54 protein-coding genes and 4 pseudogenes (1 of these 58 cut by a window edge) are annotated in these 81,963 nt (G+C 62.7%); 21 read left to right on the top strand and 37 right to left on the bottom strand.

Translation table 11 applies throughout. From position 1 onward, the window contains the following. Positions 1–170: 170 nt before the first annotated feature. The 14 genes and pseudogenes from THIDRDRAFT_RS11440 to tssA all read right to left on the bottom strand — a co-directional run bounded on the left by THIDRDRAFT_RS11440 (position 171) and on the right by tssA (position 14,377). Positions 171–455, bottom strand: a complete 285-nt coding sequence (locus tag THIDRDRAFT_RS11440; RefSeq protein ID WP_007041006.1) for a hypothetical protein — start codon at positions 453–455, stop codon at positions 171–173. A gap of 60 nt (positions 456–515) precedes the next feature. Continuing rightward, on the bottom strand, positions 516–1,445 hold the full coding sequence (locus THIDRDRAFT_RS11435) for a hypothetical protein (protein ID WP_007041005.1): 930 nt from the start codon (positions 1,443–1,445) through the stop codon (positions 516–518). A gap of 56 nt (positions 1,446–1,501) precedes the next feature. Continuing rightward, positions 1,502–1,693: pseudogene (locus THIDRDRAFT_RS24560) on the bottom strand (hypothetical protein); the annotation flags it as partial. Positions 1,694–1,870: 177 nt separating this feature from the next. Then, positions 1,871–2,017 (bottom strand): annotated as a pseudogene (locus THIDRDRAFT_RS26735) (transposase); the annotation flags it as partial. A 142-nt stretch (positions 2,018–2,159) separates the two neighbouring features. Then, entirely contained in the window at positions 2,160–3,083 is a 924-nt protein-coding gene (locus THIDRDRAFT_RS11430) for a hypothetical protein (protein WP_007041002.1), read from the bottom strand. A 392-nt stretch (positions 3,084–3,475) separates the two neighbouring features. Beyond that, positions 3,476–6,217 (bottom strand): type VI secretion system ATPase TssH, encoded by a 2,742-nt coding sequence (gene tssH, locus THIDRDRAFT_RS11425; protein WP_007041001.1) that lies wholly within the window; start codon positions 6,215–6,217, stop codon positions 3,476–3,478. A 47-nt stretch (positions 6,218–6,264) separates the two neighbouring features. After that, entirely contained in the window at positions 6,265–7,314 is a 1,050-nt protein-coding gene (gene tssG, locus THIDRDRAFT_RS11420; protein WP_007041000.1) for a type VI secretion system baseplate subunit TssG, read from the bottom strand. Next, a complete protein-coding gene (gene tssF, locus THIDRDRAFT_RS11415) occupies positions 7,278–9,146 on the bottom strand; it encodes a type VI secretion system baseplate subunit TssF (RefSeq protein WP_007040999.1) in 1,869 nt (622 codons plus the stop codon). The genes tssG and tssF overlap by 37 nt, the downstream gene beginning before the upstream one ends. Before the next feature lies 1 nt (position 9,147). After that, the gene (gene tssE / locus THIDRDRAFT_RS11410; RefSeq protein ID WP_007040998.1) at positions 9,148–9,660 is read right to left on the bottom strand and encodes a type VI secretion system baseplate subunit TssE; all 513 of its coding nucleotides are present in this window, start codon (positions 9,658–9,660) and stop codon (positions 9,148–9,150) included. Then, complete coding sequence (locus tag THIDRDRAFT_RS11405; RefSeq protein WP_007040997.1) at positions 9,653–10,486, bottom strand: type VI secretion system accessory protein TagJ; 834 nt, start codon at positions 10,484–10,486, stop codon at positions 9,653–9,655. Before THIDRDRAFT_RS11405 ends, tssE begins: the two co-directional genes overlap by 8 nt. A 90-nt stretch (positions 10,487–10,576) precedes the next feature. After that, the gene (locus THIDRDRAFT_RS11400; protein ID WP_007040996.1) at positions 10,577–11,065 is read right to left on the bottom strand and encodes an Hcp family type VI secretion system effector; all 489 of its coding nucleotides are present in this window, start codon (positions 11,063–11,065) and stop codon (positions 10,577–10,579) included. A 100-nt stretch (positions 11,066–11,165) separates the two neighbouring features. Further along, positions 11,166–12,668 (bottom strand): type VI secretion system contractile sheath large subunit, encoded by a 1,503-nt coding sequence (tssC, locus tag THIDRDRAFT_RS11395; protein WP_007040995.1) that lies wholly within the window; start codon positions 12,666–12,668, stop codon positions 11,166–11,168. Between the two features lie 3 nt (positions 12,669–12,671). After that, complete coding sequence (tssB, locus tag THIDRDRAFT_RS11390; RefSeq protein ID WP_007040994.1) at positions 12,672–13,217, bottom strand: type VI secretion system contractile sheath small subunit; 546 nt, start codon at positions 13,215–13,217, stop codon at positions 12,672–12,674. 101 nt (positions 13,218–13,318) lie between these two features. Beyond that, complete coding sequence (gene tssA, locus THIDRDRAFT_RS11385; RefSeq protein ID WP_007040993.1) at positions 13,319–14,377, bottom strand: type VI secretion system protein TssA; 1,059 nt, start codon at positions 14,375–14,377, stop codon at positions 13,319–13,321. A 479-nt stretch (positions 14,378–14,856) separates the two neighbouring features. Here tssA and THIDRDRAFT_RS11375 point away from each other — a divergent pair, with 479 nt between their 5' ends. The 3 genes from THIDRDRAFT_RS11375 to THIDRDRAFT_RS26730 are packed head-to-tail and all read left to right on the top strand — an operon-like array spanning position 14,857 to position 19,270. Continuing rightward, on the top strand, positions 14,857–16,779 hold the full coding sequence (locus THIDRDRAFT_RS11375) for a type VI secretion system Vgr family protein (protein WP_007040992.1): 1,923 nt from the start codon (positions 14,857–14,859) through the stop codon (positions 16,777–16,779). A gap of 37 nt (positions 16,780–16,816) precedes the next feature. Then, positions 16,817–18,304, top strand: coding sequence for a transglycosylase SLT domain-containing protein (locus THIDRDRAFT_RS11370; protein WP_139058706.1), 1,488 nt, complete (start codon positions 16,817–16,819; stop codon positions 18,302–18,304). Next, positions 18,305–19,270, top strand: coding sequence for an alpha/beta fold hydrolase (locus THIDRDRAFT_RS26730; protein WP_007040990.1), 966 nt, complete (start codon positions 18,305–18,307; stop codon positions 19,268–19,270). 6 nt (positions 19,271–19,276) lie between these two features. Here THIDRDRAFT_RS26730 and THIDRDRAFT_RS26725 read toward each other — a convergent pair. Continuing rightward, positions 19,277–20,284, bottom strand: a pseudogene (locus tag THIDRDRAFT_RS26725) (autotransporter outer membrane beta-barrel domain-containing protein); the annotation flags it as partial. Positions 20,285–22,275: 1,991 nt separating this feature from the next. Between THIDRDRAFT_RS26725 and THIDRDRAFT_RS11355 the strand changes: the two are divergent. Continuing rightward, positions 22,276–23,286, top strand: a complete 1,011-nt coding sequence (locus THIDRDRAFT_RS11355) for a tetratricopeptide repeat protein (protein WP_245535831.1) — start codon at positions 22,276–22,278, stop codon at positions 23,284–23,286. 33 nt (positions 23,287–23,319) lie between these two features. Here THIDRDRAFT_RS11355 and THIDRDRAFT_RS11350 read toward each other — a convergent pair whose 3' ends face one another. After that, a complete protein-coding gene (locus tag THIDRDRAFT_RS11350; RefSeq protein WP_007040987.1) occupies positions 23,320–26,490 on the bottom strand; it encodes an SUMF1/EgtB/PvdO family nonheme iron enzyme in 3,171 nt (1,056 codons plus the stop codon). Positions 26,491–26,798: 308 nt separating this feature from the next. On the opposite strand from THIDRDRAFT_RS11350, the gene tagH reads away from it, so the two are divergent. From tagH to THIDRDRAFT_RS11315, 7 genes are all read left to right on the top strand, one after another. Beyond that, the gene (tagH, locus tag THIDRDRAFT_RS11345) at positions 26,799–28,364 is read left to right on the top strand and encodes a type VI secretion system-associated FHA domain protein TagH (protein WP_040844632.1); all 1,566 of its coding nucleotides are present in this window, start codon (positions 26,799–26,801) and stop codon (positions 28,362–28,364) included. A 104-nt stretch (positions 28,365–28,468) separates the two neighbouring features. After that, positions 28,469–28,972: a type VI secretion system lipoprotein TssJ gene (tssJ, locus tag THIDRDRAFT_RS11340; protein WP_007040985.1), complete on the top strand. Its 504-nt coding sequence runs from the start codon at positions 28,469–28,471 to the stop codon at positions 28,970–28,972. A gap of 9 nt (positions 28,973–28,981) precedes the next feature. Beyond that, the gene (tssK, locus tag THIDRDRAFT_RS11335; RefSeq protein WP_007040984.1) at positions 28,982–30,313 is read left to right on the top strand and encodes a type VI secretion system baseplate subunit TssK; all 1,332 of its coding nucleotides are present in this window, start codon (positions 28,982–28,984) and stop codon (positions 30,311–30,313) included. Between the two features lie 156 nt (positions 30,314–30,469). Then, positions 30,470–31,696: a type IVB secretion system protein IcmH/DotU gene (icmH, locus tag THIDRDRAFT_RS11330; RefSeq protein ID WP_245535830.1), complete on the top strand. Its 1,227-nt coding sequence runs from the start codon at positions 30,470–30,472 to the stop codon at positions 31,694–31,696. After that, positions 31,696–35,259: a type VI secretion system membrane subunit TssM gene (gene tssM, locus THIDRDRAFT_RS11325; RefSeq protein WP_007040982.1), complete on the top strand. Its 3,564-nt coding sequence runs from the start codon at positions 31,696–31,698 to the stop codon at positions 35,257–35,259. The genes icmH and tssM overlap by 1 nt, the downstream gene beginning before the upstream one ends. After that, positions 35,256–36,020 (top strand): type VI secretion system-associated protein TagF, encoded by a 765-nt coding sequence (tagF, locus tag THIDRDRAFT_RS11320; protein WP_007040981.1) that lies wholly within the window; start codon positions 35,256–35,258, stop codon positions 36,018–36,020. The genes tssM and tagF overlap by 4 nt, the downstream gene beginning before the upstream one ends. Further along, complete coding sequence (locus THIDRDRAFT_RS11315) at positions 36,017–36,772, top strand: PP2C family protein-serine/threonine phosphatase (RefSeq protein ID WP_007040980.1); 756 nt, start codon at positions 36,017–36,019, stop codon at positions 36,770–36,772. Before tagF ends, THIDRDRAFT_RS11315 begins: the two co-directional genes overlap by 4 nt. Here THIDRDRAFT_RS11315 and tadA read toward each other — a convergent pair whose 3' ends face one another. From tadA to THIDRDRAFT_RS11300, 3 genes are read right to left on the bottom strand one after another with little or no spacing between them, the layout of a single operon-like run. Further along, a complete protein-coding gene (tadA, locus tag THIDRDRAFT_RS11310) occupies positions 36,773–37,237 on the bottom strand; it encodes a tRNA adenosine(34) deaminase TadA (RefSeq protein ID WP_040844667.1) in 465 nt (154 codons plus the stop codon). It abuts the gene before it with no gap. A 6-nt stretch (positions 37,238–37,243) separates the two neighbouring features. Further along, positions 37,244–38,269 carry an RES family NAD+ phosphorylase gene (locus THIDRDRAFT_RS11305; protein ID WP_007040978.1) on the bottom strand — a complete coding sequence of 342 codons (1,026 nt, stop codon included), beginning with the start codon at positions 38,267–38,269 and terminating at the stop codon, positions 37,244–37,246. A 4-nt stretch (positions 38,270–38,273) separates the two neighbouring features. Then, positions 38,274–39,209 (bottom strand): sce7725 family protein, encoded by a 936-nt coding sequence (locus tag THIDRDRAFT_RS11300; RefSeq protein ID WP_007040977.1) that lies wholly within the window; start codon positions 39,207–39,209, stop codon positions 38,274–38,276. Between THIDRDRAFT_RS11300 and THIDRDRAFT_RS27310 the strand changes: the two genes are divergently transcribed. Then, the gene (locus THIDRDRAFT_RS27310; protein WP_425358439.1) at positions 39,179–39,277 is read left to right on the top strand and encodes a hypothetical protein; all 99 of its coding nucleotides are present in this window, start codon (positions 39,179–39,181) and stop codon (positions 39,275–39,277) included. The two genes, THIDRDRAFT_RS11300 and THIDRDRAFT_RS27310, sit on opposite strands and share 31 nt — an antisense overlap. Before the next feature lie 98 nt (positions 39,278–39,375). On the opposite strand, the pseudogene THIDRDRAFT_RS11295 reads toward THIDRDRAFT_RS27310, so the two are convergent. The 3 genes and pseudogenes from THIDRDRAFT_RS11295 to guaB form a co-directional block, all read right to left on the bottom strand. After that, positions 39,376–40,038 (bottom strand): annotated as a pseudogene (locus tag THIDRDRAFT_RS11295) (sce7726 family protein); the annotation flags it as partial. 668 nt (positions 40,039–40,706) lie between these two features. Continuing rightward, entirely contained in the window at positions 40,707–42,281 is a 1,575-nt protein-coding gene (guaA, locus tag THIDRDRAFT_RS11290) for a glutamine-hydrolyzing GMP synthase (RefSeq protein WP_007040974.1), read from the bottom strand. Positions 42,282–42,401: 120 nt separating this feature from the next. Next, positions 42,402–43,868 carry an IMP dehydrogenase gene (gene guaB, locus THIDRDRAFT_RS11285; protein ID WP_007040973.1) on the bottom strand — a complete coding sequence of 489 codons (1,467 nt, stop codon included), beginning with the start codon at positions 43,866–43,868 and terminating at the stop codon, positions 42,402–42,404. A gap of 133 nt (positions 43,869–44,001) precedes the next feature. Between guaB and xseA the strand changes: the two genes are divergently transcribed. Beyond that, positions 44,002–45,459 carry an exodeoxyribonuclease VII large subunit gene (xseA, locus tag THIDRDRAFT_RS11280; protein ID WP_007040972.1) on the top strand — a complete coding sequence of 486 codons (1,458 nt, stop codon included), beginning with the start codon at positions 44,002–44,004 and terminating at the stop codon, positions 45,457–45,459. A 113-nt stretch (positions 45,460–45,572) separates the two neighbouring features. Continuing rightward, on the top strand, positions 45,573–47,198 hold the full coding sequence (locus tag THIDRDRAFT_RS26155) for a methyl-accepting chemotaxis protein (RefSeq protein WP_007040971.1): 1,626 nt from the start codon (positions 45,573–45,575) through the stop codon (positions 47,196–47,198). A 35-nt stretch (positions 47,199–47,233) separates the two neighbouring features. Here the strand turns inward: THIDRDRAFT_RS26155 and THIDRDRAFT_RS11270 are convergent, their stop codons facing one another. The 4 genes from THIDRDRAFT_RS11270 to THIDRDRAFT_RS11255 form a co-directional block, all read right to left on the bottom strand. Then, positions 47,234–50,911, bottom strand: a complete 3,678-nt coding sequence (locus THIDRDRAFT_RS11270) for an AAA family ATPase (protein WP_007040970.1) — start codon at positions 50,909–50,911, stop codon at positions 47,234–47,236. Positions 50,912–50,990: 79 nt separating this feature from the next. Further along, positions 50,991–52,241, bottom strand: a complete 1,251-nt coding sequence (locus THIDRDRAFT_RS11265; protein WP_007040969.1) for an exonuclease SbcCD subunit D C-terminal domain-containing protein — start codon at positions 52,239–52,241, stop codon at positions 50,991–50,993. A gap of 15 nt (positions 52,242–52,256) precedes the next feature. Next, entirely contained in the window at positions 52,257–52,739 is a 483-nt protein-coding gene (locus tag THIDRDRAFT_RS11260) for a cyclic nucleotide-binding domain-containing protein (protein WP_007040968.1), read from the bottom strand. Positions 52,740–53,024: 285 nt separating this feature from the next. After that, complete coding sequence (locus THIDRDRAFT_RS11255) at positions 53,025–53,513, bottom strand: DUF2939 domain-containing protein (RefSeq protein ID WP_007040967.1); 489 nt, start codon at positions 53,511–53,513, stop codon at positions 53,025–53,027. 243 nt (positions 53,514–53,756) lie between these two features. On the opposite strand from THIDRDRAFT_RS11255, the gene THIDRDRAFT_RS11250 reads away from it, so the two are divergent. Beyond that, entirely contained in the window at positions 53,757–54,398 is a 642-nt protein-coding gene (locus THIDRDRAFT_RS11250) for a DUF4126 domain-containing protein (RefSeq protein WP_245535833.1), read from the top strand. A gap of 119 nt (positions 54,399–54,517) precedes the next feature. Here THIDRDRAFT_RS11250 and THIDRDRAFT_RS11245 read toward each other — a convergent pair whose 3' ends face one another. From THIDRDRAFT_RS11245 to THIDRDRAFT_RS11230, 4 genes are all read right to left on the bottom strand, one after another. Further along, entirely contained in the window at positions 54,518–54,910 is a 393-nt protein-coding gene (locus tag THIDRDRAFT_RS11245) for a bacteriohemerythrin (RefSeq protein ID WP_007040965.1), read from the bottom strand. A 136-nt stretch (positions 54,911–55,046) separates the two neighbouring features. After that, on the bottom strand, positions 55,047–56,180 hold the full coding sequence (locus THIDRDRAFT_RS11240) for a sodium ion-translocating decarboxylase subunit beta (protein ID WP_007040964.1): 1,134 nt from the start codon (positions 56,178–56,180) through the stop codon (positions 55,047–55,049). Between the two features lie 5 nt (positions 56,181–56,185). After that, positions 56,186–57,976: a sodium-extruding oxaloacetate decarboxylase subunit alpha gene (oadA, locus tag THIDRDRAFT_RS11235; protein WP_007040963.1), complete on the bottom strand. Its 1,791-nt coding sequence runs from the start codon at positions 57,974–57,976 to the stop codon at positions 56,186–56,188. A 93-nt stretch (positions 57,977–58,069) separates the two neighbouring features. Continuing rightward, entirely contained in the window at positions 58,070–58,318 is a 249-nt protein-coding gene (locus THIDRDRAFT_RS11230) for an OadG family protein (protein WP_007040962.1), read from the bottom strand. A 538-nt stretch (positions 58,319–58,856) separates the two neighbouring features. Between THIDRDRAFT_RS11230 and THIDRDRAFT_RS11225 the strand changes: the two genes are divergently transcribed. Beyond that, positions 58,857–59,945 (top strand): CPBP family intramembrane glutamic endopeptidase, encoded by a 1,089-nt coding sequence (locus THIDRDRAFT_RS11225; RefSeq protein WP_245535829.1) that lies wholly within the window; start codon positions 58,857–58,859, stop codon positions 59,943–59,945. Here the strand turns inward: THIDRDRAFT_RS11225 and THIDRDRAFT_RS11220 are convergent. Next, positions 59,881–60,642, bottom strand: coding sequence for a LytR/AlgR family response regulator transcription factor (locus THIDRDRAFT_RS11220; RefSeq protein ID WP_007040960.1), 762 nt, complete (start codon positions 60,640–60,642; stop codon positions 59,881–59,883). The genes THIDRDRAFT_RS11225 and THIDRDRAFT_RS11220 overlap by 65 nt on opposite strands. A gap of 228 nt (positions 60,643–60,870) precedes the next feature. Between THIDRDRAFT_RS11220 and argH the strand changes: the two genes are divergently transcribed. From argH to THIDRDRAFT_RS11195, 5 genes are all read left to right on the top strand, one after another. Further along, entirely contained in the window at positions 60,871–62,268 is a 1,398-nt protein-coding gene (gene argH, locus THIDRDRAFT_RS11215) for an argininosuccinate lyase (protein WP_007040959.1), read from the top strand. Next, entirely contained in the window at positions 62,261–62,635 is a 375-nt protein-coding gene (locus tag THIDRDRAFT_RS11210; RefSeq protein ID WP_007040958.1) for a nucleotide pyrophosphohydrolase, read from the top strand. Before argH ends, THIDRDRAFT_RS11210 begins: the two co-directional genes overlap by 8 nt. A 100-nt stretch (positions 62,636–62,735) precedes the next feature. Next, positions 62,736–65,555 carry a PAS domain-containing protein gene (locus THIDRDRAFT_RS23790; RefSeq protein WP_007040957.1) on the top strand — a complete coding sequence of 940 codons (2,820 nt, stop codon included), beginning with the start codon at positions 62,736–62,738 and terminating at the stop codon, positions 65,553–65,555. A gap of 26 nt (positions 65,556–65,581) precedes the next feature. Further along, positions 65,582–66,232, top strand: a complete 651-nt coding sequence (locus THIDRDRAFT_RS11200; RefSeq protein ID WP_139058703.1) for an ANTAR domain-containing response regulator — start codon at positions 65,582–65,584, stop codon at positions 66,230–66,232. Between the two features lie 391 nt (positions 66,233–66,623). Next, positions 66,624–68,750, top strand: coding sequence for an EAL domain-containing protein (locus THIDRDRAFT_RS11195; protein ID WP_007040955.1), 2,127 nt, complete (start codon positions 66,624–66,626; stop codon positions 68,748–68,750). 55 nt (positions 68,751–68,805) lie between these two features. On the opposite strand, the gene THIDRDRAFT_RS11190 is transcribed toward THIDRDRAFT_RS11195, so the two are convergent. The 6 genes from THIDRDRAFT_RS11190 to recD all read right to left on the bottom strand — a co-directional run. Continuing rightward, positions 68,806–69,795, bottom strand: coding sequence for an HD domain-containing phosphohydrolase (locus THIDRDRAFT_RS11190; RefSeq protein WP_007040954.1), 990 nt, complete (start codon positions 69,793–69,795; stop codon positions 68,806–68,808). Then, complete coding sequence (locus THIDRDRAFT_RS11185) at positions 69,792–73,271, bottom strand: response regulator (RefSeq protein WP_007040953.1); 3,480 nt, start codon at positions 73,269–73,271, stop codon at positions 69,792–69,794. The genes THIDRDRAFT_RS11190 and THIDRDRAFT_RS11185 overlap by 4 nt, the downstream gene beginning before the upstream one ends. Further along, positions 73,268–75,487, bottom strand: coding sequence for a sensor histidine kinase (locus THIDRDRAFT_RS26500; RefSeq protein ID WP_007040952.1), 2,220 nt, complete (start codon positions 75,485–75,487; stop codon positions 73,268–73,270). Before THIDRDRAFT_RS26500 ends, THIDRDRAFT_RS11185 begins: the two co-directional genes overlap by 4 nt. Before the next feature lie 215 nt (positions 75,488–75,702). Continuing rightward, entirely contained in the window at positions 75,703–77,913 is a 2,211-nt protein-coding gene (locus tag THIDRDRAFT_RS11175) for an EAL domain-containing response regulator (protein ID WP_007040951.1), read from the bottom strand. 439 nt (positions 77,914–78,352) lie between these two features. Next, positions 78,353–81,757 carry a PAS domain S-box protein gene (locus THIDRDRAFT_RS23780; RefSeq protein ID WP_007040950.1) on the bottom strand — a complete coding sequence of 1,135 codons (3,405 nt, stop codon included), beginning with the start codon at positions 81,755–81,757 and terminating at the stop codon, positions 78,353–78,355. Between the two features lie 36 nt (positions 81,758–81,793). Beyond that, positions 81,794–81,963, bottom strand: partial view of an exodeoxyribonuclease V subunit alpha gene (recD, locus tag THIDRDRAFT_RS11165; protein ID WP_007040949.1) — the final stretch only. 2,023 nt of this gene lie beyond the right edge of the window; the window shows 170 of its 2,193 coding nt (coding positions 2,024–2,193); its start codon lies beyond the right edge, outside the window — the gene reads right to left on this strand; the stop codon is at positions 81,794–81,796.

Raw genomic sequence — 81,963 nt, 5'->3', positions numbered from 1 at the left:
CTGTTACCTCAGATACCCACTTCGTCCCGCCGTGACCAACGACCTCCGACAACAGAGCCGCCACCCAGCGGCGGTGCTTCTCGTTGAGCTGATCAAAGACCACCTTGACATGCCCTTCTACGGCTTCCGGAATCACGACCTCAACCGCTGCCATCCCGCACCCTCGGAGATCACTTCATGATCGACCAAGCATACCGACTACGATGAAATCGGGAAACAGTTGATGGACACTTCCTAAGGGTGTCGCGTAGCGCTCCCGCATGGAATGGGATCTCCGGGATCGTGAGGACGGCGTTCGCATCGGGATGCCAGGGATCGGGACACTGCGTTCTGAAATCCCGATTGCCCTCCCAGAAATACAGTGCCTGCCAGCCCGGCAGGTGATGGTGCCGGGCAATGGCTGCAAGACTCTCGTCGGGCTCGATCCGGTGTTTGAGCAGGTTGGCGGTCATCATCCTCGAGCCCTTTTCAAGGGAGTCCATCCTTGGCGTTCATCGCTCGAACCCTATCCGAAATCATCGACGCTTGATGTTCTCGAGATCGGCGATGAGTTTGCCTGCGACTGGACTGATCGGCACATGGTTCTTGTTTCGCCAATATTTCATGACCTTTGGGGGAATCATTTCTCGGGCCTCACCGACCTTCTGAGTCAGGTTGGGATCGCGGCCCTTCAGCCAGGTTTGCGGATTTTCCGCGTCCTGAAGGAGGGGGATCTCGGCGATGTGCTGATTGGTGAATGGCTTGCTGTCCAGGTTCGGGTCCGACCAGGGTTCGGCAATGACGATGGTGATGTCCGTGACGTCTGGGGTCGAGCCTGCCTCCAGTTGATCGTTCATCCTCTTGAGCATGGCGGGCAGCTCCTTGTGCCGGAAGATGTTCGTCTTCCTCTGCTGCAGGCCGTAGATCTGAATCGATGTCACATGGCCTCTGGCGCCATTGCCAAGCGCCTCGGAGACCGCCGCCCAATACTGGCCCATGGCCCCCCTGGGATTCCAGTCGAAGGCGTCATCCATGTATTGGGCGTCGGTCGTGCACTCCAGCTGACCGAACAACTGCTGGCCCATGGACCGATTCCAGCTCTTGACCAGACCCACCAGCTTGTTCTTGTCGATTCCCGACCAGAAGATGCTGCCGTTGACGGGTGTCGAATAGTCGAAGGAGTCCGCGAGGTACTCCACTTGTTTCTTGATGAAATCTCGTTGGGATATCTCGTTGTTGTATCTGACCGCTTTTGCTGCTTGAGGCTGGTGGCCGATATGCGGACTGGTGGCTCCGGCAGCCCTCAAGGCACGCCGCATGGCGATCAGGCGCACGATCTTATTGCCCGGAAGCGCGGAAACGGCGGCCTGGACCTTCTGGTCGAAGTCGGGTGAGGCATTCGAGACGCCCTGGTTGGTTAGCTGTTTTTTGACGAAGTCGACGATGTCACGCTGGAAGTTGTTCACTGGGGTAGCCCTCTCTCGAATGGAGTTGGTTCGAATCTGTTACATCCTTGTGGGTATCACTCGAATCCGTAGCCGAATTCGCCATCCTGAACGCTCACATGCACGCGCTCGATCGGTTTTCCTTCCATCATCCGGGTCAGGAATTCCTCGCTGATCTTGGGCAGGACGGTGTTGGTGAGGATGGCGTCGATCATCCGTCCGCCGCTCTCCAGCTCCGTGCAGCGCGATGCGATGAGCGCGACGACCGCCTCGTCGTAGGTGAAGGGGGGAAGGTGTCAGGTCTAGGGTGTACCCGCCGCTGGCGTAGGCCGCGGCGATAGCTTGGTCTCGACCGGGGTACAGGCTGACGTATTCGGCTAGCGGTTTGGCAGGTGAGCGGCGCTGCGCGCGGGGGACTTCGCTACAGTAGGCGTTCACCACCAGTACCAGTTGAAGCGCTCACAGGTCTCGGCAAGCAGGGCCAAGAACATTCGACGGTCCCCGTCGCCGCGATAGATATCCTCTCGCGCGTCACCGTGCGAGGTGATGTGGTACAGCGCACCGGGAAATTCGAGTCTGAGAGGGCGAGCCATGGGCGAAACTTAGCTCGGAACGGGCAAAAGGCAAGACCCGACACCGTTCTTAATTGGTATGATGGTTTCGCGACATTCTCGACCACGATTTTCAATCATAACCTCTTGTTTAAATAATTTAAATTAAGTTTATTTTTAGGCGCTATATAGGCTTCTTTGCCTCGTCTAGATAATGTTGAACCATATTCTTAATTGAAACTGGATCGTTCAAATGGTTAGCAATGTATGACTCCCCGTAATTGATGAACTGTTCAAGGGATTTTTGGGGTGAGATATCGAGATTCCATAATTGGTTGAAGCAAGCATCCATCTTTTTTAATATGGGGTGGCGTGGCGTGAAAGGGGCCATTTTCCTCGTGTCCCGATAGAAGAATCTGAGTCGATTGGAAACCTTTCCAAGGTGAGATGTCTTCCCAAGGTCCAACCCAAAGTGCCGGCCAAGTGCAACCATGTCGTGCGCGTCGACCTGGGTTCTAGCAATGCCACCTTCAATGAAGGCGTTGCTCAGATTGGGGATGAAAAACTGCCAAGCACTCAAAACGCCGATGTGAGTTTCATGAAAAGCCGAATCTGGAAGGAATGCGTTTAAATATCCTAGTTGACTGCTTGCAGATGAAGTCGAGCTGAATTCGGCTATATTACTCGCATTTTGTGGTATATTGCTGCTCAGTGGCATTGGGGCGAACTCGCCCCAGAAGCACTTGACTTCGTCTCCGCGCTTGATGCTGATTTCGACATAATAATTCAGACTGTTCCACTCGGCCTTGACGGCGCTCATGTATCTGACCATTGAGCTCATATCGATCCCGTTCATGTAGGCCTGCTTGAACCTGCCTAATGCGCCCTCGTAGTCTTCTTGGAAAGGTTCGGCAGCTGACCACCAAGGTGAGACAGTACCGAATGTGGGATGCTCCGGTGCATCGTTAAAAGTCAGCTTGAACAGCTTGAACGGGCCTCGAATCGTCACTACGCGGGGGGCGGCCTTGAAGCCTTTTTGATCATCGGTCCGAACGATATCGGTTTTGTAAAAATCCAGTGCTGTTAAATTGGGGTTCAGGCAAGCCATGTCGATTTCCTCGATGCATCTCTGTGAAATTCGCAATGAACCAGTCATGAATGAGTCATTCAGTGTGGGCATTTTTGAATTGCAAGCGATTACATTCAGTAGTCCGGTTGTGTTATCAATGTTCTTCTTGGTTTTTGCAGTTGCGACGTTCCCGTGTCGACCTTTCAGTCTCCGTGCATAATCAAGGGCACACTACAAATTTCGAAGGCGTTTCGCTCAATCATCGACGCTGAAGGATGGTGGGTTTTGTGATCATGCCGGCGCTTGAGTCAATCATCAAAGTCGTGATCTGGGCACTCCGACCATCCAGCAGTGTTCGGCCTTGGATCGATTTATGATTAAGGCTTAATCCGATGAGCATGGATTGGCCTGAAATTCCAGTCTGCCGGATCTCACTCGAAACCATAGCTAAAATCGCCCTCTTGCACACTCACATGCACCCGCTTGATCGGCTTTCCTTCCATCATTCTGGTCAGGAATTCCTCACTGATCTTAGGAAGTACGGTATTGGTTAAAATGGCATCGATCATTCGTCCGCCGCTCTCCAATTCGGTACAGCGCGAGGCAATGACCTTCACCACCTCGTCGTCGTAGCTGAAGGGCACCTTGTGGTTCTCCTGCACCCGCTTGGCGATCCGGCCCAGCTGCAGCCGCGCGATGGCCCCGATCATCTCGTCATTGAGCGGGTAGTAGGGGATGGTCACCAGGCGTCCCAGCAGGGCCGGGGGGAACACCTTCAGCAGCGGCTCGCGCAGCGCCTTGGCGATGCCATCCGCGTCGGGCATCAGGTCCGGATCCATGCACAGCCGGGTGATCAGCTCGGTTCCGGCATTGGTGGTGAGCAGGATGAGGGTGTTCTTGAAGTCGATGACGCGTCCCTCACCGTCCTCCATCCAGCCCTTGTCGAAGACCTGGAAGAAGATCTCGTGGACATCGGGATGGGCCTTTTCGACTTCGTCCAGGAGTACCACCGAATAGGGGCGACGACGCACCGCCTCGGTGAGCACGCCGCCCTCGCCATAGCCGACATAGCCCGGGGGCGCGCCTTTCAGGGTGGAGACGGTATGGGCCTCCTGGTACTCGCTCATGTTGATGGTGATGACGTTCTGTTCGCCGCCGTAGAGGGTCTCGGCGAGGGCGAGTGCGGTCTCGGTCTTGCCGACACCCGAGGTGCCGGCGAGCAGGAAGACGCCGATCGGCTTGTTGGGGTTGTCGAGCTTGGCGCGCGAGGTCTGGATGCGCCGGGCGATCATCTCGAGCGCATGGCGCTGGCCGATGATGCGCTGCTCGAGGGTGTCGGCGAGTCGGAGGATGGATTCGACCTCGTTCCTGACCATGCGCCCGACCGGGATGCCGGTCCAGCTCTCGACCACCGAGGCGACCGCCTGGTGGTCGACCGTCGGCAGGATCAGTGGATGCTCGCCCTGCATGGCATGGAGCTGGCCCTGCAGGTCCTTGAGCTCGGCGAGCAGGGCGGGGCGGTCGGTGGTGTCGGACGGCTGCGCTGCCTCCGCTCCAGCGGCGCCTGCTTCCTGGTCCGCCGCCTGGCCGAGCGCGCTCCCGGTGCCCTCGACCGTGCCGGTCGCCCCGCGCAGCTGGGCGCGCAGTGCCAGGATGCGCTCGACCAGTGACTTCTCCTGCTCCCAGCGTCCCTCGATCTCGGCGAGATGGGCCTGCTCCTGGACCAGCCGCTCGGAGGCGGCGGCTTCGCGCTCGGCTGTCTCGACCCCGACCGCGGTCTCGCGGCCGATGATGGCCAGCTCGTTCTCCAGCGCGGCGATGCGCTTGCGGCAGTCGTCGACCTCGGGCGGGACGGCGTGCTGGCTGATGGCGACCCGGGCGCAGGCGGTGTCGAGCAGACTGACCGACTTGTCCGGGAGCTGGCGCGCCGGGATGTAGCGGTGCGACAGCCTGACGGAGGCCTCCAGCGCCTCGTCGAGGATCTGGACCTGATGATGCTGCTCCATGGTCGAGGCCATGCCGCGCATCATGAGGATGGCCTTCTCCTCGCTGGGCTCGTCGACCTGCACGACCTGGAAGCGCCGGGTCAGGGCCGGGTCCTTCTCGATGTGTTTCTTGTACTCGGCCCAGGTGGTGGCGGCGACCGTGCGCAAGGTGCCGCGCGCCAGCGCCGGCTTGAGCAGGTTGGCGGCGTCCCCGGTGCCGGCCGCGCCGCCGGCACCGACCAGGGTGTGGGCCTCGTCGATGAAGAGGATGATGGGTTTCTCGGCGGACTGGACCTCTTCGATCACCGAGCGCAGCCGCTGTTCGAACTCGCCCTTCATGCTGGCGCCGGCCTGGAGCAGTCCGACGTCGAGCGTGCGCAGCGTGACGTCCTTGAGCGGAGGTGGGACATCGCCGGTGGCGATCTTGAAGGCGAACCCCTCGACCACGGCGGTCTTGCCGACGCCGGCCTCGCCGGTGAGGATGGGGTTGTTCTGGCGCCGGCGCATGAGGATGTCGACGATCTGGCGGATCTCGGCGTCGCGTCCGACGATGGGGTCGAGCTTGCCGGTGCGCGCCTGTTCGGTGAGGTCGACCGTGAAGCGCTTGAGCGCCTCCTGCTTGCCCATGGAGGCGGGCGCGATGGCGCCGCTGGCCTCGCCCGGTGCCGCGCCTCCGCCCATCTGGGTGCCGTCCTGGGCGGTCATGGCGTCCTCGGGCGATCCGCCGACGACCTCGTCGAAACGCTCGCACAGGGTCTCGATCCGGATCTTGTCGAACTCTCTGGAGATGGCGGACAGGGCGTTGCGCAGCCCCTGGGTCTTGAGGATGCCGACGACTAGATGGCCGGTGCGGATCTGGGACTCCTTGAACATGAGCGAGCCGTAGACCCAGCCGCGCTCGACTGCCTCCTCGACATGGGCCGAGAGATCCGAGATGGAGGTGGATCCGCCCGGCAGACGGTCGAGCGACTCGGTGATGTCCTTGGCGAGTCGGGACGGCTCCAGGTTGAATTGCTTGATGATGCGGTGCAGGTCCGAGTCCGGGAGCTGCAGGATCTGGTGGATCCAATGCACCAGCTCGACATAGGGATTGCCGCGCAGCTTGCAGAAGACGGTGGCGCTCTCGATCGCCTTGTAGCCCAGCGGGTTGAGCTTGCCGAAGAGTGCGACGCGGCTGATGTCTGGCATGGCGGATTCTCCCTAGGGACTGAGTCGGATCTGGGTCTGTGGGTGTTCTAGGCTCGGCCGAATCTCAACGGCTGGAGCTTGAGATCGTCCGCATCCTGATCGGGTGTGCGGGTGATGGACCAGGTGGTCCAGCCGAGCCGGGCGTCCGCGCCGAGCTGGAGCGGTGGAACCGCTTCCTTGCGCAGGACCAGTTCCAGGTCCCAGTCGAGCTCGTCGCCGAGATAGTTGCGCACGATGGCGACGAGCCGAGCCAGGCTGTCCCCTCCCGGCAGCAGTCTCTTGTAGTCGGCGAGTCCGACTGGACCGAGCCGGATGCGGAACTTGTACTGACGGTCCCAGACGCGCGAGCCGACGATGGTGGTGAGGCCGAGCCTGCCGGTCTCGGGCGAGGCGCCGAGCCGCCACTGGGAGTCTGGCGGCAGCGCGAGCCAGTGTCCGACGAACTCCTGGATCCGGGCGGGGAGCCCGAAGAAGTCTTGAAGCATGGCCTCCAGTCCTTCCGGGTGGTGGGTCTGGGCGACCAGCCGGCCGGCGTAGTGGAGCTTGGCCAGATCGGGCATGGCGTCGCGTGCCTGCAGCCCCGGCATGCCCATGCCGAAGAGGGCGCCGAGATAGAGGGCGAAGCGGTCGCTCTCCGGGCGGTCGAAGCCGATCGTGGGACGGGCGTCGGCCCAGGCGCGGTAGAAGAGGGCCAGGATGCGGTGATGGAAGATGTCGGCGAAGCGGGCGAAGGTCGGATCGCCGGCATGACGCTCGCGCTCACGGGCATATTCGCTCAGATGCAGGGGGAGCGGACCGTTGGGTCCGAAGAGCCCGAGGAAATGGACCGAGAGCCTGGGGGCATGCCCCCCTTCTCCCGATCCGAAGTCGGCCAGTGTCGAGGGCGCGAACCCGAGCGAGGGATCCTGGGCGAGCCGCACCGGCTCCTCGGCCGGACGCGAGGTCCGGCCGATCCTGGGGCGCTCGGGATGGGCGCACTCCAGCCGACGCAGTGCCTGGAAGAAACCGAAGGCGAAGGGACGTTCCCGCAGCGCCTGGTTCAGTTCCGCGCGGATCGACTCTAACTGGTCTGGCGTCTTCCGATTCTCGCCGGCCACCGCATTATTTCTCCGTCGTCGGGGGTATTGACGATCGTTTCGGTAAATGAATTGATCGAGACGTATTTGGCGAAGAACTGCTCCAGGACCGCCCCGAGCAGGAAGGCCCCGCTGCCCTCGAAGGCGGCGGGATCGAGCGTCAGGGTCACCTGCAGCCCTCGGGCATAGGTGACCCGGCCCGGTCCCGGCAGACGACGCGTGATGGGGGTCGTCCGGATGGCGCGCACGCCATCGATCTGGCGGCGGGCGACCGGGTCGCTCTTGTCGCCGTAGAGTGCGAGCAGCTCGCGCAGTGCGGTCGCGCCCTGTCCGCCGTCCTCGTTGGTCAGGGACAGATAGTTGAGCGAGAGATGGCTGATGAGCCGCCAGGCCGAGTCGCCCTTGGGGAAGGACGGGCGCGGCTTGGTCGGTCCGGCCAGGCAGCGGATCGACTGCACGGGCGCACCGACCTCCAGGGTGAAGTCGGTGTTGCCCTTGCCGATCGGGAGCAGCAGGGGCAGATCGCGATTGGTGCAGAGCGCGGTGACGGCGAGCTGGCGCAGGTCGTGGCGGTAAGGGGCCTCGTCGGCATCGACCAGGCTGACGAAGATCTCGCCGCCGATATAGCTCGAGCGCGGACCGCGCTGGTGCTGCTGGGTCGAGAGCACCCGGGGCTCGCGGTGGATGCTGTAATAGGCGCGCTGGGTGCGCGAGCCGATGAAGTCGCGCGAGGCGTAGAAGGGGAGGAATTCCTGGTCCGGCTCGCCATGTCCGCCGATGCCGACCACCTCTTGGATGCCGAAGATCTCGAAGTCGAGCGGTCGGGTGCGTTCGGGCACCACATGGTGCTCGTCGTGCTGATTGGTCAGATGGATGCGGTCGGCGCGCTTGGTGAAGAGGTTGATCGCCGGGGCGCAGTGGAGGGCGAAATAGGAGGCGTCGAAGGCGTCCTCCTCGAAGACGGCTTGGTCGAGCAGCACCAGGATGTCCAGCTCGGTCTCGGCGCAGCGCCGAACGGCCTCGCCGAGCCGGGTGAATTCGACGAACAGAAAGCGGTCGGGAAAGGCGAAGTACTCGCTCAGCAGACGATAGCCCTGGAAGGAGCGGGGGCCGTGCGGCAGCAATGCCTCGGTGTCGTCGAAACCGACACGCCGGATGCTGTCCGGCGGGAGGCGGGTCTGGCCGTTCCCCGTGCTCGAGGCGGGCCGCACGACGACGGCGAGCGCATGGGCGAGCAGTTGCTCGTAGAGCCGCATGCGCAGTCCGTCTCCGCCGCGCAGGAAGATCCGCAGCGCATCGATCGAGAGCCGATCGAATCCGAGATTGGTCGCGCGCAGGCGGAAGCGGATGCCCGACTTGACGCCCTTGATGCCGTTGCCACCGATCGCCTGGGCGGCGGTCAGGGAGAGCGGTTTGGCCTCGATCAGCTCGATGGGCCAGAGCGTGACATCGGCCGAGGTCCGATATTCGCAGGCGGTGCGGTCGCCCTTGCCGAGGACGCTGCGCAGACTGGTGCCGCGGGGTAGGGTGAAGCCCGAGGCGAGATCGCTCTTGGCGAGGTCGGGCTGGAACTGGACCACGGCCATGGATGGCGTCGGTGCCAGGTAGTGCGGATAGACCATCTCCAGCAGGTGCTGGGTGAAACGGGGAAACTCGGCGTCGAGCTTGAGCTGGTTGCGCGCGGTGAGGAAGGCGAAGCCCTCGAGCAGCCGCTCCACATAGGGGTCGGCGCACTCCAGCCCCTCCATGCCGAGCCGGCCGGCGATCTTGGGGAAGTCGCGCGCGAATTCGGCGCCCATCTCGCGGATGAACTGCAGCTCGCGCTCGTAGTAGCGGAGGAAGTCCGGATCCATGTCAGCGGCCCGCCCCCGATGCCTCGCTGACGGTGACCTCGCCCATCTCGAGATCGAACTCAGTCTTGAGGAAGATGCGCAGCGGCACCGGCTGGGCCCAGAGCTCGCCCTCGATATCGAATGTGAGGGCGTTGTGGCTCATGCGCTCGGGGTCGGCCCGGGCGATGACCTGGACCGTGTGGCGTAGGATGCGCGGCTCGAAATCCCAGACCGCCTGGCGCACCGCGCGCTCGATGACGGAGATGTCGAGTCCCGAGGATGTCAGTCCGGTGAGATCGGGGATGCCGTAGTTGAGAACCGAATGGCTCACCTGAGGATAGGCATCGAGATTCTGAAGGCTGTCGAGCCGGCCGGCATTGAGCAGCCAGGCGAGATCCCGCAGCACGCTCTGGCGCAATTGGCTCATGGAGATGACGCGCCGTTCGCGCGATTCCTGGCGCTTGTCCGGCTCCTCGTCGGTCAGACGGTCGAGCAGCGCCGGCTGCAGCCGTTCCTTCTGGGTGAGTTCAGCCAAGGTTCGCGTCCTGCTCGGCTGCCGAGTGCTCCTCGGGCGTGGCGTCCAGATCGATCCGGCGGATGTCCATGAGGGCATAGTCGTCGGCGTCCGTCATCAGTATGCGTTGGCCCTGGCCGAGATAGATGCCTGGCACCACTTCATTCCAGTCGGTCTTGCGCGCCATGCGGATTTGGGGTTCCTGGCTTAATTCGGATCCCGGGTAGCGGGTTGGAACCAGGCCGACGCTCTCACCCCCGTTGGCCCAGGTGAAATAGGCGGGCATCCAGACCAGGTCGCGCAGGTCGGCGGGCTCCTCGAACTGGATCGAAGCGATGCGCTGGAAGGGAACCCAGTAATAGCGTCCGTTGAGGATGACCTCGAGGCTCGGACCGAGACGGGTGTCACCGTCCATGATCCAGTCGAATGGTGCCTCGTCGATGGACCCCGATGTCGTCGGGGCCGCCTCCAGGGCGCGTGCATGGACCTCGCGGGCCTGTTCGCTTGCGCCCTCGGCGAGCAGACGCTGGGATTCCAGGAGAAGCGCGATCCATTCCTCGGGCTGGCCGAAGACGAGGGGCGAGCGCTTGCCGGCGAAGACCTGGGTCCGCAGGACCTCGCAGCGGATCGCCTCGCGATAGGTCTGGACCATGGCCAGGGTGCCCGCGTCCAGTTCGCCGGCGACGCCGAGCTGGTTGAGCGCCCGGGGCCAGTCTCCCATCAGTGCCAGGAGCTGAAAGAGGAAGACGCGGTACTTGGCGTTCGCCGGGTCCTTGCGAACCTGGTCCTGGAGCAGACGCAGGGACGCGTCCAGATCGCCCTCGCGCAGACTGTCTTCGGCAAGCATGGATGTGTCTCCCGGCTCCTGGTCTCAAAATCGTCGGGTGAACCGCAGCCGCCTCCGTGGAGGCGACGCGGCGTCGAACGCACTCGTTGGTTACAGCTTCTTGTTGGCGGCGATGTCCCAGCCGTACTTGATGGCGCCGCCATCCTTGCTGCCGTCCGGTTTCTGCGGCTGATAGTCGACCTTCACTGCGGCGAAGTTGAGCGAGACGTTCTCGGTCAGCCGGTCCTCCCCGCCCGAGCCGCCCGTGCTCACCGAGGTCACGATCACGTCCGTCATGGTGATGATGATGTATTCGAGCGGGGTGTCGCCACCGGCCTTGCGGACGGTCAGCTTGGCCTCCTTGTACTGTTTTCCGTTCGAGCAGTACTCCATGAGATTGGGTGAGGATTTGTCGATCCATTTGGTGAAGGACAGGTCCTGAACCGAGACCTTTCCGCCGCCGCCACCGCCGCCGGTGTGCATGGTGCCTGCCTGGCTCATACCCCAGGACCAGGCGAGCACGTCGATCTCGCCCTTGTGCGAATCGTCCTGCGCCTCGCCTTTGACGCTATCGATCTTCATGAACATGTCAACGGCCATCGTCGATCTCCTGTCAGCTGATTACTAAATGAGTGTTCCCGTTTGTGACGAGCCCTCTGTCGCCCTCATCGTGTCGGGAATGCCGATGAGTGTCTGTGGATCAGCCGCCTCCCTTGGCCGAGGGCAGCTTGGAGACCAATCGCAGCGAGACCGTGAGTCCTTCCAGCTGGTAATGAGGTCTGAGGAAGAATTTCGAGTTGTAGTAACCCGGATTGCCTTCCACCTCCTCCACGACCACCTCGGCGGCTGCCAGCGGCAGTTGGGCCTTGGTCGTCTCGCTCGAATGGGTCGGATCGCCATCCACGTAGTTCAATATCCAATTATTGAGCCAACGTTCCATGTCATCGCGCTCCTTGAAGGAGCCGATCTTGTCGCGGACGATGCATTTGAGGTAATGCGCGAAGCGGCAGGTCGCGAACAGATAGGGCAGGCGGGCCGCCAGATTGGCGTTCGCCGTGGCGTCCGGGTCGTCGTATTCGAAGGGCTTCTGAAGCGATTGGGCGCCAATAAATGCAGCGAAATCAGAGTTCTTCTTGTGGATGAGCGGCATGAAGCCGTTCTTGGCGAGCTCGGCCTCGCGCCGGTCGCTGATGGCGATCTCAGTCGGGCATTTCATGTCGACGCCGCCGTCGTCGGTGGGGAAGGTATGGGTCGGCAGACCCTCGACCGCGCCGCCCGATTCCACCCCCCGGATGCGCGAGCACCAGCCGTAGAGCTTGAAGGATCGGTTTATATTGGTCGCCATGGCGTAGGCCGAATTGGCCCAGGTGTATTTATTGTGGTCCGCTCCCTCGGTGTCCTCCTCGAAGTCGAACTCGTCGACCGGGTTGGTCTTGGCGCCGTAGGGCAGACGTGAGAGGAAGCGCGGCATGGCCAGCCCGATATAGCGGGCGTCGTCCGATTCGCGCAGCGAGCGCCAGGCGGCGTACTCCGGGGTCTGAAAGATCTTGGTGAGGTCGCGTGGATTGGAGAGCTCGCGCCAGGATTCCATCTGCATGACGTTCGGGTCCGTGCCCGCGATGAAGGGGGCGTGCATGGCGGCGCAGACCTTCGAGATCTCGCCGAGGAACTCGACGTCCGGCGGGCTGTGGTCGAAGTAGTAGTCGCCGACGAGACAGCCGAAGGGCTCGCCGCCGAACTGGCCGTATTCCTCCTCGTACATCTTCTTGAACAGTGGGCTCTGGTCCCAGGCCGTTCCCTTGAATTTTTTGAGGGTCTTGTGGACCTCCTTCTTCGAGACGTTCATGACCCGGATCTTGAGCATCTCGTCGGTTTCGGTGTTGTTGACCAGGTGGTGCAGTCCGCGCCAGGCCCCCTCGAGCTGCTGGAAGTCGGCGTGGTGCAGGATCAGATTGACCTGTTCGCTGAGCTTCTTGTCGAGCTCGGCGATGATGGACTCGATGGTACGAACCACGTCGGCCGAGACGGTGACGGAACTGGCCAGCGCCTGTTCGGCGAGCGTCTTGACCGCCTCGCTGACCGCCTCCTTGGCACGGTCGGACTTGGGACGGAACTCCTTGTCGAGCAGTGCCGCGAAATCGCCCGATTCGAGCGCGCCCTCGGCGGCCTGGGGTTGGGCCTGGGTGGTTTCTGCGTCTGCCATGATCTATTCCTCCGTCTTCGCGGCTGCGTCGGCTGGGGCGTCCTGGGGGGCATCTCCCTGCGGCTTGGGGGCCGAGGCGAGCGCCTGGAGGAGCGTGGGATCCTGCAGCGCCTTGGCGATCAGTTCCTCGGCGCCCGTCTTGCCGTCCATGTAACTCACCAGATTGGAGAGCTGCTCGCGGGCCTCCAGCAGCTTGGAGAGCGCACCGACCTTGCGGGCGACGGCGGCGGGCGAGAAGTCGTCCATGCTCTCGAAGGTGATGTCGACGCTGAGGTTGCCCTCGCCGGTCAGTGTGTTGGGGACCTGGAAGGCGGCGCGCGGCTTCATGGCCTTGAGACGATCGTCGAAGTTGTCGACGTCGATCTCCAGGAACTTGCGGTCGGCGACTGCGGGAAGCGGCTCCGACGGCTTGCCCGACAGGTCCGACATGACGCCCATCACGAAGGGGAGCTGAACCTTCTTCTCCGCGCCGTAGAGCTCGACGTCATACTCGATCTGTACGCGGGGCGCGCGATTTCTGGCGATGAACTTCTGGCTGCTTTCGGCCACGATAACCTCCTGGCGTCTGGAATGATTGGAATGGATTGGGCGAACCGGTCGTGTTCGCGGGAGATGCCGTACGAATGCTGGTACGGCATTGCATCAGCCCCTCAGTCCTCCTGCTCGGGACCGCGAATGCCGTGCGCCTGGGACAGCCCGTCCGGTGCCAGGTCTTCCAATATCTCGAGGAAGTTCTTGGAGACGAGCCGCTTGGCGCGATTGAGCAGGAGTGGAATCGGGCTGGATGGTTCGTTGCGGCTGTAGTAGTCGCAGATCAGATCCAGGGTGCGGACGACGTCCTGGGGACCGGTGATGGCGTCCGGGGCGGCGGTTCTGGCCGGAGCCGCGCCGGCCTGAGTCTCGGTGCCGCCCGGTTGCGTCTGGTTGGTGGCATCGTCCTCTCCGGTCGGCGGGGCTCCTCCCGAGCGCTCGGAGAGTGGGCCGAGCACGGCTTTGCGGGCCGTCTTCATGAGCGTGGCCAGTGGCGTTAGGTCCGGGGCCGCGCTGGACCCGACCCGCTCCATCAGGAGCGCGTCGATCCGGGCGAGATGCTCGATCGACTGGGCGATCGCCTCGGCCGTGGCCTCCAGCGATTCGAGCTCGGCGTCCCGGAAGGCCGCCTGGATGACGGATGTCTCCGGGGCTGGACCCGGGGCGTCCTTGGGCGCAGCGAGCTCGCCCTCGGCGATCTGGATGTCGCGCAGACCGAAGATGCCCACGGCGCGCGACCTGACCAGCGGGGCCGTGCTCAGTCTGTCGAGCGTGGCGATCGGGTTGGCGAGGGTGGAGAGCGTGTTGATGCGCAGGGTCGGATCCATGTCGTCGTCTGGATCCAGGAGTGGGTGCAAGCCGTCCCAGAAGCGCTCCAGCAGGCCGTCGAGCAGGGCCATCCCGTCGCGAAACCCGCTCCAGCCCTCGATCGCGGCCAGTGCCCGGACGAGATGGGTGGCGACGCGCAGGTCCTTGGTTCGTCCGAGCAGATCGGTGGCCAGACGTCTGACCTCCGCCCAGTCGGGCTCTTCGGCCGGAACGATGGTGTCCCCGAACTGTTGCTCCGGCTTTCCCTGGGTGGCGCGCTCCAGCTCGCCGAAGGCCGGGTCGTATTCCAGATCCTCGCCGCAGGGGGAATCGGGCGAGACGTCTTCTAGCAAGCCTTCGACATCGATCACGGCACAGGTCTCCCTCGCATATCGTCAGAATTCACTCACGGCATAAAGCAAAATGCGTGCAAGGTGCGAGAGCAAATTGAAAAATCCTCTACCTCTCATTCAAAGTCAACGGCACTTTCTGTGTGGGTCGGGTTTCTCACCGCTCTGATATGCGTCCAATGGGGTCGCGATGAAAGGTCAAATCGAGCCGATCGGTTCAGGTTGGGCCAAGTCTTTCGTGCCAGGACGGACTTCCGATCGTTCTGGTCGCTGTGGCGCGCACATCCAGCAATGCTGGCAGGGATTCTGTATGCGTATCGATGGAATGGTCGCCGTCATCCTGGCCGTTCGGGGTGCGAGTTCCGATGGCGTCACCGAATGATGGCGATGTGCTTGTGACGTCGAATGTCCTACTCTAGGCAGAAGCTGAAATGCATTCCTGACATGAGCGGCCGTTGCATCGTTCAATCACCGATGAGTCTGCTGCCGAGGTTCAATTCATGGTGTCCCTATCGAATTTCAAACAGGCGGAGAGACTGCTCAAGTTGGCGACCCCGCTCGGCGAGGATACGCTGCTGGTTCAGGGGGCGGTCGTTCGCGAGCGACTGAGCGCGCTGTTCGAGATCGAACTGGATCTGTTGAGCACGGACGATACGGTCGATCCCAACGCCCTGCTCGGCCAGCCGGCGACGCTCGAGTTCGATCTGGGGGACGAGGGACAGCGCTATTTCAACGGCTGTTTCAGTCGTTTCACGCACATCGGTTACCAGGAACGTCTTGCGCGTTACAAGGCGACCCTGGTGCCCTGGCTCTGGTTCCTGAGCCGGACCTCGGATTGCCGGATCTTCCAGGAGAAGAAGGTTCCGGACATCATCGAGGAGGTCTTCCGCGAAGCCGGTTTCACCGACTACGAGAATCGGCTCACCGCCGAGTATCGAGTCTGGGAGTATTGCGTTCAGTATCGGGAGACGGATTTCAATTTCGTCAGCCGTCTGATGGAGAACGAGGGCATCTATTGGTACTTCCTCCACGAGGATGGGCGGCATGTGCTGGTCCTGGCCGATGCCTACAGCGCCCATCAGCCATTTCCCGGCTACGACCGCATTCAGTTCCATGGGGCCGACCAGGACAGCAAGCGCGATCAGGAATTCATCTTCGACTGGTCGTTCTCGGCCTCGGTGCGGGCCGGTGCCTTCGTGCATGACGATTTCGATTTCAAGAAGCCGGCGGCCGAGTTGCGCACGACCGACACCCTGACCCGTTTGCATACGCATGCCGACCATGAGATCTACGACTATCCCGGCAACTATGTCACGGTGTCCGAGGGTGAGCGTTATGCCGGGGTACGCATGGAGGAACTGCAGGCCGATCACCAGATCTTTCGCGGCGAGGGCTATGCACGCGGTCTGGCCGTCGGTGCCCTGTTCGCGCTCACCGACTATCCGCGGGCGGATCAGAACCGGGAGTATCTGGTGCTGTCCGCCGAGCATCATCTGCAGTCGGACGAGTTTCTGAGCACCGAGGCGCTCGCGGACTGGGTGCTCTATCGCTCCAGCTTCGGCGTCATGGATTCGAGCGAGCCCTTTCGTCCCGCCCGCGTGACCCCCAAGCCCTCGGTCAAGGGACCCCAGACGGCCATCGTGGTCGGCAGGTCGGGAGAGGAGATCGACACCGACGAATATGCCCGGGTGAAGGTCCAGTTCCATTGGGACCGCTATGGCGAGATGAACGAGAACAGCTCCTGCTGGATTCGGGTGTCTCAGCTCTGGGCTGGAGACCAATGGGGCGGGATTCATATTCCCCGGATCGGTCAGGAGGTGATCGTCGATTTCCTCGAGGGCGATCCCGATCGTCCCATCATCACCGGCCGCGTCTACAACGCCGACTGCATGCCACCATATACCTTACCCGCCAACAAGACCCAGAGCGGTATCAAGAGCCGCAGCACCAAGGGGGGCGGGCCGGAGAATTTCAACGAATTCCGCTTCGAGGACAAGAAGGGCCAGGAGGAGGTCTATCTGCATGCCGAGCGCAATCTGACCAGCGTCATCGAGGCGAACGAGAAGCGGACCGTCAGCGGCAAGCGCGAGACGGAGATTCATGACAATGAATTGCTCACCATCGTCCAGGGCAGCCGAACCGAAATCATCGAGCGCGGGGACGATTCGCTCGGGATCCAGCGGGGCGATCGGGAGGTGCAGCTGGGTGAAGGTGACGACCGGCTGCTGGTGAGACTGGGCGACATCGATATCGAGGCCCCGGCCGGGACCTTCAGCGTTTCGGCGAACGGGGTCGAGATCAAGGGTACCACCTCGGTGAAGATCCTCTGCGGCGCCAGTTCCATCGAGATGACCCCGGGCTCGATCAGCCTCCAGTCGGCCAGCATCGAGATCAATGGTGCCATGGTCAAGATCAATTCCTGAGCCGGAAGCCCCGTGGCGATGCGGAGCATGAGCTCGATTGCGTGGCCTTGACGCGATGCCGGTGAGCGACGAGACCCGTTTCGTTCCTCGGGGCCGGCAGACGCGGACCGGTCCGGATCCGGTGCGCGTCGAATACCGGGATCCGCAAGGCCGCATCCAGCAGACCCAGCTGACCGCGTCGGGGATCCTCGGTCGCGGCGAGGACTGTCAGCTGCGCATTCCCCATCCGATGGTCAGTCGTCACCATCTGGCGATCTTTCCCGAGGACGGACGCTGGTGGGTGCGCGATCTGCAGAGCGGCAACGGCACGCTCGTCAATGGCCACGCGATCGGCAAGCTCCCGCTGGACGGGGTGACGACCCTGGAACTGGGGCCCGAGGGTCCCCGTATCCGTCTGATTCCGCCTCAGCGGTCGGTCGAGCCGCGGCCAACTCAGTCCGCCGAGCAGATCTCGCGGCACTATTTCTCCGAGGATCGGCCGGGCACGGCGGGCGAGCATACGATGTTCATCCGCCAGGCGTTTCGCGACGTCAAGCGGCGTCAGCGCCGTCTCTATCTGACGCTCATCGCCATTGCGATCCTCTTGCTGTCCGGAGTCGGGGGCTATGCCCTCGTTCAGCATCGCCTGCTGGTCGAAACTGCGCGTCTGGCCAACGACATCTTCTACGACATGAAGGAGCTGGAGCTTCAGATCGCCAATCTGGAGGCCAGCATCGACGCCGACGCCTCGGCCGAGCTCAAGGCCCAGGTCGCCGAGTCCAAGCGTCGGCTCGCCGCGATGCGGGTGCGCTACGATACCTTCGTCGAGCAGGTCCAGGCGGCCAGGGCGGTGCCCCTGGACTCTGAGGACAAGCTGATCCTGCACGTCGCACGTCTGTTCGGCGAGACCGAGGTGGACGTCCCGGACGATTTCGCGGACGAGGTGAAGCGTTTCATCCGCAAATGGCAGGCATCATCGCGATTGGTTCGGGCCATTCGCCGTCTGAAGGAAAATGGGTATGCCCCCATGATCAAGGCTGCGCTGGTCGAGCAGGGATTGCCGCCCCAGTTCATGTATCTCGCCCTCCAGGAGACCAATTTCCGGGCCCAGGCCGTGGGGCCGCCGACCCGCTACGGACGCGCCAAGGGCATGTGGCAGTTCATCCCGGCGACCGCCAAGCGCTACGGTCTTCAGCCGGGGCCGCTGCAGCAGACGGGGCAATTCGATCCGGAGGACGAGCGCCACGACGTGGCCAAGGCGACCAAGGCGGCGGCGCGATACCTGAAGGACATCTACAGAACCGATGCCCAGGCATCCGGGCTGCTGGTCATGGCCTCCTACAACTGGGGGGAGGGCAACATCATCAAGCGGCTGCGCAAGATGCCCGAGAATCCGCGCGAGCGCAATTTCTGGAAGCTGCTACGCCAGCATCGGATTCCCAGTGAGACCTACGACTACGTCTTCTATATCGTCTCCGCGACGGTGATCTGCGAGAACCCGGGCCTGTTCGGATTCGATTTCGAGAATCCACTGGGTGTCGACTGAATGCCTCCGGCCCGATCGGTCGCGCGGCCGTTGATCGTCCTCCTGGTCTGCTGCCTCATTGGCGGCTGTTCGCTCTCGGCTGTCGGCTCACGCCAGCTGGACCTCCTCGTCTCGGACTACGGTATGCGCCGCCTCCTGGTCGAGGGTGAAGGCTATTGGCATCTGGTTCTGCTGCGTGGCGATCCCCTGTCCGCTCCGGTCGTCCATATCTATCTGGAGGGCGACGGGCTGCCCTGGTCCGGTCCTCGGCGCATATCGCTCGACCCGGGCCCGAGGGATCCGCTCGCCTTGCGTCTCATGGTCCAGGATCCGACGCCCTCCATCTATCTGGGACGCCCCTGCTATCACGGGCTCGCCGAGAGCGCCGGCTGCTCGCCCTGGATGTGGACCTTCGGGCGCTATTCGCCCCAAGTGGTCGGCAGCATGACGGCGGCGCTCCGAAGGCTCTGGCCGCCGAAGGATCGGCCTCGTCTGACCCTCATCGGCTATAGCGGAGGAGGCGTGATCGGTTTTCTGATGGCCGAGCGTCTGACGGAGGTCGAGCGTCTGGTGACGCTCGCCGCCAATCTTGATGTCGATGCCTGGTCGGAAGCCCATGGCTACAGCCGCCTGGAGGGCTCGCTGAATCCGGCCCTGCGGGCACCGCTTCCGGGTTCAATCGCTCAGATCCATCTGCTCGGGGATCGGGACGCAATCGTGCCGCCGGTGACGATCTCGCGATTCAGGTCGGCGAATCCTCGGGCCGAGTATCTGCGGGTCCGGGGATACGATCACCGCTGCTGCTGGTCGGAGGGCTGGAAGGGGATCCTCGCCGGGATGCGGCGGAGATCCCCCTCGGTCGGATCAGTAGAACTCCCAGCGCACGCCGGTATCGATCCTGTGGTCCACCCAGTTCCGTTTGTCGAGCATGGTGTCGTAGTTCACGAAGGAGGTGATGCCGCGAGGGAAGACGGCCGAGAGCCCTAGACCGATACGGAAGTAATCCCGGTCGGGATCGTCCGTGTAGATGCTGAACTGGGTTCCGCTCGGATCCGTCGCGAAGCGGGCCGTCAGTCTCGATGCGTCGTTGTTGTACTCGTGCTCCCATTCGAAGCGCGCCTGCGGAACCAGGACGGCTCGGGATGTGTTGATGACGCGCGAAATGCGCGCGCCGAGCACGGTGGTGAGCGAGTTGGCGTCGAAGCTATCCATGGTCAGGCCCAGTCCGCCGGCATTCTTCTCGCGGAAGTCGTCGACGTTGACCGAAACATAGGCGACCTTGCCGTAGAGGCCGTAGGCGAGCGGACCCTGGTTCATGTCGTAGCCGGCGCCCAGGCTGGCGCCGAACTGGCTGCCGCTGTAGTCGGCCTTGGCGCGTCGCCTCACGGCTTCGAGATTGGAATTGATCTGGTAGTCGATGTTGCGCTGCGAGTCGTAGTCGTTCCAGCCGTACTCGAGGATGGCGTCGACGTAGGTCCGTTCGCTGAGATAGCTGGTGGCGTAGGCGGCGATATGCCAGGTCTTGGTATCCAGTCCGCCGTCGTCGCTGTCGAAGTCGATGTTCTGCTGGGCGAAGCCGACCGCGCCGCCAGCGACGAAATTGTCCGTGAATCGATAATCCACGCCGCCGGTGATTCCAGTCGTATTGAAGTCGTAGCCGGTCTCGTTGCTGGTGGTGTCGCGGTTGCCGAAATCGACCGTGCCGTTGACGAAGAAACCCCAGCGTCCGAAGGTGTCTGCGCTGGCCCCGCCGCCGCTGAGTCCGCTGGCGGCGAGTGCGGCGAGCTGGCTGCCCGAGAGTGCCTGGCCTCCCGAATTCAGTGTCAGTGCCGAGATGTCCAGGCCGGCCGATCCGGAGCGGATGGCGGATAGGCGGGAGGCGATGTTGGCGAACTGCTGGGTTCCCGTCCTGATGCCGGCCGTCTTGGCGGCATTCGCCTTCTGGTTGGTGATTTGCTCCAGCGTGTTGGGGATTCCGGAGGCGGTCGGATTGCTCAGCATCGCCGAGCATTGGACGAACAGATCCTCTTCCTCGGCCGTCCGGTTCGACATGGCCCCCAGCTTTGGACAGAGGGTCTCGATCGATTGGGCGACGCTGCGCTGGTTGGGCGTCAGGTCGGGACGCGTGGCCAATGTGGTGGCGGCGGTCACGTTCGCCTGGACCGTGACGCTGGTCGTGTTGCCGTTGGCGTCCGTGATTTGGATGCTGTTGGCGAAGGTCAGGTTGGACGGGGCGTTCGCCGGGACCCTGACGACATAGGTCGCGGTTCCGGGGCTGGCAAGCGTGCTGGGCTCGACCCGGCCGACGAGGCCGCCGCTGATGCTGGCGACGCTCAGGCTATAGGGCGCCGTGCCTCCGCTGACCGCGAAGGTCTTGGTCACATCGGTGGGCGAGCCCGCCTGGGAGGTCGCCGAGAAGGAGATGTCGCTGGGGCTCGCCGACAGGTTCCCCGTCTCCTGGGCCTCGACGCTGAACGTGATGCTGGCCGTCGCCTGCTGCTGGAGCCGGCCCTCGCCGCTGTCGCTGATCTGGATCGTCAGGCTCGTGGTTGCGGTCTGGGCGTCGGACGGAATGCGATAGACGAAGGTGCCGGCTCCACCGCTCGTCGACGGGACTCTGATCGATGCGCCGCTGAGGTCCGGGCTGATGCTGGCCGAGTAGGTGGGAAGTCCGCCGGAGACCGTGAAGCTGGTCTCGATCGTCTCGCCGGCCCGGAAGGATCCCAGATTGGTGGATTCGGGGACGATCGTCAGCGCCGTCGTGGACAGGGTGACCGAGAGGCTGATGCTCGCGGAGTTCCCTCCGCATGCGTCGCCCGAACTGGCGCCCGAAATGGTGATCCTATCCTGATAGTCGGACGTCGCGTCCGCCGGTATCTCGTACTTGAGGGTGCTGCCGGACAGGCTGACCGTCGCCCCGTTCGTGCTCGTCGCGGCCCGATAGGGAGCGGCGCCTCCGCTGATGTCCAGGGCGATGGTCTGGATGCTGCCGGGTGCACCGGCGATGCCGGTGCTGGCCGGGCTCAGGGTCATGGGGTCCATGACGGTCACCGAGAAGCTGGTCGTGGTGGGCGTCTGGCGCGTGCAGCTGGTGCCGCATTGCTCCCATTCGACGGTCACCGAATCGGTGAGCGTCGTGCAGTGCAATGCGTCCCCGGGAATCATGTAGTCGATGACGTCTCCTTCGGAGTTCAGAAGCTTGCTTCTCTCGATGGTGCCGCCGTCCTCGGTCCAGGTGGCGCTGATCAGAGATTCGGCCAGGTCTTGGCCATTGTCCTGGCCGAGGGCGATGCCGACCGAAAGGCTGGCCCCTGGGTTAGCCTCCGCGGCGGGCGGCGTTACGATTGGTGAGCCCTCGGCGAGAGTGGCTCCGCCGAGGGCGAGGGCCAAGGTTGCGAAAATCGCGATGCCCATCCTCGACCCGGGTGGGTCGCGGAAGCGCGTTTCATGCTTTGCGTCCGACTTCATCATGATTACCCCCTAGGGAATTCAGCCTCGTAACCAGCACCTGCATTCATCCGGTCGTTCTTCTCTCGGCATGGGTTCGGCCCCATGCCTCGCCCCCCTGTGCCCGATCCGTGTCTCGATATGTGTTGCGATAAAGCAACAATTGCGGTATCGGTCCATTGGGATGGCTCGGGTGAGCGTGTCGGCTGTCAATCAGTGGGTTGGGTATCTAATTTATTGTTTTGTATTTTTATTCTTGGCGCGCATTACAGTGTGCCACGATCGAGGCGTTCTGGTGTATGCGAGATGTGCAACTGTATGTCGCTAATTCTAGACAATTTCATGTGCTTGACGTCCTTGTCAATCCCTGACTTCGCAAGGATTATGCTCGCGGCAAAAGGCGTGCGTTCCCGGCGCGAACGATCGAATCTTCCGCTAGAGTGTGCGAGTGGTCGGTCATCGCCGAGTGGACACTGGGCGGACCGCAATGCGCGATGTCCAGGTTCGGATCATCCGGGTTTCAATGAGGGTGACGCTATATGGCAATGGGTTTTTCAGTCCGGTCCTGCTTGATCGTCTTGCTCGGCGGCCTGTCTCTAGGGCTCGTCGCATGTGTCGGGACGCCCGAGAGGGATTCGGCGGCGGCCTTGGCGGGTGTGAAGCCCATCGCCCCGGGTCAGGGGATCGACGACTATGTGATCGTCGACTGTCTGCTGCCAGGTCAGATCCGTCAGCTCGGGACCAGGATGACCTTCATGGCCCCGCGTCGGATGGTGAAGTCGACCAAAACCGACTGCGGGATTCGCGGTGGCGAGTTCGTGCTCTTCGATCGCTCAGACTACCGGGGCGCGCTCAAGGAGCTGATGCCCAAGGCGCAGGCCGGCGATCCGATCGCCCAGACCTATGTCGGCGAGATCTATGAAAAGGGGCTCGGTCTCTCAGCTCCAGACTACACCCAGGCCGTCGTCTGGTACCGCAAGGCCGCCCAGCAGGGGCACGGGCCGGCTCAGGTCGATCTCGGCTCGCTTTACGAGCGAGGGCTGGGTGTTCCGAAGGACATGCCGCAGGCGTTGCAGTGGTATCGGCTCGCCTCCGGTCTGACCGAGGATCGTCTCATCTTCGAATCGACGCTCAAGGCACAGCAGGCCGAATTCAGGCGCGAGATTGCGCTGCGCAATCAGGTTGCCGCTGGTTTGCGCAAACGCATTCAACGGACCAAGGCCGCTCGGGCTCCAGTCAGTCCGGGGGCTCCGAAGGTTTCCGGATCCGCTCCTCGGGCGGATTCAGTGAGTGGGCAGGCCGAATCCAGGCTGCTCAATAGCGATCTGGCGCAACTGCAGCGTCAGATCGTCAGCCAGCGACTGGATGCGGAGAGCCAAGCGGAGCGGATGCGTAAGGAATTGCACGCGGTCGAGCTGATCAAAAAGGGTCCGCTGGATGCGAGTCTCGGGTCCAGTTCGGGCAAGTCGGCGCAGCTCGGAAAACTGGAGCTGGTCAGAAACGAGCAGGTTCGCGCCTTGTTGGATACCTCTCGCCGTCTATCGCAGGTCGAATGACCGATCTGATCGCCGAGTGGGGCAGCGCTGGTTTCAGTGCCGCACTTGAGTCCGAAGCGGCTCGGTTTTGGTGTGGTCGAGCACTGGCCGGAAGCCAACGAAACTGTAACGCGCCTCAGGAAAATTCCGATTGCGATAGGCTGCGCGCACGAGTGCCGGCGCGCTGTTCCAAGCGCCGCCGCGCATGATGCGCGGGGCGTCGGACGTGTCGGGGGCGCAGACCTTTTCGCTGCCTTCATAGTTGGCGTCATATTGGGAGCAGGTCCATTCCCAGAGATTGCCGAGCATGTCGTTGAGTCCCCATGGATTGGGCTCGAAGCTCCCGACCTCGGCGACCCAGTCCTCCTGGTCGTTGCAGGGGAAGCCGTCCGCCCAGGCATGTCCCGAGTCTGCGGTATTGGCGAAGCGGCAGGCCCGAGCGTCGATTTCGTTTCCCCAATAGCGCGCGGTGGACGTTTCCGCCCTGGCGGCATATTCCCACTCGGCCTCGGTCGGTAGTCTGAAATTCCCGCCGGTTTCCTGGCTGAGCCATTTGAGGTAGGCCTGGGCGTCGTTCCAGCTGACGCAACTGACCGGATCCCGATCCTTGGCTGGTTGGTATTTGTTCGGTTTGCGCCAGTTGGCCCAATCCTGATAGCTCCAGGGGTTGGTCTTGTTCTCCTGGTCGAGCGTGAAACAGCCGCTTGTGCCTCCAACACGTCTTTCCGTGTCGGTGCGATAGCCCGTTGCTTGGACGAAGCGCTCGAATTCCTTCATCCCGACCTCGAATCGGCCGAGATCGAAATCCTCGACGCAGACCCTGTGGAGGTGCTCGTCGTCCTCGCGGCCTTCCTCCGACGTGGGGCTGCCCATCTGGAAGCAACCGCCCGCGATGCGGATCATGTCGGGCGCGAGCGCTCGGCGTTTTTCGAGGCTCTCGGTCAGCTCCGCCAGTTGGGGATGAGACGGGGAGATTGCGTGCAGGCGACCGAGGGTCTGTTCCGCCGCATCCAGTGCGAACTGGTCCAGTTGGCCCCGTGTCTGCTCGGCGAGCGATGCGGCGATGTCTCCGATGCGATCACTCACCTGTCGATCATCGGGATGGGCGCGTGCGATCTTGGCGTAACAGTCGAGCGTTTCTGCGCTCATACCTTCCAATGAAGGCCCGGCGGTGAGCTGTTTGTCGCAGTCTGCAAGAAGCTCCGAGGCGGCGCCCGCAACCCTGCTTGGGCGATTCTTGGTGATGTGGTCCTCAAGCTCGATCAGCTCGGCATGTCCGGGGGCGATTGCGAGCCCCTCTCGGATGAGCCGAAGCGCCTCGTCCCGATGGTCCTGGTTGAATGCTTGGCGGGCCTGGACGAGCAGTTGGTTCGCCTTGCGTTGGTGCTCCTGATCTTGGAGCGCGAGAACCGCGTCCCGCAATGTCTTGAGTCTGGCGTCGTTCGGGGCGAGCTCCAGACCTTGTCCGATCTTCGTCAGGCTTTCCGGATATGCGCCCTGGGTCTTCAGCTGTTCGGCTTGGCGAAGCAGCTCTTCAGTCGATTTCGCGCGTTGCTGCTCCAATTGTCTGTTTGCGGTCGTGCGCAGATCCAAGAGTTGGGGATCCTGGGGCGTAGCTTGGAGCAGGCGCGTGATCAGTTCGAGGCTTCGAGCAGGTGCGCCCGAGGCGAGCAGGGCCTTGGCGCGCTGGATCGAGTCCGGGACCGCGTCCTTTGGTGCCTCGGTCGCTTCGATGCGTTGGGCGAGCCGACGCAGTCCAGGGTGATTCGGGCTGAGGCCGAGTCCCTCCTCGATCTGCGACTTGGCCTGTTCGGTCCGGCCTGCGTCGAGGTTGGCCAGAGCCTGGTCGTGCAGGCTGTCCGCCTTGCGTCGATGGATGTCGTCGATGTGGGACGCGAGTTCCGGCCGGAGGGCCATTAACTCGGGTTGGTCCGGGACGCGCCGCAGGCCCGCCTCGGTTTCCCGCAGTCCTTCCTCAAGCAGGTTTTCCCGCTGGAGTTCGCGTGCCTTGTCAAGATGGGTTCGGGCCGCGATCAGGTCGAGGAACAGCGTCTTGAGTGTGTTGAGCCTTGGATCGTCCGGGGTGATGGACAGACCGAGTTTCAGGATTTCGAGCCCCTGGTCGAATTCGCGCTTCGCGAGGTGCTCGAGTGCGAGCGTCTCGTAGCGTTCCGCCGTTTCGGGTCGATTGGGCTCGGCTGGCGGCAGGCGTTCGGCGATTTTCAGGTTGGGACGGTCGCCGATGACCTGCATGCCGACATAGGTGGCGGCAACCGCGATCAGTGCCATGAGGACGAGCAGTATCCAGACACGAGCACCTCGACCAGACATTTTGGCTGGCGGGGGCGGTGGGAGGGGCTGAATCGATGGCCTGTCCTTGCGAGGGACGATCAGGGTCGCATCGGCATCGACGCCGTGTGTTCCGCTCCCGTTCTCCGGCATCTCCAGGGCGCGAATGAGCTGGCCCGCCGTCGAGAATCGGTCGTCGGGCTTCTTTGCGATCAGTCGGTCCAGAATTGGCTGATAGCGTGCCAGGTTCGCGGGCAGGCGCGGGATGGGGTCGCTGCAATGCTTCATGGCAAGACTGACGACATCATCCGCCTCGTAGGGCAGATGATTGGTCAGCATCTCGTAGAAGACGACGCCAAGGCTGTAGAGGTCGGAGCGGACATCCAGCGGTTGGCCGGTGCTCTGTTCCGGGCTCATATAGCGCGGGCTGCCGATGACCATGCCATAACTGGTCAACTGCATGGAGTCGCCACCGCGCGAGGCCGCCCTGGCGATACCGAAATCGGTCAGTACTGGGGTTCCATCGCTGCGGAAAAGGATATTCTGCGGTTTGACGTCGCGATGGATCACGCCGCGCGCATGGGCGATGGCCAATGCCTCGGCGATCTTTTTGGTGATTCCGATGGCTCGGGTGACCGAAAGCCCTTTGTGTATCTCGTCCGCCAGTGTTCCGCCCGGCAGATACTCCATGGAAAAATAGTGGTATCCGTCGCTGGAGTCGAAGTCGTAGATGGTGACGATCTGTGGGTGCTGAAGCTGGGCGATGATCTGACCTTCCTTGACGAATCGCGAGGTGAAATCGTCACCCGCCACCGCAATCGGCTTCATCACCTTCAGTGCGACGTCTCGTGTCAAGCGGTCTTGTCTTGCCAGGTAGACGGTCGCCATCCCGCCGCTGCCGAGTTCGCGAGCGATCGTATAGCCTGAGATCTTCACAGATGCCTTGATTTCCGCAGTTGAGTGTTGGTCTGACACGCCGTTGCCGCTGATTGTGCAACAGTTGCTACGCGCTTACAGCACCCAGTCTATTCTGAAAGCCCGAGAGTCCGGCTCTTGTGTGGATGGCATGAATGCGATGCAATGCGCCTAGCCAGCCGCGTATGCCGTCATCGACTGGCCTGCGGGGGGCGCGTTCGATGTGCCGCAAGTGGATTCAATGTCGTCTTCGGTAGGGGAGCCAACGGGTGGATCTCAGTCTTCGAGTCTCAAGCCAAGTGGCTCAGTCGGTCGGAGTGGGTCAGTCAGTGGATCGCGAGATCGAGCTGGCGCTCGGTCCAGGGGGAGTCACATTCGGTCGAGATCCGTCGAATGATCTGCTGCTGGAGGATCCCGAGCGGGTGGTTTCGAGCCAGCATGGCCGGATCGACCTGCGCGATGGCGGCGTCTGGCTCACCGACACGAGCCGCAATGGCACCTACCTCAACCAGGCCCATGACCCGGTTCCTCCCCATCAGCCCGTCGCACTCTATGACGGGGATCAGCTCATCGTCGGGCCTTACGAGATTCAGGTGCGTTTCGGCCGAGCCCAGTCCCTTGCGACGGACCTCGGGCCCGACGCGCGTCCCGATCTGTCCTCGGAGGACCTGATCGGTGCGCTCGACTCGGGCGCCAATAGAGACATCTTGGATCTGATCGGAGGTGAGGTGTCCGATGTCGGATCCAGCGCGACCGATCCTCGCGGAGCACTCCTCGACGACATCTTCGCCGATGCTTCGGCACTCGATGAACGACTGACCGGCCCGGCAGCGGAGGCATCGGGGTCGTCGTCTCCCCCCCGACACACCCCGGTCGAGCATGTCTTCTACAGACCGTCCGACTACCAGTCTCCTAACTCAGGGTCTCCTAACTCAGGGCCGCCCGAGTCGGATCCGGCAGCGCCGGCTCCGCCTTCCGTTCCCGAGAGCTACGATCTCTTGACCGACTCCTGGACCCTGCCCGACGGGGATGGGCTTGGCACGGGGGCGGGCGCGGATCGAGCGTCGCCCGACCTCGACCCGCTCGCAGGGACCGATCTGTTGCCGGAGATGTCGAGGCAGCCGGAAGTCGGGCCGGGTGCCTCTGGCATCGATACGCCGCATTCCGAACCCTTCGTCGATGTACCCAAGCCCATTCTGCCCAGCCCGGTGAGACGTCCAGAACCGCCGCGTCCCAAGCCGATTCAGGCGCCTCTTCAGGCGCCGGGCGGTGATCTGGATGCCTTCCTGTCAGGTCTTGGGGCGGGGGATCCAAGCGAGGTGTCCGATTCTCGGGGGTTCTTTCGCCTGGTCGGGGCCTTGGTTCGCGAGTTGGTCTCGGGTCTGACCCAGACGATGATGACCAGGGCCAGATTCAAGAGCGAATTGCGTTTGGGCGTGACGACGATTCGCCCCTCGGAGAACAATCCATTCAAGTTTTCTTCCGGTACGGACGACGTGCTTGGGCGTCTGTTGTTTCGGCCGGTGCCTGGATTTCTCGCGCCCGAGCCCGCCGCGCGCGAGGCGTTCGAGGACATCCAGGCGCACGAGATGGCGATGACGGCCGGTTTGCAGGCGGCCTTGCACGCCTTGCTCGCGCGTCTCGATCCAGCCGAATTGGAGAAGGCTCTCGATCGCGACTCGGCCTTGAGCCGGGTTCTCCCCATGAGTCGCAAGGCCCGGTGCTGGGAGCGATTTTTGGAGGTCCACGCGCAGGTTTCGGCGGATGCGAGCGAGGACGTCATGCGGCTCTTCGGCGACATCTTCGCTCAGGCGTATCAGGAGCAGGTTCGGAACTTGCGCGAGCTAAGGTCGTCGGTTTCCTCGGAGCGCGAACGCTCGGATAGCGCTCCGTGAGCCCCCAATTGAGGTCTTGCTTCCATATGAATTCGGTATGGCGAGTCGCTTCGGTGCAGATCGCGTGGACATGATTGATGAGCGGAAATTTTGGGAGGCGCATCTTGGAGAATCCCCTGAAGTCTCGATTCCGATGGATCCCGATCGTCCTTCTGACGCTCTCGGTGGCCCTGTTCGTCGGCTGCGGCAAGAAGACTGCGGTGAGGGAGACGCTGACGCCGCCTCCGGCGAAGTTGCATATCGATGTCATCGCTGCGGCAGATTCCAATCTCGGGCCAGGTGGCAAACCGCTGCCCGTGGTGGTGCGGATTTACGAACTGAAGGGGCAGGGCGTCTTCACCACCGCCGACTTCTTTGCGCTCTATGACAAGGATGCAGAGGTTTTGGGGAGCGAGCTCATCGCTCGGGACGAGGTGACGCTCGCGCCCGGCCAGTCACTGCCCATCGAGCGTCCGCTCAAGCCGGACGCGACCTATCTCGGCGTTGTTGCGGCCTTTCGCGATATCGATCGCGCCCATTGGCGAGAACCTCTGCGTCTGCGTCCTGGAGTCGACAACCGTGTCGAGATTCGGGTCGGCGCCAGGGCTGTCTCGATCCGCCATGAATAGGAGTTTGTCGTGACCTGGGACAACAGGGTTCTCTGGACTGAGGGCATGTTCCTTCAGCCTCAGCATTTCCAGCAGCACGATCGCTATCTGGAGCGGCTCGTCGCACTGAAGTCCGGTCTTGGCGTGCCCTATGCCTGGGGTTTGCGTCGGCTGCGGATCGACGAGGAGATGCTCGCCTTCGGTAAATTCGCCCTGGTCGAGGTGGCCGGCGTGCTGCCCGATGGCACGCCATTCGATGCGCCGGCGAGCGATCCATTGCCTCCGCCCCTCGAATTCGACGAGAGCGTTTCGGCCCAGACGCTCTATCTCGCCCTGCCGCTGAGACGTCCCGGCGCCGCCGAGAGCGGGGCCGGCGAGACGGATGAGGTTCTGCGCTTTCGCGCGTCCGAGCTGAGCGTGCGAGACAACGTCTTGGGCTCGGACGCCGAGACCCTGGTCGACGTGGGGCGGCTCGATCTGCGGCTCATGTCGGCCGAGCAAGCGCGCGACGGCTATGCCTGTTGCGGTGTCGCTCGGGTATCGGAGTGCCGCGCGGATCGGCAGCTCGTGCTCGATCCTGCCTACATTGCTCCCTGTGTCGACGCTCGCGTCTCGCGGCGCCTCGCCGACTTCGTCGAAGAGCTGACCGGCTTGCTGCATCGTCAGGCCGACTCGCGGGCCGGCCGGGTGCGCGGCGCCGGACGCGGCGGTGTCGCCGATTGGGCCGATTTTCTGCTGCTGCAGGTACTGAACCGGGCCGAGCCGGTCGTTTCGCATCTGAGCCAGGTTCCGGGGCTGCATCCCGAGGCACTCTATCGCTATCTGCTCGGGCTCGCCGGGGATCTCGCGACCTTTGCCAGTGATAGCAAGCGCCCGCCAGATTTTCCGACCTATCGGCACGAGGATCTGGATGCGACCTTCACGCCGCTCATCGCTCGGCTGCGTGAGTATCTGGGGCGCGAGTACGTCGAGCGGGCCATCGCCATTGAGATCAAGGAGCGCCAGTTCGGGTTCAGTATCGCCCTGGTCGATGATCGAAGTCTCTTGGCCGGTTCGCGCTTCGTGCTGGCGGCCCAGGCCAATCTGGATTCGCAGGCGTTGCGCAATCGCTTCCCGACCCAGGTCAAGATCGGCCCGCTTGAGAAGATTCAGGAGCTGGTCAAGCTCGCCTTGCCCGGCATTCCTCTGCGGCCGATGTCGACCGCTCCGTTGGAGATCCCCTTTCACGCTGGATTCGACTATTTCGAGCTCGATCGTTCGAGCGAGTTCTGGAAGCAACTGGCCTCTGGCGGCGGTTTTGGTCTGCACATCGGTGGCGATTTCCCCGAGCTGCAGATGGAACTCTGGGCAATTCGCGAGTAACCCGTGACAGAAGACGACCTCATATCCCCAGGCGATCCTGGACCCACTGTGATTCGCCCGATTCCAGGTGGCCGTCGCCCTGGTCCAATCGCCGCTCCAGCCTCTGAGCCGCCACGCTATGCCGGAGCCCCGTCCACTTGGCCGCCACCGGGGCCCTTGGCCCAAACCCAGAATCCCTTGCTCGCCTGCGCCTCTGGTTTATTGACGGTTGCCGTGCAGGTGCGGGGCACGGCATCGCATCCGGATCCCGAGGGGTTACGTGAGGGGCTGATCCGGCAGATACGTGAGTTCGAGACCTGCGCGCGCGCCAAGGGCTTCGTCGACGCGGTCGTTCTGCCGGCACGCTATGTCTTGTGCTCTCTGCTCGACGAACTCGTGCTCGATACACCCTGGGGAAGCCAGAGCATTTGGAGCAATCGAGGGCTGCTGATCAGCTTTCATAACGAAACCTGGGGTGGCGAGAAGTTCTTCTCGGCCCTTGAGCGTCTGATCACCTATCCGTCGGGCAACCTCAACCTGCTTGAGCTGATGTACCTCTGCCTGGCCCTGGGGTTCGAGGGGCGCTATCGGGTTCGCGAGGGCGGGCGGGCGCAACTGGAGCACGTCCGCGAGCAGCTCTTTCAGACCATTCGGGCCCAACGCGGCGATCCCGAGCAGGAGTTATCGCCTCATTGGCAAGGGGTTCGCGTGCGGCGCGATCCGCTCGTTCATCAGTTGCCGCTGTGGGTCTTCGCATCCGTCACGGCCCTCTTGCTGCTGATGCTCTTCGCCTTCCTGACCTTCTCGTTGAATCGGGATTCGGATCCCGTATATCTGTCGCTCGCCGGTCTGGACAAGGGATTGCCGGCGGTGACGCAGCGTCCGCATGTGCCGATTCCCGATATCGCACCGTCGCCGGATTCGGCGACCTCGCCAGCGCTGACACTGAGGACTCTGCTGGCCAAGGAGATCGCGGCCAAACAGCTGGAGGTCGTCGACCGTCAGGGTGGTCAGGTCGTGATCATTCGAGGGGATGCGCTGTTCCCCTCCGGCAGCAGCGAGGTGCGGCCGCTCTATCGCCCACTGCTCAAGCGGATCGCCGAATCGCTGGCCCAGTTGCCGGGCGCCGTGCTGGTGACTGGGCATACGGACAGCGTTCCCATCAAGACGCTCCGCTTCCCCTCGAATTGGCACCTGTCGCAAGAACGCGCGGTCCATGTGCGGGATCTGTTGTTGCAGACGGTCGGAAATCCGTCCCGATTCAAGGCCGAGGGGCGCGCCGATACCGAGCCACTGGTTCCGGACAATCCCAAGGATGCGCGAAACCGCCGGGTGGAGATCATGCTGATGACGCCGGCTCGCCATTCCGTCAGTGATGCTGGATCGATCGCGGGGATGAGCTGATGAGCGCACTATTGAAGTTTCTGATATCGCCGTTCCTGCTTTCGCTGATCGGACTGATTGCGCTGTCGGCATTGATCTGGTTCGTGGGGCCGCTGATCGGTTTCGCCGGGCATGAGCCGCTGACGTCCTCCACGGCCCGCTGGATCCTGATCGCCGTCCTGTTCGGCGTCTGGTTGCTGGTTCAGGTCCTGCGCGCGGTACGTGCCCGCGTCTGCAATCGCAAGATGATCGATCAGCTCGCCGACGCGCCGGATGCCGAGATCGATCCGGCGAGGGAGGCGTCCGAGGACGAGCTGCGCATGCTGCGCGAGCGTTTCGAGCAGGCGCTTTCGACGCTCAAGCGCTCCGAGGGACGGCGTCGGTTTGGCGGACGCTGGGTCTACCAGTTGCCCTGGTATCTCATCATCGGTCCGCCGGGGTGCGGCAAGACTACGGCGTTGCTGAATTCGGGTCTGCGTTTCCCGCTCGCCGATCGTCTGGGGCAGGACGCAGTCCATGGAATCGGCGGTACCCGCAACTGCGACTGGTGGTTCACCGACGAGGCGGTGCTGATCGATACCGCCGGTCGCTATACCACCCAGGACAGCTACGAGCAGGTCGACAAGGCGGCTTGGCAGAACTTCCTCGATCTGCTGAAACGACACCGGCCTCGGCGTCCGATCAATGGGGTCCTGGTCGCGGTCAGCCTGTCCGATTTGATGCAACAGGACCCAGTCGAGCGGGCCGCCCATGCCAAGGCGATCCGCCAGCGTGTTCAGGAGCTCTGCCAGACCTTCCGTATTGCCGTTCCTGTCTACGTACTCTTCATGAAGGCCGATCTGGTCGCCGGCTTCAACGAGTTCTACGCCGATCTTGGCAAGGAGGGGCGCGAGCAGGTGTGGGGGCTCACCTTCAAGCTCGATCAGAGCGATGGCGCACCGCCCTCCATCGGCACCTTCTCCGGCGAGATGGCCGCACTCTGCGAGCGGCTCGACCAGCGTTTACTGGCCAGGATGGAGCAGGAGCGCGAGCCGGGCAAGCGTGCCCTGGTATTCAGCTTTCCGCGTCAGTTCGGTGCCCTCGGCGAGCTCTTGGACGGCTTTCTGAACGACGCCTTCGCTCCGTCCCGTTTCGAGATCCGGCCGTTGGTGCGCGGTGTTTACTTCACCAGCGGGACTCAGACCGGAACTCCCATCGACCGTATCCTGGGCGCATTCGCGGCCAACTTCGGACTTGGCCGTCAGGGCGTGCTGCCTTTCAGGGGAACGGCCAAGAGCTTTTTCATCACGCGACTTCTGCGCGATGTCGTCTTCCAGGAATCCGCGCTCGCCGGACTCAATCCACGCTTGGAGCGTCGGCGCCTGTGGCTGCGTCGTGGTGCCTATGCCGGGGTTCTGACCCTAGGGTTGCTCACGGCCATTGCCTGGGCCACCAGCTACTCACTGAACGAGTCATACATTCGGGATGTCTCGCAACGGGTGCTCGACATCGAGGCTCAGATCGATGCCTTTGCGCCCGAGGATCGCAATCCGTTGGGCGTGCTCCCATTGCTGGACGCCGCGCGGGCCATTCCGGGCGGGTTCGCGGATCGAGAGACGTCCGTGCCTCTGAGCATGGGCTTCGGTCTCTATCAGGGTGAGAAGCTGGGCTCCCAGGCGGATCGTGCCTACCGCCGGATACTCAACAAGGCGCTCATGCCGCGCATCATCCTGCGTCTGGAGGAGCAGATGCGGCAGGCAGCGGGGGATCCGGAGTACCTCTTCGATGCGCTGGGCATCTATCTCATGCTGGGGAGCGACGAGCACTACGACGGCGAGGCGGTGCAGCTCTGGGTCGGGCGCGATTGGAGCGACAGCCTTCCTCGCGAGACCACGGCCGAGCAGCAGGAGTCGCTCCGCGACCATCTCGCGGCCTTGCTCGAGCGTCGTCCGGTTCCCTTGCCGATCGAGCTGGACGCCAAGCTGATCGCCGAAGTCCGGGAGATCATCAATCGGGTGCCGCTGTCGGAGCGGATCTATCGGCGCTTGAAGAACGAGGGTGTCGGAGATGACTTCCCCGACTTTACCGTCAGCGATGCCGGAGGCGATCTGACCAAGCTGGTCTTCGTTCGCCGTAGCGGGCGACCGCTCAATCAGGGCGTCCCGGCACTCTATACCTACGACGGCTATCACAGTGGGTTTGCTCGGGTGGCCAAGAATTTGCTCGCCGTGCTCGCCGAGGACCGCTGGATTCTCGGTCCCGAGGCTCGGCTCGACTCCACCCCGGGCGGGATGCTTAAGCTGCTCGACGAGGTGCGGGATCACTATCTGAAGGACTATGTGACGGAGTGGAACGCGCTACTCGGCGATATCGATCTGGTTCCGGTCCGCGACCTTCAGCATGCCGCCGAGGTCACTCGCATCCTCGCCGATCCTGTGGATTCACCGTTGCGACGTCTGCTGATCGCAGCGGCGCGGCAGACCGAGCTAGACCGGGTTTCTACGGATCCGGGCAAGACGCTGGTCGATGCGGCGACCGATAAGGCCAAGAGCGGCTTTCTTCGGCGGGTCGAGCGGAATTTAGGCGATGTCTCCGAGGTCGCCACGACGACCGAGCGGGAGGCCCCGGAATCCTATGTCACGCGCCGTTTCGCGTGGCTCCACGACCTGGTGCGGACCAACGATCAGGGACAGGCGCCAATCGATCAGGTTCTGGGCGATCTGAGCAAGCTCCAGCTCCATCTAGGCGCGGTCGCCAAGGCGTTGTCCTCTGGGCATGGCTCGGTCATCGCCGGCGACAGCGCGGAGATCCAGGAGGTCAAGTCGCTCGGCTCGCGGCTTCCCGAGCCCCTGGGCAATTGGCTGGGGACGCTTGCCCAGGACAGCTCCAATCTGGCGACGGGCGGCGTCCGCGCTCAGCTCAACAATATCTGGACGGCAGAGATCCTGTCGTTCTGTCGCGAGGCCATCAACGATCGCTATCCCTTCGTTCGAGACAGCGGTCGCGAGACCACGCTCTACGATTTCGCTCGGCTCTTCGGGCCGGGCGGATTGCTCGACGCCTTCTTCAAGGACAACCTGAGTCAGATGGTGGATACGACGCGTTCGGTCTGGCGCTGGAACGACAGCGCTATCGGCATCCCCGACGATGTCCTGGTTCAGTTCCAGCGCGCGGCGGCGATCCGCGAGTCATTCTTCATTGGGGGCGGCAAGACGCCCTCGGTCGAGTTCGAGCTGACGCCGCGCAGCATGGATCCGAGGGTCACTCAGTTCATTCTGGATCTGGGCGGGCAGACACTCGATTATCGGCATGGTCCGCCGCGCGGGACGAAGCTCGTGTGGCCGGCCCCAAGTGGTGCCGAGCGGGTGCGTCTGGTGTTCTCGGACGAGACGGGTTCGGGTCCGAGCCTGACCGAGGAGGGGCCTTGGGCCTGGTTCCGGGTGTTGGACCGCTCGGCGCTCAAGGCGACCAATCAGCCGGAGGAATTCCGGGTGACCTTCTCGCTGGCCAATTTGTCGGCGCGCTTCGATCTGCGAGCGCAGAGTGTGCGCAATCCGTTTCGGTTCGACGAGGTACGCGCCTTTCGCTGTCCGAGGCGGCTATGACCAAGCGGGGCCGACTCGAGACCGGCTTTTACGGCAAGTTGCCCGCCCTGGGTGACTTCGTCTCTCGGCGCTTGCCGGCCGAGTTCGTCCAGCCATGGGATCTCTGGCTGCGCGAATCCTTGGCGAACAGCCGGTTGCAGCTCGGCGATGATTGGCTGGACATCTATCTAACCAGTCCATTGTGGCGGTTCGCCCTGAGTCCCGGATTGGTCGGGCAGGCGGCCTGGGCCGGGGTCATGATGCCGAGCGTCGATCGTGTCGGCCGCTATTTTCCCTTGACGCTGGCGTGCCCATTGCCGTCGGGCGCCGATCTCATGTCTCTGGTGTCCGAGTCCGATTGGTTCGAACGGGCGGAGATCCTGGCGTTGGCAGCGCTCGATGACAGCTGTTCACTCGACGGCTTCGATGCCCAGGTGCGGGCGCTCGGCGATCTCCAGGTGATCCGTTTGGCGAATGACGCGGATTCGGCCAATGGCCTGGTGCGCACTAATGCTTGGCGCTTGCCGACTCCGGCGACCGCTGGGTCGGGGGATGTCCGTGCCCGCCTACTCGCGCGAGCGCTCGACCAGATGTTCTGCGGCTACAGTCTCTGGTGGTCGAGCGGATCGGATCGGGTTGAGCCTTCGCTACTCGTCTGTCAGGGATTGCCTCCGGTCGATGGTTTTAGTGCGCTCATCGGTGGTAACTGGACGGGGCATGGCTGGTGGGAGTTCGCCGAGTCCACGCCCGATCGCTCGGGTGGTAACGAGGGTTTCTCGTGAGGCCGCCCGGGGTGTCCTTCGTCTGGGCGTCCGGCGCCGCGACCCATGAGGGACGCGTGCGCGCGTACAACCAGGATGCCTTTCTCGATCGTCCGGATCTGGGGCTCTGGGTGGTTGCGGACGGTATGGGCGGGCATGCCGAGGGGGACACGGCGAGTCGCATGATCGTGGATCGGCTCGGCTCCATGCAGGTTCAGTCCCTGCTGGGCGCGATGGCCGATTCGGCGAGTGCGATTCTGGCCGACGTCAATCACCGCTTGGTCGAGGAGGCGGCTCTCGGGGGAGGCGACATCATCGGCAGTACGGTGGTTCTCATCATTGCGCTCGCCGACCACTGTGCGCTGCTCTGGGCGGGAGATAGCCGCGCCTATCGTTTGCGCGGTGGCGATCTAGTCCAGATAACGGTCGATCACACCCAGGTTCAGGAGATGGTCGATCAGGGCGTGCTCGCGCCCGAGGATGTCGAGGATCATCCGTTGTCGAACGTACTGGTTCGCGCGGTGGGCGGCGAAATCGATCTGGAGCTGGATCGCCGGGTCGAGGCGTTGAGGGAGGGGGACCGCTATCTGCTGTGCAGTGACGGCCTGGTCAAGGAACTGGCGCCGGAGCGAATCGGCGAGATCATGGGGCGGCTCGACCCGCCCGAGTCAGTCGCTCGGTCTCTGGTTGATGCCGCCCGCGAGGCGGGCGGACGAGACAATGTCACGGCCCTGATCGTCGACTTCTCCAATCCGTCGCGGTTGCCGAGCTGATCAGCGGCGCGCCTTGAAGAAGGCCCGCAGTCGGTCGCCGCACAGGTCGCCCAGGACGCCGCCGCGACAGTCGGTACGGTGATTGAAGCGTCTATCGGAGGGCAGCAGGTCGAAGACGCTGCCGCAGGCGCCGGCCTTGGGGTCGGTCGCGCCATAGACGACCTCGCCGACACGGGCATGGATGATGGCGCCCGCGCACATGACGCAGGGCTCCAGCGTCACATAGAGCCGGGTGCCGGGCAGACGGTAGTTGCCGACCCGCCGGCCGGCATCGCGCAGTGCCTGGATCTCGGCGTGGGCGCTGGCGTCATGGGCGCCGATCGGACGGTTCCAGCCCTCGCCGATCGCTTCTCCGTCGCGGACCAGGACCGCGCCCACCGGCACCTCGCCTTCCTCGGCCGCACGCTCGGCCAGGCCGAGTGCGTGGCGCATCCAGTGCGCATCCTGATCTGGGTCTGGGATCACTTCCACTTAGGCAGGACCTTCTACTGTGACCGACACCTTGGTCACATTGTAGAGGCTCACATTCCCACCGACCGCCTGTTTGGGATTGAACAAGGCGAGATTGATGCCATCGCTTACCGAACTACGATAGACGACGCCGTCGAAGCCGTTTTTCTTAATAAATTCGCATAGATACTGGCTTGGAATATAGTCTATCGCAGCTCCCGCCGGCTGAATCGGTCGCGTCAACTCCTCCCCCAGGCGTTCTAAGAATGGCAAGTCGGCGCGCAGCTGGCCGATCTCGCTAGCGTCAGTCAGGATCAAAGGTGAGACGAATTGGCGCGGGTTGCGCAAGTCCACAGCCTTGATCTCGGGGATTGTAAAATCAGCGACGCAAGCAACCTCGCCGGTATGAGGCCTGATTTCAGCCACGGCCGTATCGGGGTGAGATCCCAGATATAGATAGGGGATTCCGGCAGGATTGGCTCGGCCATTCGACGAGCGTCGTCTCGGCGGTGCGCCCATTTTCTCGATCGGGAAGCACTCATCATCTGTGCGGATGCGCGCGCGGTACCATTGCCGGGGTAATGGCTGCGCTATCAGCATGTCGAGCAGTTCTTTGAGACGGTCCTTATCAATTGCTACGTCGAGAAACCAGCGATTTGCATACATCATCTCGTCGCGCAGCTTGTCCCACTGCGCGAGGCCTTCGCTGATATAGCTCGCTGACGGGGAGAAATTGCGTCGGACGATCTCACCATCATTGAGAATCTCGCCGAGCAACTCCTTGGCGTGGGCAATGTCCATACGCTGATGTCTGAAGAGCTGCCAGTCTTTTTTCATCCATTCGACCAGAGGTTTCCCGTCCTCATTCGGTTCATATACATTGACTAGGAGCCCGAAATAGTCGGCGAGCTTTTCTGGACGAACGAGCTGTGTGTCAGTGGTTCCGCAGAAATCGCATGTCCCATGGCCGGGAGCGAGGGTTGGGAAAAGTTCATCACGTAGGCCGCGATCGCCGAAGCATTCCGGGCAGCAAAAACGCTTAGTCATAAGCTCAGCCAAGATAGTCCGCAAGCGTCTCGATGTGATGTTTCATCGAAAGCTTTTTAACGTAGCCAAGCCCTGGAAAATGACCTTTGGCGTGGAGGTCACGAAACTCTCTGATCGCTTGAGTCTCGAGAATGTGGGAGCTTCCGCTGTCCAGTCTCGCCACCAGTTTAGCCAACGCCTGGGCGAACTTGCCGGCCGGATCGGTCGGTGTGTCTTTGGTATCCGACACGAAGTGATAGATGTACATGACATCGTCCTTATCAGGATCGATGAAGGTGATGTGGATCGCGACGGCATAGGCCGGGCCTCCACCCTCGCTGTAGGCGTCGCCGACCATAAGAAAATCGCCAAAGCCCGCCATGCCGAGATCGCCATAGGTAACATGAAGATCGGAGAACTCTTCCATCTCCGGATAATCGGCATTGCGTTGCCGCTTGAAGCCGTCGCGTACGAGAATGCGCGTGCTCTGATCGAAATGCCTCCGGTAGAGCAGCTTTGCATGATCTTCGACGAAGACGTTGGTGAGGTCGTGCATGTTATTTTCCAACGCGACCGCCAGCGCCTTGGGGGCGGTAAAGCCTGCGTGGACTAGAACTGGATGATGCTCGGCATGTTGGTCATAGCAGTCAATTACTGCGTCGATATCCATGTCATTACGCAGCAAGATGCCAGCAGATATGTTGTCAGCTTCGCTAAAGTCTCCTTGTAGGAGGTCAGTGATACTCGTCCCATCTTCCTGGTGATCGCCGTGATAAGGATTCACAATAACAATTGTTTGTCCGCCAGCGTTGCATATTGCATTCAAGGTTTTCTTAAGACCGCCGAGCGACTCTCGCACCGGCTCAATCACAGGCACGAATTTCTTTTCGGCAAGCAACTCCGCCATCTCGCGGATAGTGATGAGTTCGAATTGTTTTCCGCGGAAATAGGGGTGGTACATACGTCGTTCAGCTCCAGGTCATGGCTGCGTGCAGCGGAGTCTCAATGGCGTCGATCAGTTTCGAATGATCGGACCGGCGTACCGATATCGATAGAGCCGCAGCTTGCAAGGAATTTGGTAAACGATCGATGAAGTCGCCTAGCGGTGCAAGATCGCGGGTCCGCTTGAGTGTCCGCACCATCTCTATATGTAGCGCAACCGGGTCTAGCGTGGCGAATAGGTTTCGCATCGCGGCGTGCCTTTGCGTATTGGGGACCTCAGGCACTGTCACGCCCATCGCCTGCAGGATTGCGATGCTTTCGGTTATGCGTAACGAATCAAAGACAGTCAACGGACAGATGCGCTTCGAACATTCTACCGCTTCGCGAACCGTCGTGATCTGGTGGCGTTTTGAAAGGCACATCACGCCAACATCGTCCGGAACCTTTTCTAGCACTCCTTCAATATGGCCTTCGCATGCGATCACATTCACTTTGGCGAAAACGCGCTTGTAGTTTTCGACCTGGCTGGCGAGCCGTGCGAGCGAATCCCGCTCCGACTTGATTTCGTAGACAGTCGCTGTGCCATTCAAGATGACAACATCAGCCTTGCTGCTGCCGGTGCGAAACTCATTGAGCATTGAGGCCGTGCGGAGCGAGTGCGTTCCCATCAACAATTTCTGGCTGATCGCCGCTCGATAGATGTATTCGTCGCGGTTTCCGGCGATCTTCAAAATCTCGAACGCGGAGTCGAATGTGTTACCGACAGTCGCGTGTGGGCCAGCATGCTTGCACAGATCGGTCTGCCCGAGCAGCCGACTGAACAAGCCGGATCGGCCTTTCCTCGCCATTTCACGGAAAACCGCTGCGGAGAACAGCCGAGCCAAAGCAGACAGTTGCGCTGCGCTGTAGATTTTCATGCTCCCACTTGGGCCGCCCGCAGTGTCGCGGAGGCTGTTTGGTTAACAGGCCGTTGAAAAGGACTCGCTCAATTCACCAAGACCTTCGTTTGGGCGCAAAAATCGGTCCGAAAGCACCCTGCAACACCAAGGGCGAGGCGATTTTTCTGTTTCCAGTATGCAATGGATGGCTGAATGGCCGCCACTGAAGTATTCCTGATGTATCTTTCCTCAAGTATGGCGTGCATTCCATCATCCGTTGAGGTTGGCGATGCGTATCAGATTTTAGGGGGCGCATCCGAGCAGCAGTTGTCCGCCAAGGCCCTTGGCCCACGGTGCACTTCGCTAGGGTATTTTCAATGCCGCCTTGCTCTCGGTTGGGCCATAGGCTTTCGGTGAGGTCGGCACTGACAACAAAGGTTTGACGGTTCTCCATGAGTACAGGCTCCATGGAGCGGAGCTTGGCGATGGTTTTGTCCGATTTGCGATGCAGGGGCGCCTTGGGGGCGATCGTTCCGCGCATCGACGAAGCCAAACAAAGAGGGCAAGCCGCGTCAATTTCCCAAATCGGTGCAAAGGTGTTGGGGTTTTTCAGCGGCCTGCTAATGTCTAACGTGTGATCACTCCCACTCGATCGTACCCGGCGGCTTGCCGGTGATGTCGTAGACCACGCGCGAGATGCCTGGGACCTCGTTGGCGATGCGTCGGCACACCAGGTCGAGGAAGTCGTAAGGCAGATGCGCCCAGCGGGCGGTCATGAAGTCGATGGTCTCGACTGCGCGCAGTGCGATCACATGGGCATAGAGTCGGTTGTCGCCGACCACTCCGACCGAGCGCACGGGCAGGAAGACGGCGAAGGCCTGGGAGACCTGATCGTAGAGGTCGGCCTTGCGCAGTTCCTCGATGAAGATGTTATCGGCCTGGCGCAGGGTCTGGGCATAGTCCTTCTGCACCTCGCCGAGGATGCGCACGCCCAGGCCGGGGCCGGGGAAGGGATGGCGGTAGACCATCTCCGAGGGCAGTCCGAGTTCGATGCCGATCTTGCGCACCTCGTCCTTGAACAGCTCGCGCAGCGGTTCGACCAACTTGAGGTTCATCTCCTCGGGCAGGCCGCCGACGTTGTGGTGCGACTTGATGACCTTGGCCTTGCCGGTCTTGGAGCCGGCGGACTCGATGACGTCTGGATAGATGGTGCCCTGGGCCAGCCATTTGACGTCCTTGATCTTGTTTGCCTCGTCGTCGAACACCTCGATGAAGGTGTTGCCGATGATCTTGCGCTTCTGTTCCGGGTCGTTCACGCCCTTGAGTCGGCCGAGGAAGCGGTCCTCGGCGTCGGCCCGGATGACCCGCACGCCCATGTGGCGGGCGAAGGTTCGCATCACCTGATCGCCCTCGCCGAGACGCAGCAGGCCGTTGTCGACGAAGACGCAGGTCAGCTGGTCGCCGATGGCGCGGTGGAGCAGGGCGGCTACGACGCTGGAGTCGACCCCGCCCGAGAGTCCGAGCAGGACCTTCTCGTCTCCGACCAGCTCGCGCACCCGGGCGATGCTGTCCTCGATGATGTTGTCCGGCGTCCAGAGTCGACCGCAGCCGCAGATCTCGTGGACGAAGCGCTCGATGATGCGCTGTCCCTGACGGGTGTGGGTGACCTCGGGGTGGAACTGGACGCCATAGAAGCGTCGGCCCTCGTCGGCGATGCCGGCGAGCGGGGCGTTGTCTGTCTCGGCGATGACCGTGAAGCCGGGCGGCAGGGTTTCCACCCGGTCGCCATGACTCATCCAGACATCGAGCAGGGCGTGCCCTTCGGAATTGTTGTGGTCCTCGATGTCGCGCAACAGGCGTGAGTGTCCGCGCGCCCGAACCTGGGCATAGCCGTATTCGCGATGGGTCGAGGGGATAACCGTGCCGCCGAGCTGTGCCGACATGGTCTGGAGGCCGTAGCAGATGCCCAGAACCGGAACGCCGAGCTCGAAGACGCAGGGTTCGGCGCGCGGCGTTTCGGCCTCGTGCACCGACTGGGGTCCGCCGGAGAGGATGACGCCGTTCGGGTCGAAGGCGCGAATGGTGTCCGCGTCAACGTCGTAGGGGTGTAGTTCGCAATAGACGCCGGCCTCGCGGATGCGTCGGGCGATGAGCTGGGTGTACTGGGATCCGAAATCCAGGATCAGGATACGGTCAGCGTGGATATTGGCCATGTGTGTGAGCGTTCGGGCGACAAGGGAAGGTGGGGCGGACAGGCGGGATCGCGCCGAAATCGCGCGAATGCCGTCCTCGATCGGGCGGCGCTCCCTGTCGCCCGCGATGCGATGATCGACTTAGCTGTCGATCCGGTAGTTCGGCGCTTCCTTGGTGATCTGGACGTCATGGACGTGCGACTCGCGCATACCCGCTCCGCTCACCCGCACGAACTCCGGCTTGGTCCGCATCTCGTCGATGGTGCCGCAGCCGGTGTAGCCCATGCTGGATCCGAGGCCGCCGATGAGTTGGTGGATGATGTTGAGCAGGCTGCCCTTGTAGGGGACACGGCCCTCAATGCCCTCGGGGACTAACTTATCCTTGTCGGTACCTTCCTGGAAATAACGGTCGCTCGATCCCTCGGACGCGCCCATGGCACCGAGCGAACCCATGCCGCGATAGGACTTGTAGGAGCGGCCCTGATAGATCTCGACCTCGCCCGGCGCCTCGTCGGTGCCGGCGAAGAGCCCGCCGATCATGACGCTGTTCGCGCCCGCAGCGATGGCCTTGGCGATGTCGCCGGAGAAACGCAGTCCGCCGTCGGCGATCAGCGGCACGCCGGTGCCTTCCAGTGCCTCGGTGACGTTCGAGACGGCGGTGATCTGCGGCACGCCGACACCGGCGACGATGCGGGTGGTGCAGATGGATCCAGGACCGATACCGACCTTGACCGCGTCTGCGCCGGCCTCGACCAGTGCATGAGCCGCAGCGGCGGTGGCGATGTTACCGCCGATGACCTGGAGCTCGGGGTAGTGGGTCTTGACCCACTTGATGCGGTCGAGCACGCCCTGCGAGTGTCCGTGTGCCGTGTCGACGACGACGACATCGACGCCGGCCTCGGCCAGCGCGGCGATCCGCTCTTCGGTACCCTTGCCGACGCTCACCGCAGCGCCGCAGCGCAGACGCTCGTGCGAGTCGCGCGAGGCCTTCGGGAAGTCCTTCGCCTTCTGGATGTCCTTGACGGTGATGAGTCCGCGCAGCTCGAACGCCTTGTTGACGACCAGCACCTTCTCGATGCGATGGGTGTGCAGCAGATTGACCACGTCCTCGCGGCTGGAGCCTTCGAGTACGGTGATCAGTCGCTCTTTGGGCGTCATGATGGTCGAGACAGGCTCGCTCATGCGGGTCTCGAAGCGAAGGTCGCGTCCGGTCACGATGCCGACCAACTCGCCCTTGTCGGTGACCGGAACGCCCGAGATGTTGTTGGCGTGGGTCAGCTGCACGACCTCGCCGATGCTGATGTCGGGCGAGACGGTGATCGGGTTGCGGATGATGCCGCTCTCGTACTTCTTGACCGCCAGCACCTCGCGGGCCTGACGCTCGGCGGCCATGTTCTTGTGGATGATGCCGATGCCGCCCTCAAGCGCCATGGCGATCGCCAGCCTGGATTCGGTGACCGTATCCATCGCCGCCGAGACGAGCGGGATGCGGAGATCGATTTCGCGGGTGAGTTTGGTGTGGAAATCCACCTCGTTGGGGAGCACCCTGGAGTGGGCGGGGACAAGGAGGACGTCGTCGAAGGTGAGAGCTTCCTGGATCAGGCGCATGGGAATGGGGCTCCGCAGATCGCTTCCAAAGCTGGAAAGTAACAGATAACTATAAAACGATGATGTCTTTTTGTAAACAGTTCTGTTTCTCGAAATCCGTGCCTGGATGTTCGAGGGGAGGTTGTGTCGCGTGATGAAACCCCTCGCTGTCGAGCATCATCTGGGGGGCGCGTCCCGTGATATCTATAGCGTGGCGCGTCTGGCGAGCGAGGTGCGCTCGGTCCTCGGCGCGAGCTTTCCGCTCCTCTGGGTGGGGGGCGAGATCTCCAATCTGGCGCAGCCTGCCTCGGGGCATCTGTATTTCACCCTCAAGGATGAGGCGGCCCAGGTGCGTTGCGCCATGTTCCGCTCGAAGCGGATGCTATTGGGCTTCAGACCCGAGAACGGGCAGCAGGTTCTGGTGCGCGCGCGGGTCGGGCTCTACGAGCCGCGCGGCGACTTTCAGCTCACGGTCGACTACATGGAGCCGGGCGGCGAGGGCGCCTTGCGTCTGGCTTTCGAGCGACTGAAGCAGAAACTGGCGGCCGAGGGGCTGTTCGATGCCGCGACCAAGCGGGCGCTGCCACCCTTTCCGCGTCAGGTGGGGCTCATCACCTCGCCGACGGGCGCGGCGGTGCGCGACCTGCTCGCGGTGCTCGAACGGCGCCTCGCGGCATTGCCGGTGATCATCTATCCGGCCCAGGTTCAGGGCGATGCGGCCCCGACATCCCTGATCGACGCGCTGGCGCTGGCCAATGCCAGGGCCGAATGCGATGTGCTCATCCTGGCGCGTGGCGGGGGTTCGCTGGAAGATCTGGCGGCCTTCAACGACGAGGCGTTGGCTCGGGCCATTCGCGCCTCGACGATTCCGGTCGTCAGCGGTGTCGGCCACGAGATCGACCTGACCATCGCCGATCTGGTCTCCGACCGTCGCGCGCCCACGCCCTCGGCCGCCGCCGAGTTGGTCGCGCCTTCGGGCGAGCATCTGAGCCAGCGCGTAACGGTACTGGGGCTGCGTCTGGCCGATGCACAACAGCGTCAACTGAGGACCGCCCGTCAGCGTGTCGAGGCATCGTCGCGTCATCTGGCGCTCTTGCATCCGAGCGCGCGTCTGCAGCAGCAGGCTCAGCGTCTCGATTATGTCCAGCAACGGTTGGCGATGCTGCTCGGCGATCATCTGTCGCGCGCACGCTCGCGACTGCATCCGCTGGTCAGGCGTCTCGTTGCCGCATCGCCCGAGCGGCGTCTGTCCCGGCTCGCCACGCGCCTGGATGGTCTCGCCCAGCGTCTGGGGCGCGCGCATGAGCGTCTCTTCGAGGCGCGGCGCGAACGGCTTGCCCGGGCGGTGGCTGGCTTGGAGGCGCGTAGCCCTCTGGCTACGCTGGCACGTGGCTATGCCATTGTGACCCGCCCGGAGGACGATCGCATTGTGCGCGATCCAGACGATGCCCCTCCGGGAACGCGTGTCCAGGTGCGGCTGGCGCGAGGGACCTTGACCGCTATCGTCGCGTCGGACGCGGAGGACGGTGGAGCGACTTCGTCTGGGCCCAATGCACTCAAGAGGCGGTCGAGTCGCCGGCCCAGATCTCCGAAGTCGCCGTCTGATGCCTGAATGGCCGTTTTCGCTCTTGCGCCGATGAATAATCTCGGTGGGATCGATTAGGCTTGTCTCTGGGCCGTGCTACCGCAAGCCCTCTTCCATTCACACCGATCGGATAATCCCATATGGCCAGTTTTGGAATCTTAGCGAGAGCCCGTCTACTCTTTGCGGGGCTTGGTGGTTTGGCCCTGTTTGCGGGTATTGGCGCCTTCTATGTGGCCGGACAGGTCCAATCGTCACTCGACAGCATCATGGTCAAGGAGGATCGGGTCGAGGCGTTGGCCTATGAGTTCAGGATTGATGTCATTCAGATCCAACAGTGGTTATCCGATATCAGCGCGACGCGCGGCTTGAATGGACTGGATGACGGTTTCGATAAGGCGCGATCCCATTACGAGCGCGCACAGAGTGAACTCGAGCAGATGCGCTCGCTCTATGACGATCCGGCCGCCCTGCCCAGCGATCTGGATCAGGCCCTGACCAGCTACTACGCAATGGGTCAGCGTATGGCGCATCTCTATGTCGAACAGGGTCCCGAACAAGGCAATAGCCTCATGCCCGATTTCGATACCGCCGCCGAGGTGTTGGACGATAAATTGAGTGCCTTGTTCGATCAGGTGCATGCCGCGAAGATGGTCGCGCATGAGCGCCTCGATGCGCGAATGGATTGGGTGTCCAGCGCCAGTCTGGTCGCCACACTCCTGATGGCGATCGGGCTCATTGCGAGCTTGTTCGCGTTGCGACGCATGCTTCAGCCGCTCTCGGATCTCGAGCAGCTGGCTGGGCGTATGGCCGCGAAGGACTTTCGGGGCGAGATCGCGCTCCGTGGCGATACCGAGATCTCGCGGCTCGGCCGCGCCGTCATGCGTCTGCAGCGGGGCCTCGCCGAGACCTTCGGCAAGACCGCCGACGATGTGGGGCAGATTCACGGTATCGCCGAGCGTCTGCGTTCGGTTGCCTCCGACAGCCTGGATCGGGTCACCGATGCGCAGGATGAGATCACCCAGGTGGTGACCGCCATCACCGAGATGGCCGCGACCGTGGAGGAAATCGCCCGCAACAGCGCCGTCGCCTCCGATGCGGCCTCGGATGCCAAGCTTGAGGTCCATCAGAGCGACGCCATGATGCAGACCGCCATGGTTTCGGTCCAGCGCCTGACGGAAGGTGTGATGCACGGGGCCGAGGCCATGTCACGGCTCGATGCGGATATCGAGCAGGTGGGATCCGTGGTCGGCGTGATTCGGGGGATCGCTGAACAAACCAACCTGTTGGCCCTCAATGCCGCCATCGAGGCGGCGCGGGCCGGCGAGCAGGGACGCGGTTTCGCCGTGGTCGCGGCCGAGGTCCGAATGCTGGCCTCGCGGACCCAAGACTCGACCCTGGAGATCCAGGGCATGATCGAGCGGATCCAGAAGGGCTCGCAGGGTGTGACCGAGGTGATGGGCAAGGATCGCGATCAGGCGGCACTGATGCGCGAACAAGCCAATCAGGTGGATCGGGCGCTCAAGTCGATCGGCCAAGCGATCATGACCATCAGCGATCTCATGATCCAGATCGCGACTGCGGCCGAGGAGCAGAGCCACGTCGCCAAAGAGATCGATCGTAGTGCCCATGCCGTTCAGGGTGGCGCCAAGCATACGGCCTCCGGCGTCTCCGAAACCGCGCGTTTCTGCGAGGAGCTTCAAACGCTGCTCGACGACCTGAACCAGGAGATGGCCGCCTACCGGTTCGATCGACCGGCCTCCAGCTGACAATGACCAGCCAGGTTGTATCGCTGGCGGCTGGATCAGCTCACGTCCCGGCAGCCTGGTCCCTGAATACGGCTGCGACCTCCCCGGGTCGGCGTGACCCGGATCTGGGTGCCGATGCGCTCTTTGAGCGCCGGGACGTGCGAGATGATGCCGATCAGCTTGCCGTCGCGTCTCAGTCCAGCCAGCGTCTCCAACGCGGTTTCGAGGGCCTCGGAGTCGAGCGTGCCGAAGCCCTCGTCGAGGAAGAGCGAGTCGACCCGCACCGTCTGGCTGGCCATCTGCGAGAGTCCGAGCGCCAGTGCGAGGCTGACGATGAAGCTCTCGCCGCCCGACAGGTTCTTGGTCGAGCGGATCTCTCCGGCCTGGTCTTTGTCGATGACGTCGAGTTCGAGCGGCTGGGTTTGGTTGCGGATCAGCAGGTAGCGGTCGTTCATGCGTTCGAGCTGACGGTTGGCGTGGCCGATCATGATGTCGAAGGTCAGGCCCTGAGCGAAGTTGCGGTACTTCTTGCCGTCGGCCGAGCCGATGAGCTGGTGCAGACGGTTCCAGCGCTCGCATTCGATCCGCTGGGCGGCCATGGCGTCGAGCCGTTCGCGCTGGCGCGTCTTGAGCTGCGCATTGTCCTCCAGCCGTTGACCTAGACCGCCGATCTCTTGGTGGAGCGCGTTGCGCTCGGTCTCGAGTCGCGTGGCCGTTGCTTCGAGATCGGCGCGGGACCGATCGGTGAGCGCGCGCTGGCGTTCGGTTGTTAGACGCATCGTCGTCTCGCGCTCGTGCGCATTCAACTCGGTGCGCTCGCGCGCCAGACCCTCTGCCCGTTCGGCAATGGCCGTGCGCTCCTCTTCGTTGAGACGGGCAGCGACATAGTCGGACTCGTCGCTGAATCCGGCCTTCAGGAGTCGTGCGACGAACGCATCCTCGGATATATGGGCGCGCTCGGCCCGGACCCTGATGTCCTGGGTGAGAGCGGCGACGCGGCTGCGTAGCAGGTCGAGATCCCGTGCGGCTGCGCTCAGGGTTTGGTGTGCGGCGTCCCGCGAGGCCTGGGCCGAGAGAATCGTCTCGTGGAGTCGCACCTCTTCGGTGTCGGGATCCAGGTCTGGCAGCAATGTCTGGCGTTGTTCGGCCAGTGCGTCATGCTCGCCCAGCAGCCGATCGAGCTGCTCACGATCCGCGACCGATTCCCGCTCCAGTCGGGCGATCCGCTCGACACGCTGCTGGATCTGTCCTTCGAGGCGCAGAATGCGTTGCTCGCGATCGAGCCGGTCTTGCTGGCGGGTCTGCCAGCCATCGCGGCGCTCGATGAGTTGGGCCAACAGGGCGTCCAGCCCCTCGGTCGGCACGGTCGTGATGCCGAAGGGATCCATCTCCTGAAGTGCCGCCTGTTCGGCGTCGCGTTCACGAGACTTCAGTTGTTCCGTCTGGCGCTCGACCTCGGCCAGGGCCTGTTCGGCGCTCGATTGTTGGTGTCTGGCCTCCAGCGCCTCGCGTTCGAGCGCCGCGACCTGGGTGCGTTCGCTGTCGATCGCCTTGCTCTGTGCGCCGATCTCATGCTCCAGGGTTTCGGCGTCTGTGACCACTCGGGTCGAGCGTTCCAGATCGGACTGGGTCTTGGCTCGGTGCTCGGGAAGCGCGGCGATCAGCGGTTCCAGATCCGTCGTGTCCAGATCGAGTTCCGATCCGAGTGCCGCGATCCGTTCCTCCAGCTCCGGTAGCCGATCCCGGTATTCGCCGTCTCGGCTGGCGATGCCCTCCAGCTCCTTGGCGATCTGTGCCTGTCGAATCGCGAATTCCCCGAGCCGATCCTGGATGTCTTTGAGACGTGCCCGGATCTGGTCCAGCGCCTTGGCCGTTGCGTCACCCTGCGGGATGTTGCCCTCGGCGTAGGGATGATGGGTGGCGCCGCACAGCGGGCAGGGCTCGCCGTCGGCGAGCTGGGTCCGTGCCTCTTCGAGGCTCTGGATACGGCGCACGAGTGTGAGCTGGGTTTCGAGCAGCTGGCGCTCGCGCTCGAGTGCTGCCGACTGTTCGGTCGCCGCCGCCCGTTCGGACGCGACCTCTGTATGTTCGCGATCTAATGCCTCCCGTCGAGTCGCGAGGGCCGTGATCGCGTGCCGCGTATCTAGCAGGGAGGTCGCTGTCGATCCCAGCGCGTCCAGGAGCCGATCGCGGTTCTGTGCCGCCGCGCGGTCGTTGCGCCAGTCGGCGAGGGTGCGCTGTTCCAGGAGGCTGTCGAGCGCGCGGCGCCTCTGATCGAGGTCCGTTTCCAGCGTGGTCAGGGCCTGCCGACGGGTCTGCAGTGTTTGGGTGGCCTGAGTCGAGAGGTCTGTCGTTTCCGCGATCCGCATCTGCGCCGTGCGAAGGTCCGTCGCTTGGGTTGCCTGCTGGGCGCGGATCTGTGTCAGGGTCTCGAGGCGTCCACGGATGCTGGCGAGCTGCTCGACTAGCGCAGCATCGGACTGGGTCTCGGCGATTCGTGCGAGCAGTGCGTCGAGTGCCTGTCGTTTGGTGTCGAGCGCTGCCATGTCCTGGTCCTGCTGGGCGCCGAGGGCCTCGCGTTCGAGTTGACGCGCGTCGAGCCTCTTGGTTGCCGAGGCGATGGGACCGGCCTTCTCGGCGAGCCTTAGGTCCAGCTCGCGTGCCTGGCGCAGGATGGGCGTCATTCGAGTCTGCTCGGCCTGGCGCTCGGTCAGGATGGATTCGGCCTGGGTCAGTGACTGCTGGGCCTGTTCGCTCGCGCGCTCGCGTTCCGGAAGTTGCGCTTGAGCCTCGCCTAGCGCGCTTCGATCCTGTTCGAGTTGGTCGCGCAATCCGCTCAATCCGGCATGGTCGGCGGCCAGTTCGAGCGCCCGGTTGGCCCGGTCGAGTCGTTGCCGCTCCGGCGCGAACGCCTCCTCTCGCGTGCCCAGGTCCTTCCAGCGCTCAGGGATGCGGGCCGTCTCGTGTTCCAGATCGGCGATGGTGTCGAGCCAGCTGATCGAGCGGCGGGTCTGTTCGAGCTGCTTGCTCAGTTCGGCGTCCGTGTCTTGGAGCTGGCTCAGACGCGTTCGGCTCTCGCGCTCTTCCTCTTCGCTTAGTGGTTGCATGCCGGCGAGTTCGGCGGTCAGCGTGTCGAGCCTGGCACGTTCGGCGCGCGTGCGCTCGTGGGTGCGGATGGAGATACGGCTATAGATCTCGGTGCCGGTGATCTGTTCGAGGATGGGTGCGCGGTCGTCGGGCGCGGCGCGCAGGAAGGTGTCGAAAGCGCCCTGGGCCAGCAACATGGAGCGGGTGAAGCGGGCGAAATCCATGCCGGTGACCGATTCGATGCGATCGGAGACGCCGCGTAGGTTGGATTCCAGAATGTCGCCGCTGTTGGCGTCGACGAGTTCGTGTCTCGGGTTCTGCAGCTCGCCGTCCGGTTTGCGCCTGGCCCGGTGTTGGCTCCAGTGACAGCGGTAGCGGCCCGACTGGGTCTCGAAGGTGACCTCGGCGAAGCAGTCGCCGGTGCGGCGCGACATGATGTCGTTCGCGCCCTTGCTGACCCGGTTCAGACGCGGCGTGCTGGCATAGAGTGCGAGACAGATGGCGTCGAGGACGGTCGTCTTCCCGGCGCCGGTCGGGCCGGTGATGGCGAAGATGCCGTCGGCGCCGTAGCTCGGATGAGTGAGGTCGATGTCCCATTCGCCGGCGAGCGAATTGAGATTCTTGAAGCGTATCCGCAGGATTCGCATCGGCGGTCCAGTTCAGTTGGTTTTGTGAGGGTTGCAGATTCGAGCGCGCCTGGGCGCGGGCGAACGCTGTTCGCAAGGATCACTGATCGGACAGTGGGTCGGCGTCGTTGAGGTCGGCCAGGATCTCGCGGTAGCAGTGCAACAGGTCTGGTCGCTGGTCGATCGCGATCTTCTGGCTCTCCAGGCAGCGCGAGAAGACCTCTTCGGTATCGAGGTCGGCGAGCGTTTCGTCGAGCTGGGTCTGGCCGAGCGCTTGAGCCAGGATGCGGTCGTTGCGCACCCGCAGGATCTCCAGTTTGGTCCCGGTGACCGCCTCGTCCAGACGCTCGCGGAGGTCGCCGATCAGGGCCTCGTCCTCGTAGATCACCTCGATCCAGCTCGGGCTGTCGGCCGCCGCCAGTTCGCCCAGACGGGTTGCGATGACATCCCAGGATCCTCGGATGCGTTCGATCGGTTGGAAGACGGGGATCTCCAGCGCGCTTACGCGGATGTTTTCGGGGGCCAGGTCCACCAGGCAGACCTGCTTGACTTGGCGCGCCTCGCCGAACCCCATCGGTAAGGGCGAGCCGCTATAGCGGATGCTCTCGGAGCCGGCGACCTTTTGCGGGACGTGCAGGTGGCCCAGCGCGAGATAGTCGAGTGAGTCGGGGAAGATACTGGCCGAGAGGTGCGCCAGCGAGCCGACGTAAAGCTCGCGCACGCCGTCGCCGTCCTGAGTCAGTCCTCCGGCGGTGAAGAGGTGCCCCATGCCGACGATCGGGATCCACTGATCCAGCTCGGCGCGTCGTTGCTCCGCCAGGGCCACGACTTCAGCATAGTGGGCGCGAATGCCCTCGATCAGCTTGCGTTCCTTGTCCTCGATCGTCTCCCCGGCCTCGGACTGGCGGATATCACGATCGCGCAGATAGGGCACGGCGCAGACGATGAGTTCGGGCCGGTCCTCCTGGTCGCGCAGGACCAGGACCTCGTCGTTCAGGTCCTGTCCGATGGCGCCGACCACATGCACATCCAGCGCATGCAGCAGGGCCTTGGGGGCCTCGATGAAGGTGGGTGAGTCGTGATTGCCGGCGATCACCACCAGATGGCGGCAGTTCGAGCCCGATATACGGGAGAGAAAACGGTAGTAGAGCGCCTGCGCCCGGTGGCTCGGCGCGCTGGTGTCGAAGATGTCGCCGGCGATCAGCAGCACCTCGACCGCCTCAAGCTCGACGGTCTCGATCAGCCAGTCGAGAAAGGCGGCGAATTCTTCGTCACGTTTGCGGCCGTGCAGTGTGCGTCCGAGGTGCCAGTCCGAGGTGTGCAGCAGGCGAATTCGCCGGGCGTCCGTCATGGTCAGGGTTTGAGATCAGTAGCGTCCGCCCGTCTTCAGCAGATAGTTGCGCATCTCGGCGCTTTCGCGGTTCATGCGCATCAGGTTGCTGTGGGTGATGCGGAAGATGGCACGCATCATTTTGAACACCAGGCGCGGATGGCTGTCGATCAGCGCCTCGAAGTCGACGGGTTCCAGCGTCATCACCTGGCTGTCGATCTCGGCGCGCAGACCGGCCTTGCGGACCGAGCGGTCGACGAAGGCGCGGGTACCGGCGCATTCGCCGGGACGCATGTGGTGGACGATCTCCTCGCTCGTGCCGACACGCCGACAGACACAGAGTCTCCCGGCGGCGAGCAGAAAGAGCGTGTGACGCTCGTCGCCTTCCTCGACCAGGGTTTCGTCCGCCGCGAGCGACAGCGTTCCCATGCGGTCGGCCAGGACCTGGCATTCGTCCGGGTCGAGTTCGGCGCCGAGGGCCGAGTTCTTGATCGCCTCGATCGTGTTGAGTGCATTCATCGTTCAGATGTCTCCCATATCGTGATGCGTGTGCGAAGGTCCCTGCGCTGGCACGGGCGGCAGGGATCTTTGGCCGCGATTGTTACGAGTTGAGTTTACAGCGAAAGCCTCACCAGGGTGTTTCGCTCCTGTCTCGGATCCGCTTTATGAGACTGGATCGAGACACCATGTCCGTAGCCGTTGGGTCGGGCGGGCTCGGGGATATCCTTGACAGGTGTGGGGGGTGCGAGCCCAATCCAATCGCCGTTTCAACGGGCGAGAGACGAGCGGCTCGTCACGTCCGGGTCAGCCCCCGATATCGGTGATCCTCCAGCTTACTCCCTCCAGCTGCATGAGGATCCGGGTCGCGTTGTCCCCCTCCCCGAGTCGGATCTCGAAGCGGTTCCACGCGCTGAAGAAGGCCCAGTGGATACCAGCGATGAAGTAGGCCGGCCGGCGATCGGTTGCCTGCGTCGCCGTGGCCTGCAGCAGGTTGCGGACGGCGGTCAGATCGAGACCCTGTTCCAGTAGTCGATCGCCGATCTGGCTCAGACCCTGAGCGAGCAGGTCGACGAACGGATTGCTGCTGTCGGTTCCCTGAGGCAGATCGGAGCGGACGCCCTCGGCGAGACGCTGCTTGAGTGATTGCCGGATGGCGGGCAGATCCACGAAGGGGGCGATGGCTGCAGGATCCGGTTCCGAGAGCGCGCGGTCCAGCCGGAAGATGCTGTAGTAGGGCCAGGCTCCGTAGACGATCAACAGAAAAGCGACGAGAAAGGTGATGATGCGAGACATGCCGAATGCTCCTTGAGGCCCAAGGTGGGCGTTCAGGTATTTTATGTCGGTTTCGAGCGGGATCCGCGCGCTGTCATACGGGATATTCAGGGCGCTGCAATGGACAGGATCGATCGGATCTTCCAGGATGGGCTGAGTTCCGCGACGTCCCGTTTTGGATCCGGTTTTTTTGCGGTGACCGGGTGTTCGATCGCAATCGGGTCATTTTTCATTAGTGTTGCGAGGTGTTTTGCCGTGGACGAGATGACGCAGACGCTGGCCCTGACCCTGGGCGCGGGCTGGGCGAGCGGGATCAACCTCTATGCGACCATCCTGCTGCTCGGATTGCTCGGCGCTACCGGAACGGTCGATCTGCCGCCCGGATTGGATCTGCTGATGGATCCCCTGGTCCTGCTTGCGGCCGGTTTTATGTATCTGGTCGAGTTCGTGACCGATAAGGTTCCGGGTGTCGATACCGCTTGGGATTCGCTTCACACCTTCGTGCGGATCCCCGCTGGCGCCATGCTGGCCGCTGGCGCGGCTGGCGATTTGGGAACGGGAGCGCATCTGGCGGCCGCCATCATGGGCGGGGGGCTCGCCGCCACCTCGCATTTCGCCAAAGCCGGCAGTCGGGTTCTGATCAACACCTCTCCCGAGCCCTTCACCAACTGGGCCGCATCGTTCGGCGAGGATGTTGGGGTCGTGGGCGGCCTGCTGCTCGCCGTCAGCCATCCGTTGGTCTTTCTGATCCTGCTGGCGGTGTTTCTGGTGTTGCTGATCTGGTTGGCGCCCAAGATTTGGCGTGGGATTGGGCGTCTGTTCCGCTTTCTTGGGCGCGCGTTCGGTGGTCGAGGTGGACGGGATCCGGGAACGAGCGATGTGGGTGGAGGGCCGCCATCGGGTTAGGCGTTGTGCGGAAGCTGTTGCCTCGAGTCGACCGGTCCGCGTTGATAGCATCCCGGATGTCGCTCGCGGTTCATCCGGGCTACGAAGCGTGCCCGGACGGCGGCTGATGGGCCGCCGTCTCAACGCTGGATATGCTTCACCAGCCGTTTGTCCGAGCCCGTGGTGTGCAAGGCGAACCATTCGAACAGGAACTCGACCATGCTGTCGAGGTCGATGTCCTCCACTCGATAACGGTGAATGTAATCATAGAGTTTGCAGAGCAGCATGCTGTGCTCGCGTTTGTGCGCCTCGTAATCTGGATAGCCCGTGTCGAGCATGATGTTCTCTTCACTGTAGAAGTGAAAATCGGCGTATTTCCCGATCTCGGTCAGCAGGCGAAAGACGCGCTCGCGCGGCATATGCTCGTCGTCGCAGAGCGAGACATTTTTGATCAAGTCGAGAAAGACCTGATGCTCGTGATCGATGCGCTCATGCCCGACGGAAAATTTGTTGTCCCATTCGATGTCGATCATCGTTCTCTCTTGCCAGCGGGTCTTTGAATAGGGTCGCGTGAAGGGATACGTCGTCAGAGGCCGCTGGTGATCGCCCTTCGCTTCGCTCGAACGCCCGATCCGACATCGAAGGATCGGGCGTTCGCAGCGGATCAGATCAGCTTCCCGTCAAGGCGAGCAATATGCCGGCCGCGACCGCCGAGCCGATGACGCCGGCAACATTTGGACCCATGGCGTGCATGACCAGGAAGTTGTGGGGATCTTCCTCCAATCCAACCTTGTTGACCACGCGCGCCGCCATGGGAACCGCTGAAACGCCAGCGGCGCCGATCAGCGGATTCACCTTGCCGCCAGTCACGCGGTACATGATCTTGCCCATGATGACGCCGGTCGCCGTGCCGATGCAGAAGGCGAGGGCGCCCAGCACCAGGATGCCGAGCGTCTCGACCGCCAGGAACTTCTCTGCCGACAGTTTGGAGCCGACCGCCAGGCCGAGCATGATGGTGACCGTGTTGATGATCTCGTTCTGGGCCGCGCGGCTCAGACGCTCGACCACGCCGGCCTCGCGCAACAGGTTGCCGAAGGTCAGCATGCCGATCAGCGGTGCCGCTGAGGGCAGCAGCAGGGCGCAGAGGATGAGCACCACGAAGGGGAAGAGGATGCGTTCGAGACGCGAGACCGGACGCAACTGCTGCATGACCACCGCGCGTTCCTGCTTGGTGGTCAGGGCGCGCATGATCGGCGGCTGGATGATGGGCACCAGCGCCATGTAGGAATAGGCCGCCACGGCGATGGCGCCGAGCATGTCGGGCGCCAGGCGCGAGGCGAGGAAGATGGCGGTCGGACCGTCCGCGCCGCCGATGATGGCGATGGAGGCGGCCTCTTGGAGCGTGAAGTCGAATCCGGGCAGATAGTTGAGCGCCACCGCCCCGATCAGGGTCGCGAAGATGCCGAACTGGGCGGCTGCGCCCAGCAGCAGGGTCGAGGGACGCGCGATGAGCGCGCCGAAATCGGTCAGGGCTCCGACCCCCATGAAGATCAGCAGGGGGAAGACGCCCGTTTCCACGCCGACGTGGTAGATCTGTCCGATCATGCCGTCCGGGCCGCCGATCCCGGCGATCGGGATGTTGCTGAGCAGGGCGCCGAAGCCGATCGGGACCAGTAGCAGCGGCTCGAACTTCTTGGCGATGGCCAGGTAGATGAGCAGGCAGCCGATGGCCATCATCAGGCCCTGCCCCCACTCCATGTTGGCAATGCCCATGGAGATCCAGAGTTTGTCGATCGCGTCCATAGCTATCAGCCCAGTACCAGCAGCGGTGCGCCAAGGGCGACGGTTTCACCCTCCTTGACCCGGATCTCGGCGACTTGGCCTGCCCAGGGTGTCCGGACCTCGGTTTCCATCTTCATGGCCTCAAGGATGATCACGACGTCGCCGGCCGCGACCGTCTGGCCCGGTGTGACGCAGAGTCGGACGATGTTGCCGGCGAGTGGCGTCTCGACGACCTGTGTCCCCGCCGATGCGGCGGCTGGAGCGGTCGTCGGTGCAGCGCTCAGGGCGACCGAATCAACGCTGCCCTGGGGCGAGACGCGCACGTCGTAGGCGCGGCCGTTGACCTCGATTCGATACTGTTCGGGACCGTCGGTCGGTGCGGCTGGCGTTGCGGCGGGTGCCGGAGCAGCCTCCTGGATTTCCCAGGGACGCGGCTCGAAGGCGTCCGGATTGTTGCGGTTTTCGAGGAATTTGAGCCCGACCTGGGGGAACATGGCGTAGATGAGCACGTCGTCCACGACCTGATCGACCAGATTGAGCGTGCGCTCGCGGGCGATACCTTCAAGTTCCTGGGTGAGTCGGTCGAGTTCGGGCGGCAGATCGTCGGCCGGACGGCAGCTGATCGGCTCCTCGCCGTTCTGCAGCACGCGCGCCTGCAATTCCGGGTCGACCGGAGCAGGGGTCGCTCCGTAGGCGCCTTTGAGGACGCCGGCGGTTTCGTTGGTGATGCTCTTGTAGCGCTCGCCGGTGAGCACGTTCAGTACCGCCTGGCTGCCCACGATCTGGGAGGTCGGGGTGACCAGGGGCAGATAGCCCAGTTCCTCCCGCACCTTGGGGATTTCGGCCAGCACCTCGTCGAGTCGATTCTCGGCGCCCTGCTCGCGCAGCTGGTTTTCCATGTTGGTGAGCATGCCGCCTGGGACCTGGGCGACCAGGATGCGCGAGTCTACGCCTTTGAGCGAGCCCTCGAAGCGGGCGTATTTCTTGCGGACCTCGCGGAAATAGGCCGCGATCTCTTCCAGCAGGTTGAGGTTGAGCCCGGTGTCGCGATCCGTGCCCTGGAGGATCGCGACCACGGATTCGGTCGGGGAATGACCGTAGGTCATGCTCATCGAGGAGATGGCGGTGTCGATCATGTCGATTCCGGCCTCGGCGGCCTTGATCGCAGTGGCCGTGCTCATGCCGGTCGTGGCATGGCATTGCATGGCGATCGGGATCGAGCAGGTCTCTTTGAGTCGGGTCACCAGCTGTTCGGCGACATAGGGGCGCAGCAGGCCGGCCATGTCCTTGATGCAGATGGAGTGACACCCCATGTCTTCGAGCCGTCGGCCCATATCGACCCAGTAGTCGATATCGTGGACCGGGCTGACCGTGTAGGACATGGTGCCCTGAGCGTGGGCATCGGTGTTCAGCGCGGCGTGGACGGCCTGCTCCAGGTTACGCAGGTCGTTCATGGCGTCGAAGATGCGGAAGACGCCGATGCCGTTGAGCGCCGCACGCTCGACGAATTTCTCGACCAGATCGTCGGCGTAATGGCGGTAGCCCAGCAGATTCTGACCGCGCAGCAGCATCTGCTGCGGCGTGCGTGGCATGGCGGCTTTGAGCTGGCGCAGGCGGTCCCATGGATCCTCGCCGAGATAGCGGATGCAGGCGTCGAAGGTGGCTCCGCCCCAGGATTCCATCGACCAGTAACCGACTTGATCCAGCTTCTCCGCGATCGGGAGCATGTCCTCGATGCGCATGCGGGTCGCCAGCAGGGACTGGTGGGCGTCGCGCAGGACGACTTCGGTAATACCGAGTGGGATATTCTGATTCATGGCATGTTTCTGCGTGTTCGCGCCGACCCCTGCCGCTAGGCATGGGTGGGCACTGTCGGTGAGGGTTCGGGACTTGGCGCGGGCCAGTCGACCTCAGCGGCCCCGACGGTAGCGCGCGACGGCCGCACTGATGACCGCGATCAGGTCATCCGATTCGGGCGTCGAGGCGTTCGGGAGTGGATTCGGGCTCAGGGTGGGTTGCGGCTCGGCTGGAGCGATGCGCTGTGCGATCAAGGAGACCAGCCTGAGGATGCCGACCAAAAGCAGCAAGAAGCCGAAGACGATGCCCATGCCGATGCCCATCAGGCGCAGGCTCTCGATCATTAACGTGCTCTCACTCATTAGAACAAGGCTCCATCAGATTGCGTGGTTCGAATTCGTCGCCGTTCGTCGGGACAGCTTCGCCATGAATGCACCGATGGCGCTGGCGATCAGTCCAGCGGATGCCTCGCTCGGTGCAGGGACCACGCAGGCTTCTACCTAGGGATTCAGAGAATCCAACCGCCCCAGACAGCATTTAACGCGGCGAGGTTAACCGCGAAGTCTCTGATCGGCAAGATTTCGATCAAGTTTGGCGCCGAGTTCCGTCGGTTCGTGCTCGATGCCGTGGTGAGGCATTTGGGAGGTCGAGGCGCCGCTCGGTGGCGTTCCGAATGGTCTTGGGGAAGGTCTTGTACCGGTCTTGCAATGCGGCTTGGGTGGGCGTTATTGGATTGTTCCGGTGATCCGAAAAAACGCGGTTCAATTTTGATTCTTGTGTTGCAAGAATTTGAATTGAAAGACATAAAAACGATTCTTTATCGCGCGCCTTTCTAAGGCGCGCCATCCCCGTTGATGTTTCCGCTTGGTGGTCTTCGTGCTCGGGTGCCGAGCAACCCGCATGGTAGAATCCAGTCGCAGGGCTCTGGTCCTGCTCCATCTCTATTCACTCCATTCGATCGCTCTGCGTCCTCGGATCCGTGTGGCTGATGAGCCCCTCATCCTCTCGGCTTGGCCGCGCGATCACCGCTGCAAACCGGGCTTGAGCCCCATTGGACGACCGCAGGCAGATGACACCATGCGCATGACGGCCCTCTTTTTCGCCTATTTGTTCGCCTGTTTTCTGCTGGCGGCGTTGTTGACCTATCCCCTGATGATGACGGGCTGGATCACGATCGATGCGCATCGCGTCATGGGGCGCTTGGCGCAGCTGTTCATTCTGGCCGGGCTCTGGCCCTTGCTGGCGTTTCTTCGGCTCAATGACCGCGCGGTGCTCGGCTATCGGCCGACAGGCGCATTCATGCTGCGTCGCATCGGTCTCGGTTGGCTGGTGGGATTGGCAATCCTCGGCGCCCTGGTGGCGGTCTTGATGATCCTGGATGTCCGTGTTCTGGATCCGGGGGTCGTCATCTGGCCGGATCTGGTCGAAAAGGGGATTCAGGCGCTGATTGGTGGGCTATTGATCGGCGTGCTCGAAGAGACCTTCTTTCGTGGAGCGCTCTACACGGCGATTCGTGGTCGCAGCGGGGTGCGCTCGGCGGTGCTCTGGTCCTCGGCGCTTTACGCGGCGCTGCACTTCATGAAACCGGGAGCCTTGCCCGATGGGATGGTCTTTGATTGGTCCGGCGCCCTTTGGATGTTCGTCCATGCCTTCATCGACCTCTTCCAATGGAAGAACTTGGATTCGCTGATCGCGCTCTTTGCGGTCGGTGTCTTTCTCTCGCTGGTACGCGAACGCAGCGGACACATCGGCTGGTGCATCGGGATGCATGCCGGCTGGGTCTTTGCGATTCAGATGACACGGCGTATCTCCGACGGAAACCCGTCGTCCGATTTTGGCTTCCTGGTCGGCGACTACGACGGAACCATCGGTTGGCTGGCCGCCGTCTGGATCGGATCGCTCGCCGTGCTTTTCTGGTGGCTTTCTAGCCGGCCTGGCGATCGCGCTGATTCAGCCAGCGACGGACCTCGGCAAGGTGACGGCGGCTGACGGACAGGCGATCCGGACAGTCGCGAAGACGGACCGAGGTGGTTCCGTCCGAGTCCTTTTCCAATCCATGGAAGCGACTGCGCGCCACCAGTGCGTTGCGGTGGATGCGCACGAAGAGATCCGGAAATTCCTGTTCCAGCGAACGCAGCGATTCGTCCACCAGGAGTTCGCCGCCGAGATGTCGGACCGTGACATATTTCTGGTCGGCGTGCAGATAGATGATGTCGCTTAGATCCACCGAGCGCATCCGGCCTCGGTATTGGGCTGTGATTCGCCCGCGTCGCGTCGGGTAGTTTGGGTTACGGTTGCTTGACGACCCTTGAGTGGGATGCTCGGAACCGCATTGGCTGGCGACCAGCAAGATTTCCTCCAGCCGCTCGGGCCGCACGGGCTTGAAGAGACAAGCAGCGATCTCCTGTCCGCTGGTCTGAAGCGGGAGTGGTTGTTCTGAGGTCATGAGAACGACGGTTGGTGGCTTGTCCAGCTTGGCGAGATGATGCGCGGCCTCGAAGCCGTTCAGTCCCGGCATCTGCGTGTCCAGAAAGACCAGATCGACGGGTTGGGCTCGGCATCGGGCGATCGCCTCCCAGCCGTCCGATGCCTCGCCGGCAAACTCGTGTCGACCATCGGTTTTCGCGAGCAACTGTCTGATGCGTTCGCGGGTTGGAGAGTCGTCGTCAACCACAAGAATCTTCATGCGGATCCTCCTCTTCCATGGCGTCGGGTTTTCATGTTCGAGCCGACACGCGCTAATTTTTCCTTATTGAACAAATATCTGATCTATGCCGACTGCTTGCGCGAATGGCCTTGGCGCGGTCCTGTTATCGCCTAGGGTCTTACACGTTACGTTTGGTTTCGGCGGATGGCGTTCTTCAGTGAAATCGAGCGTGTAGAATCAGCGCTTTGCCTTTTGCTGGAACGACAGATGCAAGACTCCAATCCATCCTCGAAGCCTTGGGCAGGCCGCTTCAACGAACCCACCGATGCCTTCGTCGAGGCCTTCACCGCCTCCGTCGACTTCGATCGGCGGCTCTACCGTTACGACATCCAGGGTTCCATCGCCCATGCCACCATGCTTGCCCGTCAGGGCATCCTGACCGAGCCGGAGCGAGATGCCATCGTTGCCGGTCTGGAGGCGGTGCGCGCGCGCATCGACGCCGGGACGTTCGTCTGGTCGATCCCGCTCGAGGACGTCCACATGAACGTGGAATCCGCCCTTACCCAGGATATCGGCAGCATCGGTAAGAAACTTCATACCGGACGTTCACGCAACGATCAGGTCGCGACCGACGTGCGTCTCTGGCTGCGCGATGAAATCGAGACCATTCGCGCCGAAATCCAGCGTCTCCAGCTGGCGTTGCTGGATCTGGCCGAACGCGAGGCGGACACGATCCTGCCGGGGTTTACCCATTTGCAGGTCGCGCAGCCCATCACCTTCGGTCACCACATGCTGGCGTGGTTCGAGATGCTGGATCGCGATAGCGAACGTCTGGCCGACTGCCGTCGCCGGCTCAACGTCATGCCGCTCGGCGCCGCCGCGCTGGCCGGCACCACCTATCCGATCGACCGTCATTACACGGCCCAACTGCTGGGTTTCGACCGTCCGGCCGAGAACTCGCTCGACGCGGTCTCTGACCGAGATTTCGCCATCGAATTTACCGCCGATGCAGCCATCCTGATGATGCATCTGTCACGTTTCTCTGAAGAACTCATTCTGTGGTCGTCGGCTCAGTTCGGATTTGTGGATCTGTCCGATAGTTTCTGCACCGGATCCTCGATCATGCCGCAGAAGAAGAACCCGGACGTGCCCGAACTGGTGCGCGGCAAGAGCGGTCGAATCTTCGGTCATCTCATGGGCTTGCTGACCCTGATGAAGGCCCAGCCGCTGGCCTACAACAAGGACAACCAGGAGGACAAGGAGCCGCTGTTCGACAGCGTCGACAACCTCAAGGGTTCGCTCAAGGTGTATGCGGACATGATGGCTAAGGTTAGCTGCAACCGCGAGCGTATGCGCGCTGCCGCTAAACAGGGCTTCAGTACCGCGACCGATCTCGCGGACTATCTGGTCCGCAAGGGCATTCCGTTCCGCGATGCGCACGAGATCGTCGGCAAGGCGGTGGCGCTCGGCGTGCGCGAGGGGCGCGATCTTGCCGAGCTGACCCTGGCCGAACTCCAACAGTTCTCCCCTGAGATCGGCGAGGACGTGTTCGAGGTGTTGACCCTGGAGGGCTCGGTCGCCGCGCGCGACCACATCGGAGGCACGGCCCCCGTTCAGGTTCGGGCCGCCATCGGTCGTGCGCGCGAGCGTTTGGCGCATGGCTGACGGTCAGGATCGCCCCGATAGCCTGGATCGGCTCAATGCCCGCCTGCTGTGCTTTGCCCGCGAGCGCGATTGGGAGCAGTTCCATTCGCCCAAGAACCTCGCCATGGCCCTGGCCGGCGAGGCGGGCGAACTCCTGGAACATTTCCAGTGGCTTACCGAGGCCCAGAGCGCGGCGCTGGACGGAGATAAAAAGCGCCAGGTCTCGCATGAGCTGGCCGACATCCTGCTCTATCTGATTCGTCTCTCCGAGCGGCTCGATGTCGATCTCATCGCCGCCGCCGAGGAGAAGATCCTCATCAACGAACGCAGATATCCGGCCGATAAGGTGCGCGGAGACGCACGTCGGGCCGACGAATACCCTGACTGATCGGAATCGGCGTATCCGGTGCCGTCGGTGGCGTTTTCGCTCCCGGAGTCCGTGCGAGGGTCTCTTCCCTCCATCGAGTCGATCATGAGGACTTGATCCAATGAGTCACACGAAAGGGACAGGGAGGTCGGACAATCAGAATTCATCGGGGTTGAATCTCGGCGAGGAGATGCTCGTCGAGCTGGACGCGCAACTGCGGTGGGAGCGGGCGCGTTGTCGCGATCTGGAGCGCTTGCTCGCAGCGTCCGAGGCCAGATACCGCAAGCTCATGTCCTTCACCGACGACCTCATCGCCCTGGTCGATCGCAACTATGTCTACGAATGGGTGAACGATGCCCTTCTGAGGCTATATCGCAAGAAGTATGAGTCAGTCATCGGCCATTCGGCCGCCGAACTGCTCGGGCGCGATCACTTCGAGAACGATGTCAAGCCGAGGTTTGATCGCTGTCTGGCTGGAGAGCGCGTGCAGATCGACGAGTGGGTGGAGAAACCGAACCTTGGGTTCCGGTTCATGCAAATCAGACTGACGCCGTCCATGGGGGAGGATGGCCGTGTCGAGGGCTGTATCATCCATATCCGCGATAACACCGATCGTAGACGGGCGGAAGAGGCGTTGGAGCGCAACGCACGCCAGCTCAGACTCATTACCGACGCCTTGCCCGCCCTCATCGCCTATATCGACGACCAGCAGCGATACGTTTTCGTCAACGCGGGCCATACGCGCCTCTTGGGGAAGGGGCGCGATTACTTCATCGGGCGGCAGGTGGTCGAAGCGGTCGGTCCGGATATCTACGCTCAGATTCGCGGCTATCTGGAGCGCGCGCTGGCGGGCAGCGAGGTTAGCTGTCGGTATTCTTTCGAGCACGAGACACGCGGGCGGCTGTATTTCGAGGGTGTCTATGTTCCGCATCGCGACGAAAACGGCAGGGTGCTCGGCGTCTATTCCCTGGTTCGTGACATCACCCATCACAGGCTGGTCGAGGCGGAGCTGGAGCGTAGGGGGCGCATTCTGAGCGCGGTTGCCAGTCTTTCGCGATTGTGTCTGACGACCGATCGCTGGACCCAGATCATGGGGGATGCACTTGAGCAGCTCGGAATGGCCGCCGGGGTCAGTCGCGCCTATCTGTTCGAGCATTCGCTGACGCCGGATGGCCGGCCGCTGTGCACCCAGAGCTTCGACTGGTGTTCCGAGGATCTGAGTGCTGATCTCGTGCGGCATCGAACGCTTGAATTCGACTGGTACGCCGAGGGTCTCGGGACCAGTTACGAGGCCCTGTGCCGGGGCGAGACCGTGACCTGGGGGCAGACTGGTTATTCGGAGGCAGAGGGACGTTTTCTGGCGTCCCGAGGCATCAAATCGATCCTTATGGTCCCGCTTTTCGTCGATGGAGCCTTCTCCGGTTTCCTCGGGTTCGACGACTGTCGCGAGGAACGGTGCTGGTCTTTGGCCGAGGTCTCGGCGCTTCAGTCGGCGGCCGGGGTCATGGGGGCTGCGATCGAGAAGGCCGAGATCGGTCGCCGCTTGGTCGAACGCGAGCGTCGCTATGCTCTGGCCACCGAGGCTGGCAAGGTCGGTGTCTGGGAGTGGAATCTGCGGACCGGGACGGTCTTCGCCGATCCTGTTCTGCAACGCATCATGCAGCGGGATTGCGGTGATGACGGCACCGAAATGGACTACTGGCTCGATTGCATCCATCCCCAGGATCAAGCGATCACCGCCGACATTCGCCGACAGCTGGAACGTGGAGAGCTGACTGAATTCGATCGTCTGTTGCGGGTGCATGCCCGAGATGGCGGTATGCGCAGTCTCTGCTTTCGTGGCACCCTGATACGCGATCCTCAGGGCGTGCCGCTCAAGGTTTTCGGGACCGCCATCGATCTCAGCGAACAGCGTCGGGTTGAGGAGGAGTTGCGACGCGCCAACGAGGAGTGGTCCAAGACCTTCGACACGGTTCCCGATCCGATCCTGATTCAGGATCTCCAGGGGCGTCTGCTCAAGGTCAATCGTGCCTGTGCCGAGCGTCTCGACGCCTCCATCGAGGGATTGCTCGCCAAGCTGCATCGCGCCTTTCCCGACGGAGCCGATTGTTGCGACGTCGAGCGCGTCTCTTCGCATCAAGGCGGTCGCACCTGCGTGGCCGAGATCGAGGAGAACGGGCAGGGACGTCTACTGCGCGTCACCACATCCCCGCTTTTCGATCATGAGGGCGTGCTTTGCGGTCGCATTCATGTCATCCACGACATTACCGACCGTCAGCGTGCCGAACGGGATCGTTTGGCACATCTGGAGCGTCAGCGCGACGTTCTGGTGCGCGAGGTGCACCATCGCATCAAGAACCATCTCCAGGGGTTGATGGGGTTGCTTTCGCTGGGCGGGGGTGGGCGTGAGGAGTGTGCAGGGATCATCGGCGAGGCGATCGCCCAGGTGCAATCCATTGCAACCGTCTACGGCTTGCAAAGCCGGGAGGTGGCTGCGGACGTCTGTTTTCGCGAGATGTTCGACGCGATAGTATCCAACGTCCGCGGCTTCAGCTCCGTCCCGGTTCGCATGGTGGCGGGGAACGAGATCGACAGCGAACTCTGCATTGTGCGCGACAAGGCTGTGGTCTTGGCCCTAGTGATCAATGAACTTCTCATGAATGCCGTCAAATGCAGCGTCTCGGGATCGGACCAGGATCCCGTCGAGCTAAACCTCGGGGACGACCAGGGACGGCTCGTTCTCACCATCGCCAACTCGGGCGTTCTTCCTCCAGGGTTCGATTTTGAAACCGGCCAAGGGCTTGGAACCGGGCTCGGCCTGCTGCGGGACATGCTTCCGCGTCAGGGTGCGTTGCTGTCCATTTCCGGCGATGTTGGCCGGGTCATGGCGACCGCGATCATCGAACCTCCATTGCTGGTGCGGAGGCATCGGTCATCATGAACAGGACGTTCGGAGAACAGTGTGATATGCAAACATCGACGTTGCTGCTCGTAGACGACGACGAGGTCGTTCTGGCGACCTTCGGCAAGGGGCTCAGGGATGCGGGCTTCGTGGTGCAATTGGCCGCCTCCGGTCAGGAGGCGTTGATGAAGGCGCGCAACGCTCCGCCCGATCTGGCGGTGCTCGACCTGCGCATGCCGGGGCTGTCCGGTATCGAGACGGCTGAGTTCCTGCGGGACATGGGGGTTCCTGTCATCTTCCTGTCCGCCTACGACGATCATGACTCGGTCGAACAGGCGATCACCCGAGGAGCCTTGGGCTATCTGATCAAGCCCATTGACGTGGCCCGCGCCATTCCGACCATCAAGGCTGCCCTGGAGCGCGCGCGAGAGATTCGGGACTTGGTCGAGCAAAAGCGGCGTTTGACCAACGCGATCGACACGGGCAGTCTCGTCAACGTCGCGGTCGGTATTCTGATGGAGCGCCATCGTATCGGGCGGCAGGAGGCCTTCGACTCGATGCGGGAGCGCTCGCGCAAGGAGCGGCGTAAGGTTCGCGATGTCGCGGGCGACGTGCTGAGCGCTTGGTCGCTCGTCAACGACCTCAAGCCCCTGCCGGTGAAGCCGTCGTCGGCATCCGGTGGCCGAGGTCGCGCAGGCAAGACTGAGATCGGATGATCTGGCCGCCGGTTCGGCTGGATTGGAAGGCGCGGGATTCCGCTCTCGCTTCATCCTGGCCACGGGACGCGTATTCTCAATCCAGGTGGCGCGCCGTCAGGGCGTCGACCGATCTATTGGACTGAACCTCGGCCACATCGCGTGTGATTGGGCGACGGTTGATGTGTGATTTTTCATCTGACTGTGACGTATCATCTGTCTGTGATCGATGTGTTCGAGATCCTGGACCCTAAATGCCTGTCCTTGATCCTCCTGCCCGCATCCCTTTCCCCCGGATGCGACCGTTACGAATGACCGCCTTGCTCCTGCGGCTCGAATCCACGGTGGTGAGCGAATGGATGACCGCGATCGGGGAATGCTCCCGGATGATCGCCCGGCGAGCGCGTCGGCGATGCATGGACGACCGACAGGGGCGGTCGGTGAACGGTTCGATGATGGGGTGCGTGCGGCTGTAGGGGGCTGCTTCGAGCAGTGTCCGACGCTTGCGAAGCTCCTATTCGGATATGCCCGCGAGGGCGTCCTCGTCACAGACGGCGAAGGCGTCGTTGTGGATTGCAACGACGCCTTTACACAGGTTATGGGACATGCGCGCGAGGAGATTCTCGGACGCCATGCGAGGACCCTCATCTCCGGTCTTCATGGGACCGAACTCTTCGCGGCCATATGGCGAGAACTCACCGAGAAGGACCATTGGCGGGGAGAGGCCTGGAGCCGAAGCAAGGACGGCCGGCTCTTTCCGGTGACGCTGATCATGACCGCCGTGCGCGATCCAGAGGGCGCGCGCCAGCATTTCCTCGGGCTCGTCTCCGATCTCTCCGGACAGGAGGATCAGCGGCGTCATCTCGACTACATCGCCCATTACGATCCGCTCACCGGGTTGCCCAATCGCATTCTCCTCGTCGACCGGTTGCAGCGAGCGATGGAGCAGGTCGCGTGTCGTGGCACGCGTCTTACGGTCGCCTATTTGGATCTGGACGGCTTCAAGGCCATCAACGATACCTATGGCCACGAGGCGGGGGACCGGCTCCTGGTCGCGCTCGCCCGACGCATGCCCTCGGCCCTGCGCGCGTGCGACACCATTGCCCGTCTTGGCGGCGACGAATTCGTCGCCGTGCTCTTGGATCTCGACGATTCGATCGGTGAGGTCGTGCTCGAGCGTTTGCGTATGGCCGCCTCCGATCCCGTGCTGCTGGGCGATGTGGTGCTACAGGTCTCGGTCAGCATCGGCGTCACCCATTACCCTCAGGCGCGAGAGGTCGATGCCGACCAGTTGTTGCGTCAGAGCGACCAGGCCATGTATCAGGCCAAGCTCGCCGGCAGAAACAGCGACCAGCTGTTCGATCCCGAACAGGCGTTCAACCTGATGGATCGTCATCAGTGTCTGGCTCGAATTCGCACCGCTTTGGAACGGCGCGAGTTCGTGCTCTATTACCAGCCCAAGGCCAATATGCACACCGGCGAGATCTTCGGTGCCGAGGCGTTGATCCGTTGGCAGCACCCCGAGCGCGGGCTGCTTCTGCCCAACGCCTTTCTCCCCCCGATCGAAGGTCATGCCGTCGCCGTCGAACTCGGTGAGTGGGTGATCGAGGCCGCCTTGACTCAGCTTGAGGAGTGGCATGCCGTTGGTCTCCACATCTCGGTCAGCGTCAACCTCGGCGCCTATCAACTGCAGCGACCGGATTTCATGGATTGCCTGCGCACGCTGTTGGCGGCGCACCCGAGGGTTCACCCGAGCTTCCTTGAACTGGAAATCGTCGAGAGCAGTGCGCTGCAGGACATCGAACTCGTGGCCCAGGTGATCAATGCCTGTCGCGAGATCGGGGTGCAGTTTGCGCTCGACGATTTCGGGACCGGCTACTCTTCGCTGACCTATCTGAAGCGTCTCCCCGCCGCCTCGCTCAAGATCGATCAGACCTTCGTGCGCGACATGCTGGACGATCCAGACGACCTTTCGATATTGGAAGGCGTGCTGGGTCTCGCCAAGGCGTTCGAGCGCCATGCGATCGCCGAGGGCGTGGAGACGGTCGAGCACGGTCGTTTGCTGCTCCAGCTCGGCTGCGAGTTGGCACAGGGCTATGGGATCGCGGTGCCCATGCCGGGGGCCGATCTACTCCGCTGGGTGAGCGCCTGGCGACCCCCGGTGGTGTGGTCGACAGAGTCGCGGGTGGCCCGCGAGGATTTGCCGGTGATCTTCGCCCAGGTTGAGCATCGCGCCTGGCTGCGCAAGCTCGAGGATGTGGTGTTGTACGGTCGCATGCTGCCGCCGCCCATGCATGTACGCCATTGTCGTTTCGGTCGCTGGCTCTATGGTGAGGGGCGCGTCCGCTACGGCGACCGGCCGTCCTTCGAGAGGGTCGAAATCCAGCACCGCCAGATACACGAGTACGCCAACGAGATCCTGGATCTCAAATGGCAGGGGCGGGAAGACCAGGCCATCGCCCGGCTCAATACCCTGTACGAGGCGCGCGATTCGCTGTCTGAGGCGCTCCTGTCCTTGGTGAGCACACGACCTCGTTGAGCCGCGTGATGTCTTCACGCGTGGAACAGTGCGGATATTGCGGGATGAGGCGGGTTCATTCCTCGCGGGCGTCCCATTCCTCCTTCGCCGTCATGATGCGCGGCAGAATATCCATGAAGCACTCCATCAACCGTGGTTCGAAGTGGCTGCCTGCACCCTCGCGGATGGTCTGCACGGCTCGCTCGATTGGCCAGGCATCCTTGTAGGGGCGGCGCATGGTGAGTGCGTCGAAGACGTCGGCGATCGCCACGATTCGGGCCGATTCGGGAATCTGGTCGCCAGCCAGACCGTCTGGATAGCCGCTTCCATCCCATTTCTCATGATGGCGTAACGCGACCTCGGCCGCCAACTGGAAGAGGGGCGCCTGACTCTTACAGAGAATCTCGTAGCCGATGCGGGAGTGCTGTTTCATGATCTCCCACTCGTGTGGATCCAGCTTGCCCGGCTTGCGCAGGATCTCGCCCGGGATCCCGATCTTGCCCGTGTCGTGCATCGGGGCGGCGCGTTTGAGGTCATCGCGCTCGGCCTGGGACCAGCCGCAGGCGGTCGCGATCTCGCTGGCATAGGCCGCCATACGCCAGATGTGCACACCCGTGTCCGTGTCGTTGTAGTGACCGGCCTCGCCAAGCATCGAGAGGGCGTCGGCATAGCTGTTCTCCAGGCGCGAGGCATGGACCAGTGAAAGATGGGTGCGAATCCTCGCACGCACGATGGGCGGTGACAGCGGTTTGATGATGTAGTCGACCGCGCCCGCGTCGAACCCTGCTGCCTCGTCGCCGACATCGTTGAGACCGGTGACGAAGATGATCGGAATGGCCTCGGTTATCGGATCGGCCTTGAGGGTGCGGCAGACCTCGAATCCGTCCATGTGAGGCATCTGGATGTCGAGCAGGATCAGCGAAGGTTGACACCTGACTGCAGCGACCAGCGCTTCAGCGCCGTTGCGGCAGAAGATCAGGGGGTAGTCGTTACCGAGGACCTGGCGTATGGCCGCTAGGTTCTGAGGTTCGTCATCGACGACCAGCAAGGGTCCATTGCGTGTCATGGCTCCTCCAGTGGAATCGCCAGTCGGGCGGCCAGCGCGAGGATGGCGGCCGAACCGGCGCTTGAATCGAATTCCTCGGTGGCCTTCCATGCCTCCGCGAGCGACTCGCCGGGCAGCTGTTGGGCCAGGGTTTCCAACAGGGGCTCGACCGCGATGGGGTCGAAGCGGTTGAAGGCCGCAAGCGCCTGTTTCAGTAGGTCTGACACGAGGGAGGGATCCACGTCCTCGGGAGGAATCGCGAGTCTCTCGTTTCGACGGTCGGAGGGGCGTTCGGTCTTGGGTGCGTAGGCTTGGATCGCGTCCAGTGCCGAGACGAGACTGTTCCGAAAGGCATCCATCTCCGCAGCCGCTTCATCCAGTTCCATGGCGTCGTTCCATGCATGCTCCAAGACCTGCGCTCGCGCGGCAAGCCGTACTAAAGCCAGATTGTTTGCTGCACCCTTGAGTCTATGTAGATAGCGGCGGGCCTCGCTCGACTCCATATCCAGAAGACGTGTTGCGCTATCGCCAAATTCATTCGCGAATTGGCGTAGATATTTGCGATAGACCTCTGGATCCTTCCAAAGGTCCAGACCTCTGTCGACCGCTAGATGGGGTAGCGAGGCGACTGAGGGCGGAGCGGCGGGATCGATGCTCGCGGACACCCCTTCGGTTCGCTGTTCGGGCATTGGTTTGCTGTTGTCTTCCTTGCGTTCAGCCAGGCGTCGGATCAGGGCGACCGCCTTGGAAACGTCGAAGGGCTTGGAGATGAATCCATCCATGCCGGCCTCAAGCGCGGCCGTCTCCTGCTCACGCAGCGCGCCGGCGGTCAGTGCGACCACGGGGAGTTGGGCGATTGAGGGCGTGCGACGGATAAGTCGGGTGGCGTCATGACCGTCCATGACCGGCATCTGGACGTCCATCAGGACGAGGTCAACGGCGTCCGGATGGGCGATGAGCCAATCCACCGCCTCGCGTCCGTCGCCGGCCAGATGGATTTCGGCACCCTCGTTGTCGAAAATGTTGCTCGCGACCTTGCGGTTGATGTCGCTGTCGTCCACCACCAGCAGGCGCAGCCCCACGAGGCGTTGCGAGATGGCGGACGGCTGCGTTTGGGGCGGCTCGCCCAGTCGATGGCTGCGTTTGCGTATGACGGCATTGTATAGCTGCGACGGTGTGACCGGCTTGGAGAGTACGGCATCTACCGCTCCTGTCTCCGGCGAGTCCTGCAGGCTGTCGCGACGAGGAACGCCGAGGACGAATATCAGGGGCTGCCGGTTCGGTGGCAGGGCGGTACGGATGGCCTGTGCCGTGGCGATTCCATCGAGGTCTGGCATGCGGCTGTCGAGCAGCACCACTGCGTTCTGCCCCTGGAGTTCGGGATCCGCGAGGACGACCTCGAGCGCCTGGTTGCCCGATGCGGCCTGGCGCGCCGACCAGCCCAGCGTGGCGACCGTGGTCGCCAATGCCTTGCGGATGACTGGATTGTTTTCGGCGATCAGCACGCGTGTTTGGGACTCGCCTTGGGGCACCTGGGGCGCCTGCTGTTCGGCCAGGTCGAAGGCGATCTCGAACCAGAAGGTGCTGCCCTCGTCCAGGGCGCTGTGCACGCCTATGTGTCCGCCCATGAGATCCACGAGCCGCCGGCAGATGGCGAGACCTAGCCCCGAGCCACCGAAACGCCGGGTGGTGGAGGCGTCGGCCTGGGAGAACGGCTGGAAGAGCCGTGTCTGGGCGGCCTCGTCGATGCCGATGCCGGTGTCGATGACGGAAAATTTGAGCCGCACGCGCGAGTCGGTGCGCTCGAGCGTTTCGATGTGCACCTCGACCAAGCCCGAGCGAGTGAACTTGATGGCGTTGCTGCTGAGATTGATCAGCACCTGACCCAGTCGTAGTGCATCTCCGATCAGGGTCAGGTCGAAGCAGTCGGGTGTGATGACCAGTTCCAGGTCCTGCTCCTGATCGGCCGTGGCGGTCATGATGGTCGCGAGATTGTCCAGCACGCCGCTCAATGCGAAGGGCGCGTGCTCGATCTCGATGCGGCCCGATTCGATCTTGGAGAAATCGAGGATATCGTTGATGATGCCGAGCAGCGCCTTACCGGACTGGTTGATTTTGTGCGCCAGGTCGAGCGCATCCTCGGGCAGATCCTGTTGCTCCAGCATGTAGCCCAGCCCCAGCACCGCGTTCATCGGGGTGCGAATCTCATGGCTCATGTTGGTGAGGAAATCGCTTTTCGAGCGCGCCAGACGTTCGGCCTGGCGGCGTGCCTGTTCCAATTCGCGCGTGCGTTCGGCGACGCGTGTCTCCAGTTCCTCGCGGTGTCGCTGGAGCTGCTCCTCCATCGCTCGGTGTTCGGTGATGTCCCGGGTGATCTTGGTGACGCCGAACAACTCTTGGCTGGCGTCGCGCGCGGCGGTCAGAATGACCTCCGCGTAGAAGCGTGAGCCGTCTTTGCGGACTCGCCAGCCTTCCTCCGCGCTACGGCCCTCGTCGATCGCCTGTTTGAGCAATTGCCGAGGTTTGCCGCTTGAGACGTCTTCCGGCGGGTAGAAGAGAGAAAGCGGGCGACCGACCGCTTCTTCGGCTTCATAGCCTGTGAGATTGGCCGCGCCCTGGTTCCAGGTCGTCACGCGCCCCTTGGTATCCAGCATGATGATGGCGTAGTCGCGGATGTTGTCCATCAGCAAACGCAGTCGCTCCTCGCTGTCCCTTAATGCGCGCTCGGCCGCGAGACGCTGGGAGATGTCCCGGATCACGATGGTGTAGATCCTGTGGCCTTCGCTCAGGGCCTTGGCGCAACTAGCTTCGATCGGAACGTCGTGGCCGTCTTGGTGGCGTCCGTCGAGGACGATATAGTGGCTGTCATAGACGCGTGCGTTATCCGGCTCCATCAGCGGCTTGGCGGGGGTGCACTTGATACGCTCGAATGCGTCGCCCGGTAGCAGTATGCCGATATGCTGTCCCAATATCTCGGCAGCGGAGTAACCAAAGGCCGTTTCGGCGCCCTTGTTGAAAATCTGGATGTAGCCGGACTCCTCGGCGACCAATATGGCGTCCAGCGTACTGTCGAGGATGGCGCGATACTGGACCTTGGTGACCAGGGTTTGGCGCCGGTTGGCGGCCTCCTTGAGCTCGCGGTCCAATGCCGGACCCAGTCGCGCCAGATTGCTCTTCATGAGGTAATCGTTGGCGCCCCCGCGCATGGCGGCGACGCCCACATCGTCCATCACGGTTCCCGAGACGAAGAGAAAGGGCGTATCCCGGTCGCGTTTTCGAACCATCTCCAGTGCGCTCAGGCCGTCGAAGCTTGGCAGCCTGTAGTCCGAGATCACGACATCCCAGATGCCCATCTGCAGCGCTTCGTGTAGGCCTTCTGCCGTTTCGACCCGTTTGTGCTTGACCTCGTACCCGGCCTCTTGCAATGCGTGCAGGAGCAGCAGCTCGTCGTCCGAGGAGTCCTCGATCAGTAATAGACGCAATGGTTTGGATGTCATGATGGCGACGCGAGTGTGAAGTGAAAGCTGGCGCCCTGGCCGACGGCGGCTTTTGCCCAGATCTGTCCGCCATGCTTGCGTATGACGCGCTGTACGGTCGCAAGTCCGATGCCTGTTCCGGGAAAATCGCTGCTGTGGTGGAGCCGCTGGAAGGCGCCGAAGAGCTTATCGGCATAGGCCATGTCGAATCCGGCCCCATTGTCGCGCACGAAGAAGTTCGGACCCTCGTCCGTCTCCTGACGTCCGAATTCGATCCGAGCCGTCTGCGTCTTCCCCGTGAATTTCCAGGCGTTGGCAAGGAGGTTCTGGAGCGCGACATGGATCAGTCGTGCGTCGGCGTAGGCATCGAGTCCAGGTTCGATGCGGGTCTCGAGCGTGCGCTCGGACTCGGCGGCGTGCAGCTCGTCGAGGATCTCGCGTGCCATGGCGCTCAGATCGATCCGCTCGCGCTGGAGTTCGACGCGGGTGATGCGCGAGAGTGCCAGGATGTCATCGATCAGTTCTCCCATGTGCTGAGCGGCCGCGCGAATCCGATCCAGATAGTCCTGGCCGGTTGCATCGAGCCGATCGGTATGGGTCTTCAGCAGGATCGCGCTGAATCCGTCCAATGCACGCAGCGGTGCGCGCAGATCGTGAGAGACCGAGTAGGAGAATGCCTCGAGTTCGTGGTTTGACGCGACGAGTTCCCGATTCGTGGTTGCGGTCTGTTCCAGCGCGTCGCGTAGTGCATCCTCGGTGGCCTGAATCTCGGTGATGTCGCGGATATCGCTGATCACCAGGGGCGATCCCTGGGGCGTTTCGACCGTGCTCAGACTGATGGCCAGCGGAAGCGTGCTGCCGTCCTTGCGCACGCCCTGGAGCCGTATGCCCGGCGCCATGGCGCGCGCGGTACGTTCTCGCATGTAGTCGGCTCGGTATTCCGCGTGCCTGGATCTCAGGGGTTGCGGAACCAGCATCTCGACCGTTTGACCGATGAGCTCCGCGCGTTCGTAGCCGAACAGCCGCTCCATCTGGGCATTGACCTGAAGGATATGCCCCTCGACATCGCTGATGAGAATGCCGTCCGGAGCGCCTTCGATGAGCGCGGTCAGTTGGGTTTTCCGGCTCTTGAGCTCCGCGTTCGCCTGGTGCCGTTTGATTCCGAGATAGGCGATCCAGGTGCTGGCCAGCGCGCTGAGCGCGACGAGCCAGATCCACCCCTGAAGGTAGGTCAGCACATGAGGGCGGAGCTTGGCGGTCAGTTCGTCCGGCGACATCCAGGACACCAGCAACCAGCGATTGCGGGGCGCGTCGGAGAGTTCCATGTGATGGTTGCTCAGGTCGCGGGCGGGGCGGAACTCGATGGCGCTCAGTAGTCCGATATCCGAGTCGGTCCTCGATGGGCGGTTGTCGATCTGATCCTGTATCGCGTGCCACAGCACCGGGTTCCAGTTCGGCACGCGCGCGTCGGAACGATCGGCGAACATGAAGCCCCATTCAGGGCGCTTGTCGGAGGCCATCAACCAATAGCCTTCCCGGTCGAGCAGCCAGAGTTTTACGGCCCGCGCACGCGCGAGTGCGTTCAGTCGTTCGATCAATGGCTGGCCGAGATAGTTGATGATCATCAGGCCACGCTCCGCGCCTGCGGCATCGACTACGCGCGAGACGAAACGGATCATGGGCTTGTAGGGGATCTCGATCTCTCCATGCTCCACGTTGAGATCGAATCGCGACAGATAGAGACCGTTCTCACCCAGATTGCGCGCGCCGATGAAATAGGGGCGATCGCTTTTGTCCTGGAGCTGGGATTCGGGGACGACTTGCGTCGTGCCGCTCTTGTTGTCGATGCGGATCCGTTCCCGGCCCTGCTCGTTCAGATAGCGCATCTGATCGTAGATGCCGATACGGGCCGACATGAGACTACGGAAATCCTCGATCGTCTCGTGCTGGTCGGACGCCTCCCCAGCGGCGAGGAAGCGGCTGAAGGGGGGGTGGTGTGAGACATACTGCAGGTCGCGCAGCACCCAGTCCAGCCGTGCATTGATGACCAGGCCAGCCTCGAAGGTGGTGCTCCACTGTTTTTCATGTAGCGCGTCCACCAGATGCCGGGCCTCGCTGCGGTAGAGCAGACCCATCAATAAACTGATCGCGACCAGCATGCACAGCCAGATGGCGAGGCTCCGCCAGAGGATTTGCCATCCGATGATGCCAAGTTTGAAATGGGCCTTCGTGCGCATGAAATCCCTGTGCCTACGTTCGCGATGTGAGCTGCATTCTTGAGGCGGCCGATGTTTCCGCTCCGAGGCGCTAGCCTGCTGATTTGGGGACCGTTGAGGGGAGCGCAAGAGGCCATTGATCGGGATTTCGACCGATCAATCAAGCGGGGCTTGGGGCACTTGTTGGGGAATCGGTGTGTCGCGCGGGACAAAGACCGGGGATAGGCGGCTCTGATTTAGAGGCGGTCGGCCATCCATGCCTCGAAGGCGTCGGACGACATCGGTCGGCCGAAGAGGTACCCCTGTCCGTCCTTGCAGCCGCGCTCCATCAGGTATCGCCGTTGTTCCTCGGTCTCCACGCCCTCGGCGATGGTGCCAAGATCCATCTGACGTCCGAGCGCGACCACCAGATCTGCGATCCCGTTGTCGCTGCTGTGGCCGAGTTCTTGGACGAAGGCGCGATCGATCTTGATCCGGTCGACGCCGAGCTGCTTGAGGACGCTCAGCGAGGAATAGCCGGTGCCGAAGTCGTCGAGCGCGACCGAGACGCCCATGCGCCGGATTTCGGCGATCTTTGCAGCGGTAGAGGCGATCTGGCCGATCGCGATCGATTCGGTCAGCTCCAGCTCGATGCGTTTCGGGTCGATCTCGTGTTCGTGGAGTACGCGTTCCAGGATGGAGATGAAATCCGGCTCGCGGAATTGGGCCTGGGAGACGTTGACCGCCATGCGGAATCCTGTGTGGCCAAGCTCGATGATACGTTTCAGCTGGTCGCAGGCGGTGCGTAGCACCCATTCGCCGAGGGCGATCATGAGACCCGAATGCTCGGCCACCGGGATGAACCGGTCGGGTGGGATGACGTCACCCTCCTCGGTCGTCCAACGCAACAGCGCCTCCGCCCCGACCACGCTTCCGGTCGCCAGGTCCACCAGGGGCTGGAAGGCCAGATGGAGCCGCTCGGCGTGGAAGGCGGAGCGCAGATCGGTGAGCAGGCGGATACGCTCGCGCGCCGCCAGGCCGAGATCTTCGGTGAAGGCGATGGCGCGCCCCCGGTGCAGTCGCTTGGCCTGTTTCAGCGCGATGCTGGCATCCTTGAGCAGATCGGCGCCTCTGGTGGGTCCAGGGCCCACGCGGATGAGGCTTGCGGTTGCCGAAATGCGGATGGATCTGTCCTGCAGATCGAACGGGGTCGCGAAGATCTGCTCAATGGTATAGCGATCGATCGCCGCGCTGGGACCGAGCAGGCAGAAGGCATCTGCGGTCACGCGGGCGATTAGGGTCGGTGGCTGGAACGTCTCTCCCAATCGGTAGGCGACCGCGCGCAGGACCTGGTCGCCGAAATGGTGATCGAGCGCCGCGTTGATCTCGGCGAAATCGTCGAGATCGATTAGGGCCAGGGTGTCGTCTTGTTCGCCGTCCTTGCGTTCGTCGATCAGATGGATAAGCCGTGCGCGGTTGGGCAGATGCAGGAAAGGATCGTAATAGGCTGAATCTAGGAGCTGTTCGTGCAGCAGCACGTTCTCGAATCCGACCGTTACGTTGGCGCAGAAGATCTCCAGCAGGTTGCGGTTCACCCTGTCGAGCGGGTACGCGACATCCAGATAGGCCGCGACGCCTTGGGTGCCTTGTACGTCGAAATAGAGGCAGGTCATGGGGTCGAACAGATGGCTCTTGGCTGTCAGACACTGCTCCAGGGCGTTTCTGATCTCGGCATCTGGCAGTTCATGCAGTGGAGACTGGATCAGGTGTCGGTACCGTCCTGCGGCGGCGATCAGCCAGGGCGATTTTTCTCCCGTGGGCGCGGAGGCGACGCAGACCAACCCCTCCGGTGCGATGTCCAGGAGCGCACACAGATGCGTGACCACGCCTTCGGAGAAATGATGCAGCGCCCGTCGTTTGGCGAGTCCGGTGCTGGCCGAGATGATGAGCTCCAGACCGCGCCGGCTCATTTCGAGCTGGCAGAGTTGACGGTAGGAGCGGATGGCGACGGTCAGCGTGGTGAACAGCCGAACCCGGGTCATCTCGGACTTGGTCTTGTAGTCGTTGATGTCGTAGGCGCGGATGGTCTCGATCTCTGGGGCGTAACCAGGCTGGCCGGTGCGCAGGATGATGCGCACCGCGCGTCGGTCGAGATCCTCCCGGATGCGCCGTATGAGCGCGAGTCCGGCGTCTTCTGACTCCATGACCACGTCGAGCAGAATCGCCGCCACGTCTGGGTTATCGGCCAGTAGGTCGTAGGCCTGGCTCGCCGAATAGGCGTGGAGGAAGTCGAGCGAGTGTGCGTCGATGGTCAGATCGCGCAAGGCCAGGACGGTGGCCTCGTGCACGTCCGGTTCGTCGTCGACGATGAGAATGCGCCAGGAATCCTTCGGTTGGTGGTGCTCGTCCGGCTGATCCTCGATGAGAAAGAGTGCGTCGTCCGTGTCTGGAGGTTGGCTCTGGGTCATTAGGCACCCTCGTCCGCAGTCGTCCGATGGCGCCTGCCCGGTACGGGCGCTGACCAATCGATTGAAAGACCATCAAGCGATAGATGAGATCCTGTTTTCATCGGAGTGCTTTGGCCTCTATGTGATGATTCGCTGGAACGCGCTCTTCCGGCAATCGCCAAAGGAAACGTCTGAGAAAGGCTGTTCGGTTCTCGCCGATGCGAATGTATTCGCGTCGTGGACGTTTCTGCAAACCGTCTGAGATGGGCATCTTATACTTGAGGTTAAAGTGAAGATCTCACGAGAATGGCGGCTTCGGCAACCCTCATCGTCATGCCGTGAGACGGTGTGCTCGGGTTTCGAGATGGCGCTTGACTCTATGTCCAAGACGCGGGTTTCCTCTCTCTGGGTTATAGGGCTCGCTTTCCACAGGGTCTTCGGGGACCGGTTGGCCGGTCCATCAAGGCGCTTGGCCGTCGGGGCCGACGCGCGGCAGCGTCAGGATGAAGGTGGTGCCTTGGCCTGGCTGGCTGTCCACGACGATCCGCCCGCCCAGCGCGACCGTCACCAGATTGTAGGTGATATATAGACCCAAACCGCTGCCACCTTCCCCCAGGCGGGTCGTGAAGAAGGGCTCGAAGATGCGATCCAGGAGTTCGGGGGCGATGCCGATTCCATCGTCCGCGCAGAGAATGGCGATGTCGTCCGCGCCTTCCGCATGGGCCTGGATGCGGATGCGGCCAGACTTCAATCCGGCAAAACCGTGCTTGAGCGCATTGTTCACCAGATTGGTGATGACTTGCTCCAGTGGGCCGGGGTAGCTGTCCATCTCCAACTCGGGTGGGGCCTCGATTTCGATATGGTGCGCGGTGTGCTTGAAGCCTGGACGGAGCGTGACCAGCATTTCGTTCAGTGTCTGATGTAGATTGAAGCGGCGGCGGCGCATGCTGGTCTGATCCACGGCGACCTGCTTGAAATGTCCGATGAGTTCCGCCGCCCGTGACGTATTGCGTTCGAGCAGATCGACCGCCTCGCGGGTGTGCGCCAGGAAGGCGGTCAATTGCGAGCGGCGCAGCGTGCCCTCATCAATGGCTGCGCCGATCTCGCTCAATCGGGCTTCCAGGGTGCTGGCCACGATACGGGCGTTGCCGAGTGGCGTGTTGAGTTCGTGGGCGACGCCTGCGACCAGCTTGCCGAGCGCCGCCAGCTTTTCGGATTGCACCAGCTGATTCATCGCCTGTTGCAGGGCGCTGGTGCGCTCGTTCACCAGCTCCTCCAGATGCTCTCGGTGGCGCCGCAACTCCGCATCCGCCAGCTTGCGATCGCTGATATCGCGCACGAAGGCGAAATCGTAGTCCTGGCCGTTGAAGGCGATGTGATTTGCGGTTACCTCGACCGGGAAGATGGTTCCGTCCTGGTGGCGATGGGTCGTCTCGAATCGGCGCCGCTTCTGTTCGCGTGTCTTGTTCCAGTGGTCGATCCATCGTGTTTCGGGGAACTCGGGGTTGATGTCCCAGACCGCCTTGCCGAGCAGCTCCTCGCGCGCGTACCCAAGCGATTCGCAGGCCTCGTCGTTGACGTTCATGAAGCGTCCATCGGGCGTGATCCAGAATATGGCGTCCGCTGAACGCATGATGGAGAGTTCGGCCAGACGCAGCGCCTGCTCGGCGCGTTTCTGATGGGTCAGATCCTGAATCAAAGAGAGCAGTGTGGGTTGGGCGCCCAGCTCGATGAGCTCGGTCGACCAGAGCACGTGCCGTATTTCGCCGTTCCTGGTGCGAATCAGCGTTGGCGCTTCCTTGATGGAGCCCTTTTGGAGCAACTCCGCGATCATGCGGTCGCGGAAGTTCGGGTCGACCCAGATCCCGACGTCCTTGGATGTCCTGCCGACGAGGTCCTCTGCGGCCCATCCGCTGAGCTCCAGCCAGCGCGCGTTGGCGTCGATCAGCCTACCCTCCAGGGTCGAGAGGGTCATGGCTGCGGGATTGGAGCGAAAGGCCGTCGCAAAGCGGTGTTCGCTTTCGCGGAGCCGTTTGAGCAGCAGATGTTGGGAGAGCGCATCGCCGACGCGCTCGGCGATGGCCTGGAACAGACGTTGTTCCGTCTCGCTCCAGTCGCGTTCATGGCTGCACTGATGAATGCCCAGTATCCAGGTCCGATCGGACCGAGGGTGCAGCGCGATCGTCAGCTGACTTCGGATGTTGTAGCGCCGTACCGTTGGGGAGTTTCTGATCTCTTCGGTGGCCGGGAGCGTGTGAGGTCCAGGCGTGTCCATCAAACATCGCACCATCTCGTAAAAGTATGTGTCGGTTATGACTGTGACCCCTTCGGCGTTGGTGTCGCCCCCTGTGGCGGTGGCGCCGGGCCACTCCGGTCGGGTTGCCTCGATTGGGATATGGAAGCTGGCGTTCCCCGTGTCGCCGGGGTACATGAAGAAGGCGCGGTCGGCCTGGAAGATATCCCGAATGGTTTCAAGCAAGTCGGGCATCAGCTCGTCGTCGGGGCCGGGCGCCGTCAGGATGCGCGAGATTCGGTCTAGATTTTCCAGAAAACGGGCGTTGTCCTTTAGCCTGCGGTCGGAATCGAGATGCTGCAGCGTATGCGCAAGGATTTCGGCCACCATACGCAAGAGTCGCGTGTCTTCCTCTCCCCAGTCGCGCTCATGGTCGATGGCGTCCAGGCCGATGAGACCGCGAATTCGGCCGTTCAACTCGATCGGAACCCATAGGGCCGACTGAACCTTCCCTTGTCGTAGATACGGCCTGTAAGGCGAGTCGTCCGCCAGGTCGCGGTAGCGGATTCTCACGACGCGATCCTGTGGCGTTGCGTCGAAGGCGCGCAGCAGGTCTTCGGTTTTGAAGGTGCGTATCGTCTTGCTGTCTGGTGGAGCGTTCGCGCCGCACCATGCGTGTGCATCGGCCGGTGCCGATGGATCGGGGGCGATTGTCAGAAGATAGCTGCGTTCGGCCTGGGTCAAGCGTCCGATGCGCTCAAGGATCCAGTGGAGTTGCCCGTCGAGTTCTTCACCCTTCGGATTGATCATTAAGGCCGAGATCTCGGTTGCCGCCTGCTCGATATCCAGGTGGCGCTTTAGCTTGGTCTCGGACTCCTTGCGCGCGGTGATGTCGAGCAGGGTGCCGATCATGCGCACGGCGCGGCCGGTCACGAGCCTCCGCACCACCCTGCCCGCCGACAGCACCCAGATCCAGCCGCCCTCACGGGTACGCAGACGCAACTCGGTCTGGTAGTCGTCGCGCCGGCCCTCGACGCAGTCGTCGTACAACGCCAGCATGTGTTGGTAGTCGTCCGGGTGGAGCCAGTTTGCCCAGATATCGGGGGTCAGATCCAGTTCGTCGGGGGCGTACCCTAGCATTCGGGCATAGGCGTCGTTGACGATGGCCCTGCCGGTCGGGATATCCAGGTCGTAGAGTCCTTGCCCGGCGACCGCCAAGGCCAGCGAGAGACGTTCCTCGCTCTCGCGCAGGGCGCTTTCGGTCTCCCGCTGCGGCGTGAGCGGATGGACCAGCGCGCAGTTGTAGCCCCGTCCCTCGATTTCGAAATAGTGGCCGAGGATCTCGACCGGCCACACCGAACCGTCGCGATGGCGGTGGCTGGTGCGGAAGCGCTGGGTCCTGGTCCGGCGCAGCTCGCGCCAATGATCCGGCCACTGTTGAGCGGAAACCTCGGGGTCGATGTCCGTGATCTTCAGCGCCAGCAGCGCCTCGCGGCTGTAGCCGAGCGACCGGTAGGCCGCTTCGCTGGCGTCGATGATGCGCGCCTCCTCGTCGATCCAGAAAAGGCGCGCATCCCGGTCGGGATCGGTGGCGAGAATATTCAATGGCGGAACCTCCAGTGAGCCGGGCATGGGAAACCGCTCCAGCGACCTCCAGTGCGTCCTCTGTCATTGCCGATCGGCGGCGTCTCGCGGCGCCCCGGTCAGCGCCAGCGCCAGGCCGCTGACCCGCTCGACCCGTCGGTTCAGCGCGTCCGCCAGGACATGATCCTGGCTGTAGAGCAGTGTGAATGTCTTGCGGGCACGGGTGATCCCGGTGTAGACCAGCTCGCGGGTGA

Source organism: Thiorhodococcus drewsii AZ1 (assembly GCF_000224065.1).
Classification (GTDB): Bacteria; Pseudomonadota; Gammaproteobacteria; order Chromatiales; family Chromatiaceae; genus Imhoffiella; species Imhoffiella drewsii.
Note: the sequence above shows the minus strand (reverse complement) of the source record. Positions and strands in the feature narration are given on the sequence as shown.

Excerpts from the sequence above, each read along its gene's own strand:
- THIDRDRAFT_RS11200 (WP_139058703.1), top strand. The coding sequence starts at position 65,582 with ATGCAAACATCGACGTTGCTGCTCGTAGACGACGACGAGGTCGTTCTG.
- THIDRDRAFT_RS11440 (WP_007041006.1), bottom strand. The coding sequence starts at position 455 with ATGATGACCGCCAACCTGCTCAAACACCGGATCGAGCCCGACGAGAGT.
- THIDRDRAFT_RS11175 (WP_007040951.1), bottom strand. The coding sequence starts at position 77,913 with ATGACCCAGAGCCAACCTCCAGACACGGACGACGCACTCTTTCTCATC.
- argH (WP_007040959.1), top strand. The coding sequence starts at position 60,871 with ATGCAAGACTCCAATCCATCCTCGAAGCCTTGGGCAGGCCGCTTCAAC.
- tssH (WP_007041001.1), bottom strand. The coding sequence starts at position 6,217 with ATGCCAGACATCAGCCGCGTCGCACTCTTCGGCAAGCTCAACCCGCTG.
- THIDRDRAFT_RS11245 (WP_007040965.1), bottom strand. The coding sequence starts at position 54,910 with ATGATCGACATCGAATGGGACAACAAATTTTCCGTCGGGCATGAGCGC.
- THIDRDRAFT_RS11305 (WP_007040978.1), bottom strand. The coding sequence starts at position 38,269 with ATGACTAAGCGTTTTTGCTGCCCGGAATGCTTCGGCGATCGCGGCCTA.
- guaB (WP_007040973.1), bottom strand. The coding sequence starts at position 43,868 with ATGCGCCTGATCCAGGAAGCTCTCACCTTCGACGACGTCCTCCTTGTC.
- tssF (WP_007040999.1), bottom strand. The coding sequence starts at position 9,146 with ATGGATCCGGACTTCCTCCGCTACTACGAGCGCGAGCTGCAGTTCATC.
- THIDRDRAFT_RS26155 (WP_007040971.1), top strand. The coding sequence starts at position 45,573 with ATGGCCAGTTTTGGAATCTTAGCGAGAGCCCGTCTACTCTTTGCGGGG.
- tagF (WP_007040981.1), top strand. The coding sequence starts at position 35,256 with ATGACCAAGCGGGGCCGACTCGAGACCGGCTTTTACGGCAAGTTGCCC.
- THIDRDRAFT_RS11270 (WP_007040970.1), bottom strand. The coding sequence starts at position 50,911 with ATGCGAATCCTGCGGATACGCTTCAAGAATCTCAATTCGCTCGCCGGC.
- THIDRDRAFT_RS11195 (WP_007040955.1), top strand. The coding sequence starts at position 66,624 with ATGCATGGACGACCGACAGGGGCGGTCGGTGAACGGTTCGATGATGGG.
- THIDRDRAFT_RS11430 (WP_007041002.1), bottom strand. The coding sequence starts at position 3,083 with ATGGCTTGCCTGAACCCCAATTTAACAGCACTGGATTTTTACAAAACC.
- THIDRDRAFT_RS11255 (WP_007040967.1), bottom strand. The coding sequence starts at position 53,513 with ATGTCTCGCATCATCACCTTTCTCGTCGCTTTTCTGTTGATCGTCTAC.
- THIDRDRAFT_RS26500 (WP_007040952.1), bottom strand. The coding sequence starts at position 75,487 with ATGCGCACGAAGGCCCATTTCAAACTTGGCATCATCGGATGGCAAATC.
- THIDRDRAFT_RS11250 (WP_245535833.1), top strand. The coding sequence starts at position 53,757 with ATGACGCAGACGCTGGCCCTGACCCTGGGCGCGGGCTGGGCGAGCGGG.
- THIDRDRAFT_RS11260 (WP_007040968.1), bottom strand. The coding sequence starts at position 52,739 with ATGAATGCACTCAACACGATCGAGGCGATCAAGAACTCGGCCCTCGGC.
- THIDRDRAFT_RS11220 (WP_007040960.1), bottom strand. The coding sequence starts at position 60,642 with ATGAAGATTCTTGTGGTTGACGACGACTCTCCAACCCGCGAACGCATC.
- THIDRDRAFT_RS23790 (WP_007040957.1), top strand. The coding sequence starts at position 62,736 with ATGAGTCACACGAAAGGGACAGGGAGGTCGGACAATCAGAATTCATCG.
- oadA (WP_007040963.1), bottom strand. The coding sequence starts at position 57,976 with ATGAATCAGAATATCCCACTCGGTATTACCGAAGTCGTCCTGCGCGAC.
- THIDRDRAFT_RS11210 (WP_007040958.1), top strand. The coding sequence starts at position 62,261 with ATGGCTGACGGTCAGGATCGCCCCGATAGCCTGGATCGGCTCAATGCC.
- THIDRDRAFT_RS26730 (WP_007040990.1), top strand. The coding sequence starts at position 18,305 with ATGCCTCCGGCCCGATCGGTCGCGCGGCCGTTGATCGTCCTCCTGGTC.
- xseA (WP_007040972.1), top strand. The coding sequence starts at position 44,002 with ATGAAACCCCTCGCTGTCGAGCATCATCTGGGGGGCGCGTCCCGTGAT.
- THIDRDRAFT_RS11405 (WP_007040997.1), bottom strand. The coding sequence starts at position 10,486 with ATGCTTGCCGAAGACAGTCTGCGCGAGGGCGATCTGGACGCGTCCCTG.
- THIDRDRAFT_RS11190 (WP_007040954.1), bottom strand. The coding sequence starts at position 69,795 with ATGACACGCAATGGACCCTTGCTGGTCGTCGATGACGAACCTCAGAAC.
- THIDRDRAFT_RS11375 (WP_007040992.1), top strand. The coding sequence starts at position 14,857 with ATGGTGTCCCTATCGAATTTCAAACAGGCGGAGAGACTGCTCAAGTTG.
- THIDRDRAFT_RS23780 (WP_007040950.1), bottom strand. The coding sequence starts at position 81,757 with ATGCCCGGCTCACTGGAGGTTCCGCCATTGAATATTCTCGCCACCGAT.
- tssC (WP_007040995.1), bottom strand. The coding sequence starts at position 12,668 with ATGGCAGACGCAGAAACCACCCAGGCCCAACCCCAGGCCGCCGAGGGC.
- guaA (WP_007040974.1), bottom strand. The coding sequence starts at position 42,281 with ATGGCCAATATCCACGCTGACCGTATCCTGATCCTGGATTTCGGATCC.
- THIDRDRAFT_RS11185 (WP_007040953.1), bottom strand. The coding sequence starts at position 73,271 with ATGACATCCAAACCATTGCGTCTATTACTGATCGAGGACTCCTCGGAC.
- THIDRDRAFT_RS11240 (WP_007040964.1), bottom strand. The coding sequence starts at position 56,180 with ATGGACGCGATCGACAAACTCTGGATCTCCATGGGCATTGCCAACATG.
- THIDRDRAFT_RS11265 (WP_007040969.1), bottom strand. The coding sequence starts at position 52,241 with ATGACGGACGCCCGGCGAATTCGCCTGCTGCACACCTCGGACTGGCAC.
- THIDRDRAFT_RS11400 (WP_007040996.1), bottom strand. The coding sequence starts at position 11,065 with ATGGCCGTTGACATGTTCATGAAGATCGATAGCGTCAAAGGCGAGGCG.
- tssM (WP_007040982.1), top strand. The coding sequence starts at position 31,696 with ATGAGCGCACTATTGAAGTTTCTGATATCGCCGTTCCTGCTTTCGCTG.
- THIDRDRAFT_RS11225 (WP_245535829.1), top strand. The coding sequence starts at position 58,857 with ATGGTAGAATCCAGTCGCAGGGCTCTGGTCCTGCTCCATCTCTATTCA.
- THIDRDRAFT_RS11300 (WP_007040977.1), bottom strand. The coding sequence starts at position 39,209 with ATGTACCACCCCTATTTCCGCGGAAAACAATTCGAACTCATCACTATC.
- THIDRDRAFT_RS11230 (WP_007040962.1), bottom strand. The coding sequence starts at position 58,318 with ATGAGTGAGAGCACGTTAATGATCGAGAGCCTGCGCCTGATGGGCATC.
- THIDRDRAFT_RS11355 (WP_245535831.1), top strand. The coding sequence starts at position 22,276 with ATGGGTTTTTCAGTCCGGTCCTGCTTGATCGTCTTGCTCGGCGGCCTG.